The sequence below is a fragment of the Shimazuella soli genome, assembly GCF_022511585.1.
GTDB classification, from domain to species: domain Bacteria; phylum Bacillota; class Bacilli; order Thermoactinomycetales; family Thermoactinomycetaceae; genus Shimazuella; species Shimazuella soli.
Genome location: NZ_JAKWBN010000001.1, coordinates 171556 through 286898 on the forward strand (window position 1 = coordinate 171556; position 115343 = coordinate 286898).

Consider the following 115343-nt stretch of genomic DNA (forward strand, 5'->3'; position numbering starts at 1 on the left):
TAAAGCTAAGGAGGATAGATTCTGCACCTGCAATAGAACCAAATAACTGCAAGACCATGTCACTTAAGCAATCACCATCACGGTTTAAAGCAGGAATAACTAATGGATCACCTGCATGATTGAGTAGTAATGCGTAGGTAGCATCAATTAGTTGCGGTTCATAGCGCACTTCTGGGTAACGAAGGCTTGCAGCATCCATCTCTTCTTTTAGCATTCCTTCGTAAATAGGACTAACGGTATACTTAGGTCCACCAAATACTTTTGCTTTCATCTTTTTGGCATGACGAAAAGCATATTCCGCTACTGCACGGCATGTTTTGCGGTCAATCGTTTCGGTACGATATGCAACTTCGTCTACGCCATCGCCTTCCCGCCATTCTTTGGCACCATAAGCATCACCTACAGCCATTCGAATGACGGAAATGGGTGCATATGTACCGCCGATTGGTCTGACTCCAGGAATTCGACGACCTGTGCGAATAATAACTTTGCCATCAATTTCCTTGCGCAAAATGGCATTTGGACTGCCGATATCTCCTTTTTCTTCAGGAGTGATGGTAGCAGCTTTTAGTCCAAAACCTGCTCGTTTCATTGCTTTTGCTGCGTCGTGTACCACTTGGTTTTTGGTAGCGCGTCTATTTTCTAAACTGAGATCGTAGGTTTCAAATTGAAGATCAAATTGAATTACACTTGGATCTAAGACGCGAAGCGCTTCATCTAATAGTTCTTGACCAGTTTGGTCGCCTTTCATTACAACGATTGTACGTTCCATTGATATTGTCACCTCATGTTAATATATTGTGCTCCTTTTCTATTATAGATGTGGGACACTGGAAAAGAAAAGTAATCCAAATTTATGCAGTTTTGCAAATGATAAAAGGGGAGTAGAGAGTGATTATCGAAGTAAGTGTAGGAGTAATAGCACTGGCTGTTGTACTATTGGTCATTTATCTCATTGTGACCTTAAGACAACTTAAGAAAACACTAGCACAGGTCAATCAGACTGCAAGCATCTTGGAAAAAGATACTCATGAGCTGCTCACGAATACAAACGGGCTCGTATCTGAAACGAGAGCTGTTGTATCTAATGTTAAAGATAAAACAGAAAATACGAAAACATTGTTTAAAGCGATTGATCAAATAGGCAAACAAATGAATGAAGTTTCTACCTTTGTCTCAAAAGCAGCTGCTGAAAATAAGGAAAAGCTTGGTGGTATTCTTGCGATTGTTGGCGCTGCTATGAATCTAGTTCAAGAGTGGCGTCAAAATAATGAAAAAAGGAGAATGAAAGATGTCCAAAACTGATACTCAAATGAACCTAAAAGATTTTATGATCGGTGCAGCATTCGGAGTAGCACTAGGTGCAACATTGGCATATTTAACAGCTCCTAAAGCGGGGAAAGAAGTCAGAGACGATATCAATAAAAAATTCAATTATGTTCGGGATAAAGGCCAGAAAATTGTGTTGGATGTAAAAACACAGAGTACAGATATGATTGGAAAAATGGCAGAAGTAAAAGATAAAGTTCAAAACAAATTGACTTCCATAAAAGAGAATATTGGAGAAGGCGTAACAGAGTTTACGTTAAAAGAAGAAGCCGAAGAAGATAAGGATATATATACAGTAAACTAGAAATAAAAGGCAACTATTTTAGTTGCCTTTTTTTACGGATGGTAGATGACATATAGACATATTTCAGTTAAAATGAATGAATATTTTAGTAGAGTTGAGGGGAGCGAGTAAGTTTGAGTGATGCAAATGTGAAACAATTGCGTGATGAGCTAGATTCTATCAATCTGGAATTACTTACATTATTGAGTAAAAGAGCGAGTATTGTTCAAGAAATCGCTGATATAAAAACAAAACAGGGTGTAACCAAGTTTGATCCTGAGCGCGAGAAACAAATGCTCGATCGCTTAGTTGAACATAATGAAGGTCCTTTTGATAATGAGGCAGTTCGTCACCTTTTTAAACAAATTTTTAAAGCCTCTTTACAGCTGCAAAAAGATGATTCTAAAAAACATCTTTTAGTAAGCCGGAAAAAACAAGCGGAGGATACAGTAGTTACCCTTGGTTCTACTCAAGTAGGAAATGGAAAACCAACTATTGTCGCTGGTCCTTGTTCTGTCGAGTCAGAAGAACAAGTCCGTGAAGTAGCCAAAGCTTTGAAGAAAAATGGAGTAACTTTAATGCGGGGCGGAGCATTTAAACCTCGAACATCTCCTTACGATTTCCAAGGTCTCGGTGTGGAAGGTCTCGAGATTTTGCGCCGTGTTGCGGATGAATATGGTTTGCAAGTAATTAGTGAAATTGTAAACCCGAGTGATATTGAACTCGCTACAAAATATGTGGATGTCATTCAGATCGGTGCCCGTAATATGCAAAACTTCGAGCTGCTCAAAGCAGCTGGAGATGTGAAGACTCCTGTATTGCTGAAACGCGGTTTATCCGCTACGATGGAAGAATTTTTGCATGCAGCAGAATACATTGTTCATCGTGGAAACAAAAATGTAATTCTCTGTGAACGCGGTATCCGTACGTATGAAAAATGGACCCGTAACACATTGGATATCTCTGCTGTACCATTGTTGAAAAACGAATCTCACCTTCCAGTAGTTGTCGACGTTACACACTCCGCTGGCCGTCGTGATATCTTGGTGCCACTTGCCAAAGCAGCATTAGCAGCTGGTGCAGATGCAGTTATGGTAGAAGTACATCCAAACCCAGCAGTAGCTCTATCCGACGCACAGCAACAGATCGACATCCCTACGTTCGATCAGTTTATGGCTGATTTGCATGCTTCGAAACTGCTTCCGGATTTGGTGGAATCGAAGTAAGTTTTACCAAAGATATTGGATAAGAACCCCCAAACCATTTGATGTGGTTTGGGGGTTCTTACTGTATTTCCAAGGAGATTACTTGATGTTTTTTTGACTTTTCTTGTCCTATATTTATCACCTCAATGTAGGTATATCAAGAAGTAAGTATCAAATACAATTTTTATTTTTTAGATAAATAGGTTTAAATACTTTCCTTTATAGCATTACGAGCGAGTAAACCCACGGTAGGGGTAGTGGGATGTCAGATGAAGATACTTTTTTTCCTCTCGCAAGTCTGACTATTTTTTACATACACTTGACAAATAACGAACGTACGATCTATACTACTCGCAAAATTCCAACAGGGAGGTGATCCCATGCATAAAGCATTTTCTTACCGTCTTCGACCGACCAAAACACAAGCGACACTGATTCACAAATCCATCGGCTGTAGCCGTTTTGTATTCAATCATTTTCTTGGCGAATGGAACAACGTATATCAATCAACAGGTTCTTTCAATATGTTTTTGGCTGCATTGATATCAAACACGGTTATGCTTAACATAGATGAGTACTATTTGAGTACTTTACTTGTTCTTTTCGTTTGTATTCTTTGGCTTCGCATAGCAGCCTCATTTTGGTATGATAAACCTACTACTACAGGAAAGATAGATGGGAGAAGATTGTTCGTGAGTGCGAGAGAATACCTGGAAAAAGCAAACCGCTATCAGGTAAAACCGGAGGAATTATTTCAATATTTTGCGCAGCATGTTTTGCAAATAACCGTTTTATATCAGAAATCATCATTAGGGAAAAAGCCTCTTTTAGCGAGAAGTAACCGGCCTGGCTCCAAATATATCGTCGCTTTCACGGATCAAGAAGCAGCGAAGACGGTGCGGGTTAGACAGCCGGAATTTTTAGAGATGACCGAAGAACCTGCCTTACAATTTATGCTTAAAGCATATCGCTCCAATGCAGAAGGACTGATGTTTAACCCTGGATTGGATTCCCGTTTTTTTGTTGTACGACATCAACTTTTAGAGTGGATTCGATACTATTGTATCAATAAATTTTCCAAGCAGTCCACAGCTTGGGTGATTAAGAACGGTTCGTCTGTATTGAAAGGCTCCTATCAACCAGGATTTTCAACCATTGTGGTCTATACAGGAGAAGAAGAAGCGAGTAAAAGTGCAGAGAAGAGCGGCGGCCAAGCAACTCCAGTGAGTTGGGAAGATATTTTCCGTTATTTGGAAAGATTGGGTTCCAATACGTTATATGTAAACTATGGATTGCCAGAAGCTTTTTTACTTAATCCCGAACAAGTAAATCAAATACGGGATGGTTCCAAAACCGGATATGTGGAGCAAACAACCAATTCATACTCCTTTATCCCAGAAGTTTCAGATGCTGTTTTATCTCCTTCCACACTAAAAGAGGAAACAGCAGTATCTATCCCAGTGGAAATTCCAGTTGAAGAAGAAAAAACGGTTTCAACAGAAGAAATCGGGGATTGGGAATCAGCTTTTCAAGAAGAAGAGCCCCTCACTTCTGGCAAGGATAGAAAGCTTTCCGATACATATGTACAGGTCGCCCCTGTAGAAAAAGTAAAAGTAGAGGAGTCAGGACATCTTACGACTACTCCTTCCGTTGGACAAAAAGAAGCTCCAAACGAAGTGGAAACAAAGCCACTGATAACCGAAACAAAAGAAGAAACAATAGAACCAACAATAGAACCAACACATGCTGTATCAGAAGAAAAGCCAGAAGTCGTAGAACCGATAGCGGAAGTGGTAAAACAAGCAGAAACTCAAAATATTGTACCACCTATAGAACAAAAACATACTCCTGAGGAGAAAAGCCAGACTCCTATCCAAAAAATAGAGGAGACGGTTGTTCCTGCTACCGAGTCAAAACCATCTTCTGTTTCACAAAATACATATTCTGCTTTTGACAATCCGTGGGATGACGATGATGATGGTTTTTCAGAACCCGTTCCGCATACGAGTCTCTTTTTCCAATCCAATGATGAGAAACAAGCAGAACAAAATGTTACTCCGTCAATCCAGGAATCAAAACCAGAAGCCGTGATGGAGAAACCGGCTGAGCAGCCAAAACCAGAACCTGCCTTCCAGCAAAATCAGACTGCTGTAGAAGAACAACAGGTTATCGAGGAGCACGTAGAGCCAGAGCCGCTAGCTCATCAACCAATTTCGAATAATCCTGATATTCCAGAAGATGTTCAGTATGGCTTGCGAGTATTAGAAACTGCAACTAATGAAGGACAAGGAATGGCAAATGGTTGGGAAGTGTGTCGTGCGCTTGCTGATCTGAGAAGGATATGGGTAATTGTAGATATGGAAGGGAAAATGGTGATTTTAGCAAGTCAAAATGAAAATCAGATTGCTGATTTCTTCACCTCTGAAGAATATGCCCAAACTTTGATTGATGAAGCACATGGGCGTAACAACAGCCTCCCTCAGATGGTACCGAGATTAATATCAACAAAAAAATTATTTCGTGCCTTAGCTCCTACTGGATGTGTGATCTGGATCAATCGAGGGTCTCCGAATGCTTGGACAAGTATCATGGGAGATACCTTGCCATATGTTCTGCAACTAATGGCTCAAAAATAAAAAAGGAAGACCGACACTTTTTTGGCAGATAAGAAAGTATAAATCTTATCTTATCTAAAGCGAGACTAGGAGCATAGCGACGTAGCGAGACAGAGGCGTGACTTTGCGCTTTAGCGCATTAGCACGATCCGTACACTTGGTGTGCTTGTGCCCTAGTTATGAGGTGCATAAGTGCAACTAAGCCTCTGTCAGCGCCTTGTAAGGCAAGACACACGGCAAGTTTTCTTTATGAATATCTCTTTTCGTGTCAGGTCTTTTTTTTGCTTAATTTGTTATACTAACTATGATACTTCTATTTAGTAGAGAGGCAGAGATTATGGATAAAAAGAAAGAGACTATTACAATTTACGATGTAGCACGTGTAGCAGGAGTTTCGATGGCTACCGTTTCTCGAGTAGTCAATGGGAATTCCAATGTGAAGCCAGCGACCCGCAAAAAAGTTCTGAGTGTGATCGAGCAGTTAGGTTATCGACCAAATGCTGTAGCTCGTGGTCTGGCAAGCAAAAAGACAAAAACTGTCGGCGTTGTCATCCCAGATATATCCAATGCTTTTTATTCTGAAGTGACACGTGGTATCGAAGATATTGCAACCATGTATCGTTATAACATTATTTTGTGCAACTCTGACCTCCAGCAAGAACGAGAAACGCAGTTGATTGAAACTTTATTAGAAAAACAAGTAGATGGACTTCTTTTTCTTGGTGGAAATGTAAGAGAAGAGCACCGTCGTATTTATGATCATACAAATGTCCCTGTAGTATTGGTTGCAACAAAAGTCGAAGATAACTCTTTACCTGCTGTTGGGATCGATCAACAACAAGCGGCCTATGATGCAACCGTTCACTTTATTGAAAAAGGCCATAAAAAGATAGCTTTGATCGGTGGACCATTAACAGATATGGTAAAAGGATATCCCCGTTATTTAGGATATCGACAAGCATTAGAAGAGCATCAAATAGATTTCGATGAGCGTTTGATTCGGATTGGGGATTATCGATATGATTCTGGTTACCAAGCGATGACGACATTACTTGGCCTAACAGAATTGCCGCAAGCGGTGGTAGTTTTGAGTGATGAAATGGCAGTCGGTGCCATTCATGCTATTTTAGATAGGGGCAGAATAGTACCAGATGATATAGAGGTGATTGGATATAATAATATTCCTGTTGCTTCACAAGTACGTCCTTTATTAAGTACAGTAGATGTACCAATGTATGATTTAGGAGCAGTGGCAATGCGTTTGTTGACCAAATATATGCATGGAGAAGAAGTACAGACAGGTCAAGTAACTCTTCCGCATTCGATCAAACTACGTAATTCTACTCAACCATTGGTAACAGCTGAGGAAGAAGTATGATTGGAATTATAGGTGCGATGGATGTAGAAATTGAACAGTTGTTATTGAATATGGAACGTACGAAATCTGAAGAACGATTTGGAAATAACTTTATTACAGGTGTATTAGCAGATGTCCCTGTTGTTATTACCAAATCCGGAGTAGGAAAAGTTAATGCTTCGATTTCTGCTTTCAGTTTGATTCGAGATTATAATGTATCTGCTATCGTATTCATTGGTGTAGCGGGAGCACTTCATCCAGAGCTGAACATCGGTGATATGATTGTTTCAACGAGTTGCCAAGAACATGATATTGATGCAAGCAGTTTAGGATTCCCACGTGGTACCATACCATATCAATCTGTTTCCGAATATCAGGCGGATCCGGATCTTGTTCAGACAGCCTTAAAAGCTGCTACAGAGCTGGAATCATTGGAGTCGATAAACGTGAGATCAGGAAAGGTGCTTTCTGGAGACCAGTTTATTTCTGATCGTTCCATTGTGAAATTTCTCCATCAAGAACTTGGTGGGGATTGTGTCGAGATGGAAGGAGCAGCAGTCGCTCATGTATGTTATCAGACAAGTACTCCTTTTGTGGTGATTCGCTCTATGTCTGATCGAGCGGACAATGAAGCTCCAGTTGATTTTGTCAAATTTACGGAGTTGGCAGCGATTCGCTCATGTAATTTGGTAACATCTATGTTACATCTTTTGCGGGAAGACAGGGTAGTTTAACACCTACGAGCACAGCTCGTTTCCCATAGAGTGCATCAACAAGGTTTCAAAATCTGCTCAGCAAGTGGGGAGGTGTTGTTGATGCCAAAAGATGTGATGTGTGAGGTTGACAGTTGTTCTTACTGGGGACAAGGGAATTTATGTCAAGCAGATCAGATCTACGTTGTTAACCAGCGTGAAGAAGAAGCTGAAACCAGTGAGGAGACTGATTGTCATACCTTTAAACCCAAGCATCACTAAGGTGACTTAGCTTGTATAACAGCTAAGTGTTGTATTTACAAAAGAAAAACCAGCTTCTAATTCTTACATCTGGATAGAAGCTGGTTTTTCCTATATCATAGATGTAAGGAGGCGATTATTATGGAACATCTTTCATCTATTAAACCTATGACAACAGGTAATAATCTACTGGATTATGATAAAGAAAGAGAATTATTTCAGTGGTCCGATGTAGAAAAAGTATTTAGTTGGCATCAAACAGGTAAGGTGAATGTCGCCTATGAGTGTGTGGATCGACATGTAGCAAACGGCAAAGGGGATAAAGTCGCTCTTTCTTATAGTGATCCTGTACGTCAAGAAAATATTACGTATGAGGAATTAAGGAAAAATTCTAATCGATTTGCTAATTTTTTAAAGCGCTTACATATTCAACAAGGAGATCGTGTCTTTATCTTTTTGCCACGAACTCCAGAGTTTTATGCAAGTTTTTTTGGAGTTTTAAAAGTGGGAGCGATTGTAGGTCCGTTATTTGAAGCATTTATGACTGCTGCTGTGAAGGATCGTCTGGATAATAGTGAAGCAGTAGCACTTGTTACAACACCAGATCTATTAAAACGTGTTCCTGTTGCGGAACTGCCTCATCTAAAGAAAATTATTTTGATAGGTGGGGAAGATAATGATTCGTTAGGCCACTACTCTTATGAAAAAGGCGTGGCAAATCAATCTTCGGATTTTTCAATAGAATGGGTGGATTTGGAACATCCGATGATTATTCATTATACTTCTGGTTCCACAGGTAAACCAAAAGGAGTTTTGCATGTTCATCATGCAATGGTTCAACATTACCAAACAGGAAAATATGTACTTGATCTTAGAGAAGATGATATTTATTGGTGTACTGCTGATCCTGGTTGGGTTACGGGTACCTCTTATGGAATTTTTGCACCATGGCTGCATGGAGTTACCAATGTGATCCGTGGGGGACGTTTTAGTCCAGATGATTGGTATCAAACTTTGGAGGCTAATCAGGTAACAGTTTGGTATAGTGCACCAACAGCTTTTCGCATGTTGATGGCTGCAGGAGATGAAGTGGTAGAGAAATACGATTTAAGTAAAGTGCGACATATTATGAGTGTTGGTGAACCACTGAATCCAGAAGTAATTCGTTGGGGATTAAAAGTATATAATAAACGAATTCACGATACTTGGTGGATGACAGAAACCGGTGGAATAGTCATTGCAAATTATCCACAAATGGAAATTCGCCCAGGTTCAATGGGACGCCCAATTCCTGGTGTTGACGCTGCAATTATTGATGATAATGGAGTAGAATTACCGCCAAATACAATGGGACATTTGGCAGTAAAAACGCCTTGGCCATCTATGATGCGAACCATTTGGAATAATACGGAAAAGTATAAAGAATATTTTCGGATTCCTGGTTGGTATTTTTCAGGAGATACCGCTTACCAAGATGAAGATGGATACTTTTGGTTCCAAGGACGAGATGATGATGTGATCAATACATCAGGAGAGAGAGTTGGACCATTTGAAGTAGAAAGTAAATTGGTAGAGCATCCAGCAGTTGCAGAAGCAGGTGTGATAGGTAAACCAGATGAATTACGTGGTCAGATTATCAAAGCTTTCATTGCTCTGCGTGATGGCCATATACCTTCAGAAGAGCTGAAACAAGAAATCGCTGCTTTTGTTAAAAGTGGGCTGGCAGCACATGCTGCACCTCGTGAGATTGAGTTTAAAGATAAATTACCTAAAACGCGTAGTGGAAAAATTATGCGTCGGGTGTTAAAAGCATGGGAACTCGGACTTCCGACAGGTGATTTATCTACACTAGAAGATTAGTGGGAAAGCCATTCATCAATAGATGAATGGCTTTTAAAATCAGTTATAGGAATCGTGAAGAACGACGAATCTCTTTCGATAAACTTATAAACCTGAATATTAAGTAATGATGAAAATTAGGAGACCAGCTGTTAAGTCTGTAAGTTAATAAGAAGTTAATAAGGATAGAGAAAGGAGAAAAAGCCAATCATTTTTGTGAATGGCTTTAGAGGTGATTTTTGGAGATAGAATTTTATTTTATTTCTTGATTCTATTTTATTACTCTTCAATTTCATCATGGTGATGACGCTTGTGATGATGTTTATGATGATGTTTGTGGTGGTGATCGTCATCATCATCGTCATCGTCGTCATCATCATCGTCATCGTCATCATCGTCGTCATCGTCGTCATCATCGTCATCGTCATCATCGTCGTCATCATCATCGTCATCGTCGTCATCGTCGTCATCGTCGTCATCGTCATCGTCGTCATCATCATCGTCATCATCATCGTCATCGTTGTCATCGTCGTCATCGTTGTCATCGTCGTCATCGTCGTCATCGTCGTCATCGTCGTCATCGTCATCATCATTGTCATCATCGTCGTCATCGTCATCATCATTGTCATCATCGTCGTCATCGTCATCATAGTAATCTTCTGAAGTTGTGATGAGCTTTTCTTCCTGTTCTTCCTCTAAAGATGATATTTTTATTTCTTTTTCAGTTTTATCATCTTTATAACTTATGGTAAGAGGGAGTTGACTGGTTCTTATTGTTCCTGCACCGAATAGATTTATGGTAATTTCCCCTTTATTTTCGTTTTTTGCTTTATTTTCGAGAACTCGATCTACTTTTCTCACTGGTCTTCTAGAATATTTTTTTTTCTTTTTATGAATTCTTCTTTGCCAAGTCATCCGAACTACACCTGCCTTATAAATGATAACTGATATAAGCTATAATATGGAAAAGTTCTGTTTTGGAGTGGTTATTTTATCTAGTATCTATACCTATTTCTCAAAATAAAAAACTCACTTCTATTTGTTGCAAGAAGTGAGTTTTTGTCCTACTCGGATTGATTCTCTTCTGATTTATTTGGTTTATTTGAGAATAATCCATTGCCATCAGTGGGGGCATTATTTGATCCGTTATTGGAAGATTCCTCATGCTTTTGGTCTTTTGTATGGTTAGGAGGAACAATACCTGTATTTTTATTAGGCTGCTGCTCTTTTTTGTTTTTCTGCTTTTTGTCTTTCTTTTTCTGTTCTTCTTTTGGATTACCTTGGTTAGCATCTGTTTCTGGTTGTTCTGGAGCTTGACGGTTACATTCAAAACATTTATTTCCCAACGAACCACCAGGGTCTTGAAAGTCAGAGCCTTTTCGTATTAGGGTAGGGTTAGTTGCTGCTGCTGCTTTAAACAGCTTTACCCATGCTGTTTTCGCTAAATCATGGTCACCTTTTTTGTTGTAATCATAGCCAGACCATACACCCATAGATACTTCAGGAGTATATCCAACAAACCATAAATCATATTGGTTGGAAGTTGTTCCTGTTTTACCAGCGATATTATATCCAGAAATTTGCCCAATAAATCCTTCTGCTGTACCACTTCTTACTACTTGTTTTAACATTCCTGTCAATTGATAAGCAGTCTGTGGTGTAAATACTTGTTTTGGCGCATTTTCTTTTGCATAGTCGTAGATAACATGTCCTTGAGAGTCCGTAATTTTAGAAATTAAGTGCGGCTTATTGAATTTTCCTCCATTTGCAATCATGGCATATCCACCAGTCATTTGTTCCACTGTATACCCATATGTAGCTCCGCCGAGTACAAGTGATTCTCTATCTTTTTTATCTGGAGACATACCGATTGCTCGAATATAATCAAAGACTTTTTGTCTGCTACCTAATTTGTTTTCGGTTGCCCGGAAAACCTTGATAGCTGGAATATTGTATGAGAACTGCAATGCTTTTGTAGCAGTTACTGCACCATGAAAATTGCCGCCATCGTTTTTATAATATATAGAACTGTTTTCTTTCTTTATAGGTTCATCAACGATAATCGAATTTGGTGAAATAACACCCTCATTAATAGCAGGTCCATATGCTAAGAGCGGTTTCATGGAAGAACCAGGTTGGTTTTGTGCATCAAAAGCATGGTCTTTTTGATTTTCTTCAAAATCTGTTCCTGCAAAGAATGAAAGGACAGAACCAGTTTTGTTTTCAATCATTACAGAACCTATTTGCTCTCGAACCAAAACACCATTGATTTTCCGACGGGGGAAGTCTATATTTTTCACTGATTTATTCATACTCTCATAGAGTGCTTGATCAACAGTAGAATATATCTTTAGCCCGCCTCCTCGTACTTTATCGCTATAGTATTTATAAGGTCGATCTTTTGCCTCTTCTGGATGGTATTTTTTATCCAGTTCTTGCAAGACTTTGATTGCCTCGCTTTCTACAGCAGAGATAATAAAAGGATAAGTTTCATATGCATTTTTAAAATCGCTTGGCTTGGCGAGAGATTTCGTAATGTCATATTTAGCAGCTTCATCTCGTTGCGCAGGAGTAATTTTTCCATTGGCAACCATGTAATCTAGAACCATTTTCATTCGTTTCATGCCGCGTTTAATTTTTGTTTTTTGTATTTCTGGATCATTGGAGAAAGGATTGTATTTGATAGGCTGCTGAACCATTCCAGCTATATAAGCTGCCTCTGGAAGCGTCAAATCTTTTGCATCTTTATTAAAAAGTCCTCGTGCTGCGGCCATAACACCATACATATGTTTACCATTAGCACCTTTAAAAAAATATACACTATTGAGATATTTTACTAAAATCTCGTCTTTTTTATAAAATTTCTCTAAGCGTAGGGCATTTACAATTTCTAGTGATTTTCGTTCTAAAGATCGCTCACGATTGCCTAAGATTTCGTTTTTTACAAGCTGCTGTGTTAAGGTGCTACCACCAGTGACTACTTTACTACCAATAGCTTGTTGAAAAGCAGCACGTAATACAGCAGTGGGAACAACACCATCATGAGTATAAAATTGTCTGTCTTCGGTTGAAAATAATGCATTTAGTAAATTAGGGCTTACGTCACTTGGTTTTCTGACTAAAACTCGGTCTTTCTCGTTGTTCATGGCTCCAATTAGTTTAGGCTTTCCTGTGGTAGCGTCGCGGAAGTAAGCATAACTGGTTTCCGACCAGCCATTTAAGTCTTCATCAAAATCTTTTTTCGTTCGTATTTTTTCATTTTTTGTATAAGCTGATACGATACCAGCACCCACTCCTAGTACAGCAACGGCAGCAACTAGGAAAATAATTAGTATGCTATAAAGTGTCACCAAGAATAAGTTCTTCTTCTTTCGTCTCTTGGGAGGCACTTGTCTATTATATTGTTCCTGCATTTCTTTCATTTTCCCCTCCTCATGTATGTAAGAATTATATCATAGGAGGTATTGGTTACATTTAGATCATTCTTGTGACGTTTTCCTTATGAAATAGAAATGTATTTATAATTCACCTAAAGGATAGAGGTTGATAAATCGAAAAACCCGCTCTTCTGATTGGAAGAAGCGGGTGATCGATGTAGGATTAATTTTCTTTTCTTTTTTGAATGTTGCCAGGGAAAAGACCATTTTGATTTTGTGACGGTTGATTGCTATTAGTGGTATTGGATTGCCCTGTATTTGTGTTCGTTTGATTTGTTTGGATATTGGCACCTGCATCGGTACTTGGTTGTTGCTGCTGCCCCTGTGTCTGTTGTCCGTTATCGGAGTTAGAGGAATCAGGGGATTGGCGATTACATTCAAAGCATTTTTCATCTGATGAGCCGCCGGGGTCTTGGAAATCAGTCCCTTTTGGTATCAGCGTAGGATTAGTAGATGCTGCCGCTTTAAACAGCTTCACCCATGCTGTTTTCGCTAAATCATGGTCACCTTTTTTGTTGTAATCATAGCCAGACCATACACCCATAGATACTTCAGGAGTGTACCCAACAAACCATAGGTCATATTGTTTGGAAGTTGTTCCTGTTTTACCAGCAATATTGTAACCAGAAATTTGTCCAATAAATCCTTCTGCTGTACCATTTCTTACTACTTGTTTTAACATTCCTGTCAATTGATAAGCAGTCTGTGGTGTAAATACTTGTTTTGGCGCATTTTCTTTTGCATAGTCGTAGATAACATTTCCTTGAGAGTCCATAATTTTAGAAATCAAGTGCGGCTTATTGAATTTTCCTCCATTTGCAATCATGGCATATCCACCAGTCATTTGTTCCACTGTATACCCATATGTAGCTCCGCCGAGTACAAGTGATTCTCCATCTTGTTTATCTGGAGACATACCGATTGCCCGTATATAATCAAAGACTTTTTGTTTGCCGCCTAATTTGTTTTCGGTTGCCCGGAAAACCTTGATGGCTGGAATATTATATGAGAACTGCAATGCTTTCGTAGCAGTTACTGCACCATGGAAATTGCCGCCATCGTTTTTATAATATATAGAACTGTTTTCTTTCTTTATAGGTTCATCAACGATAATCGAATTTGGTGAAATAACACCCTCATTAATAGCAGGCCCATATGCTAAGAGAGGTTTCATTGAGGACCCTGGTTGGTTCAGAGCATCAAAAGCATGGTCTTTTTGGTTTTCATCAAAGTCTGTACCTGAAAAGAAGGAGAGCACATTTCCTGTCTTGTTTTCCACCATCACGGCACCAATTTGTTCTCGAATTAACTTTCCATTGATTTTACGGCGAGGAAAATCAAGATTTTTAACCGATTTGTTCATGTTATCGTAAAGTGCTTGGTCCACTGTAGAGTAGATTTTTAATCCGCCAACGTTCACTTTATCGCTGTAATATTTATAGGATCTTTCTTTTGCTTCGTCAGGATGATATTTTTTATCCATTTCTTGCAAGTCTTTTATCGCTTCACTTTCAATAGCAGAAATGACAAATGGATAGGTTACATAAGCGTTTTTAAAATCACTTGGTTTAGCAAATGATTTCGTGATGTCATATTTCGCTGCCTCATCTCGTTGCTGAGGTGTAATTTTTCCGTTTGCTACCATGTTGTCGAGAACGAGCTTCATACGCTTTTTACCAAGTTTGATATTTTGTTTTTGTTTCTTTTCATCATTTGTAGAAAATGGATTGTAAGCATTAGGACGTTGACACATTCCAGCGATATAAGCTGCTTCTGGAAGGGTCAAATCTTTTGCGTCTTTGTTAAAAAGCCCGCGTGCTGCTGCCATTACCCCATACATGTGCTTACCATTCGCACCTTTGCCAAAATAAACACTGTTAAGATAACTAACAAAGATCTCTTCTTTTGTATAATACTTTTCTAATCTCAAGGCATTTACAATTTCTAATGCTTTGCGCTCGAAGGATTTGTGTCTGTCTCCTAAGATTTCGTTTTTGACCAATTGTTGTGTTAAGGTACTACCACCTGTTGTTACTTCACTACCAGTTACTTGCTGCAAGGCTGCACGCAGGATAGAACTTGGTACAATCCCATTGTGAGAGTAAAACTGTCTGTCTTCGGTAGACAATATGGCATTTAACAAATTTTGATCCACATCGGACAATTTTCGAACGAGTACACGGTCTTTTTCATTGTGCATCGCACCGATTAGTTTAGGTTGTCCAGTAGTGGCGTCTCGAAAATAAGCATAGCTTGTTTCTGACCAGCCACTTAAGTCTTCATCATAATCTTTCTTGGTACGAATTTTTTCGTCTTTTGTGTACGCTGACACAATTCCAGACCCAACGCCAAAAATTGCAACTGCTGCAACTAAAACGAGGGTTACTATAACATAAAGTGTAACCAAGATGATTTTCTTTTTACTCCGTTTTTTCTTGGTGTTCACCGGTATATAATTTTGCTCCTGCATTTCTCCGATTTCCCTCCTCATATGTACGAATTATAACACAGCAAGTTTGAAATAAGTTTATAGATTTATTGTGACAATGTTTTCTTCGCGAAGGTAAATATACCCAAGAAGAAAAGCCCGCATAAGGGGCTTTTTAATTATTTACGATAGGGGAGTTGTTTCCTCCATCTTTTGGAGCACCATTCGAACCACCTGAACCATTGTTGTTATTACTAGTTCCATTGTCATTGGATGATCCTCCATTATTAGTGGTTGTTCCTCCATTAGAGCCATCCCCAGAGCCGCCATTCGAATCTCCGCCGTTTGATCCATCACCTGATCCACCGTCTGAACTAGGAGGCTTATCGCCATCATTTTCATCTTTGTTTGGTGGAGGAGTGGAAGGAGTAGAAGGTTTGGTAGATTCGGACGATTTGTGGTTATTTTTCTTTTTATTTTTAGATTTTTCTTTTGCTGCATTTGCATCTTCATAACTTTTCTTTTTGTCGCATTCAAATCCGCATTTTTCTGGTCCTATATCCCCAGGATTAACGAAATCTGTTCCTCTAGGAATGATATCTGCTGCTTGTTCAATTGCTGCGTTAAAAATGTTGGCCCATGCTTTTTTAGAAAACTTATCATCTGCATACATGGGGAAGTTATAGTCGTAACCGCTCCATACCCCAATCGTTACTTCAGGTGTATAGCCGATGAACCATAAATCTTTTTCATCTGAAGTAGTCCCTGTTTTGCCTGCTACTTCATACCCGGAAGGAATCTGTGCTCCAATGTAAGCTGCTGTACCGCTGAGAACCGTTTTTAAGATGCCCGTCATTTGATAAGCTGTTTGTGGTGAGAAGACTCGTCTTGGATTTTGTTTTCTTTCAAATAAAACTTTTCCATCAGCATCCGTTACTTTAGAAATCATATAAGGTTTGTTGTACAAGCCTCCATTTGCAAGAGTAGAGAAGGCAGCTGTCATTTTTTCCACGGTATAGCCATTTGTTGCCCCGCCGATAGCAGCAGCTTCTCCATCTTTAGGAGAAGGAGGCAGATTTAATTCCTTCAGGTAATTAAATCCTTTTTGATGTCCTAAGGCGTTAAATGTTTTGATAGCAGGAATGTTATAGGACCATTTTAAAGCATCTTGAACAGTTACAAATCCTTTATAACTTCCATTTGCATTTTTGTAATAACCCGAGCCATCACTCTTCATAATCGGTTCATCGAGTATTTGCGAATGAGGAGATACAATTCCTTCTTCTATCGCTGGCCCATAAACAAGCAAAGGTTTGATGGAAGAGCCTGGCTGTCTGGGTACTTGCAGTGCGTGATCCTTTTGGTTATCGTCAAATGACTCTGTTCCAGAAACAAACGCTAAGACAGCACCAGTCTTATTATTGATAATGGTTGCCCCAAGCTGTTCATGTGTTTGTTTTCCGGCATACGTACGATTGTGGAATTCCAATCCTTTTGTTGCAGCTTTGTTAACAGCATTGTAAAGTCCTTCATCAATCGTCGTATAGAAGCGAAAACCTCCAGTAACAGCTTTCTTTTTATATTCCTCTAAAGTAGAACGATATTTCCCTTCTTTACTGAGTTGTTCCACGTCGAGGTGATCCATTTCCATCAAAGTCTCTGCGGCTTCATCTTCCATAGCAAACATGATGAATGGATATTTCTCATAACCATTATCAAAATCAGACGGTTTGGCAAGTGACTTTTTGATGTTGAAATGGATTGCTTCATCGTATTGTTTTTTGGTGATTTTTTTATTTTGAAGCATTTCGGTTAATACTAGTTTTAATCGCTTCATGCCGCGTTTATAGTTTTTTGGATCTTCATCAAGCGGATTCAATGCATTTGGACGTTGAACCATACCAGCAATGTATGCAGCTTGAGCGAGATTGAGTTCTTTAGGAGTTTTGTTAAAAAGTCCTTTTGCAGCGGCTTGAACGCCATACATCTTTCGGCCATTTGCACCTTTTCCAAAAAAGACGCTATTCATATAGTAAACGAGAATTTCATCTTTGCTGTACATCTGTTCCATGCGAAGCGCTAAAACAATTTCATTTGCTTTTCGTTCTATATCTTTTTTGCGGTTTTTTAGAACGATATTTTTGACCAATTGCTGAGTCAGTGTACTACCTCCAGTAGTGACTTCACTACCAACGGCTTGCTGAAAAGCGGCACGGATGATAGATCGAGGAACAATTCCTTTGTGTGTATAGAAATCTCTATCTTCCACAGAGATAAATGCATTGACCAAATAAGGAGTTACATCACTGACTTTTTTGATCATGCCACGATCATTATCAAAACGCAGTGCCCCAATTGCCACTGGCTTTCCATTTTTATCTGTGTTTTGGAAGTAAGCATAACTGGTTTGAAATAAACTGTTTAGTTCTTTGTCAAAGTCTTGTTTGGTGCGGACTTTTTCATCTTTTACAACAGCAGAGACGATACCAGCCCCTGCACCAATTACGATTGCTGCTATTGTCAATGCAAGAATTACAATAATAAAGAATGTTCGTATACTCCAACGTACAATTTGGCTGGTGTCTACATGGGGTTTCTTTGTCCATTTTTGTAGATTCACCTTGATACCTCCCTGGCGATAAGGTAATATTGTAACATAATTTGATAAACAATAAGTGTTGAACTAAGCGAGTAGTCCCATGTATGTATCGTTCAGAGAGCTGGTGGAAAACAAAATGTATTTGTCGTTTTGTTAGGTGCGAACCAGTCGAACACATAGGATCAAATTACACTTAGGAAGCTTTGCGTTTAAACGCACGGGAGACCCGTTATATCTTATTCGAGTGGAGAACTTTTGGTTTTCAACAAGGGTGGTACCGCGGGCATAGCTCCGTCCCTTTTTAGGGACGGAGTTTTTCTATTCTCCACTTACTTGTCTTGGTTACTTCACTAGAGATCTCCAGAAAGGAGCGTGATACTTTTGTCAGACCTAAAAAAAGTAACACTCGCAGATGCGTTATCCAAATTATTGCTCACCAAAAAATATAAACGCGGTGAGGCAATTCCTATTACAGAACTATTTGCGAAGGAGCAAAAAAAGCAGCAAATACCTACTGAAATTAGGAAGTAATCTTTCACAAGGAGTGAACTTAGCAATGCGTTTACTAGAAGATTTGGCTTACAGAGGGTTGATCTACCAAACTACCGATCAAGAAAAATTAGACCAACGATTAGAGCAAAGACCTATCATCTTATATGCTGGGTTTGATCCTACAGCAGACAGTTTGCATATTGGACATTTGCTTCCTATTCTCACTCTCCGCCGTTTTCAGCAATATGGGCATCAGCCGATTGCGTTAGTAGGCGGTGGAACTGGACTCATTGGAGATCCCAGCGGTAAAGCATCAGAGCGCACATTGAATACCAAAGAAGTTGTGCAAAGTTACTCTAATAGCATTCGCTCACAACTGTCCCGATTCCTCGATTTTGAGAAGGCAGAAAATCCAGCTTTATTGGTTAACAACTACGATTGGCTGGGTGAGTTAGAATTGATTCCATTCTTACGAGATATAGGAAAGCATTTCCCGCTTAATTACATGTTAGCAAAAGAATCGGTGAATTCACGACTTGAAAAAGGAATTTCTTTTACAGAGTTTAGCTACATGATTTTGCAAGCATTTGATTACTTAGAATTACACCGCCGCTATGGATGCGAGCTTCAAGTAGGTGGCAGTGATCAGTGGGGAAATATCACTGCTGGGACAGAGTTAATCCGCAAAACAGGAAGCAAATCAGATGATTTGTTTGGTCTAACTATTCCATTGGTCACCAAAAGCGATGGCACCAAGTTTGGGAAGACCGAAGGTGGAGCAGTATGGTTAGATGCTCAGAAGACATCTCCATATTTATTCTATCAGTTTTGGTTAAATACCGATGACGCAGATGTTATCAAATACCTCAAATATTTTACCTTTTTAACCAAAGATCAGATCGAAGAATTGGCAGAAACAGTAAAAACTGCACCAGAAAAACGCCAAGCACAGCGTGCATTAGCAGAAGAAATGACAAAGCTCGTTCATGGCGAGCAAGCCCTTGTAAGCAGCCAAAATATAACTGCTGCATTGTTCCAAGGAAAAGTGAGCACGCTGAGTAGCTCTGAAATTGCGGAAGGGTTTCAAGATGTTCCATCAGCATTGATCCAAGAAAACGAAATTCCACTTGTTGATGTTTTGATTCAAGTGGGAGCAGCAAAATCCAAACGAGAAGCACGAGAGTTTATACAAAATGGAGCTGTGACTGTTAACGATGAAAGAGTAACAGACACAAGCGTTTTAGTAAATACCTTAAAAGCAATTGATGATAAATATTTGGTAATCCGCAGAGGGAAGAAGAAGTACTTCTTGGCGGAATTAGGTTAATAATGAACAGCAAGTCACCTTTCATAAGGTGGCTTTTTTTAAAAATAAATTGAAAAAATAATGTGTTCCTATGGGCAAGATGTTATCGACAAAATTCCAAGCTATACATACAAAAGAAGGCACCTCTTTTAAAGAAGTAGTGCCTTCTTTTATTCTTTATCCGGCTAATTCCACCTTAAACTGCTGCTGAACCAATTGTTGATAGAGTTTATTGCTCTGGAGCAACTCTTCATGGGTGCCGGCTCCGGTCAATCTTCCTTTTTCTAACACTACAATTTTATCTGCATCCACTACTGTGGATAAGCGGTGAGCGATGACAAGTGTTGTGCGATCTTTCATTAAGTTTTGCAGTGCTTCTTGAACCACATGCTCTGATGCGGAGTCCAAGTTAGAAGTTGCTTCATCCAGCATCAAAATTTTTGGGTCATGTAAGATTGCTCTAGCAATTGCGATACGTTGCCGCTGACCGCCGGAAAGCTTCATTCCCCGTTCTCCTACTTCTGTATCAAATCCGTCTGGCAAGTTCAAAATAAATTCGTCTGCATAAGCTAACTTTGCTGCTCTGCGTAGTTCCTCTTCTGTTACTTCTCTTGTCATGGCATAACAAATATTGTCTCGAATAGTTCCAGCTAGTAGCGGGCTTTCTTGTGATACATAACTGATGGTAGTGCGCCAATCGCGAAGGCTGAACTCATGGATCGAATGGTCTCCAAGGCGAATTACACCGCTTGTTGGAGAATAGAAACGTTCCATTAGCGAGAAAAATGTTGTTTTCCCACTTCCGCTAGGACCCACAAGGGCAGTAACTTTACCCGATTCAATTTGGAAATTCAAATTGTGGAGAATGTTATCTTTTCCTTCATATGCAAAAGACACATTTTCAATAGTAATAGGTAACTGTGGATTCACGGCTATTGTTTTTTCAAGTTGTACATCTGATTCGCCTTCATATTCCAAGATTTCTGAGATACGTTCTGTAGCTCCCATTGCTTTTTGCAGCCCTACAAAAAACTGTGTCATCATGGTGACAGGCATGAGGATTTGGAACAGATACAGGATAAAAGCGACTAATTCTCCTGCTGTTAATTCTCCAGATGCGACTCGCATTCCGCCATATCCAATGATGAGAACAAGCATAGACATCATAATAAGTCCTGATAATGGCTGCAAAATAGAGGTTAAACGTGATTCTTTTAAACCATATTGAAATAATCGATCGATCTCTTCTTCGCCTTGTTTTCGTTCTACAGGCTCAGCACTGTATGCTTTTACTAAGCGAATTTCGGAGACTACTTGGGTTAGTAAACTGGTGAAAACTGCTGTTTTTTCTTGGATTCCTTTGGATATTCCCCTCATTTTCATTCCGATCGGCCGCATAACAAATACAATAATCGGAACCGCAATCAACATCACAAGTGTCATGGACCAATCCAAATAAAAGAGAATACATAGCGAACCAACTAAGGACACGACTCCGCTGAACATCGTTACTAATTGGTTAGAGATCAGATCTCGAACAATCGTTGTATCGTTATTAATTCGACTGACGGTTTCCCCAGAGTGATTTTTATCAAAGTAGGAAACAGGTAAGGTCAATGTTTTCGCCCAAATCTTTTTTCTTAGGTTGGAAACCACTAAGCCGCCGAGATAGGCCAGATTATAAGTAGCAAAGCTGGACATCACCGCTTGGATTAAGATAGCACCAACAAGCAGAAGTATGGTGGATAGGCTTAAAGAACCTGATGTCATCACGTTTACAGCATCTTTGGTAAACCAAGGCACGACAAGACCAGCAATGGTTGAAAGCAAAGATAGTCCTAGTACTAGGGCAATTAACGATTTTGGTAACTTTTGGAATTGGACCAAATCCAAAAACTTTTTCCATTGTGTTTTTTTTGATTTTGGGAGTGTATCTTTTTGATTCACGTTTTTCCCTCCAACGTTCTAATGTAGTTCTATTGTAATGCTTCTTTATGAACGGAAAATGAACGACTGTTTATAGGGGATAAAGTCAGGAAATAGGTAGGAAGAGAGAATGGATTCACTCTCTCTTGGTGTCAGTTTCTGAGGAAAGGGACCTAAAGGTACAAAAGTTGTAACCATGGTTTATACGTGCTAACTACTGCCTTTGCTCCTGCTTCATGTAACAAAGCACATTTACTAGGAGTTCGGGTAAAGCCAAGAAATCGAGTATTGGCACTTTTTGAGGCAAGGTAGTCCGTAGGAGAATCTCCAATCATAAGAGTTCTTGTAGGAGACACCTCAAGTAGGTCGATTGCTTTTAAAAGCATAAAGGGGTTTGGTTTGAGAAGTTCTGGATAAGGACCTTCTCGTCCAACTATATATCCATAGAAATATTTGGTGAGGTTTTTATTAGCCAAATATATTTGTACTGCTTTGGGAGAGTTATTTGTGACAATTGCTTGTTTTATACCATTCGCATGTAGTGCGATGATTACATCTTGTACATGGGGAGTAAGGGTAGAGATTTCCGCTGCTTCACATTCTTTTTGGGTCAATAGTGCTTCCAATTCAAAGTAAGCATCGCGATGAGTGCTAGAAAAATTTTTCCCCCTACGAAAAATAGAATGCGGATCATTATCGATAAGATCCTCTTTTTGATCCAAGTTTCTTTCCCAAAGAAAGTCTCGAAGTGACCCAGCAACGGTAGGTGCCGGCAAACCAGCAAATAAGTGACAGATGGGGATGTCAAAATCCCAGCATACACATTCAAGGTCATGATGGATTTCCATAAAGGTTTGAACAGTGGGCGATCTCCAATTTTGATATTGTTCTCTCGTGAGGTTAGGCAGAGTCGATCCACTCCCCTTAGAAAAATATTCAGATATAGCTTAACAAAGACCTTTTTACTCGTCCAGAGAAGAGAATTGTGTATTTTGTTATAGAAAAAAACTCCTCTTGGTAGAGGAGTTTTTGCAAAGAAACGATTAACGAGAGTAGAACTCTACGATAAGGGTTTCGTTGATTTCAGCTGGTAATTCAGAACGATCAGGTAGACGGGTAAAAGTACCTTCTAGTTTGTTTGGATCAAAAGAAACATATTCTGGTGTAAACGTACGATCTTCTAAAGCTTCTTTCACAATTGTTAAATTGCGGCTTTTTTCACGAAGACCAATGGTATCCCCAATTGCTACTTGGTAAGCTGGACGGTCTACTTTTTTTCCATTAACGGTTACATGACCATGTACAACCAATTGACGAGCTTGTGCACGAGTACGAGCAAGACCGAGACGGAAAACAAGGTTGTCCAAACGAGATTCGAGCAACTTCATAAAGTTTTCCCCGTGAATCCCTTTGATTTTACCAGAACGAACAAACAAGTTACGGAACTGTTTTTCGTTCATGCCGTACATCAAACGCAGTTTTTGTTTCTCTTGAAGCTGGATGCCGTACTCACTTAATTTTTTACGTTGGTTTGGACCGTGTTGTCCTGGAGCATATGGACGACGAGCTAATTCTTTCCCCGTTCCAGATAGCGAAATGCCAAGACGACGGCTCAATTTCCATGTTGGGCCAGTATAACGTGCCATATTGTAAAACTCCTTTTCATTTGCGTTTTTCTGCAAATGACAGGGCTGATCCGCTGATGCTTACCATACTCATCCGGATAGCGGCGGTAAGAGCAGGTACCTATTATAAAAATAGGGCGAACCAGTGAGGGTGATCCCTTCACCTATCGTTTGCGTGCTATCCTCATTTTCCCATAGGAGGGATATTTCTAGAGCCATACAAGCAAGTATTATACAGGATATAAGTTCGAAGTACAAGAGTTAAAGCTACTTTTCCGGATTACAAATAGTTTCTGATGTTCGCTTTGCTTTTTCCAATAAAAATTCCATGTATTCGATCACCAATTCTTGATAATGAAGAGGTAACTTTTCAAAGATCTCATTCAATTGAGTTTCTTTATCCATTAGTGTTTCCTTCATCAGGAACTGCCCTCAAATAATAAATGGGCATCCCAAGTCCTGCAAACTTCTCCTCATACTCTGTTGTTATATTCGTTTCTGCCCACTGGCTATGATGCAGATCGCTACTTTGTTCGATGATATTCCATCCGGTTTCTTGAAGCTCATCTACGGAAAATTGGTACAAACTATCGCTGTCTGTCTTTAATATAAGATCGCCTTTTGGAGAAAGAAGGGTTTTATAAACTTCTAAAAAATCCCGGTAAGTCAAGCGGCGTTTGTAATGTCTTGTCTTAGGCCATGGATCACTGAAATGAAGATAAAATCGATCAATTTCTCCGGGTGCAAACGCTTCTTGGAGTTTCACAATATCCAGCCACAAATATCGGATATTTTCATTTCCTGTCTCTTCTCCTTTTCGAGCAGCTAATAAGAGCGGTTCTTGAATCTTCTCCACACCAATCCAGTTAATCTCGGGATATGTAGTAGATGCTTTTGCTAAAAATTGGCCTTTACCTGTACCAAGTTCTACATAGATAGGATGAGAGTTACCAAAAAGTTCCTTCCAATTTCCTTTTTGATCTTCGTAGTCCGCAACACTTAAGGAGTGAGTGGTCAATAACTCGATTGCTTTGGGATTTCTACGTAAACGCATATCTGCTAATCGCTCCATTTTTAAAATAAGCATTATTATAGCAGAAGGTGTGAGAATTGGGGAAAGAAAGAGCGAAAAAGGAGTATAAAAGTGGGTCGGTGGTGTTATCCACTTTGAAAGGAGAACCCACCGACTGCCGGCTCCAGCATCAGAGCTGTCCAAGGAGTCGATTCAAACACAACACTGTCAGAACGACACCGATTGGTGTGATTGCCAAACCAATATAAGTCAGGACTTCGTAAACACGGATACGCTTCTTTACAGGTTTATTCTCTACTGCGACCGCGTGCTTGGGACGAGTACGACTGTCTCGGAGAAGCTTGTCGAAGAAGAGCATATAGAAGTAGAGCCCGATCAGCAAAAGAATGGGACCCAGAAAGAGGATGCTCATGATGTTAAGCCCTTCTTTTGGAGGGAACCGGCGGTTTGATTTTATTATAGCATAGAGTTGTGTCATTTTATGGAATGTTCAAACGATTAAAAAATATACTTTTGCTAGATAAATTTTCATTTTATTCCCCATAGTTCTATCTTTAGTGGGAGAAAATCGCTATACTAGAAGTAACCGAGTGACAGGGGAAGAAATGGTTAACACCATCACACAGATGATGCTCGCAGGCAGCAAGATCAGGCACCGCCACGGGAGCGGCATCGACTTCGATGACTTCGATGGCGGGGGTTGCGCACCCTCGACCACGGGAGTGCAGTGGCTCGACTGGCTGCTCTTCATCGTCGTCTTCCTCTTCATCGCCTGCATCGCCTTCTTCGTCCTCCGCGCGTTTTTCGGAGGCACGAGGAGGACGAAGCCGGTTGCGAAGAAGAGGCCCGCGTCCCGGCAGGTGACGAAGACTTCGCTCGACAAGTAAGTGGGGGAACCGCCCTGTGCACAACCCGCCGGTGCTCGGATATTCCAAGCATCGGCGGCAATCGATCTCAATAGAACCTCTATAATAAATCAAATAAATAATCTGCAAAAATATTTTGTCTTTGATGGATTAAGGTATCTTCTAGAGAGGATACCTTTTTTTGATGGATGTAGATTCTTGTATACATTTTCGAAAAAAATATTCCATATATTCTAAATTAAACAACATATCTTTAGATGGGGTGTAGAGCGGACGGAAAAAAACTATAATAAAGACGAGACAAAGATGAAGGACGATGAATATGACACTCGAAAAACTAGAAGCTGAAATTCAAGATCTATCAGAAGTAGAAATCAATACCATTCACAAATTAGTCCAGGCTCTAAAACGCACAAGAGTAAGTCCCCTTGCTTATATTGAAGAAATGATGAATTTCCAATTTATGAAGTATGATGAAGAGGAAGATGCTTACGTCCATCGGATGTGTGTCACAGATGAATTAAAAAATCGATATAAGATCTTGCATGGTGGCATTACTGCAACGTTTATTGATACAGCGATGGGAGCAACAGCTGTCCAAGCACTTGGAGTGGAAACTAGCGCGGTCACTATTGACTTGCAAGTACATTTTCTCTCACCGGGTAAAGATGGTTGGCTCTATGCTTATACCAAGTTTGTGAAAAAAGGAAAAACCATTATTACGATGGAAAGCAAGGTAAAAGATGAGCAGGGAAAAATAATCGCAACTGCAAGCTCTACCTTTTTCCGTCTGAAATAAAAGGCAGGTGAAAAAGTGAAGAAGCCAGTTAAGATTGCACCAAAGGCGATTATTTTCAATCAAGATAAGGTGCTGATCCTTACGCGTTCTAAAAAAGAACGAAAAGATCGGCATTCGCACGGTTGGGATTTTCCTGGAGGCGGCTTAGAACCAGGAGAACAAATTATGGATGCGCTTGCAAGAGAAGTGAAAGAAGAGACCGGACTTTCCATAAAAGTAATTTCTCCAGCATATATTTATGATGAGATCATGGATGAAAAGCATTTGGTTATCATGAAGTTTGCTTGTTGTAATCCGATCGGAGAAATCGAATTGAGCCCAGAGCATGACGAGTATCGCTGGGTAGAGATGAAAAAATTAGCAGATGAACCTTTTCCAGAGTGGATGAAAGAAGAAATGAGAAGAGCTTATCGCATGTATTTGGCTTATCGTGCGTCAGAGCATAATATATTAGTAGAACGATAAAAAGCATGGCGTCTGCCATGCTTTTCTATTATGAAGGGATGATAGCAGGCGGGTGATCCGGTCAATTTGATCGAACCACCCAAGTCCTAGTCTCGACTAGTACGATCGCTTTCCGAAGCGAAAGTGGGAGCCTTCCTCACAGTCCGAACATGTCATTCCACGTTCAAGGACCGCGTTCTGGCAAGTACACCCGTTTTTGGGGCACTCACATCGGGGGCCATCGTATTCCTTTGCAACATCAGCGTCAGGCTTCACGTATCCTACCTAATCGAGCCCATTACTTATGCCTTTATTATAGATAACTATTTACAAAAATAATAATTGTAATTTTTTACACTGCGTTTTTCAGAGATTGAAGGTATTTTTCCCCTTTTTCTGAGTCATACTGCTTTTCCCATTTGGAAATAACAACAGTAGCAAGGGAATTTCCAACTACATTTACTGCCGTACGTGCCATATCTAAAATCCGGTCAATACCTGCGATAAAGGCTAGTCCTTCCATAGGGATTTCAACGGAACCGAGTGTAGCCAGCAAGACGACGAATGATACTCCAGGTACACCAGCGATTCCAAGTCCTAACATAATAGAAAAAAAAGAAAATGATAGCGAGCATGTCGCCGTTTACAAGTGATTCTATGATATTCGTAGGTACGATGTTGACGAGTGTATCTACAAAACTATGGCTCTCTTGGGTTTTGGCTGTTGATACATATGATCCTATATCGCTTTTTTGTAAGTGTTGCATCTGAACACCATGACCTGGTTGGAAAACGTTTGCAACCAATAATTCAATTAAAATAGCTACCGTTGTAATAATTTCAAAGTAAAGAAGCGTTTTTCCGCCTAATTTCCCCGGATTTTTTAAAGCTTCCCGTTCCGGCTACCCCTAGAACTAGTGTAGAGACAACAATAGGGATAACGATCATTTTGATAAGATGAAGAAAAATATCACCAATTGGCTGCAAGTAAGTAGCTACCTTTGGGTTTCCAAAGAAGACAGCACCTACGATGATTCCTGACACCAAACCTATTAAAATTTGATAAGCTAAGCTAATTTTTTTCGTAAAGTTCTACTCTCTAGATCTAGACTTATAAAAGCGTTTTCCAATCGGTTGCTTCCAGCAAAACGGCAGCAAGCTGTTCGAGGTATGCTTTATCAACAGATTCAAATCGATTTAAAACAGGGCTATCAATATCTAGTACACCGATTACATTGTTTTCAACGACAAGCGGGATCACGATTTCGGAACGGGAATCTGCATCGCAAGCGATATGTCCGGGAAACTGGTGGACATCTGCTACGACCTGTGTTTGTTTCTCAGCGACCGCTGTTCCACAAACTCCTTTTCCAACATTGATGCGTACGCAAGCAGGTTTCCCCATAAATGGTCCCAATACCAACTCATTTTGTTTCATCAGATAAAACCCCACCCAATTTATCTCATGGAGCGTATTAGCTAAGAAGCTTGCAGTGTTGGACATATTCGCAAGCCAATCCCGCTCGTCTTCCAAAAGGGATTTTAACTGCCTGATCATAGATGTATATTGTTCTTCTTTGGTGCCAGTCGGTTGCTGAACGTGAAACATTTATGTATCCCCCTAATTTTTTATTTTCTTTACCCCGCAAAAACGCTTTTTCTGATAAAATGGATGGTATTGTATTACCTTACCTATTCTACCTGTGAATCTTAATTTCGAAAAGGGGTTTCTTAATTATGGTAAATGAGCGTGTGTCTACCTTAGCTCATATTTTGGTCAATCACTCCTGTAAAGTACAACCAGGAGAAAAGGTAATGATCGATTTATTCGGCCAAGATAAAGAACTAGCCATTGCATTGGTGCAAGAAGTATATAAAGCCAAAGGGCTTCCCTTTGTACAACTAACGGATCAACTTGTACACCGCAGTCTATTACTGGGTACAAATTCAGACCACTTGGATTTCTGGACTCAAATTGGATTGGAACAAATGCAAAAGATGGATTGCTATATCGGAATTCGTGGAAGCGAAAACATCAGTGAATACAGCGATGTTCCAGATGATTTGATGAGCCTATACAGCCGTACATACTCCCATGCTGTCCATACCGAAGAACGGGTGAAAAACACAAAATGGGTAGTACTCCGTTATCCTTCTGGTTCCATGGCGCAACTGGCCAACATGAGTACAGAAGGCTTTACGAAGTATTTCTTTGACGTCTGCAATGTGGATTATGTCAAAATGGAAAAGGCCATGCGCCCATTAGTAGCGAGAATGGAAAAAGCCGATCATGTACATATAAAAGGACCGGGAACAGACTTGCAGTTTTCCATCAAAGGGATTCCTGTCATCAGTTGCGCTGGAGAACACAATATTCCAGATGGAGAAGTCTTCACCGCTCCAGTGAAAAACTCCGTCAATGGAACAGTCCAATACAATGCACCAACCATCTACAATGGTTTCTTATTTGACAATGTTAAACTTGAATTTAAAGATGGCAAAATCATCCATGCCACTGCCAATAATACGGAGAAGATCAATCAAATCTTTGATACCGATGAAGGTGCCAGATACATTGGGGAGTTTAGCCTAGGAGTTAACCCGAATATCAACCACCCGATGCGCGATATCTTGTTTGATGAGAAGATCAATGGAAGCTTCCACTTTACACCAGGTCAAGCATACGAAGAAGCAGACAACACTAACCGCTCTGCGATCCACTGGGATTTGGTCTGTATTCAGCGTAAAGAATACGGCGGCGGAGAAATTTACTTTGATGGAGAGTTGATTCGTAAAGATGGATTGTTTGTAGTGGATGATTTGAAAGCACTCAATCCGGAGAATTTGAAGTAAAAGGTTATAGCCTTGTAGGCAGGAATGAAAAGGCGGTCGTTTCCCACAAATTAGCGGGAAGTGATCGCCTTGTTTTTTCTAGATGTATTCCATTTTAAATGCAAATACAGATACTTGCTTAATTTGCAAATCCGAATATATCTTCTTTTTGATAAAAAGTAGTAGGATCACTTGACATAGTTGATTTCGTTATCTTCTATTTCATTTTGGTTTTGATTTCTTTGTTAATTTCAAAATAGTTTCTATTCATCAGCTATTTTTTCATGTATACTGGAAAGGTTCTCTTTTCATATGCTTGAGATCTCGGAAAGGTCTAGCGGTGCCTTTTTTCTCTGATAAAAGGTATGCCTGAAAAGCAGAGCATTGGTCAACCGGACTGTCAGAGGTTCGATTCCTCTATCACCAATAAGGTGATTAGCTCAGTGGAAGAGCATTCGGCTTTGGTAAAGGGGTTCGAATCCCCAATGGTTTTGGGAACCATGATATTCAGTGAAACTCTTTATGTAACCTTTTCTTGAGAATCCTTGGCAACTGTTGATTGCTAGCAGTTGCACCAAGATAGAAGCTTTGCAGTGGACGGATACCGGGTAAGATTTGTTTACTCTTGCATGCGAGCATCATTTTTAGATTTTGTAGGGTTACCTATAAACGGTAGGAATGATCCGCATGTAACAGTAGATAGACGCTTGGCCTTAAGTTACACTCCGCTAATATTTTGGAAGGATTCCTAGAAAGGGTTCTAATTTTTGGGGTGGTTGTATGTTCAAGGTAATGATTCAAAATGACGAGAGAGGGCTTCTTTTTAAGGATGGAAACTATGAAAAGTGTTTACAGCCGGGGAAGTATTATCTGAATCCATTTGTAAAATACAGTGTTGTAAAAGCTGACGTCAATCAGCCTTTTGATCCAGCAGATAAAAATATAAATATTTTTTTGGAAGATACAGAGTTACGAAAAGAGCTTACGGTTCTAGATATTCAAGATTACGAGATAGCGATTCATTTTGAAGATGGAAAACTTGCAAATGTACTAATATCCGGAAAATACGCCTTTTGGAATGTACTAAAAAAACATGAATTTATCATCGTAGATAGACGAAATCCTGAGATTGATCCGAAGATCGATGTTTCTGTTTATAATCATCCAAAAGTAGCCCCGTATGCCACTTATCATGATGTGAGAAGCTATGAACAAGGTATTCTTTACTATGATAATGTGGTGCAAAAAGTCCTAGATCCAGGCAGTTATATCTTCTGGAAAAGCCCAGTTCAAGTGACTGTGCAGAATATGGATTTACGGCAGCAACAAATCGACATGACAGGGCAAGAGATCATGACCGAAGATAAAATTTCCATGAGACTCAACTTTGTCTGTCATTATAAGGTGACAGACCCGCTAAGGGTAGTACAGATTAAATCATTTGAGGAACAGGTTTATATTGTACTTCAGCTGATTTTAAGAGAATTGATAGGGGCAATGAAACTAGATGACTTGCTGCACAAGAAGCAAGAAGTTGGTAACTATGTATTGCAAAAACTAAAAGAAAAGAATAGTGATTTTGGTGTAGCATTCATTTATGCCGGCGTAAAAGATGTAATTCTGCCTGGAGATATAAAAGAAATTTTAAATACTGTACTCATCGCAGAGAAACGTGCACAAGCGAATGTAATCACAAGAAGAGAAGAGACTGCTTCAACGAGAAGTTTGCTCAATACAGCAAAACTAATGGAAGAGAATCAAACGCTTTACAGATTAAAGGAACTGGAATTTTTAGAGAAAATATGTGAAAAAATCGGCAATATCTCCCTGACGGCTGGAGGCAGTTTGCTTGAACAACTCAACACTTTATTGGCAAGAGGACAGAATGACGACAACGATAAGATGAAGTAGAAAGGATAGAATCCCATGCATGGATTCTATCTTTTTTCAACAGTGGAATAATTGCACACCAATGCAACTTAACAGTAGGAAACTCATTATGAAAGTAGATTTCTGAATTTACAGTAAAATGATAAAGCATTGCCCCCCACAGACCAAGCTGGAATGCGGGGGGCAAGATGGAGATATTCGGTTGTTGTACTACTGGTTGGTCTCAGCCTTGTCTCCGGCCGCCGCCAGTGCGCGGTTGCGCCGGACGGACGACCAGAAGGACCAGGCGATCAGCACGACGCCGACGAGGCCGGTGATGACCTCGTTGATCTCGTACTGGATGGTGACCATCAGGATGACGGCCAGCGCCCCGATTGCGTAGTGAGCGCCGTGTTCGAGGTAGACGTAGTCGTCGAGCGTGCCCTCACGAACCAGGTACACCGTCAGCGACCTGACGAACATGGCACCGATGCCGAGCCCGAGCACCATCAGCACGATATCGTTGGTGATGGCGAAGGCACCGATCACGCCGTCAAAGGAGAAGGACGCGTCGATAACCTCCAGATAGAGGAACATGTAGAGCGCAGCCTGGCCGGCGAGCTGGATCACGGACTTCTTCTTGCCGGTACGGGCGGCCTCTTCCTCCTCCTCGTGCTCCCGCTCCTCCTCAGCCTCCAGCTTGTCCTCGAAGTAGCCGGACAGACCGGCGACGATCATGTAGATGATCAGACCGGCGATGCCGGCGATCAGGACCGCATGCGACTTGTTAGCGTACCCGTTGTGCTGGTGGGCGTGGGTCGCGAAGGTGAAGGAGGTGATCAAGAGTACGATCAGAGCGATGCAGACCGACAGCATGTCTACCTTGCCGAGCTTGGCCAGAGGCTTCTCCAGCCAGTTGAGCCACTTGATGTCGCGATCTTCGAAGATGAAGTCGAGGAAGATCATCAAGAGGAACATCTCGCCGAACGCGCCGATCGCCGGGTGGGCGTCTGTCACGTACTGCTTGTACAGTTCCTTGTTGGTCAGCGCCAGATGAACCGCATCGATCGGGTTCATATCGGCGCTGATCGACACGATTACGACCGGGAAGACCAGCCGCATGCCGAACACCGCGATCAGCACGCCGACCGAGAGGAAGATCTTCTGCCAGAAGGCATTCATCTTCTTCAGGATTCCGGCGTTGATCACCGCGTTGTCGAACGACACGGAGATCTCCAGAATCGCGAGAATCGCCACGATCCCGAAAGCAGCCCAGCCTCCGTAAAAGGAGGCTGTGGTCAGACCGAACGCAGTGGCTACGATTGACCAACCGAATGTTCTGAGCAACAACATGAGTTGCTCCCATCTACTAGACGATGAGGGTAACTATCCCTCACGGACTAATTCTGATTATACTATGTTTGCCAAAGAATTTACATTTCTAAAAAAAGAATAATTCCGTTAATTGGAACGATTTTCTTATTGGATACCACCACTTTTGATCCGTTCCTTTTCAGACATTTTGATATAATGAACCTGTATTTCTTTTTTCGATTTTTTTACCAAAATTTCAATTCTGTCATTTAATTATCTTAATAAAATCTGGTTAGAGGAGGTGGTTCTAGTGATAGTAAGGTTTTATCACCTACAGCTAGATTCCGCAGCGTCTCATGCAAAGATTGTTATCGAGAGGGCGATACTTTGCATGAGGGGGAGATTCTCTAAATCGCCAAAGTAAACCTCTTCGATAATAGCTTTGCCCCTTATTCTGATCATAAAAATAAGGAGCTGGCGTATATGGCAAGCAGAAACGCTACTGCTGTTCTACCGGAGAGACTGCTGACAGAGATTCAAAAGTATGTACAGGGAGAGACATTGTATATTCCGAAAACAAAGTCATCCTATAAGAAATGGGGAACATGTACAGGTTCCCGAAAATTAATTGCTGAACGAAATCAACTGATCAAGCAATTGTTTCAAAAAGGAAAAACAATCGCTCAGTTATCAGATGAGCATTTTTTATCCATAGAGAGCATTAAAAAAATCGTTTATTCCCGTTGAATAAAAGAAGCACCGATTTTTACAAATCAGTGCTTCTTTTGTATGTCAAATTCATTTCCTAATTATTTTCAGCATTATCCAACTTTTAGGCTTCACATTCCATGTATCATTTTGCTTTGTTTCTTCATCTGATTTACGTATCGAACATTCCAAAAGATCATAATTCCCATAATACCATATTGCACGATTTGTGAGGCAATCAGAAAAGCTGGAATGGATATCGTGTAAACAAGAATAACTTGTATGATCGTTATCAAAATCATCCCAGATCCCCAAACAAAGGACATCAATCGAAATGATTTTCGAAAACCTTCGTTTTCTTCCCAACGTTTTGCAATCATATCTTTGTTTGGACTAAAACGCATTGCAAAATGGTAAATAATCGGCTTGGAAGAAATCAACGAAACTAAAAAGACACCTCCTAAGATGGCAGTAATATAAGACTCACGTAACAAGATAAATCGTTCATCACCACCGATTACAGCTGCAATGATTCCGAGTACCAATCCCAAAAAAATAAAGCCTGAAAACGCATCTACCTTTTTAATTGTTATCAGGCTATATACGGAGTCTAGCAATGGAACACAAGCTGCAATGATTAGTGCAGACACACTTGACATATGCGGTTCTAATAGCGTGTAAATGAGATACGGTAAAAAGATATTCACTAAGATCGTAATAAAAATTCCAACTTTTCCTTGTTTCACAAAAAAATCCTCCATATATAATATTATTTTTATTTAGTATAAAATGCATGAAAGGAAAAAGGAACAGAAAAAACAGTTCTGTGAACATTTCTTTTGTATGTCAAATTTAATTCCTAATTGTTCTCTGCATTTTTTATCACTTCCTCAAAAGGTACTCTTAAAAAGAAGATAAAAATGACTGGGGTAGAAAAATGAAGAAAATAGAAAAAGGCATATTGGCGGTTCCAGGATCTACACTCTACTATGAGAAACGAGGATCAGGACCGCTGCTCCTTCTTATCCATGGCGGAAATGGAGATGCAGATTCTTTTCCGATTGCAGATGATCTTTCCGACCGATATACAGTTGTCACTTATGATCGCAGAGGACATCGCCGAAGTAAGCTTGCTGATGAAAATGAAGTTTACCAAATCAGAACACATAGCGAAGACGCAAGTCTTTTATTGGCTTATCTAACAGACGAACCTGCATACGTATTGGGATGCAGCTCTGGAGCGGCGATCGCCTTAGATTTAGCTGCTCACCATGCCGATCAAATGAAAGTTCTTATTGCATTTGAGCCACCATTACCAACACTGCTATCTGGATCGGAACGGATACAAGCAGCAAAAACCTTATATGATTTAAACAAAGATTTTCAAACAGATGGCATTTCAGCGATGGCAGAGTTTGCGGATAAAATGGGTATAAAAGCTGTCCATAAGCCTGAACGACCTATAAATATCACAGAACAAAAATTAAAAGATATTCATTATTTTATCTCGCATGAAGTCCCTGCCTTGAAAGATTTTGTGTTAGATATTTCCAAACTGAAATCTGCATTGACTCACTCCTCCATGAAAATCATCGCTGCTGCTGGGGAGGAATCCAAAGGTTATTTCCCATATCGATATACAGAAGCATTAGCAGAACAGCTCGAATTGCGGATAACGGAGTTTCCTGGTAATCATGTGGGATTGGTAGTATACCCTCAGGAATTTGCAGAGAAATTAGATCTAATCATTCGTAATAGTTGAGATTTGGCAGATAAAGCCCTCCTAAGAAGGAGGGTCCTTAAATAGCAATGTAATTAAGCTGCTGTGTTATTTATTGCAGGTTTCAATTTCCCACAGCAAAAATATCATAGCTCTTACCATGTATATAAGTTGCATTACCCATATCCACTACCTGAGCATCGAGTAACACGATTTCGATTTGTTCTCCGTTTTCCCCCGTGATAAGCAGCTTACTTACTTTTCTGGCAGCGAGTGAAGGTTTTTTATAAGGTTTTTCATCCAACAAATAATCCATCCGAAGTTCATTTTCCCCGATGGACGTCAGAAATCGATTATAAAATCGCCACTCTGGCATCGATCTTAAAGATTCATCAAACGCTTTCACCTTTTCCTGACAACCTTCTATTTGTAATTGTAAAGCCATTTTTCTTCATCCTTTTTCGATAGAATTACAGATTTGATCCAATCGCCTAATTTCCATACGAATCAGTGCATGCAGCCATTGTTCGTTGTCATGTCTTCCACCCGGAAACAAAAACTTTGCAATATATCCTTTTCCGGCTTGATACAGCTCATCAACCACTTGTAACTTATGGTGATGCATCTGATCAGCGGAGTACTGGTATTTATCTGCTATCTCTTGCAGGGAGTTTGTTACTTCCAGCGGAATAGTTCTATTTTCGATGAGCCAATCAAGAGTCAATTTGTTGTATGAAGTGGGCGTTCATCAGTCATTTGTTTGGATACCTGCCTTTTTATGGTTTTCATAATAATGAACAAAAGAGACTAAATATACAGTAAACGAGATAGAGAGATCTCCTATTTGCGAGAAAGTTTCCTGCTTACCCTCTCTGATTTGCTTGACTAAATTATATCCAAATGCATAAATTTCCATCAATAACCAATTTTTCAACCAATTTAATCACTAGGATTGAATATTGGTGGGCATGGAAACAAAAAACGATTCAAAAAACCTTATATCTAAAATCCTTTTCAATATTTTTCATCTATCTAATGAAAAATGAATATTTGCTATTCGGCTACAAACCTATCATAATATTGGATAAATTTATGAAATAAGATCAGGACGTGGGAAACGAATGAACTTTCAAAACGATTTACCTCTTCTTGCATACATGGCTAGAAAAATCAGATTGGATCAAGGGCTGACGTTGGAGAATTTAAAGGATGAAAATATTTCCGTTGGTACGATCTCGAATATTGAAAATATGGAGGGAAATCCTTCGGAGAGTAAGGTCTATTATTTGTTTGAAAAGCTTGGATACGATCGGGAGGGAGTGGAGGAGTTAAAACGGAGGGAATTGTTAGAGATAGAGACATTACGGCGGAAGTTGGAATGTGTGGAGAGTATGTTAGATCAGGATTTGCCCCAAGCAAAGGAGCTTCTCAGTAGGTATCGAGTTAAGGAGTACCATGCTTTATTTCCCTATTCTCATTACTTACAGGCATTATATTCCTTTATGCGTCAAGATATAGAAAGAGCCCAAAAACTTTGGAACAGGACATTGGATCTATGTAATAAACAGATACTATCAGTCAAGCAACATCTGGTAGCAAAATGTTATAACGATTTAAGCGCATGTTGCTATCAGCAAAATGAATTGCATAAAGCGATTTATTATGTAGAAAAAGGATTAAAACAGTTTCAAGAGGAAGAACAACATGAAATCAAGTACGCTTTAATCTGTAATTATATTTTTTACTTGAACCAATCCGGACGTATTAAAGAAGCATATGAACGAATAAAACAAATCTGGTCTTCCATTCATCATATCCAAAGCATGCGCGTAAAACTACATCTGTATAAATCTCACTGCATTCTATTGAAGAAAAGTAATAAACTGGATGAAGCAGAACAATGTTGTAAGGATAGCATTGAAATTACGCAACGAAATTTATCACAAAAGAGTCTATTGCTCGACTTTTTAAACATTCTAGGAAGTATCTATTTAAAAAAGCAAAACTATGAACTAGCATTAGAACATTTTGATCTTGTTTTAGTTTTAGATGCAGAACGAAAATCTCCACGACGAAATGCAGATTCCTATACCTATTTAACGAGTTTGTACACTACTCAAAATAAATGGACTAAAGCACAGGAGTGTATGGAACAGGCTCTTTTAATTGGTAGGGAGATTCAAGATGATGTTCGATTGGCAAAGATCTTAATTGTTTCGGGGATATGTATGAAAAAACAAGAACTCTACGAAAAGGCGATTTCCTATTTTAAAGAAGCAATTGCACTTTGTGACAAGCATCGATATCTAAAACAGAAGTGTACTGCTGTGTATGAATTGACTGGGTGTTTTGATAAAATCGATAATAGAAGTGAATTTTCTCAATGGGCAGAGGAGTTTTACTTTCTGCAAAGGAAATTGGGATGGAAGCAAGAGGAGGATTTTTATGACATACATTAATCATTACAAAAATTTTATGGGTGATGATGATGAAACTGTAAGATAATAAAATGGATTTAAAAGACACCACTTCTTCACGGAATGGTGTCTTTTAAATCTAGAGAAACTTTTAGAGATGTTTAGTGTTTTTTAACCGGCATAAAGATATGATTAGAAACAATTTGCAATGGGTTGGTCTGATAATTAGTCAATATAATCGTAGAAAAACATCGACCATCCGTTTCACGGTTAAAAAGTCGAATATTTCGTATTTGACTAAGAAAATGAGCAGTACCATAACTTCCCATCGCATGAATACCGGCTATTAGTATAAAAGTATCTTCTCTTTCTCTATGAAAACGAAGTCTGCCTAAGTATGCTATATCTTTTTGTTCTGGCTGCTCTTTATCCATCGGAGATATTAATTCATTCTGACTTGATAGATCAACAAATTTCCATTGCCCACTCCCATCTTCACGAAATTGATAATAGGGGTCTATTTCAAGAAGTTTTTTTATTGCTGGGGACGTCTTTGGTCCACATATTACAATATCTCCAATAGTAAAATTCATATCAGTATCATTAGGTAGATAGGATAGGCTAGGTATTGCTCCGTGTTCTCGAACAAACTCAGCTAAAGTATTTGCTGCTAAAAAATCTTCAGAGGCGATAACAGGCAGTTCTCTGCCAAGATTACGAGAAGGGAAGAAAATGTTTACTTTTTGAGATCCAAAAAATTTTTCCACACTTTTCTTTCTCCCCATTTTAGAAATCGTACGAATCAACCAACCTCCAATAATAGCTATATTAATCGTTAAAGAAATTACTAATTCAATGTTATCTAAAATTGGCATGTGAAACTCCTTTATGTATTTTGGATCATGAGCATGGATGCATCGTCATGTTTGTGAAACCGCGGGTACTTTTGCCCATTTGGATCAGCATATTCAATCGCTCTGATGCGTTCTATTACCTGTATCGCAGGAGTTTCGGCTAAATAACGAAGCAGATTTTCCCACGAAGAAATTACTTCAAATGTGTCCACTAAACGACTTAGTCCATCTGTCATTAAAGCGATTGTCCAGTTTTTTTGGGAGGGAAGCGGTTTTTCTCCAATCAGCGCATGTTCTGCTGCATCTGGATCAAGGGAGACGATAAAGTAACCATCTTTATGATTTCGCAATTGATTTTGTAATGCGAGTAATGTTTGTTTTTGTTGCTTTATTTCAGGGGACATATAGCCATGTCCTTCTTTTAATAGCGAACTAATGGAGGAGCGAATAGGAGATCCGATTTGTTGTAAACGCCGATCACAGATATGGTCTAACGTAGAGTTGGTGTAAATACATAAAGAACTGTCACCCAGAACAAAATATTCTAATTTTTGTTCGGATAATCGAATCATAGCAAGCGTACTACCTGCTATTCTTGGATGGATGGATGGATGGATGGATGGATGGATGGATGGGATTCTATTATCAATTGAGAAATATTCTCAATTGATGTTCGGACAATTTGCTTTAAGGGGGTATTGGGAGAAGCGTTTTGTAATGTTTCCATAAGGATTTGGTTGAATAATTGTACATACATCTTTGTATTTATTTGTGAAGTGCTTGATTTTGGCATAGATGCGCCATCTAAAACCCAAAAAACATTATCATACATCCCTATTAGGTCTTCATTGTATAACTTTTCGGGGTTTTTGTTCGATAAGGTTGAGATCAAATAATTCATTTTATCTACTCCACTGTTTGGTTATCATTCTGTGATTATTATACAATTTAAACAAGTTTGTGAAAAGTGAATTGAATGTCTTATGACATAAGTTGTCCACTTTTGAAAAATCACTTTCATATAAAAATGGCTTTTACATGTACGACATAGGGATGGTTCTCTTATCTCATTATGAGCAAAATGATTTCAACCATAAGAAAAGCCCACATAAAAAGAAACAGATTTTTATTATTTCATCTGTCTCCTTTTTTGGGAGCATATCAATTTTTGGAGTGTAAAAAATCTATCTTACGGTGTGAATTACCTAAAAGTTAAAGAGCTGTCCTGTTTGCTTATCATGCGACAAGAGATCGTCCCTTTACAGAAAGGTTGTCCCATATACTAAACCAATATATTCCAAGAGAATTCTTGACAGAAATCTCTGCTTCTAATAAAATTATGTGGACGGTGATCAGGTCGCGTGCGACGTGACCGATCCCCCGTCTATCTAACTTATAATCCTAAGAATACACGGGTAGCCGACCAAAGCAAAGCCGCGTATTCATAGGGGATGGATAAGATCTTATCGACTGGAAACAGCGGTGAGATCTTATTTATTGTCTGGGTAGAACCATTTTCGATTGCTTTCCCGACAATGGTTGTCAGGATCATTGTTCCAACCCAATGTAACACGAATATCCACCATTTACCGGAGTTCGCTTTTTTAAGAGCTTCCTCGGCTTTGATGGCCCGGTTTTCCCACTCGTTTTTTTCTGCTTGCTCCTTTTGGATCTCGGCTTTTGTAGCAGCGAGTTCCTGTAAGGTCGAATGAAGATGATCCTCGGCTTTCAGTGCCCGATTTTCCCATTCATTCCTATCAGCGAGCAGTGAGTCGATTTTGGCGTCTTTCGCCTCGATCGTTTTTACCAGGTGTGTTATTCCCTCTACTTCTTGACGTGACTGTTGGTTAACAACAACTTTCGTTTGTTTTTCCATACCTAATTTCCCCCTTTTATTAAGGGAGATCAGTCACGTCGCACACGGCCAGATGCTAAGCATTGGCTACCGTCCACAGTGTCTGCCCCAGGCAGACGAAAAGCTAAGGTAAAACTGTGCAGGGATGGCGAAAGCCCTCTACCTGCGCTGCTATCGCTGGTTCCTGCCAAAGGCAGCTGTTTTCACGATAACGTGATCGAGTAAACATGCAGCTCCACTCAGCCGAGAACATTATGTTCGATCAGGCGAGGAGCACATATTTCTATCAGATCAAAACAGACATACTTTTATCTAATCATAATGTGATTATATTTTCAATATTAGCTAAAATGGGAATCCGTTGCGTTAAAAACAGATGGTCTTCCACACCTCAAGGATTTCTTGATCATCACTTTTCTGAGTAGCCGTTTTATTTGGTATAAACATTCGTGTAAACAAAAGAACAAATGGAGAATTTAAATTTTACATCATGGAAGATTTGTTTGACGAAGGATATGAAGGATTAACGAAAGATAAAACGATGGATGAAGTGGCATTAACCAAAAAAGAAGAAGAATAACAAAAAGAGGACATGTTGATGCTGTCCTCTTTTTGTTGTAATGCGACAGGAGAACCGTCCCCTTGTCGCATATGTCTATTTACATACCATTATTCTCGCTCGGCGACTGCCCCAATGGACAGCCGCCTTGATCTCAGTTGGTGATCATTCCTTTGATCAATTCCCTGAGCTTGAACCATGCCTCTCGCTCAGGAAAGCCATGGGTTCCATTGATTGTGACCATGGAGACATCATTCCCGAACTTGCTTTGCTGGGTTTGGAGGCTGTGTGAGTTGAAGACACCGTCATTTGCCGACTGGATGAAGATCAGGTCTTGGACAGCCCATTGCAGCTCCAGTAATAATCGCCACTTTTCCACTTAGACGACTCATATAGAAACATCCTTTCCTGATGAAATTATTTATCTTTGAACTTTGAGAAAAAAGATTTAGAGAGTTAAGCCTCCATCGACCACAACAGTGGAACCAGTCATATAACTCGCTTTTTCTGAAGCTAAATAAGCAACCATTTCTGCAAGTTCTTCAGGCGCAGCATAGCGACCCAATCTCATATTTGGTATTTCTTCAGGGATATAGCCGCCTTTTTCAAATTGCTTCGTAACACTAGCTGTTAATGCCGTTTGCACCCCTCCTGGACAGAGTGCATTAATGCGAATTCCTTTTTTGGCATATTCTAATGCAGCCCCCTTTGTTAGGCCTACCACGGCATGTTTGCTTGCTGAGTATACTGCAACGCTATGTTCTGCGCGGATTCCTGCTGTAGAAGCAGTGTTTATAATAGAGCCATACCCTTGCTTGTCCATCACTTTTAATACATATTTCAATCCAAGGAATATCCCTTTCACATTGACAGACATGATGCGGTCAAATTCTGCTTCTTCGATCGATGTGAAAGGAGCAAACTTCTGGATAATGCCTGCATTGTTGAAAAATACATCGATGCGTCCATATGTTTTAACAGCCTTATTCACATAGTTTTGCACATCTTCACTCTTCGACACATCTGCTTGAATGAAGATCCCTTCTCCACCTTGTTCCTTCACAAGTTTTAACGTTTCTTCTCCTGTTTTTTGATTGAAATCAACTAAAACGACTTTTGCGCCGATCGATGCTAATTTAATGCTACTGGCTCGTCCAATTCCACTTCCTGCTCCGGTGATAACAGCAACTTTGTTTGCTAGTTCCATGATTTATTCCTCCCGTATTAGCGTATTGTCTTGTTGATACAAATAAGGATTCGTTTTTCCAGTATCAACTAGTGCTATCTATCTATGAAATTTTTAGGATGAATCATATTTATATGCAGCGATGCAGTCATACCCAAAATATCGCGATATCGAAAATACATTAACAAATAGTTGTTTTATCAACATCGTGTTGATAATATCGATTATAACAGTCCTCTATGAAAGAGCAATCAACATGGTTTACTGGTCAGTTGTTTAATCGACAGCTCGTGAAGTTGTGTTGTGAAAGAGAAGAAAGTAATACAAGGAGATGAAAAATGTCGAGAAAATTAGATCCAAGAGTTGTAAGAACACGTCAAATGTTAAGAGACGCACTTGTTGAATTAATTCACGAGCAGGGATATGAGAAGATTACCGTTCAAGATATTACAAGTCGTGCCACTTTAAATCGCGCCACTTTCTACCTGCATTATCGTGACAAACTTGATCTTCTGTATCAGAGTTCAAAAGAAATCGTAAAAGACCTAACCGAGTGTATTGATTTATCTTTTGAGGAAGACAAGGAATTTGATTTTTTAAGCGATAAACCCCATATCGTCTTTATCCGGCTCTTCGAACAAGTCTCGCAAAATAGTAACTTATATAAAGTTTTTTTGACTGAAAAAAACATGCCCCATTTTACTTCCCGGATAAAGGATGTTCTCGTAGATTTTATTTTAAAAGGAATAAATCATGTACAGCCGGATGATCAGCTGCTTACTGTACCGCGGGAAATCGCTGTGAGGTATTTTGCCGCAGCATTTCTGGAGGTTATTGTTTGGTGGTTGGAAAAGGACATGCCTTATGCGCCCAAATATATGGCAGGATTATTAATGCGTATTGCAATAAAGGGACCATATGTGAATAATCCTTTTTAGAACAGTAGTTCAAGTCGGTGGAGAAAAGGGGAATGTTGGAGATACTATTGCTTTCTTTGGGACGAAAAGATAACCCTTTTGGTAACTTTTAAAAGAAATAACCAGAAGGGTTAAATTGCTGATTGTGGCTTTCTTTGTGTTCAGAAAATCTTGATTCCCTGAAGATTGGTGTGATTTAATGAAGATACTCACACACGTGGGATTGAATGAAGGAGCGGTCGTGAACAAGTTCTCAGAAACCGAAATGCGGACGATCTTCCGGAACGCAAGGAACGCCGTGCAGAACCCCATCCAGAAGAATGTCGCTGGGTTCTTCCCTGGTGGGAAGTTCTACAGCGTTGACGAGCTGAGCACGCCCGTCGATCGTTGGAACTTTCCGCGGCGAGACCAGTCGAAGACTGTGGTCTCCGTGCAGGTGACCTCGAACGGACGGATGGGGATCGCAGGATTCCCTGCGCCGATCATCACTACGAATCTGGAGGAGAAGTACGAAGAAGAGGGGATCCACTACTACGCGGATCTCGCTGACATGGGGGTCCGATCGACCGCCGTGGCGTACAGTCTGATGGACTTCAGGGGGGAGGGGAATGTTCCCGCAATGTTCCTCCTCTTCCACCGAGTGTCCAAGACCATGTTCTACGTGGTCGGGTACTGGAGGTTCGGGTCTGTTTACGAACCCTTCCTCACGTACTGAGCCTATCCCTGCAAAGGGATGGTGAGCTCTCCCGCGTGTGGCAACCCCGTGCAGGGATTTCTGGCTAATACAGCAGACTTCTCGGTACGGGGCCCACTTTTTCACCCTCCCCTTATTTTCTTCGCATCTACTTATGGGTCAAAATTTTCCATGGATCGCTTCCAAATACCCATATCTTTTGCATTCATTGTTATTTTGTTTCTGTTCCTAATCTACCTCTTTTACAAACAGCAGAAAACCAAGTTAAACTAGAACTTTCTTTCTTTAAAAAGATCGCAATGAGCAACTCACCTTTTTCCCAATCAGTGAAGAAGGTATTTTGTGCAGCTTAAATGTATGTGGATATTTTTGTCAGCGGATTTGTTCAAAAATCTCTTAAAGTCAATCAAACATAATAGCATTGATTGCTCTATATCCAACATTGGTATCGTTAATAGTAAAACTTACGGTCCCTATACTGGAACAACACATACATGCAGGGTATAGGTGATGGGAGAGCCTGTAGCTGTATCTGTAAAAGTTAGATTTGGAACAAATGTTTCAATATTAGGATTGTTTCTTACTCTTCCTTTTCTTTCCATTAATTGCAGTTGTGTTTCATTTGGTGCAGGTAATAAAGCATTGTTTTTTCTCAGTTCATACCGAATGACGTATTGGAACAAATCATTATTCGCTCCTGATCCTTGGGATACAGTTACTTGTACTTTGGCCATCGTATCTACTTTTATTTGTGTGCCCGCCGATGCTGCTGGGACAGATAAGGAAGTATAAGAGGAGTGGACTGAAATCTTGTCGTTTTTTCGATTGGGATCAGATGGATACGTATTTGGGATTGTACATCATATAAAAAAATAGCGATCGTTTTCTGTAATTCAACAGTAATAGTCGCCTGCTTTTTTTAAAAATTTGGTAACTAATTTTTAAGGGACTGTAAAACGGGGAAGAATCATGCTTAATTATTGAGTTCTTTCCCTCTTACACTTGAGATGTTCAGCATCTTTGCAGGAATGATGCGAGTGAAGATCCAAAACAATAATACTTGTCCCATGATCAGTATGAACAATTCCATAGAATGGGAGACAAAGTAGTCTAAAAAGGCATATACCAACCCTAATAAGAGATGAAAGATAAGCGAGATCCAATGTGATGCTCTTATTTTTTTTATTTGGAAGTCTATTATCCATGAAAGAGGAGCAATGAGAGTAAGGAGCAAGGGTAAAGTCATAGGCAGTTCGCTTATACCGTTCATAAAATTAAATTCAAAGTAAGGATATTGGAAAAAGTAGTAAATTACAGTAGCTATGGAGACAGCTGCAGAGATCCAAAGTTTATGAATATAAAAATCTTTTGCCTCTTTTGATACTAAAAAGGAAGGAATAAATCGATCTATTATCCAGGAGAGAGTAACCCCAACTAAAACTAGTACAGTACGAGTATTAAATAGCGTGATGGAAAGGACAAAAGCATAATTTAAACTGATTGCGAGAATGATTCCTAAGGCAAAATGTATAAAAAATGATACTGTATTTTGATACTTTTCTTTGACTAAACGATCAATTCCTACAGATAATAGTGACCAAATGAGGATAATCGGGAGGGCAATGATACACCATATTTCCAATCCTAGATGATTTTCATTATCATACTCCCCTTGGTAGGTGCTAATGCTAATGACAGAGGTAATAACAATGTAAAGGATATAAAGGAATGATGTACTTATCAATTTACGGAATAACATAAAAATCCCCCTATTCTTTCTTTGGACTGATTCTTTCTTTAAATCGCTCATAGATGAATTCCTTATCAAAAGAGCTGTCCCATCGGCGGTTTTCGTGATCCAAAATGCGGTAATGATTGGTTATCACATTTTTCTGTAAAACAAATCCATTCTGCTTTTCTTTTTCCATCCACCAGACTTTCCCGCCTAATGTTTTTGGTCTTTGTCGCTCAAAGTGAGTGTGAGCAATTGTTTGAAGAACTTCCAGCGGGTTACCGCCTAATACATTTTGCAAAATGGTGCTGTTTTGGAATAGAGCACATAAGGAAACAATCTGTATCCATGTTGCCTTTTGACGGCCTTTTTCTATTTGTACCAATGTTTTTTTAGAAATTCCTAGTATCGCAGCCATTTCTTCTTGGTGGTAGTCAAATTCAGTTCTTACTAATTTAAATTGTTCTGATAATACTTGTATAATTTTCTCTTTATCCACAAGATCACCCTATACCCTTCAAGTGTAATTTTACACTATTCGATTGTTTTGTCAATTTCATTTATAAAAAAATTGAGCAATTTACGATAAATGTTTTTTTCAAAGACTTATTTCATTTGTATGTATTTCATCATAGCAGCAATTGCTTCATACTGTTTGGTCAATTGATCATTCAGTTTTTGGATCGCACGTTGAAAGGATGTTTTGACGCTCTCCAAGTTTCTTGTATCCAGATCATCAAGCAGCTGTTTCATGCTTTCGATGAAATAAACCGTTTTTCTTAAACTGCTGATCACTATAATTTTTCTTAATTCACGGGATGTAAATATCCGATATCCATTTTGAGTATTTCGTTCCGATCGAATCAATCCTTCTTTTTCCCAATGCCGGATGGCGGAAGGATTGACACCGCATATTTTTGCGACTTCCCCGATAGTCATCGCATCGGTTATTTTATAATTTTTGTATTTAGCGAAATCGGTTTGTTGGATCATGTTCAAGATGGATTCTACTCGCTGTTTTTCCATGTGTATATCGTGTAATTGTTGATTGATTAACCATAGACCGTTTTCGATCTGCCCTTGTTTTATCTTTTTCATCACTTCATAGGCAATAGGAATATCATATCCTTTCAGCAGTGCTCGAAGGCTGACAAAGGCTTGCAGATGTGTTGGTGTATAGTATCTTCGGTTGCTGGCTGTTCTTGGCACATCAGGGACTAAGTCCAGCTCTTCATACCTTCGTAAGGTTGTCGTACTGACATTTAATTGTTCAGCAACTTGTTTAGGTGTATAGATGATATCCATCGGATTCTCCATTATTTAAAGTATAAGATTAAAGTCCAGTAACAACATTAAATGAAAGAAATTCAGCAAAATCAAGCAGTTTTTGTCTTTGAACCGAAAGATTGCATAAATGTAGTACGATTTTGATGGAGTGATTTGATAAATGAATAAGAGGATGGGGGTAGGTCAGGTAGTGAATAAAAAGGATAAACCAAAAAGGAGTGGATCAATTTGAATTCAAAGCAAGAAGCTGTAAAGGCACCCAGTTTGATCGGCAATCGATTCGTTCAGACAATACTATTATCAAATATACTTTTGCAGATTGGAATATGGGTGAGGAATTTCGCTATATTGCTGTATGTTGCGGATAAGACCCACAATGATCCATATGCTGTATCGTTAATTAGTGTGGCTGAGTTTTCGCCGATTTTCGTATTTTCCTTTATTGGCGGCACATTTGCAGACCGTTGGATGCCAAGAAAGACCATGATCTGGTGCGATTTGCTTTCCGCTGTCTCTGTATTTCTGGTTTTGTCTGCCATACACTTTGGTACATGGCAGTTGGTATACTTTGTTACATTTATCTCGGCCATTTTGTCCCAATTTTCACAACCATCAGGAATGCGTCTCATAAAGGAACATGTTCCTGAGCATCAGTTACAGCAAATGATGGCGTTATTTCAGTCGCTAATGGCTACTTTTTCGATTCTTGGTCCCATGTTGGGAACGTTTTGTTACAGCAACTTCGGATTGGAAATATCCATTATGGTAATGGGAATTGTATTTTTGTTTTCGGCTCTTGTCCTTATACGACTGCCGAAAGATAAGATCAAAGCCGCTTCAAAAATGGAAAAGAATCAGTTCCGAAGAGAATTTATGGAAGGTTTTCGTTATGTCTGGAAGAGCCCTTTGCTTAGAACCCTTGGAGTTACGTTTGCTTTGGCGGGTTTGGCTGTCGGCATGATTCAAGCGCTCAATTTGTTCATTGTCACAGAGAGATTAGGCCAGTCGAAAGATTTTTTGCAGTATATGTTGATGGTAAGCGGGGGAGCCATGCTGATAGGAGGCGGGGTCATTGCAGTTATCGCAAAGCGTATTCAGCCGCAATATTTGCTGGCATTTGGAATGGCGACTAGTGCACTTTGTACGGTTATCATTGGATATTCAACAAGTGTGCCATTAACACTGACGATACAATTTATAAATGGGTTGATAATGCCATGTATTCATATTGGAATTAGTACCATGATCTTAAAATGGTCTCATGCCTCCATTGTTGGTCGAGTGAACGGATTGCTCAATCCGATGTTTATAGGGATGATGGTGTTATCCATGTCATTTGCAGGCGCTTTGAAAAGCACTTACTCACTCGTATCCATTTATACAGGTGCTGGTATGCTTCTTTTGATCGGTGCATTGGTGATGATTCCGATTATGAAATACAAATCTTCTGATTCATTAGAAACAAATTCAAGTAGTGTCTGAAGAGTAAAAAGCGGCGATCCTCTCCTGTAATTCGGACAACGATCGCCAAATTCTTAATTTTTATACTCTTTCCAAGCTCGAATCGTGAGTGGCAAAGAGACAATAGGGAATAGAAAAGTCCATCCAACAATTAATATTGCGGTGACAAGATGTGCGTTTAATAAAAACAAGAGGCCATAGCCAGCTGCGAAAAGGAGAGTTATTGCTAAAAAGTGAATTACTATTTTTAATTTGGGATTCTGCGGTCCGTGTTTATTAATGGTATTGATCAATTTTTGGTTCATTTTTTGCTCACATCATTTCTATATAGGTGATATAAGATGGTAGTTTATACCATTTCTATTTCTCTAATAGCCTTTATTGGATTATCCTTATTTGAACCATCAGCAAAGTATAGAAGGGCAGGTCCGCCTTCTTTTATCGGTTTTCCATCAATGGCAAAACAGAGGTAACTCGATAGTAGAGTTGCCAACGGAACATGAATCTTTTCCCCGTCATGGAGGTGACAGACAGCATGCGTAGTATCCTCAGCGGGTTCTGTATAGTGGATGAAAGGTTCTATTTCGATAGCTAAACCATTGGTTTCCGAGATGCGGTCAGCGAGTTCAAAACGACGATCATCAAAGATCCATATGGTGGGATCGAGTGTGATTTTAAATTTTACATTTCCAGTCACTTGAATGATGTCATGCATTAGCTTTTATCCTCTTCTCTATAGTCTTTTGCAAAAATGATCTTGTTCGTGATAAACTAATTGTAGCATAGGTGCATTAGGATATTTATAATTAACATAGAAATTCAAGAAGAACCGTGTACCTACGGTAGATAGGGGGTTTCATTCTTGACCGCTCCAATAGAGATTGACAGCAGGCAGAAGGCATTGATCCTTTTACGAGAAGATGCAAAAAAGATAGAGCAGTTGATCGCAGTCCAACTCGCCAACTTAACTCTACCTAAATGTCCTTTATACGAAGAAGTTCTAGATACGCAAATGTTTGGATTGTCTCGGGAGATCGATTTTGCGGTTCGAGTTGGTCTGATCCATCGAGAAGATGGGCAGCAAATATTACATGAACTAGAACAAAAATTAGCAGATTTATATACGATTCTTTTAGAAGGTTAGCATATCCCCGCCATTTGTAGGGGATATTTTTGTATCCGTTTCTTCCATGGCTTGTTCCAGTTTTCTTTCTGCTAAGATCAGTTCCCGAGTCAGTAGTCGGATTTTGCTGCTGATTTGCAGTTGTTCTCTTCGATCTTGTCTTGCTTTGGACTCATCTCCTCTCCTCGTGGCAAGTTGGAAATCATCTTGCTTTTCATTCATGATTTTTTCTAATCGGGAAATCTCGATTTTTATATTTTCCACTTCTCTTTCAAAACGCCAAACGGACATTTTCCATTCCTCCCATCTCCTCTTACTTCGTCTTTTTCTGTTATTTTCCTATGAGAGCAAAAAAAGCCCACCTAGTGGTGGACTAAACAACAAAGAATACCGTGCCTAAAATAACATAGACGATTAGGAGCAAGGTTCCTTCATACCAGTTCGTGGAACCATCTCTGGATATAGAGGATGCGATAATGGCAGATACACCAATGGCAGTTAATTCATATGCCGTAAAAATTAAGTTCATTTGTTTATGGAACAAAAGACTGACAAATACAAGAACTGGAGATACAAACAAGGCAATCTGCAAACTGCTGCCAATCGCGATCTCTACAGCCGCACCAATACGATTTTTCATCGCTAAGAAGACAGCAGCACTATGTTCTGCTGCATTACCGATAATGGCAATTAAGAAAGCACCGACAAATAATTCTGACCAACCTAATGCTTTTGCTACATGCTCAACCGTATGTACTAACCATTCACTCTGTATGGCGACAAACACAGTGGAAACGACGAGAAGTAAGATAGACATTCCCATGGAATAATCAGGTTCTTCATGTTCATCGTTTGGCGCTCCATCAATGTTGTCGCCAAGTTCCTTTTTATGTGTAACAAGGGAGAAGTAGAGCCATAATAAATAACCGATAATAAGTACAAAAGCGATAATAAGGCTCACATTATTGATCTTTACAGCAGGCATATTTTTTAGAAACACAGCAGGAACTACTAAAGCGATAACTGCTAGCATCATCAAGGAGGCATTGTGGCCGGCTAAAAGTGGGTTGAAATTTTGAATTTTAAATTTTAATCCGCCGACAAAAACGCTCAACCCCAACACCAGTAGTAAGTTTCCGATAATAGAACCGGTGATACTGGCTTTCACCATGTCGAACAGTCCTTCTTTTACAAGAAAGATGGCGATGATTAATTCTGCTGCATTTCCAAAGGTGGCGTTCAATAATCCGCCTAACCTCTCACCAGCATAATGTGCTACATTTTCAGTAGCCTTTCCTAGCAAGCCTGCCCAAAATAATAAAGATAGGCAAGCGAGGGCGAACTGGAGGGATTGATTGCCGCCGAGAAATTTTGCTGCTGCGCTAGCAATAGTAGAAAGAATGAGTACAGGATAAAACCATTTTTGATTCATAGCATTAACTCCTTTGTGTTAGCATCTGCTAATTGGTAATGGACATACAAAAAACACGAAATTTGTCAATATGTTTCCTTCAAAAGTCGAATGATTATCACCGGAAAAAAGCAGGAAAACAATAAATTTCAGAGAATATTCCCAACATGCTTAAATATGGAAGGAGGGGCTGCAAGTGGATTATCGGAAGGATACAGCTATTTTCATCGATTTAGAAAATGTTTATTACGGGCTAAAGAAGTACCATATGGACCCCGACCATCCCGATGACTCCCATAATTTGTTTGTGCGATTAACTGAGTATTATGGCAAAGATTCGATTCGTATGATGGAAGCATATGCCGATTTTGAACAAGTCGACTTGTCCATGATGAGTTTACAAAAAAAACGAGTCCATGTAAATCAAGTATACAGCAATGGGCGAGAAGGTAAAGAGCGTAAAAATGCTGCTGATATTCAACTCTGTTTAGATACCATGGAGGTCTTGTATCAGATACCAGAAATTCATACGTATGTTATTGTAAGTGCAGATCAAGATATGATTCCTCTTTTAGATCGCTTATGGTCAAAAGGAAAAAGGGTAGAGTTATTCTGCCTATGGGATGAAAGTTTATCCAAGTCAGCTCAACTGCATGAGTTTTGCGATCAAGCACATAATTTGCTTGAATTTCTAAATGTCGAAAAATTAAGTACTCTCTCTCAGGTAGATCGTTTAATTCACAATACAGTTGTTCAAATTTATGAATGGTACCGTGATCCAAACAACATAGGAAAAAGTTATGGGAGTACATGGATTAAAAACGATATATCACGCAAATTCCACCTAGATGAGTTAGAGTCCAATCATTTGTTTAATCGATTGGTCAAGGGTAAATACTTACTTCCTTATGAGATAGAGATACAAGATAAAATATTTTATGGCTATAAAGTTAATTTAACTCATCCACAAGTACAGATGATGGTAAAAATAGCTGGCTACAAAGTGAGCTAAACCGTTTGAAATAGTACCGTAAATTGTATAAAATGTAACTGTAACAATTACTTGCGAATTTTCCGACATAGATTTCCTCGTCCATCATGACAAAGAGGAAGGGGGAGAACATGCTACTTTTAAGCAAGTAGTAGCAAACGATATGGCAGAACAGAATTTGATTCAAATATCTAATGATGTAGTAGCCGTTATTGCAGGTTTAACCGCAAGTAGAGCAAATGGTATCGCTAGTATGTCTGGAGGTATCACAGAAGGCTGGGCCAAACGTGTTGGCGGGAAGAACATGAGAAAAGGCGTCTCAGTTGAAGCAGGTGAAGTGGAGACAGCCGTCAGTCTTCGGGTTATTGTGGAATTTGGTGTCCCTATTCATGATGTATGTCGCAAATTACAAAAAGAAGTGAAGCATGCGATTGAGAATATGACAGGACTTTCTGTAGTCGAAGTAAACGTAAAAGTTGAAGGCGTTGAAATAAAAGAAAAAAACAGCCAAAAAAGTGACAACCATTTTGATGAAGAAAGTTTAGAAAATGGTATAGGTTAGATGTTGAAAATGGGAAAGAAAGCTGCCAACTGGGTAGTTTTCTTTTTCCCTTTTGTCCCTACATAGAACCGAAAAGAGGTGAAGGATACCCTTCCACCTCTTCTCTTTTCCGCAGATAAGATAGTATAAATTTTATCTTATCTGCATAAGTGCAACTAAGCTTCTGTCTGCGCCTATAGGCTTGCCAATCAGCAAGTTTTCTTTATTTATGCTGATAAATTTTTTTCCAATTCGTTAATTTTTTCGTGAACTTCTGCTTGGAGTTTTTCTGGTACAAGGACATCATTATCTAATCCATGTGGAAAGAAATGACGGGCAAAAACAGGGGTATCTGTTTCCACGACAGCTTTTGGATTTTCCAATTGCTTGTCATTTACGACACGACATGGGAGCCGCAGGTAATAATCGACTCCATCCACCGTATATTTGTAATCATATGTAACTTTTCTGTAATCCCAAGCCCACCGAGTGAAGCCAAGCGCCTTCATCAGTTGCTCTATTTCTTTAAATTCTTTTTTAAATCCTTTTGTTTTTGCTTCAGGAAAAAGCATATATTAGTACCCCCTAAAGTGTATGTTGAACTCTACTTAAATCATGATAGTATGTTACCCCATCTGAAAGCAAGGTAACAAGTGGAGGAAATACAAAGGAGGTGAAAACAATTACCATTGAATGTGCAAGGACAACAAATCGAAAAAAATTCAAAGAAAGGCAGGTGTACACTGCTACAACTAGATATATGTCTGAAAGTTATGCTGAAAATAGGTGAGATGGAGGTATGATTTCTTAACACTCGTGCAGGATATTTTTCTTTTTCCCTTTTTTATCTTCTGACGAGTGATTAGGAAACATCGAACAATTTTCACATGGACATGTGTCTATGTGTAAACGTAGCAGTAAATATATGAAACAGAGGATCGAGGAATTGTTTCCACAAGTAGTAGCATGGAGAAGAACATTTCATCAATATCCAGAGGTTTCATTTCAAGAAAGAGAAACTTCCAAGCGTGTGGCAGCACACTTGGAAAGCTTAGGATTAGAAGTGCTGACTGGTGTTGGAGGAGGCGGTGTCACAGGTCTGCTTCGAGGCCGTCATCCCGGTCCAACGATAGCCCTGCGTGCTGATATGGATGCCTTGCCCATTCAAGACGAGAAAGATTGTGCTTATCGTTCTCGTGTACCAGGAGTGATGCATGCATGTGGACATGATGGACATATGGCAATGTTAATGGGCGCAGCATCTATTCTTACGACAATGAAAGAGCAATTATACGGAAATATCTTATTTATTTTTCAACATGCCGAAGAAATGCTGCCAGGCGGTGCTAAATCCATGATTGAGGCGGGTGTATTAGAGGGAGTAGATGCCATTTATGCGGTACATCTCTGGTCCCCGCTTCCCACTGGATATATGAGTTTTCGTGCAGGTCCTATGCTTGCATCGAGCGATGTATTCACTGTCAACATCATTGGTAAAGGTGGTCATGGAGGGCTGCCCCACACGACAACCGACGCGATCGCTGTTGCCTCCCATGCCATTGTCAACATCCAATCCATCATCAGCCGGCAAATCGATCCTGTTCGTTCAGCTGTTATCTCCATAGGCAGTATCCATGGTGGCGATGCATCCAATGTTATTTCCGATTCTTGTGAATGGAAAGGAACAGTACGCGCTTTTGCCCCAGATATTCGTGAATTTTTGCTTCGACGGATCAAAGAAGTGGTGCATGATACTTGCCATATGTATGGAGCTGCTTACGAAATTGAAATTCGCAAAGGATATCCTCCGCTTGTCACCAATCATATGGAAACGGCACGTTTGCGCAAAGTTGCGGAAGAGATCGTAGGAAAAGACAAAGTCGAAGAGATGGATCCGTTGATGGGTGGAGAAGATTTTGCTTATTATTTAAATGAAATCCCTGGAACTTTTTGCTTTATTGGTGCGGGCAACGAATTAAGAGGAATTACAGCACCCCATCATCATCCGAGATTTGATGTGGATGAAGAAGCGATGAAAACGGGGATGGAGTTACTAGTCAAAGGGGCGATTCAGTACTTACAGGAAGCCTCTCTTGAAACCAATAGACCTACTTTACTTGCCTCCTATATGTAAAATGAATGCCCCTTATGGAATGAGGTTATGCTAACCATAAAAGGGGGTATGGATAGATGCATAAGCTAAGAGATATTATGTCAACAGATATCGCTCATCTTTCTCCAGATGACAATCTGTTCGAAGCGGCAACCATGATGAGAGATGAAAATGTCGGGATGATTCCTGTTTGTGAAAATGGGCAATTAAAAGGGATCATCACAGACCGCGATATCGTCACTCGCGGAATTGCAGAAAAAAAACCGAACTCCTCTACATTACATGATATCATGTCATCTCAATTGGTATATGGTACACCGGAAATGTCAGTTGATGAAGCCGCACAGAAGATGGCAGAAGCACAAATTAGACGTCTGCCTATTGTCGATCAAAATCAGTTGATTGGTGTTGTATCTTTAGGAGATTTGGCGGTTCGCTCACCTTATCAAAACGAGGCAAGTGATGCTTTAAGCGAAATATCTGAAACACATAATCCTCATACTTCAAATGATTTATAAAAATTAAAAAAACTGTTAGCATTTTAGTGCTTACAGTTTTTTTGACATCTTAATAAATTACAAATAAATTTATATTTTCAACAAGCATTTCAATCGCTTTCATGATATACTAATCATGTCGAACCCGGGTGAAGGGGCGGCGTATCTGTAAAGCTGCACAACTGAGTGCGTACTGTACCAGAAGGTATAATCTGTGGAGGAATAACAAGCTTCTCATACAATGCTGTTGTCGCTGATTTGTTAAGGACGTTAGTCCTTGATATTTCTGCGAACGCAGCTGAAGAGGAGCCCACAGGTTTACTGACTGGGAATGTACGCATGAGGAAGTGTAGTGTGTAGGATACGTCGTCCTGTGTACCGCTAGTAGGCGTGGATATATAAAACTTCTGGTGGCTCAGAGAGCCAACCCAGTGGCGCGGATGCGCCACAACTCGGTGGCGGGAGAGCCGCCATAAACTCGGTGGCGGGAGAGTCGCCACAAACTCAGTGGCGCTGAGCGCCACTAAGGGGGCGGGAGCCCCAAAATCCCGCCTGGGGCTTAGGCCCCAGCCTACCCGCTTCGGCGGGTAGGAAGGGCGGGATGCCAGCACCAAAATAACGGTCGTGGCCCTCCAGGCCACGACCGGAGCGGACCGTCTATTCTCATAGCTGTATTTTAGCTATGAGAATAGACACCACTCACCGCCCTCGATCCGTCGGGGGCACCCACTTTTTATAGGGCAAATTTCCAATCACTATTGCAGTGATTTTTTTATTTTCAGGAATGAAGTTTAATGAAACCATTGAATTTCGTATAAATAACCTCCAAACGCAAAAAATAACGTTGTGATTATAGGAGGTTATTTCATTGACAACACAACATGCTAAGCAAGTCCAACAGGAACAAGCTTATGATCAATTGGCGCAAAAACATCGTCCAAAACCAAAGGTTTTAGCAAACTGTTTAAAAGCATTTTTCGTAGGTGGTTTTATTTGTATCATCGGTGAAGCTTTAAACATGCTCTATGGTAAAGGATTTGGATATCCAAAAGATGTGGCAAGCAGTATGACAGTTGCTACTATCGTCATTATTACATGTCTCTTGACCGGTTTTGGGGTATACGACAACATTGGGCAGTGGGCTGGAGCAGGTACAGCGGTGCCAGTTACTGGTTTTGCGAATTCGATCGCCTCTGCTGCTTTGGAGCATAAATCAGAAGGTTTTGTGCTCGGTGTAGGTGGAAATATGTTTAAATTAGCTGGTTCTGTTATCGTTTGGGGTGTATTCTCTGCCTTTGTTGTCAGTTTGATTCGGACATTGGTCATCATGTCGATAGGAGGCTAAAAACATGATCGGTAGAACTTGGGAATTTGGCCCGGACACAAGAGTTCTAGCTTCTGCTGCTGTCGGTGGACCAATGGAGTCAGAAGGAATCATTGGAAAACATTTAGATCATACTTTTGATGATTTATATGCGGGAGAAGACACATGGGAAAAAGCAGAACGAAAGATGCTTTCCACTGCGGTAGATACAGCTATTCAAAAATCCGGAAAGCAGCAGGCTGACATCGGAGTGTATTTAGCAGGGGATTTATTAAACCAAAATATCACTGCCTCTTTTTCAGCACAAAAACTAGGAATTCCCTTTATGGGGATATACGGAGCTTGTTCTTCGTCCATGCTATCGATGACAATCGGCGCTTCATTCGTGAATGCTGGATACACTCAGTATGCTATTGTAGGAGTATCCAGTCATAACTGTACAGCGGAGAAGCAATATCGTTATCCGACTGAATACGGTGGACAGAAACCAGATACAGCCCAATGGACCGTTACTGGAGCTGGGGCAGCAGTGGTGGGAAAAGCCAATACTGGCCCTCGCGTACGTTATGCCACTATCGGAAAAGTAATGGAGCGTGGAGTAAAAAATCCATTTGATATGGGCTCTGCTATGGCTCCTGCGGCAGTAGATACTATCATTTCCCATTTTCAAGATACAGGTAGGAAACCAGCAGATTACGACCTCATTGTTACAGGTGATTTAGCCAGTGTTGGACATCCCATCGCAAGAGAACTTTTATTTCAAGCGGGCTATGACATGGGAGAGCAATTTTCCGATTGTGGACTCATGATTTATAACCCTGATCAGGAAACGTTTGCTGGCGGGAGCGGCTGTGCGAGCAGTGCGGTAGTTACGTATGGCAAACTGATGCAAGAGGTCGCCAAGGGAAAATTAAAACGAATTTTAGTTGTCGCTACAGGTGCACTGCTTAGCCCTGTTTCGTATCAACAAGGGGAAAACATCCCTTGTATCGCCCATGCTGTTTCATTTGAAAATGATTAACCCAGTACGCAAAATGTACTGGGTTTACTTAGGGGTTTAAACATCAATGATCGATCTAGCAATTCTAAATCCGATATCATCTATATGAAAATCAGGCATACTCTTACGTCGGCAAGTAGCTCCGCATCCCCGCTCTTCTTCAGCCCAGCTTCCTCCGCGAATAATTCTGTAATTGCCAAATGTCTCTGCATCGTATAAATCCCAGCACCACTCCCAAACATTTCCGATCATGTCGTATAAGCCCCATTCATTAGGCATTTTCTCCCCGACATGGTGTGGTTGTCCAAGCGAATTATTTTTATACCACGCTATTTCATCCATTTCACCATATCGATACCCTTTTGTATTTGCCTTACATGCAAATTGCCATTCAGCGTCTGTCGGCAAACGAAATCCATTCGCACCATCAATGCAAACTACTTCTTTACTTTTGTTATCTATTTCATAAAACTTATCAAAACCAAGTTCGTCAGACAGTAAATTGCAAAATAACACTGCGTCCATCCATGAGACATTCACAACTGGTTTTCGGGCTTCCGTTGTACTTACATTCTTTCCGCTAATAACTGCATATAGTTCTTCTGTCACTGGATATTTGGCAAGAAAAAATGGTTCGATGGATGCATCCCAAATAAGCTCTTTTAAATTTTTTCTACTGCCTGGCATTCCAAATTTATAGTTGGAACTAATCCATTTTTGCTCATTTCGAAAATCCCGAAGGCGAGTCTCTCCTTTAGGGATGTATACCATTATCTCTTTTAAGTGGTCATATAAGTTAGGAAACATCGTCTTCTCCGTTTTTAATAATTTGTTATCTACTTTTATTCCCTGACAGTACTTGTCACGGAAGTTTCTTTATTATAAAGGAAAAAAGTCAGATAAAAGGTGGTGAAATATATCGATGGCAAAAATGAATCAAACCAAAGGCCTTGTATTCATTCATGGTGCAGGTTTACATAGTAGCATTTGGTCAGAAGTATCAACACAAATGAATTACCCAGTTTTACAGCTTGCTTTCCCAACAAAATCCACGAAAAAACGGACCTTAGAAGATTATATTTACTTCATGCAGCAACAGGTAGAAGCATGGGAAGTTGAAAAGTTTGTGATTGTTGCTCATTCCATAGGAGGGCTGCTCGGTTTAAGGTTTGCTAATATATTTCAAGATCGTGCAGTGGGATTTGTTGCAATTGGGGCGGCTATTCCGCAACAAGGCAGCTCATTTCTGTCGATCTTTCCTTTTGCAAAACAGTTGTTGATGAAGATAATGTTACATGTTTTTGGGACAAGACCACCTAAATCAGTGATTCGACGAGGGTTGTGCAATGACTTAACAAATGATCAGGCAGATGAGATTGTAAACTCATTTAATCCGGAGTCCATACATCTTTATATAGATCGTTTGGGAGATTCTATACCCGATATAGAGAAAATATATGTAAAACTGATGAACGATCAAGAATTTCCCCCTCTGTTGCAGGATCAAATGATTGCCAATCTATTACCCCAAAGGATTGTCGAATTAGAAACTGGACATTTGCCCATGGTAAGTAATCCAAACCAATTGGGTTTGATTATTAACGATTTTATGGACACTATGATGAAACGAAATTAGGTATTAACTTTTTTAATTATTTTAAATAAAAGTTACCGATAAATATTACTTTTTTGTTACTCGGCAATTTTTTTATTTCTCTTTTGGATTGTATATGAAATAGGAGAATTTATTAATTAAAATGCTGATGACTGAAGTATTTTTTTGTACTCACTACTGATCTAGCGGCTTCTGTACACAAAATATTTATTGCATAAATGGAAAAGAAACATTAAAATGACCATAGTCATAATTGACCATGGTCATTTTTTATAAGGAGATTGGGGATGCTAAGAGAAAACCGAAAAAAGCAAACGAGAGAATCTATTATCAAACATGCCATTGCTCTGTTTAAACAAAAAGGATATGAAAATGTAACGGTAGAGGAAATCACGATAGCCTGTGGGATTGCAAAGGGTACTTTCTTTAATTATTTCCCCAAAAAAGAACATATCTTATTGTATATCACGGATACATATATGAACCGTTTAAATGAAGTTATACAACTTCATCCAGAAGGGTCGCTGAAAGAACGGGTACTTCATATCTTTCGAGAATTGGTGATGATTTATTTCAAATATCCAGATTTACTCGGCCTCACATTGGAGGAAACCATTCGATCCACTGTTCGTACAGAAACAGAATCAAACAACCTCAGAAAGTTTCAGACTGCATTGGCTCAATTGATTGACGAAGAGAAAGAAAACAATGAGCGCTTCAAAAATTGGGATAGCGATACGGCGGCTTCTATTTTGGTAGATATTTTTATCCATACACTTTTGACTCAATCAGCATCGCTGCATGCTGAAACAATGATGGAGCTATTTCAGCGAAAATTGAATATCATCTGGGAGGGCTTAGCAAGGTGAATAGATTAATAAAAATTATAAAAAGCAAGGTTTTTCTCATATTCGTTGTTTTGATTGCCTTTATTTACTTTAACAATACTTCCATCTTTAGTAAGCCATTGAGTGAGAAACCAAAATTATTGGCACACCGTGGTCTTGCTCAAACCTTTTCTATGGCAGGAATCAAAAATGATACCTGCACGGCTAAACGCATCTTTTCACCAGAGTATCCCTATTTGGAAAATACAATTGCTTCGATGGAAAAGGCTTTTCATGATGGAGCGGATATGGTAGAACTTGATGTTCATGAGACAAAGGATAAGCAATTTGCTATTTTTCACGATTGGACATTAGATTGCCGCACCAATGTCCATGGCGTAACAAAGGATTATACGATGGCAGAATTAAAGAAAGTAGATATTGGCTATGGATATACTGCTGACAATGGAAAAACATATCCATTTCGTGGGAAGGGAATTGGACTGATGCCGTCTTTGACAGAAGTCTTGGACCATTTTCCAAATCAAGAACTTCTGATTGATGTAAAAAGTAGTGACCCAAAAGAAGGAGAGCTGCTGGCATCTTATTTATCCAAACTTTCAAAAGAGAGGCAAAGCAAGCTAACCGTGTATGGTGGTGACGAGCCTATTGCTGCTTTAAAAGAAAAGCTTCCAAATATGCGAGTAATGTCCAAAGCAACGATGAAAAGCTGTCTGATTCCCTATATCGCATTGGGATGGACAGGATATGTTCCAAGTGCTTGTGAGCATACAGAGTTACATATTCCTGAAAAAATCGGGCCTTGGCTATGGGGTTGGCCGAATAAGTTTCTTAAGCGGATGGATCAAGCAAATACGAGAGTTATTGTCGTAGGGGGAGACGGGAGTGAGTTTTCCAGTGGATTTGATACAGCAGAAGATATAAAACGACTGCCGAAGGATTATTCAGGCTGGATATGGACCAATCGAATTGATCGAATTGCTATGTTTTACCAACATATTCAAAAGTAAAAGAAAAGACCGACTTGTTTATCCTTTAAGTAAAGGCAGTCGGTCACTTTTTTAAGAATTCCATTTTCTTTCTATATTTTCCACATAATCTTTTGCCTCTTTTAAACCAAGGTCATATTTTTCTCTTGCACGTTTAATCGCTTCTATTTTTTTGCCCTCTTGAACCAATTCTAAAAGTTGTGCATCGATTTCTTTCTGACGTTGTATCCTCTCTTCTTTTCGGTTTTGTAGAAGCTCAGCTAGATCTTCATCGTGGTATTTGATGGGTTTTATTTTTTTATTTTCATAAGGGGAGGTTTCTAATTCCGTCATTAAGTCTGCATCAATGCCTAATCGGTTTACAAGGAGATGAATCAATTTTTCATTTTGAATTAACCGTTGTTCCAACTTATTATACTTTTGTATAGTGGTGACAAGCATTACTGTGATCAAAAGAATGATGATCCATGCCAAAGTTTCCATTTTCTTTCCTCCAATTACTTTTCAAATATTCCTATAATTTACAATAAAATGTCTGGGAAATAAGCCGTTTGATTTCATTCAAACGGCTTTTCGCGGCTACTGATGATTCACTTCTAGTTTATCAGTTTCATTTTCCAGTGGATTATCTTCGAGGGGGATTTTTCGGACTACTAAAAGACGAGTAACGCTGTTGTGATCCATTTCTTGGACCGTAAACGTCAGGCCATCGTATTCTACAAATTTTCCCACCTTGGGTACTTCTTGCAGACGGGAGAACACCCAACCCCCGATCGTATCATTGTCATCATCTTCAATGTCGATATGGAAATAGTCGTTTACTTCCTCAATCAATAATCGAGCATCAATGGAAGTCTCGACTCCTTTTTGTTGGAAAAAGGGTCGTTCATCGTCAAATTCATCTTGGATTTCCCCGACGATTTCCTCAATGATATCTTCTAATGTAACAAGACCAGAAGTGCCGCCGTACTCATCCACAACAATGGCCATTTCCGTTTTGTTTTTTTGCAGTGTTGCTAGGATATCTTTGATTTCCATCGTTTCCGGGACTAAAATGGCTGGACGAACGATTTGCGATAGTTGAACATCTTCAGATTCAATAATTCGTTCATAGACATCCCGTATGTGAATAATTCCGATGATGTCATCTTTATCTTTTCCGCATAGAGGAAAGCGGGTAAATTGACTCTCTTTTATAATTTCAATGTTGGAGGCGAGATCGTCTCCTACATAAATACAAACCATATTTACACGCGGCACCATGACTTCACGCCCAACGCGATCTGCGAATTCAAAGATATTATCAAAAAGGGAAAGCTCCGTCTGATCGATCATTCCACTTTTATGACTCTGCTCGACAAGCATGCGGATTTCTTCTTCTGTATGAGCTTGTTGGTGGTCTTTTTCTAAAGGTACACCTAACAATTTTAAGATGAGGTTAGCAGAATGATTTAATAACCAAATAGCCGGCCTGAAGACGACAAAAAAGATTTGCATTGGTCTTGCAACAAGCAAAGTTGTGCCTTCAGCTTTCCTGATCGCAAGTGATTTTGGTGCCATTTCACCTAGTACAATATGTAGAAAGGTAATCACGATAAAGGCAATAATACTGGAAATGATATGTAAGACGCTGTTGGAAATATGGAAATTATCTAGTATTGGTTTTAATAACTCAGCAATTACACTTTCTCCAACCCAACCAAGACCTAATGAAGCTAAGGTGATGCCTAGCTGTGTAGCAGATAAATAGGCATCGAGGTCGAGCAACACTCTCTGTGCTAATTTTGCACTTACGTTTCCTTCTTCGGTTAGTTGAGCAATTCGGGTAGAACGAACTCTTACCATTGCAAATTCAGATGCTACAAAAAAACCATTTAATAAAACAAGGAAAAATACGAGTGCTAGTTGTAAGATGAGACTAACCAGGTCATGGTCACTATCCAATGATGGACAACCTCCTAAAAAGTAAGTATCAGATAAAATTATAACATAAGAAGACTATAGATCATCTGATGTTTTGATAAATTTCTTCATAGTTCGTGTTTAGTAATTTCCAAATATCACGTATTAATTAGAAATATTATCCAATTTAGTTGAAAATGCCTACTTAGGGGTATTTCTCTTTATTATGTGCAGCACAAATTCAACTTAATAGGAATATCTTGGGGATAATTTTGTAAGGACGATCATAAATAATAGGGGAAGCGTTTTTTATTGCTTCCCCCTTCCTTGCATATAGCCCTCCTGAGCATTCTTAGGAGGGCACTTTGTGATACAATAAAGCAAGTGGAGGGAAACATGATGAGTACGTTTGATTTAAATGAATTAATGGAAGCTGCTGAGCAATTGGGCAATCAAATAAATGATTCAAATGAAGTAAAGCGGTATCTCGAATTGAAAAAAGAAATCCATACAAATGCAGAAGCTCAAATGTTGATAAAATCTTTTGAAAAAGTAAAGGAAGACTTTGAGGAAACAAAAAGATTTGGTATTTTTCATCCCAATTATCATGAAGCGAAAGAAAAAATGGAGTATTATCAAGAAAAGCTAAATGATCATCCCCTGATCGGCGAGTATTTTAAAACCGAGCAGCAGATTGAGCAATTGTTATTCCAAGTTTCACATCTCATTGCTCGGTCTGTCTCCAAAGAAATAAAAGTACCAAATGATCTAATTACAAGAAAAAAAAGGTAATAGATTAGCTTTTTTGCTCCATTTTTACAGTTTACACATAGTTTTCCACAGCAAAAGCTTTTTCATCATGCGATAATACTTGACATTCAAGAAGCACCACCTTTTATATAAAAGATAGGAAAGCGGGGTTTTTTGGGATAGTGAATTTATTCGAGGATTTGCGAAATAAAATTGGAAAAAGTGTTGCAGAGACGAGTCATGCATCCAAACGAATGATTGAGCTGAGCAAACTAAATTACAAACGTAAAGAAAAGAAACGAGAAGCGGATCAGATAGCTGAAGAAATCGGCTGGATAGCTTTTACCGAATGGGAAAAAGAACAGAATGTCAGTATCAACAAAGCACTGAAAAGTGGGTTAGAGCGTCTGCAATTTGTACAAAGAGAAATGAAAAGCATTGATATGGAAATAGAAAAAGTGAAAAATGAAAATAAGTTTTCTTATTCCGATGGTTTATCTCCAGTGGGTCATCAAACTACCCCATTTTCTGAACCATCATCTTTGCTCATTTATTTATGTCCTTATTGTGCCCATCAAGTAGGTGAAGATGATAGGCAGTGCAGAAATTGTCAAAAAAATTATTACTAAATTTACCATTTTATAGAGGGATTAAACAATATTTGTCGAATTCAGGAAAAATCACCTTCTGGGCGAATATTGTGTAGGTTCCATTTTTAATTAATCAGTCAAAGGAAAAATAACACTGACTTCTCCAGAAAGGAGTACGTAGATGAGCCAGAGATCAGTAGCAATTACTATTACTAGTGGAAAGGGAGGAGTGGGAAAATCTACTACAGTAGCTTCCGTAGGTCTAGGTTTAGCCCAATTAGGACATCGAGTTTGTTTGGTGGATACAGATATTGGATTACGAAAATTAGATCTCATGTTGGGTTTAGAAAATCGTATTGTATATGACATTGTGGATGTTATTGAAGGAGTTAGCAAACTTAGACAATCTTTGGTCCGCCACAAAGAGTATCCCGACTTAGCATTACTCCCAGCAGCCCAAACCCGCTACAAAGAAGAAGTATCTCCAAGTCAAGTAAAACAAGTGGTAAATGAGTTGCGTAAAGAATTTGATTTTATTTTAATTGACTCTCCAGCAGGTATAGAAGGTGGCTTTCGAAATGCTATTGCTGCTGCTGACAGGGCAATACTTGTGGTAAACCCAGAAATACCATCTGTCAGGGACTCTGATAGAGTAATTGGTCTCTTGGAATCAGCAAATTTAGACCAGATTGATCTTGTTGTAAATCGTGTACAGCCAGATATGGTAAAAGACGGTGATATGCTGAGTGTAGATCGTGTTAAAAATCACTTAGCTATTAATTTATTGGGTGTAGTTCCAGAGGATCGCAGAATAATTCGTTCATCAAATACAGGGGAGCCTGTCATATTGGATGGTAAATCATATGCTGGTAAAGCTTTTTCTAACATCGCTCGAAGATTGTCAGGTGAGGATGTGCCTTTCCTCGAATTAGAAGAAGGTACGCTTATTTCGCGGATTAAACGATTGTTTCACATCGCGTGAAAAGAAATCGAGGTGAAACAGCATTGACCTTATTTAATATGTTTAATAAAGAGAAAGAGGAACCAACAGCAGTAACTGCTGACGATCGTCTATCTCTTGTCTTGAGTTACCAGAGATCAGATATTGATGAGAAGAAATTAAAATTATTTCAAACTAAATTGATCGAGCTATGTGATGATTTTGGATACGATGTTGTAGGGCAGGTTACTATTGTACCTCAATCCAAAGAAAGAACTACCATCATCAATGCAAGTATCCCAGTGCGGCCAAAAAATCAACCAAAAGAATAAATGTGGTTTACCATCACAGATGCACGAAGAGTCTATCCCATAAATAGACTCTTTTTCCTATACTGTATAGAGAATGTTGAATTACTCACCTTAAAAGCGCAGATGTACACCTCAGACAGCACAAAGTCGTAAATCGCTTTGCTCCTAATATACGGGTTGTGCTAACATACTCAAGCAAGATCGCCTTTGTCTCGATCTGAGTAGATGGAGAGTCCTTTGTGTTTTTTTGGTTGGCAGTCGCGGAAGACACACATCAAGCGACTTTTTCCCACGATTTCATAGGTTGATTGGCATAAAGAAGATTTTTATAATAACTTGCATGGGAAGCAATATATATGATAAGTTCATTTTTAAAATAATTTAGGTATCTCTTTGCATTTTCATCGCTAAAAAGTCTGCAATAATGCTTGGAAACGCTTTATCTTCACTCAAAGTCAGCAAAGAAATTGATACGCGTGTTCCTCCATACTGGCGCATTAGCAAATTTAACTTTTCTTTTGCTTCTGACGTCAAACGACCATAACGAGATTCAAAAGCTCGGTAAATCATTGTCTCTTCTGTCTGGGATGGAGATTCTTGAGTTGGATTTGTGTTCCAGATTGAGGAGAGACTTGGCGTTTGAAATTGTTCATTGGTCGTTTCTGAGCGATCTAAATTGCGAATGATGGGTCGATTGGTTTGCCATTCGGGCAACTTTCTTTTTTTTCTAGGCCGTTCAGCAGGTAGATGAGCAAATCTTTCTGGCTGTTTTCTTCTGAGGGTATAAATTCGCTGATAGATGGCCCCTTGCGTACGTGAAAGTTTTTCTTCTAAAGAGGAAATTGCTGTAGATAACGACTTACCAGCTCCAAGATGTTTATTAACCGTATCAATCACAATATCTTCTTCTGTTTCAGTCCAACTATTTAATCGTGCTGCATTATCTTTATATTGTTCATCCATCACTTCAAAGCGTGATGGTTGCTCTGATTTTAATTTTCTTACATGGGACATGATACCTGCATAGCCACGATTTAATGTATTGGCTATAACTTTGATGGTATCTCGCTCTCTTTCCCCTTTTTTTACTCCTTCATTTACTAATTCTATAATTTTTTCATTTTCTTCTATGGAATATTTGCCTTTTTTTGGGTCGAGCAGCATATAGAAACTCCTTTCAATGTTCACATTTTTATTACTTAACAATATAACAGAAAAGACACAAACTTTTCCACTATTAAGATAGCAATTATGAACATAAGTGTTTTCCATGCTGTACATGATGATTTTAGCTGGCTAAATTTAATAAAATATGCGAAATGAAGTATGAAAAGGAAATTATTGGACAAATGATAGAGATATAAGAGATTAAAGGAGTGCTTAAGTTGTTGTCTTTAAATCAAATCCGCTGGGGGCTTACTTCTAGACTAGAAGATCCACCACATAAACAATGGTCTGAACAAGCCCAAGCTGCAATAGTCATTCTTTGGGGGCTACTCATATATCCTCAATTGGACAAGGATATAAAAAAACAGTGGAATGCAAAAGATTACATAGAGCTTTCAAAATTTCATGATCTATTCCAAGCCTATAGTGGAGATCAAACAACGGAAACGCTATTAGAGCTTTTAACAGAGTATGATTATGTTCGGTTAGATGAAAAAAATCATATTCGATCGGGAACACAATTATTTTCAGCTGTACATGCTCTTGGGATGTATCGCTTTTTTCGATCATCTGTAATTGCGAGACAGCTTTTTCAAACTATGCAAAAAACCAGCTCCTCTTCTTGAGGGCTGGTTAATTTTTTTGCTCCAATAAATTTTCAATTTCTTTTTTTAACAATTCCAATTGATCTCTACTTAATTTAGGTAAGTCTTGGATCATAAGATCAAATTTCATGGAGCGAAACTGTTTTAAAAAAGCAGGTATATGTGGTGTGTTTGCAGACATGATGTTATCCCACCTTTAAAAGTATAACTTTTTAAGAATGATGTTACTATTCTATCAGAAAACGTTTCCCATTCAAACTAAATAAAAACTTTCCTCTATTTCGATATTTTATGTTTATCTTATGTCGAGAAAGGGTATATACCGATGTGACAAGTTAATTCTTTTTATATATCTAGATGAATAGAGGTGCTGAGTAAGACATGATGGAGGAGCTTAAAGCACTGGAAAAGCAGATAGATCTATTAATGGAAGAATACTTACTTGCAAAAGAGCGACATGAGTTTTTGGAACAATATGACCTACACCAAGAAATGAAAAAACTAAGACAACAACATAAAGAAATGCGCAGGAATCTTATAAGTTAAATAGCAAAAAGCACGCTGTATATAATATGTACAGCGTGCTTTTTATTTATTTTCCAACAAATGTCATTGAAATTCCAGTTTTTCACACGAATGTTCCAAAGCAAAAAGAAGCAATATAAGAGTACACCCAGCGGAGAGGAGGTGAGACAACATGGCACAAAATCGTGGCAACAATTCTAACCAATTGTTAGTACAAGGAGCAGCTCAAGCTCTTGATCAAATGAAGTATGAAATCGCTCAAGAATTTGGTGTACAACTTGGTCCTGACACTACTTCTCGTGCAAACGGTTCTGTAGGAGGAGAAATCACCAAACGTCTTGTATCTTTAGCTGAGCAACAACTTGGTGGCGGAGCTTTCTAAGACTCTTGCACATATAGTTAAATACTTGGTGATATGAGCAGTGATTTCGATCACTGCTCATTTACTTGCTTTGAAAAACGCTCCTCGATATAATCAGCCTGATACATACAAAAGAAACAGAAGCGAGGGGTGAATTTCGTGAAAGTATTTTCTCATGGGAGCAATGTGAATTTCCAAATTTCAGCACGAGAAATGTTTTTTACTGACTTAGAATCGCTTCTTAAGCGAAAAAAAGAACAGAGTGGGCGGTTCGTGATGGGTTTACTTAAACCGGACAAAGAACAGCTTGTTGTTTATGGTCTCCTAACTAGATATAACTTAAACGACACAGAACATACATTTGAATTGGAAGATGAGACGATAAAGTGGCCGCAAGATCAGTTTTTGCTCAGTCAGGAAGCTGTTTTTACGATTGAAGATGAACGCCAAGGTCAAGTGGATTACGACATTTTATATCTTACTTATGAAGACAGCGAAGGGGAATCGGTATTGTTTTTTATCGATGAAAATAACGTCACTCATCCATTGGCTTGTGTAGTTCAATTTTACGAACAAGTCAAAGAGGTTGGTCGCGATGTTGACTTTTCATTGACTGGGTGTTCTGCGAACGAATGGAAACCTCAAAAATAAGTTTTGAAAAAACCTATATTATTAAAAAGCCTACAATAATGTAGGCTTTTTTCTTTATCGTCTAAAAAGGGCACTTTCTTGGGTGATTACATATACCGTTAGGATTCCTTTCCCATATCTTATGTTAACAAGCTCACTACTTTTTTTTCTTATTGTAATGCTCTTTAATGATCGACATCATAGCAGGTGAATTGAACAAATCATACATGAAATCACCTTTTGGGCCAGCATTTGGAGCAGAAGTGGATGGATTACTGGGTGTGGCAGTTTTAGGCGTATCTGTCTTAGGAGTATCTGTCTTGGAAGCATCTGGTTTTGGCTTATTAAATTTTGCCATGTGATTGATAAGTTTCATCAACTTTTCTCGATCACCAAACGATGCATTCACATTATAAATAGCCTGCATCATCTCATCCAGTTGACTTGTTTTTTTGGATAGATCACTTGCTAGCTTTGCCAATTCTGCAAAATAATCATCACTCATTTTTTCACCATCCTAATGAGAATCAATTGTTTTATAGTCTATTCTCCATTCAGCTTATGAGTGAGGGGGAAAGAAAATGGAACCAGAGAATGGGAACCCTCAAAATATTAGGAATAGAAGGATTTTTTATTTAAAAGAGGGAGCAGACTTCGTAAGATGTTCCAGAGAGTTAAAAAAGCAAGGCATCACGCCAATCGAATATCTTCCTCATTTGGGGATGGTGATTGGAGAATCGGTAAATCCTCGATTAAAAGTTGATAATCATCCATATGTAGAACATGCAGAGCAAGACATACGTGTAAATATAACAGAACCTTCGTATCATGGCAGTACGTATGCAGTTAAACCTACTTTCCCTTGGGGAATAGAGCGTATTGGAGCACCGATGGTTTGGACGAAAGTAAAAGGACGAGGAATACGTATTGCTGTTATTGATACAGGCATTGATCCAAGTCACCCCGCAATTTATCGTAATTACAAAGGTGGAATAAATATTTTGGCAAGAAGTTTTCCACCAATGGATTATAATGGTCATGGAACTCACGTAGCAGGGATTATTGCAGGTAGATCGCGAAATACGGGGCTAGTTGGAGTTGCACCATGGGCAAGTTTGTATGCCGTAAAAGCATTTAACAAAAATGGAAGTGCAAATTTATCTGATTTACTCAGTGCGATTAATTGGTGCATCGAGAAGCGGATGCACATTATTAACATGAGTTTTGGGATGGAAATGGTGAGCGAATCGCTAAAAAAAGCTATTATGATTGCTCATCGAAAAAAAATTGTAATGGTAGCAGCTACAGGAAATCAAGGGCTAAAAAATTCGATCGATTTTCCTGCGCGATTCCCGGAGACAATTGCAGTAACTTCTATCGGTATGAACAATAGAATCTCGCCTTTTGGAAATAGGGGAAAAGGTGTGGATATCGCTGCTCCAGGAGAAAAAATCCCTTCTGCTTGGTTAGGGCAGACGACAAAAGAAATGAGCGGCACTTCGATGGCAGTACCCCATGTGTCAGGTACAATTGCATTGATGTTGCAGTTAAATCCAAATTTAAATCCAGAACAAATTCGATATTTGTTATTATACACAGGCAGAAAAATGGATCGGGAATTTATTCGGACGGTAAATACTAGTCAAGCTATACGTTATCTTTTGCGATCTAAAAAATAAAAACATAGTTACTTTTAAATATTTCCATAGCAAAAGCTATGGAAATTTCGCATTTGAAGATAAAAAATATTCCCACTTCTCCTACCTACTGTGTTTGACGATTTTGTGTTACACTGTATCATGAAAAAGTAGAAAATCCCAACTTAAAAAATTGGGATTTTCTACCTTACTTAAAACTGGTTTTTGCTTTTTTTGCTTTGTGAACGAGCGTTTTGAGCTCTCACTTGGTGTGTATTGGTAGCAGATTCAGAAGCGAATTCTGTCTGATATTGACCAGCAGCACTACTAGTAGCTCCTGCAGCACTTGCAGCAGAATGAGCGTTCTGAGCAGAAGCAGCGTTTTGAGCTCTTACTTGGTGTGCATTGGTAGCAGATTCAGAAGCAAATTCTGTCTGATACTGACCAGCAGCACTGCTAGTAGCTCCTGCAGTACTTGCAGCAGAATGAGCGTTCTGAGCAGAAGCTGCATTTTGAGCTCTTACTTGGTGTGCATTGGTAGCAGATTCAGAAGCGAATTCTGTCTGATATTGACCAGCAGCACTGTTTTGAGCTTGGCTACTTGCAGAAGCAGCGTTTTGAGCTCTTACTAGCTGAGTGTTCGTAGCAGATTCAGAAGCAAATTCTGTCTGATACTTACTAGCACCAGCGTTATGCTTGTGAGCGTGAGCAGGATCGGTTTTGTATTTGTTGTTCATTCGATCACCTCCTAGAAAGTATTGTGCCCAAGTAGTTTTTTTTCTTCCCATCCGTTTTTTTCCTTTTAATCGTTTAGAAGTGGAGGCATCTGATGAAAGACCGTGTTTCACGTTTTTTTTGGAAGATAACACCAAAAAACGGCGTATCTAGATTTGTAGGAAGTATGGCTAAAAAACGTTTTAGTCGACATTTTATTCCTTTTTATATTAAAAAGTTTCAAATAGATCTTAATCCAGTGAAAAAACCTGTAGATCAATTTGAGAGCTTATTGGATTTCTTTGTACGAGAATTAAATGCAGAAGCACGACCAATTGACACAGATCCAAAGAAAGTAACTAGTCCTGTTGATGGCGTTATTACGCAGATGGGTAAAATAGAAGAAGGAACGATTATTCAAGCTAAGGGAATATCTTATCGTTTGGAAGATTTATTGGCAGGGGACAGTAAGACAGATCAATTTTTTAATGGACAATTTGCTACCATTTATTTAAGTCCTCGTGATTATCATCGTATACATAGTCCGATTTCCGGTGAAATAGAATCGCTGACCTATATTCCCGGTAATTTATATCCAGTAAATGAGTCAGGAGTTCGTTTATTTCCTGGATTATTTACACAAAATGAACGTGTTATTTCCTATATTGATAGCGAATTTGGACAAGTTGCTTTAGTCAAGGTTGGTGCTACGAATGTGGGAAGTATTAAAGTGACATATGATCAAGAAATTGCTACAAATGCAGGGAGAAAACAACAAAAAAATAAAAAAATATATCCAAAGGCAATTCGGATGAAAAAAGGCGAGGAATTAGGACGGTTTGAATTTGGTTCTACCGTTATTTTGATATTCGAACCAAACATGATCAACTGGTTACCTAACATTTCTAAAGGAATATCAATAAAGATGGGACAACCTATCGCAGAGGTAATCCCGAGAAAGAAGGATTAATTTTGTTTGGACACACACACATTCCACTCAAACAATTCCCGCGTTTTTTTCCAGTGATTACAAGCCTGATGATTGTTCATACGATATGCTACTTGATGCTCTTGTTTCATAGTGGGTCTGTGTCAGGGGATGCGCTTGTGGTCCAATATGGTGCAGTTGAAGGTTGGCGTATTCAGGCAGGAGATTGGTGGAGAGTTTTTACAGCAATATTTTTGCATACTAGTATCTTTTCTTATCTGATAGGATTGTTTTTTCTGTATATCCTAGGTCCTCAACTTGAATGGCTATTAGGGCGGTTATTTTTTCTTCTCATCTATCTGTTTTCAGGAATGTTGACTTTTGTAATAGTGTACATAACAGGAATGGAAGGAATATATTTTGGTTCTTTAGGTGCTGTATATGGGATATTTGGTGTTTATTTATACTTATTTGTCCGAAAAGCCATCCATCCGCAATTTGGACTTGCAGTATTGGTTCTTACCATTTTAAATCTTATTGTTGATTATCCGCTAACTGGAGTGTACTTCTTATGTGTACTGGCAGGTTTTGCGTTATCTTTAGTCTTTTTACAATTTCGAAGACCTGATTCAGATTCATAATCCATAAAGGCCTGGGCAGACTATTATTTAGGTGAGGCTCTATGGACTTTTTAAAAAAATTAAATCGTGAGGCATGGGTCTTACTGGGAGTCAGTGGATTGCATGCTTTTTCTTTTGCTTTGTCTAATGCTTTTGTGAATGTTTTTTTATGGAAAATCAACCATGATTTATTTAAGATTGCTTGGTACAATCTTGCTAATTATTTTGCTATTGGAGTTACTTTTATATTAGCTGGATGGATAACCAAACGAGTTGATCGCGTTATCTCTATTCGGATTGGAGTGGCACTGCAAGCTCTTTTTTATTTGACGGTTCTCCTTTTAGACACGAAAGCTATTGACTATGTAATTTCCCTTGGATTTTTTCTTGGACTTGGAAGTGGCTTTTTTTGGATGTCTTATAATGTATTGTATTTCGAAATCTCAGAGCGAGATAATCGAGATGTTATGAATGGAATAAGCGGTTTTATCACTTCTTTATCAGGAATGATAGCGCCATTAATTTCTGGATTTATCATTACACGTGTGGATCACTTTTTAGGATATAGGATAATCTTTGGTATTTCGCTGGGGATTTTTGCCCTTTCGGTTGTGGTTAGTTTTTGGTTAAAATTGCGAAAGGCAGAGGGGAGATTTCGGTTAAGGGAAGTAATGGTTATTTCTTTTCGACCGAACACAAATTGGTTTTGGGTACAATTATCCTCTTTTTTTCAAGGATTACGAGAAGGAGTTTTTCTTTTTTTTACTGGTCTATTGGTTTACTTCATTACAAAAAATGAGTTAACACTTGGAACTTATTACACAGGTGCTTCCATTGTGTCGCTTATTTCTTATTTACTTCTAGGTAAATATTTAAGGCCAGCTTGGAGAGTGAATTCTGTACTTGTAGCTTCTGTAATGATGGGGCTGATGATTATCCCATTTTTAATCTATTGGAATACATGGACCGTTATGTTATATGGTATTGGACTTTACCTTTTTTACCCATTTTACTATGCTCCGACTATCTCAATCGCATATGATGTAATTGGTGCGCATGAAAAAGCTGTAGAATTAAGAGTGGAATATGTGGTGGCCAGAGAAATAGTCATGAACTTTGGAAGGTTGATCAGCTTAATCATTTTCATGATTATTTTAGCGAAAACAAATACGATAGCCTCTTTAAAACCGTTGCTCTTATTTCTTAGTTTTATACAAGTGGGGACTTGGCTTTCCATACGTAAAGTACCTTTGATCGCGAAACTTTAGTTATTACTCCAGATGAGCAAATTCACTAACATTTCTTGTTAAATCGGCTTGATATGTACGTCTTCCGCGTCTGTTGTAAAGAGCAACAAAGGACGCTACAGCCGTACATATCTTCGCTTGGTATTTTTAGTATCTATTTTTGCTCAAGTAGAGTTATTACCCTTTTCTATATGGAAGAAGGGTTATTTTTTTTCAATTTGGAAGGTGATAATGTTTCTACCAGATTACATTTTGGTCACTTTTTATGTTTTTTTTAAGTTTCATTTATGATACATAGTACAATGCAAAAAGGAGGTGTTTGTAAATACATGTGGGATATGTTTGGTTTTATTTTTGTTTTCATTATTTTGTACTTCTTTTATAAAAGAAACAAATCATTAGATGAAAAAGTGGAAAATTTAGACCTTCATCTACAAATTTTAAAAAGGCAATTGGAAGATGTAGCGAAAGGGCGGGATAAGGTTCAGGAGGAAGTTCAGGATGGTTTACCTATTGATAAACAAGAGAAAGATAGAGTTGCTCAGATTCCCATTTTTCGTCCTCCTGTAGAAGAAGAAAAGCCAAAAATACTAGAGACTCCAAAGACAGTACCAGACAAAGGTTCAGAGCCAAAACGTAAATCTCGAACAAAAACGGAATGGGAGTTATTAATTGGAGGCAAATGGTTAAATTGGATCGGTGCAGTTGCGCTATTTCTAGGTACAGCGTTTTTTATGAAGTACGCTTTCGATAATGATTGGATCAATGAGTTTACTAGAGTTGCAATTGGGGCAGTATTTGGCTTTATTTTACTATTCATGGGTGGGAGATTTGCCAAAAGAGGATTAAAAATCTTCAGTCAAGGATTAGTCGGGGCAGCAATAGCAGTCTTATACACTTCTGTATTTGCGGCTTACCATTTTTATGAACTGGTACCACAGTTAGTTGCAATTATCTTGATGTTACTTGTTACCGCACTAAGTTTTTGGCAAGCGATTTATTATCAGTCATTACCTATTGCAATCATTGGGTGGTTCGGGGCTTATGCAACACCATTTCTTTTCCCTGGTGGAGGCACTACCCTCGGATTGATGGGTTATCTTGCTTTCGTTACTGTTGGCATATCTGCTCTGGTATGGAGGAAACGAAGTTGGTCCATCCTGTATTATCTGTCCTTTATTGCTACTTATCTAATATTCTTTGGATGGAGTATCGCGTCCAATAGTGGGGAACATACTGTATTTCTAGTTTCGCTAACGTTTTTTTGGCTGGTGTTCTATCTATTTGATCTTCGTATTCTCTTTCATGAGAGAGCTGCGAAGTATGAAAAAATGGTCAGTATTTTCAATACAATACTTTTAGGAATTGGGTTAATCTGGCATTTCCCGCATACGGCGCATTATCGTGTCTGGTTTAGTACATGCATGTTATTGGTTGCAATTTTGTATCTTATTCCGATTGTATATTTTTATGCTCGTAAAACGTTATCAAAAGCAAATCAATGGCAAACAGCAAGGCAAAGTATTACATTTCTCCTTTTTTTATTAGTGGCAACGGGTGTATATTTCCACTTTCAGACGTTTCTTTTTGTTGCTTCTATCGAGATAGGAGCAATGATTTGGTGGGGTCTACGTTATCAAGTACGTTATGTTGAACGATTTGTTCTAGGGTTAATGTGTTTGTCCACTTTTGTAATATTTATTTATACAGTTGGAGAATTGGGTCAACTGAAACCAATATTCAATTGGGTTTTATGGAATGATCTCATAGGTGTAATCGTATTGTTGTGGAGTGCACATTTGTATAACCAACAAAATGCTGTGATTATCCGAAATAGCTTACATGCCATATGGGCTATCCTTTTAGCAGTAGGCATTTATGTAGAGAGCCAACTCTTCTTTTTGCATGTATACCCAAGAGATATGTATATGAAGCTTGGGAAATGGGACTATATAAGTCATGTCAGCTATATTACAGACTTATCGGTGGCCTTTTGTTTAATGGTTTATGCTGCAAGCTTAGGCTGGTTTGGTTTAAAGAGACGGGTTAATTCTGTTCTCATCGTTAGCAATGTGATAATAGGTATTATGTTGATCCAATTAGTCATCCTCGGTAGAACATATCCTGCTCTAAATTATTTCACTCCTGTCTGGAATATCCGTGTGTTCATTTTTATGCTTGCCATTGGACTGATATTTGGATCATATCGCCTATGGAGAAAGCTAGGGCTGCAACATCCTTGGTACAAATGGTATCGATTATCCATCATTCTATCTATGGTTGTGTTGTTGTTTGAATTGGTGACGGTGGAAATTATAGATGGTTTTACCAAGCAAATTAATTTACATCACTCTATAACGGATTTGCCTATCACTTCGTATCTTGAAAATCTTGAATTTTACACGTTGGTATTGGTTTGGATCTTTTCGAGTGTTCCGATGTATATATTGGGAGTACGTTTGCGGTACCGTTTGCTGATGTATTTTGGTTTGTCTACGCTTGGGATCGGAACAATTCCCATTTTGTTTCACGGATTGACGTTTTACTCTTATGATCATTTTTTTCCAATAATCAATTTGCGGTTTTTGTCATTGATTTGTACAATCGGTATACTTTTCTTCTTTTATCGGTATATGAAGAAAAACGAAGATATAAAAAACAGCTTATATCTGCGCTACATTCGACAAACACTGTTTTTTATTGGAGTCCTAGCAGTTTTCCTCTGTGTGACGTTGGAAATCAGTGATACATTTGAGGCTAATATGCTGCGTTACATTCATGAGAGTGAAGAAGTGATTCGACTTAAAAACTTACAACAGTTATCGATATCGATTGCATGGTTACTTTTATCTTGTTTCTTTCTATGGGTAGGTATTTGGCAGAAAAAACAATCTGTTCGAATTATGTCGATCTGTGTTTTTGGGCTATCCATCTTAAAAATCTTCTTTTTTGATTTGTCATTTTTGACAACGTTATATCGCATTTTTTCTTTTATGGGATTAGGAATTATTCTACTTTCCGTATCATTTATTTATCAAAAATATAAACATTGGTTTTCTGCGAATTAAAAAAAGTCCCTAAGTTTTTTAGGGATTTTTTCATTGTGTTGACTAGGAAAAACCAATTAAATAACAAGTTTTAGCAGGAAAATTGTATAATTATGTCGAATAAATAATTATATGTCATAGGAGTCTCTTTTGTATAGAAAAAATTTCTCACCTTACTTCTGTTCTTATAAATATACACATCCAAATTGTATTTCTTTGTTTAAACATGCAGTTTGGGCTAAAGGTGGTGGAGTAAAAGTAGTCAAACAAAAAAATTATTAAAATACTTGGTTCATAAACATAAATATGCTAAGATAACTAGCAGTCCCTTTTTTGTAATCGGTTTCTTAATTTGATAGGTAAGGAAGAAATAGGCATAATGTATTTGGACGTGACATATCATGTAGCACGGTTGTACTAGAAAATAATGCTAACAAATAGAAAGCTATGGTTTGTGTCTTTTTAAGGAGGAATCGGCAATGTCTAATCAAAAAGAAGTTTTACTTACGGAAGAGGGATTACAAAACCTAAAAGAAGAGTTAGAACTTGCAAAAACAGTGAAACGTCATGAAGTAGCAGAACGTCTAAAAGAAGCAATTTCACAAGGAGATCTAAGTGAAAACTCTGAATATGACGCTGCAAAGGAAGAGCAAGGTCTAATAGAAGCAAGAATATTGACACTTGAAAATATGATTAGAAATGCAAAGATCATAAAACCTGGTGAAACTGATAAAACGGTTGTTTCTGTAGGGGCTAAAGTAACCATTCAAGAAATTCCTGATGGTGATACAGAAACATATTATATAGTTGGTAGTGCGGAGACAAATCCTGAGCTAGGTAAAATTTCAAATGAATCACCAATTGGGAAAGAGTTAATTGGTAAAAAAGTAGGCGAAACCGTCAATGTTCCGGTTCCATCTGGAACCATTCAATTAAAAATTGTTGAAATTGATTAATTTCCCTTTTTAAATAATCCCATCATCCTTAAGAGATGATGGGATTATTTGTTGTAAGAAAATAGATAGCGAGCGTTCCGTGTGATATTCTACCCAGCTTCCTTGAGAATTCCGGATTAATAGCCGAGCGATTTCGTTGTGATTTTTAGGTATCGTAACAATGACAGATTGAAACGGATGCTTAATAGGCGAGAAAGCCGAAAGAACAACGGGATGATGAAACTGAACTAGAATATATCTAGTAGGCAGCTGAAAGGAAGATAGACCTGCTAGATGATCGATTTTGTTTAACAGCTGTTCCATTTCATATTTTGCAGTAGGGCTTTCTTTCACTACATGTTTTTTGCCGTCTTGGACATACCAGATTTGAAAATTACCAATAGATGCTGTCTCCTGTGCATAGGTAGTTGCGAAACTGATACCAATTAGCAGGAATGGAAGAATTAGGAGGAGAATTTTTCTAAGGAGATGTGTTGTTTGTTGCATAAGCGTCACAACCTTTTTTACGTTATCGTTTGTCAGAATACAAAAAAACATGCACGGGTGAGGAGTTATGCAGACTATTTCTTTTGTACATGTAGCAGATTTGCATTTAGGAGCACCAATCAAAGGCTGGAAGTGGGAAAAGGAGCATATTTGGATAAGGCAGGAAGAATATTTACAAACATTTGAAAGGATTATCACGTTTGTCAAAGAGAAATCTGTTCCATTTCTGTTTATTTCAGGAGATTTTTTGGAACATGGATTTGTTACTTCTAGCTTATACCAATTTGTTTTTGATCAGCTGCAACGAATACCAGAAACACGTATTTTTATAAGTCCAGGTAATCATGATCCATATCGAGAAGATTCTATATATGTCCAAGAAGTGTGGCCTGATCATGTGTATATATTTTCAGGGCAATGGGAAACACTCTACTTTCCTCAGTATCAACTACATATATCTGGCAGAGGTTTCGTAGACTTTTCTGAACGTCATAGTTCTCTGCCTACCCCTATGAAAGATGCATCTTCTCATATATATGTAGTTCATGGCGATTTTGGAGAAGACAGTTCTCTGTATTTCCCGATTTTAGAGAAAGAACTGCTGGAGCATGAAGTTGATTATGTTGCGCTTGGGCACATACATAAACGTCAGACTTATCAGTTGAAGAATAACAAAGAAACGATAATCCATTACCCAGGCTCTCCAGAAGCGAGGAGTTGGAAGGAAACAGGATCGAGATATCTTACTTTTGGTACGATCGGTAAAACAGGAGTTAACTTAGAAGCTATTCCCATACATACCCGTAAATACAAAGAACTAGAAATAGATATAACCAACCGATTTACTCTTGCTCATATAGCTCAACTGGTTCAGACAGCAATAAAAAAGGAAGCTGCTGATGATTATCTTAGCATTCGGTTAGTAGGTAGATCTTCCATCGGTCGAGAGGATAAGCATTGGCTAAACAAACTAGAAACGATGGTGCAAACAAATCATAAATGGCTCGTTTATGAGGATAAGACGCTACCTGAATATAACCTTCAACAATTGCGGAATCAGCAGACTTTAATCGGTACATTTGTTCATATTATGGAAAAGCGTATTGCGCAAGAAACAGATGAGAGACAAAAACGAATTTTACAAATAGCTCTTTATCGGGGTTTAGATGCGTTGGAAAGAGAAGTGATAAACCAATGATCATTGAACGTGTTCATTTTCATGGATTTGGTTGTTTGAAGCAGCGTACCATCCCTTTTGAGCCTGGCCTCAATATCATTCACGCTCCAAATGAATCTGGGAAATCTACTTTGCTACGTGGAATTTATGCTTTATTATATGGAGGCGCTCAAGAAGGAAAACGGGTTAGAAGAGAAGCAGATTGGTATGCTGGATTTAGGCCATGGTTAACAGAGCAGTATGGTGGAGAAATCGATTATCTTTTACATGACATACCTTACCGTTTAGTACGAAATCTTTCTAAGGGAAGAGAACAAGAGCAGTTAATTAATCGAGAGACTGGTGAGGAATTGCAACAGCATTTTTTGTTTGATCAAAGAAAAGAAAGAAAGATTATGGAGACTCAAATAGGTTTATCTGGGGAGTTATTTAGACGAACAGCTTATATTACTTCTTATTCGGATATAGGATTACGATTCGATAAAGAAGAAAAAAAATGGCAGCAGAAATTGGCGGAAAAATTAAATAGTTTACTTGACCAGGGAGAAGAAGTGGAATTGTCCGTAATACTGGGTTATTTAGATGACCAGTTAAAAGAAATAGGAAAGACGGAAAATGCGAAACAGAAACCTTTTGGGATGCTGATAGAAAAAGAGAAGTTATTACAAAATAAATTGGAAAATAATAAGGAAATTCAAAAAGAATATTTACAGGCTCGAGTAGAACTCCAACTTTTATTAAAAGAACAAGAAAGATTAGAGGAAGAATATCAAGTTTTATCAGAGCAACATCAGCGAATATCGGTTTCCGTGCAGTGTAAGGCAGATTGGTATCGTCTGGATAAAATTCAAGTAGCATTAGAAGAATGGAAATGTACCCAACAATTACACCTGGATCAAGAGAAGATGATACAAAAATTAGAAGATAAAAGAGCAGAACTAGAACCACCTTTTCGGATGCAAGCAGAAGATATGGAAGAGTGTAGCGGGCTGCATTACCAAATCCAAACACTAGATAAGCGCATCCTCCAATTGGAGCAAGATGTGCAAAATGAACAACATGCCGCTGCTTTATACCGTCCATGGTGGAAACCAATCTATCCCATGACTACTTTTTTTGGTATTCTCGTGACAATCGGCAGTTTTTTTATTTCTGCGATGTGGGGTTTCCTATTCTCTATTCTCATGTGTCTGATTTGGGGAATCCCTCAGGTGATTTCTGTTTATACCAATAAGCAGCAAGAGATGACACGTCACTATAATATACAAATAAGTCAAAAGCTTTTATCCCAATACAAAGCGGAAAGAAGAGTATGTCAAGAGCGTTTAGATTGGTGGAAAAATCGGGTTGGAACCAATGATGTGGGGGTTATTCGTAAGTGGTGGGATCAAACACAAGCAGTAGAAAAAGTGGAATGGGAGTTAGAACAATTATTGCGAAAACAGCCGATTTTAAAGAAAGGAGAAGGGAATTACTTACGTCAAAAATGGGTAGAAGGTAAAAGAGAGGTTGTTTTGCGTTACCAAGGAGCTTTTTGCCACATATCCGATAACAAAATTGATAGTGTAAGTCTAGGGCTTTCCAGAGAAACCGTACATAAGTCTATTCAAATTAATAGCATGCAAATTGGAGAAAAGAAAAAAACTGTACAAGAATTGGAGCTTCAACTGCATCGATTTCAACTGCTTCAAGTGGAATGGGAGCAAGTAAAGGCACAGCTCGAGCAATTAAAGGAAGAGAGACGAGCAATTGACGTTGCGCATGAGGTGCTGCAAGAGGCATACCGTAGTCGGCAGGGAAACGTAGCTCCGATATTACAGCAAGTTTCATCTTCGTGGATCAAAACAGTAACCAACAACAGATATGATTGCCTTTATGCTGACTTCTCAGGGGAAGGTTTGAGTGCACGGGTTCCAGAGACTGGAAGGGCCGAGAAGATTGATCAATTGAGTACAGGAACATTAATGCAAATGGTTTTTGCCCTTAAAATGTCTATAATTCAATATTTATCTTCTGAATCTAAACACCAGCTTCCTGTTTTATTAGATGATTGTTTTGTTTACTATGATAAAGAACGTCTAGCTTCTATTCTTCCTTTATTGGGTAAACTTGCAAAGAATCATCAAATCTTGCTATGTACTTGTCATACAAGAGAAATAGAACTGCTTGATTATTTAGGACAACCATATCACAGCATTTCCCTTATTTCATAATGATGTGAGGCTTTACTCCTCGAAGTAGGGCCTCTACTTTTGCCATTTGAGGGATCGGAGTATTGTATTTTCTCATGGCATTTTTAAAATGTTTAACTGCCAATTCATATTCTTCAGAAGTAATGTATAGTCCCTGATGAATTTTTCTCATATTTTTTCCATGATAGCGATTTGGACCCCCGAATAAAAAGCTTACAAGCATCGTGATGTGACTAACTCGAATTTGGTGTATGTTAGCATCTTGGAAATAATGTGCTAGTTTTTTATCATTCACCAATAAGTGGTAAAATTCATGAACAATGGCTGCAATGGTTTGTTCACCACCGAGATCAGTAAATACATTTTTATTTTCCATTTTCATTCTCCAATCTTATAAAAGTAATAATAATTGGGAAGATTATGCACAATAGGAATAAAAAAGCCCCGTTAATAGGGACTTATTCTATTAATGATTATTATTCTTTTTCTTTATCATGATATCCTGCTTGTGCATACATTTCAAAAAGAGCATTTTGGACTTTTTTCACAGCATGCTCTTCTCCAGTTAGTTCTTCTGCAAACTCTGTATCTATTTCTTTTGTCTCTTGTTCGTTTGATGCTTTCGTATTATCCTGCATGCTTTCACCTCCATATAGCGTTAACATTTCACAGCAAAGAAAAACTATGCACCTTGAAAAAGGAATAAGCTAGGAACATAATGAAGTAGTAAAACTGTAAAAGTTAGGAGTAGTGCTTGTGGAATGGTTATCTAATTTTTTCTATGCTTTTATCGGCGGTTTTGCCCGCATTTTTATTACTTCTTTTATCCTTTGGATGATAGGAATTGTTGGACTACTGTTTATGGAATTATTTAATAATGAAGAGTTTCAATTCCGTCTATATCTTCAAAAAGTATGGAAGGTATTGTTGATCTCTTTTCAAATAGCAGTATATGGCAGTGTGGTAGTTGGTTTGGTTTTATTATTCAAAACAAAAGAGTATTTAACATATACACTTGTAACGATTGATGGTATTTTGTTATCCATCCTCTACATTAGTCTTCGTCGTCGTCTTGGTAATTTTCGATCCAAAAATAGCAACCAAGGTAACAAAACATAGGATTATTTCGGAATAGAATGTTTATGTTTACATTTTTAAATCGGTATAGGATAATAATTTTTAAAACATTTTTTGGTTAGGGCTGAACGTGATGATACTTGTACAAGAGCTATTCCAAAAAGCGGCTACGTATTTACCTCCCGAAGAAGTGGCCAAGCTTGAAAAAGCTTATAAATATGCGGAGAAAGCACATGATGGACAATTACGGAAATCAGGCGAGCCGTACATCTTACATCCTGTAGCAGTTACAGAAATTTTGTTAGATTTGCAGATGGATAGTTCTACTCTTATTGCTGGTCTTCTGCATGATGTTGTGGAAGATACAGGGGTAACTTTAGCGCAAATCCATGAAGAATTCGGAGAAACAGTTGCATCTTTGGTAGATGGATTGACTAAGTTGAAAGGGTTTAAATTTCGATCCAATGCAGAGCATCAGGCAGAAAATCATCGCAAAATGTTTATTGCGATGGCAAAAGACGTACGAGTTGTTCTCTGTAAACTCGCAGATCGTCTGCATAATATGAGAACTCTGCAACATCTACCAGAAGAGAAACAGAGAAAGAAAGCGGAAGAGACATTAGAGATTTTTGCACCACTAGCTCATCGATTGGGGATTTCCAAAATTAAATGGGAATTAGAAGATCGGTCTCTTCGCTATATGAATCCTCAACAGTACTACAAAATTGTTTCCATGATGAAGAAAAAACGAACAGAACGGGAAGCTTTTTTGAGTGAAATTATTGAAACGCTATACGACAAATTCACAGAGATGGATTTGCAGGTAGAAGATATTTCTGGTCGTCCTAAGCATATTTATAGCATTTATCGCAAAATGAAAACCCAGCATAAGCAATTTCATGAGATTTATGATCTGATGGCAGTTCGTGTGATCGTAAACTCTGTAAGAGATTGTTATGCTGTGCTTGGCATGATTCATACCATGTGGAAGCCAATGCCTGGTCGTTTTAAAGATTATATTGCTATGCCCAAGACAAATATGTATCAATCCCTGCATACTACTGTTTTAGGCCCTAAAGGGGAGCCCATTGAGGTGCAGATACGGACCATGGAAATGCACCGGATCGCAGAATATGGGATTGCAGCTCACTGGGCCTATAAAGAAGGTACAACTGTAGGGAAACAATCTTTTTCGGATAAGTTAAAATGGTTTAGAGAAATGATGGAGTTACAATCAGAATCAAGAGATGCGGAAGAATTTGTGGAGAGTCTGAAAATGGACTGGTTCACAGATACTGTTTTCGTGTTTACACCTAAAACAGATGTGATTGAACTTCCTGCTGGTTCCGTACCACTTGATTTTGCATATCGTATTCACACAGAAGTGGGAAATAAATGTGTTGGGGCAAAAGTAAACGGCAATATTGTGCCACTTGATTATAAATTACAGACAGGAGATAAAGTACAAGTCCTCACTTCGAAACACAGCTATGGACCGAGCCAGGATTGGCTTAAATTAGTAAAAACATCTCATGCTCGGAATAAAATACGCAGCTGGTTCAAAACCCAACGAAGAGAAGAGAGTATCATCAAGGGAAAAGAGATGGTAGAAGCGCTTCTCAAAAAACATGATTATGATATTAACGAAGCGATGAAATCTGAAAAGATGATAGAAGTTTGCAAACGATTTAATTTCCCTAATACTGATGAGATGTTAGCAGCTGTAGGCTATGGTGGAATCTCAACCGCTCAAGTGGTCCATCGACTCACGACTGGTTTAAGAGAAGAATTGCCGCCTATTATTCCTGAAGTGAAAACTACTCCACAACGCCGCCGCCGATTGGATGTAGGTGTGCGAGTAATAGGGGTAGATAATGTGCTTGTGAGATTGTCTCGATGTTGTCATCCTGTTCCAGGGGAAGAGATCGGTGGATTTGTAACTCGTGGAAGAGGGGTATCCGTTCATCGGGCAGATTGCCCTAACTTGCAAAGTGTGGAATTAGATAGACGGGTAGAGGTTGAATGGGAAGGAGAACCTGCAGCTTCGTATCAAGTGGATATTGAAGTATCCGGCTATGACCGCCTTGGATTGTTGAATGATGTGCTTCAAGCAGTCAATGATACAAAGGCAAACTATAGTGCAGTGAATGCAAAAGTTCATCCGAAAGGATTTGCAAATATTCAATTGACCGTAGCCATACGTAATATCCATCATTTGCGGTCTGTAGTAGAACGAGTGAAAGGTGTACGGGATATTTACAGTGTACAAAGAACAGTTGGACAAGGGTGATTGATTTTGCGAGTATTGTTGCAGCGTGTAAGTAAAGCCAGTGTCACAGTAGATGGGGACATTGTAGGAGCCATTGATCATGGGCTCCTTTTGTTTGTTGGTTTTACAGACGGAGATAGTGAAAAAGAAATAGCATATCTTGCAGATAAAGTAGTGAACTTGCGAATATTTGAAGATGAACAAGGAAAAATGAATAGATCACTGCTGGATGAGGAGGGCAGTATTCTTTCCGTTTCTCAATTTACCCTCTACGGAGATTGTCGAAAAGGAAGAAGGCCTAATTTTATGGCAGCAGCACGTCCAGAAGAAGCGCTATCCTTATACGAAAAATGGAATCAAGAACTTCTTGCCAAAGGAGTTAAGGTGGAAACAGGAATATTCGGGGCAAAGATGGATGTGGAGTTAGTAAACGACGGACCAGTCACCCTCATTTTGGATAGTTTTTAGATTTGCGTGCTATAATGATGGAGGAAAAGGAGGATATTTTTATGACGATAGATCAACTTTCAATTAATACTATCAGGATGTTGTCCATTGACCAGATTGAACAAGCAAATTCTGGACATCCTGGTTTACCAATGGGGGCTGCTCCCATGGCTTACACGCTTTGGGCAAAGCAATTAAAGCACAATCCTCAAAACCCAGATTGGTATAATCGTGATCGTTTTATTTTATCAGCCGGGCACGGTTCAGCACTTTTGTATAGTTTGCTTCATCTATTCGGTTATGGGCTCACTATTGATGACTTAAAAGAATTCCGCCAATGGGGTAGTTTGACGCCAGGTCACCCAGAGGTGAAACATACAGTTGGTGTAGAAGCTACAACAGGCCCACTAGGCCAAGGAATTGCCAATGCTGTTGGAATGGCTATGGCAGAACGTCATCTAGCAGCAACTTATAATCGTGATGGATATGATGTAATCGATCATTTTACATATGCAATATGCGGTGATGGAGACTTGATGGAAGGTATTGCTCAAGAAGCAGCATCTTTGGCAGGTCACTTGCAACTAGGCAAATTGATCGTAATGTATGATTCGAATCATATATCCCTTGATGGTGATCTATCCAAGTCTTTTTCTGAAGACACATCCAAACGTTTTGAAGCCAATGGATGGCAAGTGTTGCATGTAGAAGATGGAAATGATATAGAAGCTATTAATCAAGCTATCGAACAAGCAAAACAAGAATCGTCTAAACCAACTTTGATTGAAGTACGTACCATCATTGGATATGGCAGCCCAGGCCGTGCTGGAACATCTGAGGCCCATGGGAAGCCGCTTGGTACGGAAGAAATAGCAGGTGTTCGTCGTGCTTACAATTGGACGGAGGAAACTCCTTTTTATGTGCCTGCTGAAGTATCTGAAAACTTCTCTGCGATCAGAAATGAATTAGCGAAAGCCGAAGCACAGTGGAATCAAATGTTTGAAAGCTATGAAAAGGAATATCCAATCTTAGCAAATCAAATCAAACAAGCTTTTGCTAGAGAACTGCTCACGGATTGGGCAGAACATCTGCCAACTTTTGAAGCCGATGAAAAGGGAATTGCTACAAGAGCAGCTTCTGGGAAAGCGCTGCAAGTATTGGCAAAAGAAATTCCAACTCTCTTTGGTGGATCAGCAGACTTAGCTTCTTCTAACAATACAACAATGAAAGACGATGCCAATTTTAGCCCGGATGACTATGCAGGCCGCAATATTTGGTTTGGGGTTCGCGAGCATGGGATGGGTGGAGCATTAAATGGAATGGCACTGCATGGAGGGCTTCATGTTTTTGGTGCTACTTTCTTAGTTTTCTCCGACTACTTGCGCCCTTCTATTCGGCTGGCGGCACTTTCGCAATTGCCAGTAACCTATGTGTTCACTCACGATAGTGTAGCTGTCGGCGAAGATGGACCAACTCACGAGCCAGTAGAACACATTCCATCTCTGCGCTTGATTCCTGGATTGAAAGTAGTTCGTCCTGCTGATGCAAATGAAACCGTTGCTGCATGGGAATATGCATTAAAATCACAGGATCATCCCGTTGCCCTTATTTTGAGCAGACAAAACCTGCCTGTGCTGCCTGGCACAGTAGGCAAAAAAGCAGAGATCGTAAAACAGGGGGCATATGTTGTCTCTCCATCGCAAGGGGAGGAAAAGGGAGTGCTTATCGCTACTGGTTCTGAAGTGGGATTAGCAGTAAAAGCACAGCAAAAGCTGGCAGAAAAAGGTGTACATGTACGTGTTGTAAGTATGCCATGCCGGGAAAACTTCGATCATTTAACCCATGCAGAAAAAGAAAATATTATCCCAAGCCATCTCACCGCACGTGTTGCAATTGAAGCAGCACATCCTATGGGCTGGGACAAATATGTGGGTGAAAAAGGAACGGTAATTGGTATCAATCACTTTGGGGCTTCTGCACCTGGAGATTTGTTACTCGAGAAATTTGGATTCAATGTGGAAAATGTAGTAGAACAGCTGGAAAAATTACTGTAAGAAATACTACGAAAGCCTGATCCATATCGATCAGGCTTTTTTCTATGGAAAATAATTGTTATCGGCGCTGCTCTGCCAGATCAGGATGATCCGGCGGGGCAGCTTTTAGACCTCTAGAGAATGGTCTTCTTGCCAGTGGTCTATCCCTTGCCATAAGTTGTATACGGTCTCGGAATTCACATTGCTTTTGTTTTCTATCCGAACTTCTTTTTCCTTGTGTTGAGGAGAGTCTCCGATGAGCATCACTTTACAGAAGATGATGGCTTCTCCATGTTTTTCACCTTCCTCTTGGTAGGTGAGCGTCTTTGAGACCGAATTTCTTCCGTCTTTGGATACAGCAGACGCAACAATGATGAAGCCATCGTCTTGGACGGAGATACTGAAGTCCTTCAATATCAGTTCTTCATCAGGAGCAGGATAGATTTTGTTCTGTCCAAGTTGCTGGAGCAGAAGTCCCATCAGCTGATGGAACCATTCCCGATCCGTGACGAGTTCGTCTCTGGGTTCCACTGTGACCCCAATCATCAAATGGCAAAGGCTAATTAAATATTATCACAAACTTGTATATTTTATTTTTCTGCGAAAAAAACGTCGGACACCCCTGCCTCGGCTGAGGACAGGGGTGCATTGTGCCGAAAGAACTACCTACCAGAAGCGGATGTCTTCTGAACCAACTTCATCGAAGTTTTTGGTGATGGGTTCGGTGATCGGAATCTGCTTTCCCAACTTACTTTCATTCACCTCTCGGATGTATTCGGTGATGCTCACACGTCCTTCGGATGAGGCGGAGATCCTTCGGACTCTGGTGACCTTGTGCAGACCGTTCTTCCATCCCTCTGCTGTGAAGAAAAGCCTGTTGGCAGCGGAGAAGATGGTGTAGTTGGTGAGCTCATACGTCTCTTGTCCGTGGGTGACATGCTCCTCGGTCGGAGGCGACAAGGGAGCAGAGACCCGGATGTCCAAACCCTGGCTTCGAAGCCAATCGTTGATCGGCTCGACCCGATGACAGACTGTTTGAAGTTGGTTCACCGTAATCCTTTCTGTTCTGACGGTGTGGAGTCATTATAACATGGGTTTTTAGATACTTTATGTAAAGAGATTATTAATTTTATTATTTCCTATCGGATAAGTTCAGTTTAGACATGGTATTCTATATGTTTGTTGAAACGCACGAGTGCCCAGTCTGTGTCCATGTGGACCACAGACTGGGCACTCACTCAGTTGCTGGAATTACAGTTCGAAGAAGGAACGGAACACCTCGTCGGTGATCTCAGCCAAGAAGTATGGAATGGTCTTCGATTCGGAGGCAGTCGTCACTTTTTCTACAGTGACGATGAGTTCAGGATCGGCAAATCCCACACCATCCTGAACCTGAAAGACCAGCTTCCTTGACTCGACTACTACTTCATCTTCGATGCCGTTCAGGATCAATTCCAGAGTCTTGGTGTCCTCTGAAAACCTATTTGTGGCAATCCTGATTTCATCACCAAGAAGTGAGGTGCGGTTCAAGTACCTCACCATCTTCTCAGTGTCCAGAGCCTTGTTGTTCAGCAACTGGTTGAAGCTTTCAGCCAGCTCGTCGATTTTCTCGACCATGGTGTGCTTCAGTCGAGCAGCCATTACATCCCATTTTTCTCTAGGGGACTCGGTCGTGAATAATCATACTATGGACTTCATAAAAATACAATCACTAAGGGATTAATTTTGCAATTGCAACTGCATAAACAATCCAGCCAGCGATAAAGGCAACTCCACCGATTGGTGTAATGGCTCCGAGTACTTTTACGTTTGTAAGCACCATAATATACAGACTTCCAGAGAAAAAGAGAATGCCGACAAAGAGCAGCCAAGCAGCAGTCGTGAGCATTCCACTATTGCCGAATTTGGCCATGGTCAATGCGACAATGATGATAGCTAGAGCATGGACGATATGGTAATGAGCTCCTGTCTGCCAATTGGAGAGCATTTTTTCACTTACTTTGCCTGCTAATCCATGTGCTCCAAAAGCTCCGATCGCTACAGCGAGTGCCATTAAGATACTACCTAGAATAAAAAATAGTTTCATTTTTAACCTCTCACCTTCGTATGTAATCGCAAATATTGTAGCATAATTGGGTTGTGATAAAAATGTTAGCGGTTTCACAAATGTATTTATACAGACACAAAATAGACATAATTAAGAGCGGTTACATTGTAAATATTAGATGTGGATATGCTTGACACCGCAACATAATCTTCATATAATCTTAAACAAAGATTACACTTTCTTTCACATACTTCATTACACTAATACATTCAATTACATAACCACCAATGATGGGAATAGTAATCGAGTAACGAACTTAAAGAGAGGAGAACTCATAGGCTGTAAAGTTCTCCAGTTACGATTCGGCGAATGACACCCAGAGGTTCTAGTGCGAAACCAGTAAAGGGAGTAGAGCTAGACGCATATCCAGCGATAATGGACAAGAAGTGGAAAACTTTTTATCTGTTTTCAATTAGGGTGGTACCACGGGTTTTTTAAAGATTGTTTACCAATCTCTCGTCCCTGACAATAAGGTCAGTGGCGGGAGATTTTTTAATTTCCATAAAAGGAGGTCAGCAAAAATATGGGTATTCCACGCGGTACATATGATATCTTGCCAAACGAGGTGACTACTTGGCATTACCTGGAAAAAACAGCCAGAGAAATATGTGCACGATACGCTTATGAGGAAGTACGTACACCAATTTTTGAAGAAACGTCACTTTACGAGCGAGGGGTCGGAGAGACAACGGATATTGTGGAAAAAGAAATGTACACTTTTTTGGATCGAAAAAAACGATCTCTGACCCTTCGTCCTGAAGGTACAGCAGGTGTGGTTCGCTCTTTTGTAGAGAATAAAATGTATGGAGAATCGCTTCCTGTAAAGCTGTATTATTTTGGGCCGATGTTCCGATATGAACGTCCGCAAGCAGGAAGGTACCGTCAGTTTCACCAGTTTGGAGTAGAGGTATTTGGTAGCGATGATCCGGCACTCGATGCTGAAGTTATTTCATTAGGTCTCGCGTTTTATCGTTCTCTCGGGATTTCAGGGGTGCAAGTAGGGATTAATAATGTGGGAACTCCAGAGATCAGAGCGAAATATTTTGAAAAATTAATCGAATACTTTGCTCCTTTTGAAGCGGAACTAGATCAAGATGCCAAATCACGTCTTTATCGCAATCCGATGAGGATTTTAGATAGTAAGGTAAAGCGAACACAAGAAATTGCGGAGGGTGCTCCTTCTATCTTAGATTCACTAGACAAAGCGAGTATGGAAAATTTTGAGCGTGTCCAATCTTACTTACAAGAGCTGCAAGTTCCTTTTCAAGTAAATGATCGTTTGGTTCGCGGCTTGGATTATTACACCCAAACTGCTTTTGAGTTTATGATCGAAGAATTGGGAGCGCAAGCTGGAGTGATTGGCGGCGGTGGACGTTATAATGGTTTAGTCCAAGAACTAGGTGGTCCAGAAGTTTCAGGCATTGGATTTGGTATAGGATTGGAAAGAGTTATATTGGCTTTAAAGGAGCAGAATGTGGCTATTCCATCCACCAAACCGATGGATTGTTTTCTCGTTACGATGGGTGAACAAGCACAACATGCTTCTGTTCGTTTACTAGGAGAACTGCGCGGGGCAGGGTTAAAAGCAGAACGGGATTACTTAGATCGTAAGATGAAAGCTCAATTTAAAGCGGCTAATCGTTATAAAGCCCGCTATGTAGCCGTTCTTGGTGATGAAGAATTAGCAAGTGGAAAAATTCAAGTGAAACAGATGGAAACAGGTGAACAAAAATCCATAGCGATGGATCAATTGGTCTCCTATTTACTGGAGGGAAAGTAAAGAGATGTTTCGGACGCATTATATTGATGCTTGTGTACAGGCATTAGACGAACAAGTGACCATAAATGGATGGGTACAATCCCGGCGAGATCTCGGTGGAGTTATTTTTCTTGATATTCGTGATCGTACAGGTACGATGCAAGTTGTGTTCAACCCCGATATTTCAGCGGAGGCTGTAAGTATAGCCGATCAAGTCAGAAGTGAATATGTAGTGTCCATCACAGGAAAAGTGGTAAAGCGCTCAGCTGATACCGTTAACCCTAATATTCCTACTGGTGAATTAGAAGTAAAGGGAGAGCAAATACATCTCTTTAATCCAGCAAAAACGCCACCTTTTCCGATTCAAGACCGTGTTGATGTCGATGAGAGTGTTCGCTTAAAATACCGGTATCTTGATCTGCGTCGTCCAAAAATGCAACAAACATTGATGCTTCGCCATAAAGCGATGCAAGTAGTACGCAGGTATTTGGATAGCCAGGGATTTGTAGAACTAGAAACTCCTATTCTTACCAAAAGTACGCCTGAAGGTGCGCGTGATTATTTGGTTCCAAGCAGAATCCACAAAGGGGAGTTTTATGCCTTACCCCAATCACCTCAGCTCTTTAAGCAATTGTTTATGGTCGCAGGGATGGAGCGCTATTTTCAGATCGCTAGATGTTTCCGAGATGAAGACTTGCGTGCAGATCGGCAGCCTGAATTTACGCAAATCGACTTAGAAATGTCCTTTTTGCCTTTAGAAGATTTATTTTCGATGATGGAAAAAATGTTTGTAACCCTTTGGAAAGAGACACTTGGTGTAGATATCCAAAGTCCTTTCCCTCGCATTCCTTATCAAGAAGCGATGGAGCGTTATGGTTCAGACAAGCCTGACCTGCGTTTTGGGATGGAATTAGTAAATGTATCACCTGCTTTGGAGAAAAATTCTTTTCAAGTATTCCAAAACGCAATCCAATCTGGTGGTGTTTTAAAGGCAATCGTTGTTCCAGGTAAAGCAAGCTGGAGTAGGAAAGAAGTAGAGACTTGGATCGGTGTTGCACAGGAACTCGGGGCCAAAGGATTAGCTTGGTTAGCACTCAAAGAAGAAGGAGTGAAAGGATCTGTCGCTAAGTTTGTCTCAGAAGAGGAAATAGTAAAGATCAAAGAGTTAACAGGTGCTTCAACAGGTGACATCATCTATATCATGGCGGATAAACAGAAAGCTGTGGCCAATGTGATGGGTGAGCTGCGTTTGCGTCTTGGTCGGGCACTTGACTTAATTGATGAAAGTAAATATGCATTTGCATGGATTACCGAATTTCCGCTGTTTGAATTGGAAGAAGAATCAGGTCAGTACGTTCCAGCACACCATCCGTTTACGATGCCAGTGGAAGAAGATATACCATTGCTGGACAGTGATTTAGGAGCAGTCCGCTCACAGGCACATGACCTTGTACTAAATGGATATGAATTGTCCAGTGGAAGTCAGCGGATCTATAATCGTGAACTGCAAATGAAAATGTTTGATCTGTTAGGAATCTCACAAGAAGAGGCTAAATCGAAATTCGGCTTTTTGCTAGATGCTTTTGAATTTGGTGCACCACCTCATGGCGGTATGGCATTTGGCTTTGACCGAATCATCATGTTACTAGCAGGAGCAAAAAATCTGCGTGAATGTATTGCATTCCCAAAAACAGCTAGTGCTAGTGATCTCATGACAGAGGCTCCTTCCGAAGTAGATGAAAAACAACTGACAGACCTCCATATTAAAATATCAAACAAACAAGTTGTTCGATAAAAATTTAAATTTGGTTTGTTATTTCAAAACGCTAAGATTATTTACCTTAGCGTTTTTCCTATCTATAAAGTTTTGAGCTGTTTTATTTCGAAAAGTATGAAAACATTTCAAAAAATAAACCGCTTTCATTTTGGTTTTTGTTGCCTTCTGGTAATCTTTATGCTACTATAAATGTAAGAAAAGACCCTGCGATGTGCGAGGGCCACCGAAGTTTTGAGCCAACACTTTTTCTGCGGGAGCTTGGGTCATCTGTTGGACTGGGAGCCTCTTTAAGGGGGATCTACGAATACAGGTGCAAAGCACCCACCTGCTTTTGAATACGGGCAGGTTCAAAACTTAGGAGCCACGGCATAACGGGGCTTTTTTTGTTTTATACTAGTATTTGAAGGGGGTTCAAGATATGAAACTTAGATTTGGAATAGATATCGACGGGACAATCAAAGATACACATAGAGCAGCAGTAGAAATCTATAACAAAGAGTTTGGCAAAGCAGTACTTATAGAAGATGTACCTGATTTTTATTTAGATAAACCATTTGGTCTTACGCCCCAAGAAGGTCGCAAAACATGGCGCCGGTTAGAGGAGAAGATATATACACTTGGTTTACCTCTTCCACATGCCTCCGAGGTATTAAATAATCTCGTCAAGGAAGGTCATGAAGTTTATTTTATTACTGCTAGACCAGGGATGGAGAAAATCCGACGTGTGACGAAGGTCTGGCTAAAAAAACATAACTTCCCATACAACGGAAGTAACCTTCATATGAACTCGATTAACAAAGCAAAGGTCGCAAAAAAGCTTGGGATTGATTTGTTTTTCGAAGATGCAGAAGAGCATTTAAATAAGTTAGTTTCTGGCGGTATTCCAACAATTGTGGTAGATGCTTGTTACAATCGTCACCTTCATCCTAATTTACCTCGAATTACAGATTGGCGCGATGTATATGAGATTGTGGAAAAATTACAAGAGTTGAAAAAGTGTTAATGTTTATCTGTTGCAGTTAAGGATTTTACTCTAAAAACCAAGACTACATATGAATCCATCTCCGATGAGGAACTGGAAGAAAATAGTTCATCACATCCAAAATTGAAAGGGAAGAAAAAGAATTATCTTCGTGGTATGTACGAGCATAAAATTCACCAAAAGGGATAACTTTTTCTTTATGCGCGCATGATTGGTGTAAAAAAACTGCCATTTTTCCGCTAATAGTAAATATACAGGGGATGATAATCCCCCTCACTTATTTACTAGGATCGAAAGTATTTGTTCTAGATCTTTCTTTAGGGAAGGATCGTTTATATTACCTTCTTTATCTATCTTTAGACTAACTTGTGGAATGCCCAAGGTCGCTCCATCGGGAATATGGGCGTTGATCATGCCGAGAGTAAGCAGCAGCGACCTCATCGCTTCTTCTCCACCGGTAGTCATAGGGGATGCACTGATAACAGCAGTTGGTTTATCGATAAATTCACCAGAAGAGACTATCCAATCCAGTGCGTTTTTTAGTACTCCTGGTATTCCTTTTGCGTATTCGGGTGTACTGATAATGACTCCATCAGCCGATTTGAGTTCTGTGCGAAATGCTTCTACTTCTGCATAAGCTTGATCTTGGTCGATATCAGGATTGAAGTGAGGAAGTTTCTCCAATTTATCTGTAAGTGTAAATGTTACATTCTCTGGAGCAAAATTTCCCATGTGTTTTAAAATTTTGGTACTAAAGGAGTTTTCTCGTAGACTGCCAGAAATAGCTAATATTTTTGTTGGTTTATTCATGTTGTTCTCAACCCTTCTTTTTTCCTTTGATCCAATTTAGATGCTCGATTAATTTTCCTTCGTACCCCATTGAACTAGGTTGATAAATTTGTTTGTGCTTATGTTCCATAGGTAGATATTGTTGTTCAACAAAGTGATTTTCATAGTCATGAGGGTATTTGTATTTTTCTTGCTTATGATTTTGCAGATGTGCTGGCACCTCACCATCATATTCTTTTTTTACGATCTCCATTGCTTCATTTATACCTTTGTACGCAGAATTACTTTTGGGTGCGGTGGCTAGGTAGAGAGCTGCTTCAGCAAGGGGAATGCGTGCTTCCGGCATTCCTATATATTCTACAGCATGAGCGGCGGCTGAGGCTACCATCAATGCTCTTGGATCAGCAAGACCGACATCTTCGGCAGCTTGTATCAATATCCTCCGGGCAATAAATTTTGGATCTTCTCCTGCTAGGAGCATCTTAGCCAAATAATATAAAGTAGCATCTGGATCAGAACCCCGCATACTCTTGATAAAAGCAGAGATAGAGTCGTAATGACCATCTCCTTTTTTATCATAACGGATACGCTTTTGTTGGATGGATTCTTCTGCTACAGCTAATGTCACATGTCGAATTCCTTCGTTATTGGGTCTTGTCGTTGTGACAGCTAGTTCCAAAGCATTTAAAGCATGTCTTGTATCTCCGCCAGATTTTTGTGCGAGGTGGGTGAGAGCTTCCTCCTCTATCTTACATTGGAAATTTCCTAAACCTCTTTGTTTATCTTCAAGTGCACGTTTTAAAATCGAGATGACTTCAAGATCTGTCAGCGGTTTCAGTTCAAATACGAGCGAACGCGATAATAAGGCGGTATTCACTTCGTAGGAAGGATTTTCTGTCGTAGCACCGATGAGAATGAGACCGCCATCTTCTACATCTGGCAATAGGACATCTTGTTGTGCCCTATTTAGACGATGAATTTCATCGATAAACAATATGGTTCTCACATTTTCCATTGCAAGTCGCGAAATGGCACTTTTCGCGATTTGTTTGATATCATTTGCACCAGTGCCAACGGCATGAGCTTTAACAAAGACCGCATTTGTTCTGTTTGCAATGATTTCAGCTAATGTTGTTTTACCTGTACCAGGAGGTCCATGTAAAATGAGAGAAGTGAGTTGATCTGCTTCAATTGCACGTCGCAGTAAGGTATCTTTACCGATAATGTGCTTTTGACCAACAAATTCGTCTAAAGTACGAGGACGCAATCGTGCTGCAAGTGGTCCATTTGTCTGTTTCGCTTCTTCGCCGAGATGAGAAAATAAGTCCATAGAAGTCACTCCCTTCATTAAACCAAAATTAACCAAAAAAATTCGAAAATCATTTATAAAGAAAACTTGGCGATGTGTCTTGCCTTTCAAGGCGCAGACAGAGGCTTAGTTTCACTTATGCACCTCAGACTAGGGCACAAGTCTCGCTTTGTAGATAAGATAAAATTTATACTCACTTATCTACTAAAAAAACAAGACAGGTAAGGAGATTTCTCGTATAGTAGATGATAATTAGTCTTATCTTTAGGAGCACATATAAGAAGATATTGATTTATGACATGTTTCCGTTATTATTAAAATGAATGAGGTGTTATTTTGAAGATATCGACAAAAGGGCGATATGGTCTAACGATTATGATGGACTTAGCAACGCGTTATGGACAGGGTCCAATCCCTTTAAAACGGGTAGCAGAAAGACATGATCTGTCAGAACATTATTTGGAGCAATTGATTGCACCACTGCGAAATGCTGGATTAGTACGCAGTATACGTGGAGCATACGGCGGTTATAAATTAGCAAAATCTCCAGAGGAAATTACTGCTGGGGATATTATCCGTGTTTTAGAAGGACCTATTAGTCCTGTAGAATTTACGGATGAAGATAATCCAGCCAGACGAGATTTATGGAAACGAATTCGAGATGCAATAGCAACTGAACTCGATTCTACCACACTGGCAATGCTTATCCAATTTGATTCAGATGGCAATACTGATAACTATATGTTTTATATCTAACGCCTGATGGAAAACCTCCTGTTTCTTGATTGTTTTATAAAAGGAGGTGATTCTTACTATTTGTAGAATATATGTTCCTAGGTGATTTATCAGATGTGTTTTTTGTGAGAAAAGAATGATCCTAATAAATAAGTCAGGAAAAAAATATATGGAATGTGATAGCATATGTTGATTTATTTGGATAATGCTGCAACCACCCCACTTGATGCAGAAGTTCGGGAAGCAATGTTGCCATATCTGGAAGGCGCTTTTGGAAATCCTTCTAGTATTCATGCTTTTGGTCGACAAACGCGAGCAGCTATTGACACGGCAAGGAGCCAAGTAGCAAGTGCTATTGGTGCTGATCCCAGTCAGCTTGTTTTTACAAGTGGCGGGACGGAAGCTGATAATCTTGCTCTTATTGGTATCATGCATGCACAACCAGTAGAAAAAAAGCATTTAATCACGACGCAAATAGAACACCATGCAGTGTTAGACGCATGCAAGTATTTGGAGCGTTTTGGTTATGATGTTACATATTTGCCTGTAGACAAGTTTGGAAGGATACAGGTAGAAGATGTAAGAGCGTCTATTCGACCGGACACAGCTCTTATTTCTGTTCTGCATGGGAACAATGAAATTGGTACCATTCAACCTGTTGAAGAGATTGGAGAGCTCGCTAGGCAGGCTGGAATACTTTTTCATATCGATGCAGTGCAGACTTTTGGATCAGAACCACTAGATGTCCAGAAATTGCCAATCGACTTAATGAGTTTATCGAGTCATAAAATTTACGGGCCTAAAGGGATAGGTGCTCTTTACATTCGAAATGGAATCAAAATATTACCACGTGCATTAGGCGGAGCTCAAGAAAGACGAAAACGAGCTGGTACGGAAAACATATTAGGAATAGTTGGGTTTGGAAAAGCCGCAGAGCTAGTAAAAAAACATCATATGCAAAGACGAGATCATCTTGTCCAATTAAAAAACACTTTTATAGAAAAGTTGCAAGCAGAATCGATAAATATAGTTATCAATGGGCACCAAGAGAAAAGTCTGCCCCATATAGCAAATATTAGTTTCCCTGGAGTGGAGACAGAAACTTTATTGATTCAATTAGATATGGAAGGAATTGCAGCAGCTAGTGGTTCTGCGTGTACATCAGGTACCTTGTCCGTTTCGCATGTACTAAAAGCAATGCAATTACCAGAGGAAATTACCATTTCTGCCATAAGGTTTAGTTTTGGAAAAGATAATACCATAGAAGAAATAAAGGCAGCTACAACAAAAATAGGAGAGGTAGTTCGCCGTCTTTATAGATAAGGAGCTGGAGAAAGTGGAAGATTGGGAACAGCGGGTAGATGGGATAAATTGGAAAACGATGTTAGCTGAGATCGACCAAGCATTGTTGGATAATTTAGCTGCCGAAATAGGCTTTCGCTCCTATGAAGGTTTAGAGAATGCTTCAGGTTTTGTAGCAGAGGATTACCATATTTGTCACTTATCTGATGATCGTTGGGCCTTCTGGAATCCACATACATATACCAGAGAAGACCCATTATTTTTTGATGATAAGGATACAGTTATCAATCATATAGCCGCTATGTTTAGTCTAGAAGGTGAAAAAGTAGAGCAGCTGAGAAAAGGGTTAGAACAAGTTCGCCAAGCGCATAACTGCCAATATTGTAATTACGAATTTTTGCCGGAAAGCGGCACGATGGAATGGGATACCAGTAAGTACTGCTCTGCTGAGTGTGCCATGGAATCTGTGTTACATGAAATGAAAGAAGACTTTGTAGAATGAGTGATAGTTTTGTCAAGGGAATGGTTCTCCAAGAAGTGTTTTTTAGTGAAGATACAGGATATGGTGTTTATAGACTAGAAGTGCAAGAGGCTTCGGACAAATCAGTATCGGATGAGATAACGATTGTCGGTCATTTTTTGCGTCCTGTTGCAGGAGAGACTTACTCATGTGAAGGAGAATGGAGAGAACATCCTCGTTTTGGAAAACAATATATGGTCTCCAAAATAAATAAGGAACTCCCCAAAACAGAACAAGCTATCATCAAATATTTATCTAGCGGCTTGTTTCATGGAATTGGTAAAAAAACAGCCGAAAAAATTGTCGCTGGGCTAGGGGGAAACGCTTTACAACTCATTGCGTCTAACCCCGCTGCCTTAGCAGAAATTCCTGGAGTATCGAGTACTCAAGCAAATACGATAGCAAACAGTCTAGGGGAGCATCAAGCTTTGGAAGAAGCGATGGTCCTCTTATATGAATACGGACTAGGTGCTGCTCTAGCACTTAAAGTAGTACAGCGTTTTAAGCAAGACACGGTTAAGGTGATCAAGGAGAATCCATATCAATTAATTGATGAAATCGAAGGGATCGGATTTTTTAAAGCAGACGAAATTGCAAAGGCACAAGGATTTTCACTGCATGCCCCCGAAAGATATGAAGCAGCTGTTTTATATTCTTTACAGGAAGCATCCAATGAAGGTCATGTATTTTTAACTCGCCAAGAGGTTGAATCTGCGTCCCAAAGTCTTTTGGGTGAATGGGAAGCTTCTATTTTTGAAGATGCTATTGGCAATTTACTGGAACAAAAGAAGGTCATGATGGAGGAAGATCGTGTTTATTTGGTGACCTTATTTTATGCAGAAGTGAACATGGCCTTAAAATGCCGCCAAATGATAAGTCAAACCATTGAAAAAACCTTTCCCGCCACTGATTTATATGAAGCGATTGGTGAATTGGAAGAAGAGTTTGAAGTTCATTATGCGGAGAGTCAACGAGAAGCGATGATGATGGCTCTTTCTTCTCCATTAATGATTTTAACTGGAGGCCCGGGAACAGGGAAAACAACGGTCATCCGCGGTCTTTGTCATTTGTTTGCGAGACTGCATGAACTAAATTTGGATGCAGATATAAACAAAGGTGAAAATCTCCCTATTCGCCTTGTAGCACCAACTGGAAGAGCAGCTAAACGTATGACCGAGACAACCGGGATACCCGCAATGACCATCCATCGATTACTCGGATTTCGAGGCGGTTTTTTCGAACATGATGCGGATAATCCGATTAAGGGTTCTTTGTTAGTGGTCGATGAAACTTCCATGTTAGACATATGGCTGGCAAATCAACTTTTTCGAGCGATTCCGCCTACTATGCAAGTGGTATTGGTTGGGGATGCGGATCAACTTCCATCTGTGGGACCTGGGTTAGTGTTGGAGCATTTGCTGCAAGTTCCGGATATCCCCAGAGTCCAGCTGACCGATATTTTTCGCCAAGCGGAAGATTCATCCATCATTCAGCTTGCTCATTCGATTCGCAAAGGGGAGCTGCCTGACAATTTGCTTACCCCATTATCAGATAGACGTTTTTTTCCTTGTCATGCAGAACAAGCTGTTTCGATTATTGAACAAACGTATGAAAATGCCATTCGAAAGGGTTATACCCTTTTTGATATACAAGTACTTGCCCCCATGTATAAAGGACAAGCGGGTGTAAATCGGATAAACGAAAAAATACAAGCAATCATCAATCCGAAGCGAGAAGGTATAAAGGAAATAACATGGGGAGATACGGTTTTTCGATTTGGAGATAAAGTATTACAATTGTCCAATCATCAAGACCATCCTGTATACAATGGGGATATGGGACTTATTTCGGCAATCGATAATTCTTCTAAACCAGATGACCCTGTACTTTGGGTCCAGTTTGATCGCCAAGAGGTTCCCTATAAACGAAATCAATTGGGGCAATTATCCCTAGGTTATGCTTGTTCTGTACATAAGGCCCAAGGCTCTGAATTTCCCATCGTCATTTTTCCATTTTTGCCTTCTTATCATCGTATGTTGGCAAGAAACTTGATTTATACGGGTATAACCAGAAGTAAATCTTACCTTATCCTATGCGGGGAAGTGGAAGCGTTGCGCAGGGGAGTAGAAACAACAGGGGAAGCTAGAAATACTGCCTTAAAAGATTTGATACTCGATGAATGGTAATGGAAAGACTTCCTTCGTATCAACAATGAGAATCGAGTTACACTAAGGGATAGCGGGAGGAGGATGATACCTTGCGCAAATCCCAGGAAGTGATAGGACTTACTGTTACCGCTCAGGAGTCTGGAAAACAGTTGGGTGCAGTTGTCGATCTTTTATTTAACAACGAGCAATATTTAGTTGGTTGTATGTTAGAGCATTGCGGTTGGTGGCGGCATCGACGGTTTCTCCCCGTCAAAAATATTATCCAAATGGGCAGAGATACAATAATGGTGGAAAGCGCAAAATCTCTTGTCCCATTCACCAAAAATGAGGAAGCGTTTACATGCCTCCTCAGTGGTGATAAGCGTTTAAAAGGACGTACTGTGATACTCACCACTGGAACATTTCTCGGGTTGGTAGAAAATGTCTATTTTTCTCTCGATATGGGAACATTGGTAGGGTACGAATTGTCAAATGGTCTTCTCAATGATTTAAGAGATGGCCGCAAATTGTTTCAAGTTGAGGAACCAGTGGATTGGAACAAAGATATTTTGATTGCTCCAGAAACGGGTTATGTTATAAAAGAAACGCATTAAAGAAGGGATTATCCATGTTACTTCGCTGCCCCAATTGCCATTCTCACGACCTGGGAAAGGTAGGCACTAACCAACTATATTGCTGGCATTGTTATATAGAGATGACAACAGATGGTACAGATATGATTCAAAATATCTACCAAGTCGAAGAGGATGGAAGTTTAACCTCTCTCAATGATTTATTTCTGGAAGATCACGGCAGATCGTCTCCAGAATATACCGCTTCCTTATAAGGGGGAAATAAGCATGAGAAGCATTTATCTACTAACATTTATCGGTGCGATCATTACAGGTATTGCGTATCTTCGCATGGATAACCAGAGCATGAGGAAATTAAGACGTAATCTATTTGTTGGTGGTACCTTTTCACGCTTATTAGCAAGACAATTTCTACGGAAAATTGGTTTTGCAAGGTAATATCTTTTTTTGAGCTAAAACACACCCTTACTTGTTAGTAAACAGTAAGGGTGTGTTTTATTTATAAACAGAGGGTTCCATTTATTTATATTTCTAATAAAATCTCTGGAGAACATAATTTTGGACAAAATATGCATGGAACATGATGCTTTTCGATGATTCTGATGATAGAATTACGATAGGTTTCAGTATGTATCGGGAATTCGGAAAGCATCACATATTTACGAGGATGCTCTCAAGTGGGCTTTCATGCCCATAACCTCGATCCAACTGAGCCATTCAATAAGTAGAGACTAGACAAGATAGGAATCATAGTGAAAACAGTTGATATCATCCGCAAGAAGCGCGACGGTCAAGACAACACGGCAGAAGAGATCAGGTATCTCGTCCGTGGATTTGCTGAGGGAAACATTCCCGATTACCAGATTTCCGCATGGGCAATGGCTGCCCACTTCAAGGGGCTTTCTATCCTTGAAAAGGCTCGACTGCAATTGGTAACACTTGAGCATTTTTCCGTCAATCGAGTAGACCTGTCCAAGGTCGAAGGTATTAAGCGGGGTTACGGCAGGCCTCGGGATCTTCGTGTTTCTCGGATCATTCGCAGGAAGCGCAATGGACGAGAGCTCAGCACGCGGGAGATCCGTTATCTGATCAGTGGTTACACCAATGGAAAGCCACCATCCCGAATCTGATCAGGGATGTGGTGATCTAAACAAATAAATAGTGTTCTAGTCCAGAGTATTGGGCTTGGGACGGGTCATCCATGCAAATGGGTGACCCGTCCGACGTTAACAAAGGAGTGGATACATTTGATACATATACCAAAGTTTGCATTTGCTGGTTTCAGTGATGCTAAAGAAAAAGATAATGATGTCAAATTCGGCGGATTGCCTGTTGGGTTGCCAATAGAAAAATGGCCAGTTTGCAAAGAGTGTGAGGGTCCTATGACGTTTTTATTTCAAATGAAACACCATCCAACCCGCCTTCCACTTGGAAAAGAAGGGCGTGTTTTGTATTTGTTCCAATGTGAAAGTGAAGAAGGATGCAGTACATGGGATGCAGAGGATGGTTGTAATAAAGTTCTCATTCTAGAACAGGAAGAATGGAACAATAATCCGATAACGGAGTTACCAGATGAAGACACGCTGATGCTTCCTGATCTGGCTGTAACGGCTTGGGAAACAAAGGAGGAGACAGGTCAGGAGAATTGGACGCATTTTGGAGGGACACCGATTTGGATACAATCGGATGAAGAGGTGGGGGAAAACTATCAGTTTGCTGTGCAATTAGACAACGGATTTCGTGTGAAAGCAACTGATCTATCAGAGCTGCCGATTGGAGAAACATCGGAATACGAAGGAAAGAAATCGTATCAGTTACAAGTAGGAGAAGATGAGTTTGTTTGGATTTCCGAACTAGGTTCAAATGAATATTACTGTCCTTTTGCAAACTTTGGAGACAGCGGATCAGGTTATGTCTTTATAAATGCCGATAGCAAAAGCCCATCCGGTAAATTCATTTGGCAATGCTACTAATGAGAAAATAAGTGTTTCGAAGATAAACCGACTTTTGGACATAATCTAGGGAAAATTTTCGTATCCTAACAACAATGAGGTGAACGGATATGGAGAAACTTTTACAGTCCCGTTTTTTCCAACTGTCGGTATTTCTGTTTGTTCTATTAGGTAGCGTTTATTTACTCATCCAACTAGGTTCTTTGTTTCACCATATCGGATTTTTCCTAAAATCAGTCTGTGTGCCCTTTTTTTTAGCTGTCTTTATTGCCTACTTGCTGCATCCCATTGTCAATTTGTTAGCAAGACGAAAAGTGCCTCGTTTTATGGCAATTCTGCTTATTTATGCTGTTTTTCTGCTCTCGATAACAGTGTTGGTCATGAATTTATTTCCCATTTTAGAGAAGCAAGTTTATCAATTGGTTATGCATCTTCCCCAATGGAATGAACAATTTAATGCATTGTGGCATAAATATCATGACCATAGTGAAGATATATTGCCACACAACTTACATATCAAATTAGAACAGATGGTTTCTGGATTAGAACAAAAAGTGAGCAATTGGATGGCTGGATTGATGGGAAGCTTGGGGGATTTGTTAAATCAAATTTTCTTGTTGCTGATCATTCCATTTCTGTCCTTTTATATGTTAAAAGATATTGATCGGATTGAAAGTTTTTTTCTAACCATGCTGCCCAAACAGCGAAGAGGGGAAATAGCTCGGCTGTTTCGAAGTATTGATTTAGTATTAGGAAATTATATACGAGGGCAATTTATCGTCTGTTTTATCATTGGTATTTTAGCTTTTATTGGCTACAAAATAATAGGGCTTCCCTATGCTTTTTTGTTTGCCTTTTTTGTTGCTCTGTTTAATGTCATTCCTTATGTAGGTCCTTTCTTTGGTGTAATTCCAGCTATTTTATTAGCTTGTACCATCTCATTTAAGATGGTGATCGGGACAGTCATTGTCAATTTGGTCATACAAATATTGGAAGGGAATATTATATCTCCGCAAATCGTGGGAAGGTCCCTTCGCCTTCACCCCTTAGCAATTATTTTCGCTTTGTTAGTGGGGGAGGAGATAGGAGGAGTATGGGGATTATTACTGGCTGTTCCAACCTTAGCGGTAGGGAAGGTTGTATTTGAATTTGTTGTTACCTCTTATCTTCATCATAAGACCGATTAAAAGTATAGGCATTGATTTGGCGATATCTATTCTTTTTCTTTTCTGATTTGTAGAGCAAGGTTTAAAATGATTCTGGAAGTCCAGATATTTCAAATACATCATCTAAACAAAATGACAACTATCTTAGATATACTAAGCAAAAGATATTAAGTCAAATGGGGAGGATAGGTATGTCGTTGTTTACCAAAAGAATAGCTACCAAAGGTGATCTGCCTAGAATCATAGAAATTTATAATAGTACCGTTTCAAGCAGAATGGTAACCGCTGATCTAACTCCTGTTACCGTAGAGGATAGAAAGGATTGGTTTGCGGGGCATAACCCATCTAATCGGCCATTATGGGTTTTTACTACTGCTCAAAATGAGGTAGCGGCTTGGTTAAGCTTTGAAAATTTCAATCAACGAGCTGCGTATAAGAAAACTGCTGAACTCAGTATTTATTTAGATGAGAAATTTCGTGGGCAAGGTCTAGGTAGTATCCTCCTGAGAGAAGCTATTGAAGCGGCACCAAGCTTACACATAGAAACTTTAGTAGGTCGTATTTTTGGTCATAACACACCCAGTTTAAAACTGTTTAAACGATTTGGTTTTGAAGAGTGGGGATACTTACCACTAGTGGCAGAACTCGATGGGGTAAAACGTGATCTTGTTATTATGGGTAAACATATCCCAATGTGAGAAACCAAATTTGCCAACAGAAACATCACCTAGTATATGAACTAGGTGATGTTTCTGCTAGATGACTTTATTGACATAAGGAATTTTCACGATTATGGATGCGAGTAAAAAACAAGTGACTGTTCCTATGAAACCTACTGTAAAAAATTTGAACAGAGGTTGAAGCGATGTACTCTTAAGTAATAATGCATATCCTACTAAGATAATTGGATGAATGATATATACAGTAAATGCTGTTCTTGATAGATTTGACCAAAGTGCCCCAGTTTCATTGGCATATTTTCGGAACAGGGCTAATAACCCTAAGCAAATCCCAAATGCAATCAAAGACTCCCACATTGCATAAGAAAATGCTTGGAGGTTGAAACCTCCATTTGTATTTCCTTGGAAAAAGAGTAAACTAAGCGGGAATAACGGAGCAACAATAGCAAAACACCATATCCATTGCTTGGTTGTCTTTTTTGGAATTGTCTCTAGCCAGTTTTTTCTTCCAGCAATGATACCAATGTAAAACAGTAACAAGTAGGAAGGGAGATATGCGATTTGAATGCCCCAAACCCAGAAACCAATGGGATATACCAGACGAATCGTAAAGGTGAAAATACCCAATAATATTGCCGTGAAAAGAAGCTTTTTTGAAGAAGGGAAGGCTTGCTCCTCATTAGAAGGATGTTTTATCCAGATGAATCGAAGGAATACATAGATTAGAGTAAAGATTAATAAAACTTCTACAAACCAGATAGGACCTGTTTCTATGCTCTGTAAGGATAAAATTTTCGCCTTATAAAATGTCCAAAAATTAAGTTTTTCTGTGGAGGCCATAAACTGAACAATTGGGCTTAGGATAAACAGATACACTAAGATAGGGATACCCAACCGGATAAGTCTATCTTTTATAAATAGGCGGGGTTTCTTGCGATCAAGTGAAAAGGGAGTAAAATAACCAGCTAAAAAGAAAAAGAAACCCATGAAAAAAGCTTGGTTGATAGCAATAAAAAAGGTGAGGATATAAGAGGAGATTGCCTGTTCATGTCCCATATCTGATACATACCATACTCCTTCGAGAGGGGTATAAGGTAGTGCTGCATGATGAAAGAGAACCAAAATCGTTAGAAATACTCGAATATGATCCAAATAATAAATACGATTTTTCATGATTACACATCCTTGATGTCATACATCCGTTGATATTCTCTTTTTATCACAGGTGTGATAAAAAAACAAGTAAAATTACAAAACAGCAAAAAAAGTACGAACTCAATTCCTACTGTTTGCATATTGATTTTAAATGGGTTTGAAGCGTTTTTTTGATAATGTTTTTGGTTTTGGAAATTGGTTCCACGTTCCAATGAGTAGACAAACCATTTACTAGTGCATGTAATCTTTCTATTTCGATTTCTAAGTCTAGATTTTCAGCTAGAAAATTACCTTGTCTTAATAAGTCAATATAAGTTGCTTGCATATGGCGCATAAATTGAAAGATACGTATAGAAATATCCTCTAAATCAGGATGTTTTTTGGTGTATGTGATAATCTCGTACCAAGTAGACATATTTCTGTGGTCTGTTTCATCCATTGGCATTATCTCGGCTACTAGTTGATCGATTACTTCATTACATGATAAAGACAAATCAATTTGCGATAAAATATGCTGATGTACTTTTTCTCCTGCTGAGCGGATACAAGTTCTCAGTAATTCGCGTTGCGTTGGGAAGTAATATCGAATAGAACCTGTGGATAGATGCATGACATCTGCAATTTTTCTAACAGAAACTTCTTCGATTCCTTTGTTTTGAATGATCTCCCATGCAGCTTGGACAATTTCTTTTTTCCGGGTTTCATGATTTACCATTTTCGGCATTAAAAGTCGCACCTACTTCCTTGTCCAGTTCCATATCGTGCTATGTTAGATAATAATACAATACAAAAGATAACAGAGAGACTCAAATTCATACCAGCAAGTGAGAGAAAAGAACATTTTCATTAAGTGAAAAAACCTGACTAATAAATGATAGTATTTTTGTGCTTTTTGTGTATAATAGAAACGATAATTCTATATTTGTTTGCATTGATGGAACCGAGCTCCATAAACAACTGCAAGAGAGGAGAGCCCTTGGCTGTGAGGCTTTCTCAGTGAGGCTATGGAGGTAGCCAGTTCTATGAGTAGCAGCTAATAACTGCCGGCAAAAAGCCGTTATCGATACAAGAAGTGACTACGTAAGTAGTAATTAGGGTGGTACCACGGGCCTGCTCGTCCCTTGTTTAGGGATGAGTGGGCTTTTTTGTATCGGTTTCGCTTAACGGGAAAGGGTGTAGAAAAATGAAAGCAGATGAAATTCGTCGTAAGTTTTTGGATTTTTTCGTGGAAAAAGGTCATCAGATTGAGCCAAGTGCATCATTGGTTCCTGTAGATGATCCCAGTTTATTGTGGATTAATTCTGGTGTAGCAACGTTAAAAAAATATTTTGATGGACGTTTAGTACCAGAAAATCCCCGTATTGTAAACGCACAAAAGTCAATCCGTACCAATGATATTGAAAACGTTGGTTATACAGCAAGACACCATACCTTTTTTGAGATGCTAGGTAATTTTTCGATTGGAGACTACTTTAAAAAAGAAGCTATCCAGTGGGCTTGGGAATTTCTCACCAGCCCAAAATGGATGGGACTTTCTCCCGATAAATTGTATGTTACGATTCATCCAGAAGACGATGAAGCTTATCAGCACTGGCATGAAGACATTGGATTGCCAGCAGATCACATTGTGAAGCTGGAGGAGAACTTTTGGGATATCGGAGAAGGACCGAGTGGTCCTAATTCGGAGATTTTTTATGATCGTGGAGATAAGTATGGAGACCTAAGTGATCCAGAGTGTTATCCAGGTGGAGAGAATGAGCGTTATCTCGAGATTTGGAACCTTGTTTTTTCCCAGTTTAATCACAATCCAGACGGTTCTTATACACCGCTCCCAAATAAGAACATCGATACAGGAATGGGCTTAGAACGAATGGCTTCTGTGATGCAGGATGTGCCAACTAACTATGACACAGAGCTCTTTCAGCCAACGATTCAGACGATATGTAAACAAGCTGGTGTAACGTATGGAACAACAGAAGAAGTGGATATCGCCTTAAAAGTAATCGCAGAACATGCGAGAACGGTTGTATTTGCCATTGCTGACGGTGTTATACCTTCTAATGAAGGCCGTGGTTACGTACTTCGTCGTCTCTTGCGTCGGGCTGTCCGTTATGGTCGCAATCTGGGGCTAAAAAAGCCATTTTTATATGAATTAACGGGTGTAGTCGCAGAGATTATGAAGGATTATTATCCAGAACCATATGCTGGGAGAGAATTTATCGAGAAAGTAATTCGGGGCGAAGAAGAGAGATTTTTAGAAACATTGACCGATGGCTTGCGTATATTGGGTGAATGGGTCGACAAGGCAAAAGCGGAAAATCGAGAGAGTCTAACTGGCCTGGAAGCATTTAAATTATATGATACGTATGGATTTCCAATCGATTTAACAGAAGACTTTGCAAGAGAACATGGGCTTAAAGTGGATCGAGATGCTTTTGAAGAAGAGATGCAAGGTCAACGGGATCGTGCACGTGCTGCTAGGTCAGAAGGCAACAGCATGCAAGTGCAAGGCGGTGCGATTGCAAATCTGGAAGTAGACACTGAATTTGTTGGTTATGAACAAGATACAAGTCATACTTCTATTGCTGCCATCATCAAAGATGGGGAAGAAGTAAACAGTTTACAAGAGGGGGATAAAGGAATCCTCGTGCTGAGAGAATCTCCTTTTTATGCAGAAAGCGGGGGTCAAGTAGCTGATTTAGGTAATGTGCGAACATTAGAAGCTATGGCAGAAGTGACCGATGTGCAAAAGGGACCTCATGAAGAACATCTGATATCTGTCGAAGTTAAAAATGGTGTCTTACAAAAAAATGAAGAAGTAACCGCAGAGATAGCGAAAAATCTTCGTCAAGCAACAGTGAAGAATCATACTGCTACACACTTACTGCACAAAGCTTTAAAAGAAGTATTAGGGAACCATGTAAACCAAGCAGGGTCATTGGTCGCTCCGGATCGCCTGCGATTTGATTTTTCCCATATCGGGGCAATGACGGAAGACGAAATTCAGCAAGTAGAACAAAAAGTAAATGAACAAATTTGGTTGAATATACCTGTGACGACAAGCATAAAACCATTGGATGAAGCAAAAGCAATGGGAGCTATGGCACTGTTTGGCGAAAAGTATAAAGCAGAAGTTCGAGTAGTACAAGTTGGGGATTATAGTTTGGAGCTTTGTGGTGGCACGCATGTGCAAAACACGAGTGAGATCGGCTTGTTTAAAATTTTAAGTGAAAGTGGAATTGGGTCTGGAGTAAGGAGAATCGAGGCTGCAACGGCAAAACGTGCCTTTGAATATTTGGAACAACAATTTACCATACTCAAATCTAGCGCTCAGCTTTTGAAAACAAACTTACATGATGTGCCTGCTCGTATTATTCAACTGCAAGAATCAGTCAAAGATTTGACACGTACCAATGAATCTTTGCTGGCAAAGCAAAGTCAATCTGCTGCTGTAGAACTACAGAACCAATGGGTAGAAGTGGATGGAGTGCCAGTTCTCGCGGCTGGGGTAGATGCTCCAGATATGGATAGCCTGCGTAAATTAATGGATGATCTAAAAGAAAAAAGAGATGGTATTATTGTACTTGGAGCCGTTCATGATAATAAAGTAAATTTTGTTGCTTCTGTTGCACCAATTTATGTTCAAAAAGGGTTCCATGCGGGTAAATTAATAAAAGAGGTTGCTTCTATTTGTGGTGGCGGTGGAGGTGGCCGACCAAACATGGCGCAAGCTGGCGGGAAGCAGCCAGAAAAATTGCAAGAAGCATTACAACAAGTTAAAGTTTGGGTCACGGAAAAAAAGGACATTCGGACTTAAGACCGAAAAAGGTAAGTAGCTGCTGATCCACACAGAAAAAAGGGGCTGAGATGATCCGTGGATGAAACGAGAAAGTTTCAGTTTCAACTGGGAAATAAGTCGAGTGTAAAACAAATATTGACACTTGTTTACCATTCTTTAGAGGAAAAAGGATACAATCCTATCAACCAAATTGTTGGTTACTTAATTTCAGGCGATCCTGCTTATATTCCTCGTCATAATCAGGCAAGGTCGTTGATTAAAAGTGTAGATAGAGATGATATCATTGAAGAGTTGGTAAAATCATATCTAAATCCAGACCAGTAAGAGTCAAAGTAAAATCCCTTTGGGACGAAAGCGATGGTTAGGGTTATCAATCCGGCCATCGCTTCTAATAATAACTTTACAAACATATATTCTGTTGGTAAACTCAATAAATATGATGGAAAAATCCTACATAGAGTTCGATAGGGAAAATTGCCCATTTAGTCATCTGAATAGATGGGGTTTTCAATGGAAAGGTTTGTTTGTAGTTTAGTAAAGAAGGACCGTTTGTAATGGTGCGAATTTTAGCTTTAGATTTGGGTGAAAGACGTATTGGGATTGCAGTGAGTGATCTCTTAGGGCTGACAGCACAAGGATTGGAAGTAATTGACAAGAAACAAACCCCTGATTGGTTGCATCGTCTAGATACCCTTATCCAAGAATATGAAGTAGAAAGAATCGTTATCGGTTTTCCACGAAACATGGATGGCTCCATTGGATCAAAAGGTGAAGCGAGCAAACAGGTTGCAGATGTGCTGAAAGAGCGTTATGCTCTTCCTGTTGACTTATGGGACGAGCGTCTTTCCACTGCAGCAGCGCAGAGGTCTTTGATCAAGGCCGATGTGAGCAGGAAAAAAAGAAAACAAGTAGTAGATCAAGTAGCCGCACAATGGATATTACAAGGCTATTTAGATGCAAATAGGGGGAAATACCAATGACAGAACATGAAGTAGATATCATCACAATATCACAAGAAGATGGTGGAGAAGAGGATTTTGAAGTAGTTACTTATTTTGAAAATCCATCCACTGGTATCAAGTATGTTTTTCTCGTACCGACAAGTGCTTCAGAGGAAGAAGAACAAGATGTGTATCCTTTCCGGTACTCTGAAAATGGGGACGATCTCGTACTATCCCCTGTGGAAGATGACGCAGAATGGGAAATGTTAGAAGAAGTATTGCAAACCTTACTTGATGCTGAAGAAATCTAAGGAGTAGTTCGGATATGAAAGAAGTGACTCATTTACGGGATAAGTTAGAAGATGGTATGTCTTATGTACATACTAAGTCTTACGGAGAGGAGATCTTGCGGGTTCTTCACGAAGTAGAAGTAGATGGGGTTCACTATGCCTTCATGCAAGGAACGCAGCATGGTGTTGGGGAAGCATATTTATATGAAGTATTAGCAGATGGACAGATTGGTGAAATTGAGACTGTTGATGAATGGGAAAATGTGATGGATGCTGTTCATTACCATCTGAATACTTACTATGATTGACAAATAACGGGGTATATTCCTCGTTATTTTTATTTTTAAAGTATGTTAACATAGAAACTAGCACTTTAATCAACTCCCATCCTAGGGTTCCACAAGAAGGTTATTCATGTGGGGAAGGTTGTATGAGAGGAAGTTCTTGATGAAGTGGTTTCTTCGCATAATTCTAACGTTTGTTTTACTTGCTGGTTGGATCATCACAGGCTACTACTTTATTGATTGGACACTTGAATCCCCGTCTCGATCAAAAGCAGTGGAAATTGATATTGAGCCAGATTCTTCGTTAAAACAGATAGGGAGCATCTTAAAAAGTAAAAACTTAATTCGAGAAGATTGGTTTTTTCGTTATTATGCCGCTTACCGGCAGAGAATAAATCTACTCGCAGGGTCATATGAAATTAAGCCAGATGAAAATTTAGATGATATTTTAAATAAGATTGCGATTGGAAAGCAAGATCTTATTAAAGTTACGATCCCTGAAGGAAAAACCGTGAATGAAATTGCAAATATTTTACAAGCAAAAGGTTTTTCCAAAGAAGATTTTTTAAAGGCAGTAAATCGTCCGAGTAATAAAGATCAATTTACTTTTGAGCAGGAAATTAAGAAAACGCCAGTACGGAAATATAAGCTTGAAGGATACCTTTTCCCAAGTACATATGAATTCCATCGAGGAGAGTCTGGGGAAGAAATAGTTAATGAAATGGTGCGTCAATTTGCCAAACGGATGAATAAGTTGGACGCAAGAAATAAACTGATCAATTCAAATTCAAAATACAATATTGATCAATGGGTTACGATCGCTTCTCTGATTGAAAGGGAAGGTCGAGTACGGTCAGAGTTACCGATCATTTCTGGTGTAATCTATAACCGTTTAAAAATTAATATGCCACTTCAAGTGGACGCATCGATTATATATGCCTATAGTCTAAATGGGATCATCAAGAAAAAATTAGGTCATAACGATACCAAACTGCGTAGTCCCTATAATACTTATTTGAATAAAGGCTTACCTCCAGGACCGATATCCAATCCTGGTTTAGAGGCACTGCAAGCTGCATTAGACCCTGAAGCACATTCCTATCTGTTTTATGTCACAAAACAAGATGGCACCAATACTCACTTCTTCAGTAAAACCTATAAAGAACAATTAACAAAAATAGCACAGAGTAACAAAAATGAAAAGTCAGCTAAGTAGATATACAGAACGGGTGATTTTTGCCTGTTCTGTTGATTTTTGTTTATGAGATAAAAATTGTCTAGAAATGAGCAAATTAACTATCTATTTTGGTCTTTTTTTTATTCGTTTATCCCTGCTCTTTATTGCCTAAGCTGGTAAGGTGGAGGAGTGGAAAGCAGATGAAAATTTGGCGTACATGGATAGTGCTTTTTGTGTTGATAGGCTTATTCTCAGGCTTGATTTATCGACTATACCAGATTCAAGTGAGTTCCACCCACTCTTTCTCTGTTGCCCAAAAAGATTTGGTAGCTCTCGCGGAAAAAGTCCAATCAAGAGAGATCATTTTGGACAGTAAGCGAGGTAAAATATTAGATCGAAATGGGAAGCCGTTCGTCGGTGAATTGCAATGGAGATTGCTTGTTTTTCCTCAAACCCAGGATCAGATCGACTTAAGAAGAGAACAGCTATCAAGACTGAGCTCCCTTTTGGGTATTGCTTTTCAAACTTTTCAACAACAGTTGGTTTCGTTAAAAAAACCATCTGTACTTTCTCCTTATAAACTAACAATAGATCAAGTTAATATGATAGAATCGCTTCATATTCCTGGAATAATTGCAGTACAATCGGATAACCGAATGACAGAAGGAGAAGTAGCAAAACAAGTAATCGGTAGATTGATTCGAAATGCATACGTCTTAAAAGACCATTATCCTAAAGAAGTAGAGTCAGGGAAATTTTCGCTCCAATCTAGGTTTGGTATGACTGGTTTGGAATACGCTTTTGAGCGTTTTCTCCATGGTGAGGGCGAAAGCCTTGTTCGCTTTGTAACAGATGGCCGAGGGAAGGCGCTAAATGGTGTTCAGGTAAAAGTAACAGGTTCAAAGTCCAAACAAGCCAGCGATCCTAAAACTATCGTGACTACCTTAGATTTGACATTGCAGACCAAAGTGGAAGAAATAATAAAAGCAGCAAAAGTTGAAGAAGGCGCAGTAGTTGTACAAGAAATATCCACAGGAAATATACTTGCAATGGCAGGAGTTTCGGGGACAAAAGATGAATCCCTGGCTCCATGGATCAATGAAGCATTGGTTGAAACAACTCCCGGTTCTATTTTTAAAACGGTCGTTGCAGTAGCTGCTCTTGAAGAAGGTATCACTTCTCCAAAAACACCATATGTATGCAAAGGATCACTCGATGGTAAGTACCATTTGCGAGATGCAGATGGAGAAGTACATGGCAAACAGACTTTTTCAGAGGCATATGCAAATTCCTGTAATATTGTTCTAGGTTCTGTTGCAGAAAAATTAGGTGGTGCGAAGTTACAAGCATATGCCAAAAGGTTAGGACTAGCCCAAAAAATAGGTTGGAGTGGCAAAATTCCAGGTGATGATAACTTTAGTCAATTACCAGAAGAGAGTACTGGCTTGATTTATGCAAAAAGCACTTCTTTGCGTGATAAAGGAGCAGCAGTACAGACTGGTATTGGACAGCGAGATGTTAAGGTTACTCCCCTTCAAGCAGCTAATATGATCACAGCACTGTTTCATCGAGGCATGCCAATCCAACCGAGATTGGTTACAGAAATTAAGGATCAGAACAACAAAAGTATCTGGAAATTTACCAATAAATATATACCAAATGCTAAAGCCCTGAAACCAAGTACGATAAATGCAGTAAAAAATATGATGCGGATGGTTGTGACAAAAGGGACTGCTCGTTCCCTGTCACGAGATAACTGGAAATTATCTGGGAAAACGGGAACGGCACAAGTTGGTGTGGATAAATCGCTATATAACAAATGGATGATTGGATTTGCACCTTATTCCAATCCTCAGTACGCTGTCTCCGTTGTTATAAAAAATGTCAAAGATTCGGGTGATAACCGAGCGAAGAAGATTTATCAAGAAGTAATGGATGTTTTACGTACCCTAACTCCGATGAAATGATTGAAGTTGTCGATGGGTACGCTTTCTTGTTTGTGTTAAGATGAGTAGGAATATATGAAGGAGGTGCAGGCTGTCCCACAGCCACATCGGTTTACAAAAGTTCCCATTGGCAAACGGGTAACAGCAGGGATAGATGAAGATAACAGTCCATCTTAGTAAAGCAGAACTAGACCTGATTGAAGAAGCTTTATTGCAATACCAAAACTTATTGATGAAATCTGATCATAATGATCCTTTGGTTGGTCAAGAGATCAGTTTATGCCGACGGGTTCTAGAAGAATTTGGGGTAGAGGAACTGGAAATAGATCAACAAGATTCTAAGCCGGAATTATCAACTCCCAAACAGTACCCATTCTCCAATCCAAGATAGATAAAATCCCCGCAAATGTGACGGGGATTTTCTACTTAAATTGCTGCATTTTTTCCAGCTACATATCCTGTACATAAAGGGATAGAAAGAGTATTAGGTAGCTAGCTAATATTCCTCAGGTGTACGCTTGAGACTTTGACATAATCGTTGAACACTGTCCGTTCTGATCTGCTTTCCGCCTTCTGCCCGTTCTATGGTCGAAAGAGAAAGCTGAGCGAAGTCAGCCAATTGTTGCTGGCTCCAACCCATCTGGAGCCTTGCTGTTTGTAACAACGTATTTTTCACCATCGAGCCTCCATTCATGTGCAAAAACTTTAAATGCCCTCAAAACTGAACAAGCAGAAGGTGTAGAAGTGAAGAAACCGGGTTCCAAACCTTTGCATATGCTTCCTTTATTTCAAACATTAGATGATGGAATGTACGAAAATGGATGGCCAAGAAGAAACGCTGAAAGACCAGAGCCACGTCCTTATAGAAAAGGGGATTTTCCAAATGCAGAGATATATTATCAAAAAACGTTGAGTCTTCCGACTTTCAC

The 115343-nt window shown here is 39.3% G+C and carries 123 protein-coding genes, 1 other RNA gene, 2 pseudogenes and 2 other annotated features (2 of these 128 only partly in view); of the genes and pseudogenes, 77 read left to right on the top strand and 49 right to left on the bottom strand.

Annotation, left to right across the window (positions count from 1 at the left end):
- Nucleotides 1–772: the 5' portion of an isocitrate/isopropylmalate family dehydrogenase gene (locus tag MK805_RS00970; protein WP_240873318.1), read on the bottom strand. Its footprint begins 308 nt before the window's first position; the window shows 772 of its 1080 coding nt (coding positions 1–772); the start codon lies at nt 770–772; its stop codon lies off the left edge, out of view.
- A 119-nt stretch (nt 773–891) separates the two neighbouring features.
- Between MK805_RS00970 and MK805_RS00975 the strand changes: the two genes are divergently transcribed.
- The 8 genes and pseudogenes from MK805_RS00975 (at nt 892) to acsA (ending at nt 9602) form a co-directional block, all read left to right on the top strand.
- Nucleotides 892–1305, top strand: coding sequence for a DUF948 domain-containing protein (locus MK805_RS00975; RefSeq protein ID WP_240873319.1), 414 nt, complete (start codon nt 892–894; stop codon nt 1303–1305).
- Nucleotides 1292–1633, top strand: a complete 342-nt coding sequence (locus MK805_RS00980) for a YtxH domain-containing protein (protein ID WP_240873320.1) — start codon at nt 1292–1294, stop codon at nt 1631–1633. The genes MK805_RS00975 and MK805_RS00980 overlap by 14 nt, the downstream gene beginning before the upstream one ends.
- A gap of 113 nt (nt 1634–1746) precedes the next feature.
- On the top strand, nt 1747–2838 hold the full coding sequence (locus MK805_RS00985; RefSeq protein ID WP_240873321.1) for a bifunctional 3-deoxy-7-phosphoheptulonate synthase/chorismate mutase: 1092 nt from the start codon (nt 1747–1749) through the stop codon (nt 2836–2838).
- 359 nt (nt 2839–3197) lie between these two features.
- Nucleotides 3198–3332, top strand: a pseudogene (locus MK805_RS00990) (helix-turn-helix domain-containing protein); the annotation flags it as partial.
- A gap of 2437 nt (nt 3333–5769) precedes the next feature.
- On the top strand, nt 5770–6810 hold the full coding sequence (gene ccpA, locus MK805_RS00995; RefSeq protein WP_240873322.1) for a catabolite control protein A: 1041 nt from the start codon (nt 5770–5772) through the stop codon (nt 6808–6810).
- Entirely contained in the window at nt 6807–7523 is a 717-nt protein-coding gene (locus MK805_RS01000) for a 5'-methylthioadenosine/adenosylhomocysteine nucleosidase (protein ID WP_240873323.1), read from the top strand. The genes ccpA and MK805_RS01000 overlap by 4 nt, the downstream gene beginning before the upstream one ends.
- An 81-nt stretch (nt 7524–7604) precedes the next feature.
- Nucleotides 7605–7763 (top strand): DUF1540 domain-containing protein, encoded by a 159-nt coding sequence (locus MK805_RS01005; protein ID WP_240873324.1) that lies wholly within the window; start codon nt 7605–7607, stop codon nt 7761–7763.
- A 120-nt stretch (nt 7764–7883) separates the two neighbouring features.
- A complete protein-coding gene (gene acsA, locus MK805_RS01010) occupies nt 7884–9602 on the top strand; it encodes an acetate--CoA ligase (RefSeq protein ID WP_240873325.1) in 1719 nt (572 codons plus the stop codon).
- Between the two features lie 155 nt (nt 9603–9757).
- Here the strand turns inward: acsA and MK805_RS01015 are convergent, their stop codons facing one another.
- The 4 genes from MK805_RS01015 to MK805_RS01030 all read right to left on the bottom strand — a co-directional run bounded on the left by MK805_RS01015 (nt 9758) and on the right by MK805_RS01030 (nt 18066).
- The gene (locus tag MK805_RS01015) at nt 9758–10231 is read right to left on the bottom strand and encodes a hypothetical protein (RefSeq protein ID WP_240873326.1); all 474 of its coding nucleotides are present in this window, start codon (nt 10229–10231) and stop codon (nt 9758–9760) included.
- 414 nt (nt 10232–10645) lie between these two features.
- Entirely contained in the window at nt 10646–13003 is a 2358-nt protein-coding gene (locus MK805_RS01020; protein ID WP_240873327.1) for a transglycosylase domain-containing protein, read from the bottom strand.
- A 178-nt stretch (nt 13004–13181) separates the two neighbouring features.
- Nucleotides 13182–15488, bottom strand: a complete 2307-nt coding sequence (locus tag MK805_RS01025) for a transglycosylase domain-containing protein (RefSeq protein ID WP_240873328.1) — start codon at nt 15486–15488, stop codon at nt 13182–13184.
- A gap of 133 nt (nt 15489–15621) precedes the next feature.
- Nucleotides 15622–18066 carry a transglycosylase domain-containing protein gene (locus MK805_RS01030; RefSeq protein ID WP_240873329.1) on the bottom strand — a complete coding sequence of 815 codons (2445 nt, stop codon included), beginning with the start codon at nt 18064–18066 and terminating at the stop codon, nt 15622–15624.
- Nucleotides 18067–18115: 49 nt separating this feature from the next.
- Nucleotides 18116–18347 (top strand) — a binding site (T-box leader).
- Nucleotides 18348–18426: 79 nt separating this feature from the next.
- Here MK805_RS01030 and MK805_RS01035 point away from each other — a divergent pair.
- Nucleotides 18427–18576: a hypothetical protein gene (locus MK805_RS01035; RefSeq protein ID WP_240873330.1), complete on the top strand. Its 150-nt coding sequence runs from the start codon at nt 18427–18429 to the stop codon at nt 18574–18576.
- Between the two features lie 25 nt (nt 18577–18601).
- Entirely contained in the window at nt 18602–19864 is a 1263-nt protein-coding gene (tyrS, locus tag MK805_RS01040) for a tyrosine--tRNA ligase (RefSeq protein ID WP_240873331.1), read from the top strand.
- A 156-nt stretch (nt 19865–20020) separates the two neighbouring features.
- Here tyrS and MK805_RS01045 read toward each other — a convergent pair whose 3' ends face one another.
- The 3 genes from MK805_RS01045 to rpsD all read right to left on the bottom strand — a co-directional run bounded on the left by MK805_RS01045 (nt 20021) and on the right by rpsD (nt 23415).
- Nucleotides 20021–21790: an ABC transporter ATP-binding protein gene (locus MK805_RS01045; protein WP_240873332.1), complete on the bottom strand. Its 1770-nt coding sequence runs from the start codon at nt 21788–21790 to the stop codon at nt 20021–20023.
- Nucleotides 21791–21942: 152 nt separating this feature from the next.
- Nucleotides 21943–22617, bottom strand: a complete 675-nt coding sequence (locus MK805_RS01050; RefSeq protein ID WP_240873333.1) for an HAD family hydrolase — start codon at nt 22615–22617, stop codon at nt 21943–21945.
- 195 nt (nt 22618–22812) lie between these two features.
- Nucleotides 22813–23415, bottom strand: a complete 603-nt coding sequence (gene rpsD / locus MK805_RS01055; protein ID WP_240873334.1) for a 30S ribosomal protein S4 — start codon at nt 23413–23415, stop codon at nt 22813–22815.
- Between rpsD and MK805_RS17760 the strand changes: the two genes are divergently transcribed.
- Nucleotides 23409–23543, top strand: a complete 135-nt coding sequence (locus tag MK805_RS17760; protein ID WP_255724444.1) for a hypothetical protein — start codon at nt 23409–23411, stop codon at nt 23541–23543. The genes rpsD and MK805_RS17760 overlap by 7 nt on opposite strands.
- Before the next feature lie 118 nt (nt 23544–23661).
- On the opposite strand, the gene MK805_RS01060 is transcribed toward MK805_RS17760, so the two are convergent.
- Together MK805_RS01060 and trmB are read right to left on the bottom strand one after the other, a co-directional pair.
- Nucleotides 23662–23799: a hypothetical protein gene (locus MK805_RS01060; RefSeq protein ID WP_240873335.1), complete on the bottom strand. Its 138-nt coding sequence runs from the start codon at nt 23797–23799 to the stop codon at nt 23662–23664.
- Nucleotides 23792–24448 carry a tRNA (guanosine(46)-N7)-methyltransferase TrmB gene (gene trmB / locus MK805_RS01065; RefSeq protein ID WP_240873336.1) on the bottom strand — a complete coding sequence of 219 codons (657 nt, stop codon included), beginning with the start codon at nt 24446–24448 and terminating at the stop codon, nt 23792–23794. The genes MK805_RS01060 and trmB overlap by 8 nt, the downstream gene beginning before the upstream one ends.
- 584 nt (nt 24449–25032) lie before the next feature.
- On the opposite strand from trmB, the gene MK805_RS01070 reads away from it, so the two are divergent.
- From MK805_RS01070 to MK805_RS01080, 3 genes are all read left to right on the top strand, one after another.
- The gene (locus tag MK805_RS01070; RefSeq protein WP_240873337.1) at nt 25033–25314 is read left to right on the top strand and encodes a hypothetical protein; all 282 of its coding nucleotides are present in this window, start codon (nt 25033–25035) and stop codon (nt 25312–25314) included.
- A gap of 295 nt (nt 25315–25609) precedes the next feature.
- Entirely contained in the window at nt 25610–26092 is a 483-nt protein-coding gene (locus MK805_RS01075) for a PaaI family thioesterase (RefSeq protein WP_240873338.1), read from the top strand.
- A gap of 15 nt (nt 26093–26107) precedes the next feature.
- Nucleotides 26108–26557 (top strand): NUDIX hydrolase, encoded by a 450-nt coding sequence (locus MK805_RS01080; protein WP_240873339.1) that lies wholly within the window; start codon nt 26108–26110, stop codon nt 26555–26557.
- 331 nt (nt 26558–26888) lie between these two features.
- Here MK805_RS01080 and MK805_RS01085 read toward each other — a convergent pair.
- Nucleotides 26889–27613: pseudogene (locus tag MK805_RS01085) on the bottom strand (cation:dicarboxylate symporter family transporter).
- Nucleotides 27614–27647: 34 nt separating this feature from the next.
- Nucleotides 27648–28145: a GAF domain-containing protein gene (locus MK805_RS01090; protein WP_275092317.1), complete on the bottom strand. Its 498-nt coding sequence runs from the start codon at nt 28143–28145 to the stop codon at nt 27648–27650.
- A 128-nt stretch (nt 28146–28273) separates the two neighbouring features.
- Here MK805_RS01090 and MK805_RS01095 point away from each other — a divergent pair, with 128 nt between their 5' ends.
- Nucleotides 28274–29389, top strand: a complete 1116-nt coding sequence (locus MK805_RS01095; RefSeq protein ID WP_240873340.1) for an aminopeptidase — start codon at nt 28274–28276, stop codon at nt 29387–29389.
- Between the two features lie 759 nt (nt 29390–30148).
- A complete protein-coding gene (locus MK805_RS01100; RefSeq protein ID WP_240873341.1) occupies nt 30149–31279 on the top strand; it encodes a slipin family protein in 1131 nt (376 codons plus the stop codon).
- Nucleotides 31280–31468: 189 nt separating this feature from the next.
- On the opposite strand, the gene MK805_RS01105 is transcribed toward MK805_RS01100, so the two are convergent.
- Complete coding sequence (locus MK805_RS01105) at nt 31469–32590, bottom strand: DUF475 domain-containing protein (RefSeq protein ID WP_240873342.1); 1122 nt, start codon at nt 32588–32590, stop codon at nt 31469–31471.
- 444 nt (nt 32591–33034) lie between these two features.
- Here MK805_RS01105 and MK805_RS01110 point away from each other — a divergent pair, with 444 nt between their 5' ends.
- Nucleotides 33035–33298, top strand: a complete 264-nt coding sequence (locus MK805_RS01110; RefSeq protein ID WP_240873343.1) for a CD3324 family protein — start codon at nt 33035–33037, stop codon at nt 33296–33298.
- 92 nt (nt 33299–33390) lie between these two features.
- Here the strand turns inward: MK805_RS01110 and MK805_RS01115 are convergent, their stop codons facing one another.
- Nucleotides 33391–34005: a VC0807 family protein gene (locus tag MK805_RS01115; RefSeq protein WP_240873344.1), complete on the bottom strand. Its 615-nt coding sequence runs from the start codon at nt 34003–34005 to the stop codon at nt 33391–33393.
- A 191-nt stretch (nt 34006–34196) separates the two neighbouring features.
- On the opposite strand from MK805_RS01115, the gene MK805_RS01120 reads away from it, so the two are divergent.
- Nucleotides 34197–35021: an alpha/beta fold hydrolase gene (locus MK805_RS01120; protein ID WP_240873345.1), complete on the top strand. Its 825-nt coding sequence runs from the start codon at nt 34197–34199 to the stop codon at nt 35019–35021.
- An 82-nt stretch (nt 35022–35103) separates the two neighbouring features.
- Here MK805_RS01120 and MK805_RS01125 read toward each other — a convergent pair whose 3' ends face one another.
- A complete protein-coding gene (locus MK805_RS01125) occupies nt 35104–35424 on the bottom strand; it encodes a hypothetical protein (protein ID WP_240873346.1) in 321 nt (106 codons plus the stop codon).
- Between the two features lie 6 nt (nt 35425–35430).
- Entirely contained in the window at nt 35431–35703 is a 273-nt protein-coding gene (locus tag MK805_RS01130; protein WP_240873347.1) for a hypothetical protein, read from the bottom strand.
- A gap of 397 nt (nt 35704–36100) precedes the next feature.
- Here MK805_RS01130 and MK805_RS01135 point away from each other — a divergent pair, with 397 nt between their 5' ends.
- Nucleotides 36101–37438, top strand: coding sequence for a tetratricopeptide repeat protein (locus MK805_RS01135; protein WP_240873348.1), 1338 nt, complete (start codon nt 36101–36103; stop codon nt 37436–37438).
- A 119-nt stretch (nt 37439–37557) separates the two neighbouring features.
- On the opposite strand, the gene MK805_RS01140 is transcribed toward MK805_RS01135, so the two are convergent.
- The 4 genes from MK805_RS01140 to MK805_RS01155 form a co-directional block, all read right to left on the bottom strand.
- Nucleotides 37558–38271, bottom strand: coding sequence for a hypothetical protein (locus MK805_RS01140; RefSeq protein ID WP_240873349.1), 714 nt, complete (start codon nt 38269–38271; stop codon nt 37558–37560).
- An 11-nt stretch (nt 38272–38282) separates the two neighbouring features.
- Nucleotides 38283–38822, bottom strand: a complete 540-nt coding sequence (locus MK805_RS01145) for a hypothetical protein (protein WP_240873350.1) — start codon at nt 38820–38822, stop codon at nt 38283–38285.
- A gap of 17 nt (nt 38823–38839) precedes the next feature.
- Complete coding sequence (locus MK805_RS01150; protein WP_240873351.1) at nt 38840–39151, bottom strand: hypothetical protein; 312 nt, start codon at nt 39149–39151, stop codon at nt 38840–38842.
- A 492-nt stretch (nt 39152–39643) separates the two neighbouring features.
- The gene (locus MK805_RS01155) at nt 39644–40126 is read right to left on the bottom strand and encodes a hypothetical protein (protein ID WP_240873352.1); all 483 of its coding nucleotides are present in this window, start codon (nt 40124–40126) and stop codon (nt 39644–39646) included.
- Nucleotides 40127–40725: 599 nt separating this feature from the next.
- On the opposite strand from MK805_RS01155, the gene MK805_RS01160 reads away from it, so the two are divergent.
- Nucleotides 40726–40956, top strand: a complete 231-nt coding sequence (locus MK805_RS01160; RefSeq protein ID WP_240873353.1) for a hypothetical protein — start codon at nt 40726–40728, stop codon at nt 40954–40956.
- 156 nt (nt 40957–41112) lie between these two features.
- Here the strand turns inward: MK805_RS01160 and MK805_RS01165 are convergent, their stop codons facing one another.
- On the bottom strand, nt 41113–41871 hold the full coding sequence (locus tag MK805_RS01165) for an SDR family NAD(P)-dependent oxidoreductase (protein ID WP_240873354.1): 759 nt from the start codon (nt 41869–41871) through the stop codon (nt 41113–41115).
- 317 nt (nt 41872–42188) lie between these two features.
- Here MK805_RS01165 and MK805_RS01170 point away from each other — a divergent pair, with 317 nt between their 5' ends.
- A complete protein-coding gene (locus tag MK805_RS01170; protein ID WP_240873355.1) occupies nt 42189–42788 on the top strand; it encodes a TetR/AcrR family transcriptional regulator in 600 nt (199 codons plus the stop codon).
- A gap of 178 nt (nt 42789–42966) precedes the next feature.
- Complete coding sequence (locus MK805_RS01175; RefSeq protein ID WP_240873356.1) at nt 42967–43482, top strand: hypothetical protein; 516 nt, start codon at nt 42967–42969, stop codon at nt 43480–43482.
- Between the two features lie 452 nt (nt 43483–43934).
- Here MK805_RS01175 and MK805_RS01180 read toward each other — a convergent pair whose 3' ends face one another.
- From MK805_RS01180 to MK805_RS01195, 4 genes are all read right to left on the bottom strand, one after another.
- Nucleotides 43935–44195, bottom strand: coding sequence for a hypothetical protein (locus tag MK805_RS01180; protein WP_240873357.1), 261 nt, complete (start codon nt 44193–44195; stop codon nt 43935–43937).
- A 239-nt stretch (nt 44196–44434) separates the two neighbouring features.
- A complete protein-coding gene (locus MK805_RS01185; RefSeq protein ID WP_240873358.1) occupies nt 44435–45220 on the bottom strand; it encodes a hypothetical protein in 786 nt (261 codons plus the stop codon).
- A gap of 10 nt (nt 45221–45230) precedes the next feature.
- The gene (locus tag MK805_RS01190) at nt 45231–45692 is read right to left on the bottom strand and encodes a helix-turn-helix transcriptional regulator (RefSeq protein WP_240873359.1); all 462 of its coding nucleotides are present in this window, start codon (nt 45690–45692) and stop codon (nt 45231–45233) included.
- Nucleotides 45693–45799: 107 nt separating this feature from the next.
- Nucleotides 45800–46498: a MerR family DNA-binding transcriptional regulator gene (locus tag MK805_RS01195; protein WP_240873360.1), complete on the bottom strand. Its 699-nt coding sequence runs from the start codon at nt 46496–46498 to the stop codon at nt 45800–45802.
- A gap of 210 nt (nt 46499–46708) precedes the next feature.
- Between MK805_RS01195 and MK805_RS01200 the strand changes: the two genes are divergently transcribed.
- A complete protein-coding gene (locus tag MK805_RS01200; RefSeq protein ID WP_240873361.1) occupies nt 46709–47962 on the top strand; it encodes an MFS transporter in 1254 nt (417 codons plus the stop codon).
- A gap of 53 nt (nt 47963–48015) precedes the next feature.
- On the opposite strand, the gene MK805_RS01205 is transcribed toward MK805_RS01200, so the two are convergent.
- Both MK805_RS01205 and MK805_RS01210 read right to left on the bottom strand, forming a co-directional pair.
- The gene (locus MK805_RS01205; protein ID WP_240873362.1) at nt 48016–48246 is read right to left on the bottom strand and encodes a hypothetical protein; all 231 of its coding nucleotides are present in this window, start codon (nt 48244–48246) and stop codon (nt 48016–48018) included.
- 44 nt (nt 48247–48290) lie between these two features.
- Nucleotides 48291–48656 (bottom strand): molybdopterin-binding protein, encoded by a 366-nt coding sequence (locus MK805_RS01210; protein ID WP_240873363.1) that lies wholly within the window; start codon nt 48654–48656, stop codon nt 48291–48293.
- Nucleotides 48657–48803: 147 nt separating this feature from the next.
- Between MK805_RS01210 and MK805_RS01215 the strand changes: the two genes are divergently transcribed.
- Nucleotides 48804–49085, top strand: coding sequence for an Fpa/YlaN family protein (locus MK805_RS01215; RefSeq protein ID WP_240873364.1), 282 nt, complete (start codon nt 48804–48806; stop codon nt 49083–49085).
- Here the strand turns inward: MK805_RS01215 and MK805_RS01220 are convergent.
- Both MK805_RS01220 and cax read right to left on the bottom strand, forming a co-directional pair.
- On the bottom strand, nt 49074–49355 hold the full coding sequence (locus MK805_RS01220) for a hypothetical protein (RefSeq protein ID WP_240873365.1): 282 nt from the start codon (nt 49353–49355) through the stop codon (nt 49074–49076). The genes MK805_RS01215 and MK805_RS01220 overlap by 12 nt on opposite strands.
- 82 nt (nt 49356–49437) lie before the next feature.
- Nucleotides 49438–50496 carry a calcium/proton exchanger gene (gene cax / locus MK805_RS01225; RefSeq protein ID WP_240873366.1) on the bottom strand — a complete coding sequence of 353 codons (1059 nt, stop codon included), beginning with the start codon at nt 50494–50496 and terminating at the stop codon, nt 49438–49440.
- A gap of 175 nt (nt 50497–50671) precedes the next feature.
- Here cax and MK805_RS01230 point away from each other — a divergent pair, with 175 nt between their 5' ends.
- Nucleotides 50672–51487: an NYN domain-containing protein gene (locus MK805_RS01230; protein ID WP_240873367.1), complete on the top strand. Its 816-nt coding sequence runs from the start codon at nt 50672–50674 to the stop codon at nt 51485–51487.
- A gap of 142 nt (nt 51488–51629) precedes the next feature.
- Nucleotides 51630–52028 (top strand): Asp23/Gls24 family envelope stress response protein, encoded by a 399-nt coding sequence (locus MK805_RS01235; RefSeq protein ID WP_240873368.1) that lies wholly within the window; start codon nt 51630–51632, stop codon nt 52026–52028.
- 206 nt (nt 52029–52234) lie between these two features.
- Here MK805_RS01235 and MK805_RS01240 read toward each other — a convergent pair whose 3' ends face one another.
- Nucleotides 52235–52579 carry a YugN family protein gene (locus MK805_RS01240; RefSeq protein WP_240873369.1) on the bottom strand — a complete coding sequence of 115 codons (345 nt, stop codon included), beginning with the start codon at nt 52577–52579 and terminating at the stop codon, nt 52235–52237.
- A 329-nt stretch (nt 52580–52908) separates the two neighbouring features.
- On the opposite strand from MK805_RS01240, the gene MK805_RS01245 reads away from it, so the two are divergent.
- The 4 genes from MK805_RS01245 to spoVAD all read left to right on the top strand — a co-directional run bounded on the left by MK805_RS01245 (nt 52909) and on the right by spoVAD (nt 56962).
- Nucleotides 52909–54141: a M20 metallopeptidase family protein gene (locus MK805_RS01245; protein WP_240873370.1), complete on the top strand. Its 1233-nt coding sequence runs from the start codon at nt 52909–52911 to the stop codon at nt 54139–54141.
- Between the two features lie 56 nt (nt 54142–54197).
- Entirely contained in the window at nt 54198–54638 is a 441-nt protein-coding gene (locus MK805_RS01250) for a CBS domain-containing protein (protein WP_240873371.1), read from the top strand.
- 841 nt (nt 54639–55479) lie between these two features.
- A complete protein-coding gene (gene spoVAC, locus MK805_RS01255; RefSeq protein WP_420833043.1) occupies nt 55480–55962 on the top strand; it encodes a stage V sporulation protein AC in 483 nt (160 codons plus the stop codon).
- A 4-nt stretch (nt 55963–55966) separates the two neighbouring features.
- A complete protein-coding gene (gene spoVAD / locus MK805_RS01260; RefSeq protein ID WP_240873373.1) occupies nt 55967–56962 on the top strand; it encodes a stage V sporulation protein AD in 996 nt (331 codons plus the stop codon).
- A 36-nt stretch (nt 56963–56998) separates the two neighbouring features.
- Here the strand turns inward: spoVAD and MK805_RS01265 are convergent, their stop codons facing one another.
- Nucleotides 56999–57748 carry a formylglycine-generating enzyme family protein gene (locus tag MK805_RS01265; RefSeq protein WP_240873374.1) on the bottom strand — a complete coding sequence of 250 codons (750 nt, stop codon included), beginning with the start codon at nt 57746–57748 and terminating at the stop codon, nt 56999–57001.
- Between the two features lie 115 nt (nt 57749–57863).
- Between MK805_RS01265 and MK805_RS01270 the strand changes: the two genes are divergently transcribed.
- From MK805_RS01270 to MK805_RS01280, 3 genes are all read left to right on the top strand, one after another.
- On the top strand, nt 57864–58577 hold the full coding sequence (locus tag MK805_RS01270) for an alpha/beta fold hydrolase (protein WP_240873375.1): 714 nt from the start codon (nt 57864–57866) through the stop codon (nt 58575–58577).
- Nucleotides 58578–58843: 266 nt separating this feature from the next.
- Complete coding sequence (locus MK805_RS01275; RefSeq protein ID WP_240873376.1) at nt 58844–59425, top strand: TetR/AcrR family transcriptional regulator; 582 nt, start codon at nt 58844–58846, stop codon at nt 59423–59425.
- Complete coding sequence (locus MK805_RS01280; RefSeq protein ID WP_240873377.1) at nt 59422–60414, top strand: glycerophosphodiester phosphodiesterase family protein; 993 nt, start codon at nt 59422–59424, stop codon at nt 60412–60414. The genes MK805_RS01275 and MK805_RS01280 overlap by 4 nt, the downstream gene beginning before the upstream one ends.
- A gap of 51 nt (nt 60415–60465) precedes the next feature.
- On the opposite strand, the gene MK805_RS01285 is transcribed toward MK805_RS01280, so the two are convergent.
- On the bottom strand, nt 60466–60876 hold the full coding sequence (locus MK805_RS01285; RefSeq protein ID WP_240873378.1) for a ribosomal protein L7/L12: 411 nt from the start codon (nt 60874–60876) through the stop codon (nt 60466–60468).
- Between the two features lie 96 nt (nt 60877–60972).
- Nucleotides 60973–62337 (bottom strand): hemolysin family protein, encoded by a 1365-nt coding sequence (locus tag MK805_RS01290; protein WP_240873379.1) that lies wholly within the window; start codon nt 62335–62337, stop codon nt 60973–60975.
- Between the two features lie 354 nt (nt 62338–62691).
- Between MK805_RS01290 and MK805_RS01295 the strand changes: the two genes are divergently transcribed.
- From MK805_RS01295 to MK805_RS01310, 4 genes are all read left to right on the top strand, one after another.
- Nucleotides 62692–63087, top strand: a complete 396-nt coding sequence (locus tag MK805_RS01295) for a YlbF/YmcA family competence regulator (RefSeq protein WP_240873380.1) — start codon at nt 62692–62694, stop codon at nt 63085–63087.
- Nucleotides 63088–63227: 140 nt separating this feature from the next.
- Nucleotides 63228–63674 carry a hypothetical protein gene (locus MK805_RS01300; RefSeq protein ID WP_240873381.1) on the top strand — a complete coding sequence of 149 codons (447 nt, stop codon included), beginning with the start codon at nt 63228–63230 and terminating at the stop codon, nt 63672–63674.
- Between the two features lie 142 nt (nt 63675–63816).
- The gene (gene minD / locus MK805_RS01305) at nt 63817–64617 is read left to right on the top strand and encodes a septum site-determining protein MinD (protein ID WP_240873382.1); all 801 of its coding nucleotides are present in this window, start codon (nt 63817–63819) and stop codon (nt 64615–64617) included.
- A gap of 38 nt (nt 64618–64655) precedes the next feature.
- The gene (locus MK805_RS01310; protein ID WP_240873383.1) at nt 64656–64907 is read left to right on the top strand and encodes a hypothetical protein; all 252 of its coding nucleotides are present in this window, start codon (nt 64656–64658) and stop codon (nt 64905–64907) included.
- 360 nt (nt 64908–65267) lie between these two features.
- Here MK805_RS01310 and MK805_RS01315 read toward each other — a convergent pair whose 3' ends face one another.
- On the bottom strand, nt 65268–66050 hold the full coding sequence (locus tag MK805_RS01315) for a hypothetical protein (RefSeq protein WP_240873384.1): 783 nt from the start codon (nt 66048–66050) through the stop codon (nt 65268–65270).
- Nucleotides 66051–66274: 224 nt separating this feature from the next.
- Between MK805_RS01315 and MK805_RS01320 the strand changes: the two genes are divergently transcribed.
- Nucleotides 66275–66679: a hypothetical protein gene (locus MK805_RS01320; protein WP_240873385.1), complete on the top strand. Its 405-nt coding sequence runs from the start codon at nt 66275–66277 to the stop codon at nt 66677–66679.
- 7 nt (nt 66680–66686) lie between these two features.
- On the opposite strand, the gene MK805_RS01325 is transcribed toward MK805_RS01320, so the two are convergent.
- Nucleotides 66687–66839: a hypothetical protein gene (locus MK805_RS01325; protein ID WP_240873386.1), complete on the bottom strand. Its 153-nt coding sequence runs from the start codon at nt 66837–66839 to the stop codon at nt 66687–66689.
- Nucleotides 66840–67039: 200 nt separating this feature from the next.
- Here MK805_RS01325 and MK805_RS01330 point away from each other — a divergent pair, with 200 nt between their 5' ends.
- The 3 genes from MK805_RS01330 (at nt 67040) to MK805_RS01340 (ending at nt 68195) form a co-directional block, all read left to right on the top strand.
- Nucleotides 67040–67204, top strand: coding sequence for a hypothetical protein (locus tag MK805_RS01330; protein WP_240873387.1), 165 nt, complete (start codon nt 67040–67042; stop codon nt 67202–67204).
- A 151-nt stretch (nt 67205–67355) separates the two neighbouring features.
- Nucleotides 67356–67565, top strand: coding sequence for an alpha/beta-type small acid-soluble spore protein (locus MK805_RS01335; protein ID WP_240873388.1), 210 nt, complete (start codon nt 67356–67358; stop codon nt 67563–67565).
- Between the two features lie 138 nt (nt 67566–67703).
- Entirely contained in the window at nt 67704–68195 is a 492-nt protein-coding gene (locus MK805_RS01340; protein ID WP_240873389.1) for a hypothetical protein, read from the top strand.
- Between the two features lie 136 nt (nt 68196–68331).
- Here the strand turns inward: MK805_RS01340 and MK805_RS01345 are convergent, their stop codons facing one another.
- The gene (locus MK805_RS01345; RefSeq protein ID WP_240873390.1) at nt 68332–68679 is read right to left on the bottom strand and encodes a hypothetical protein; all 348 of its coding nucleotides are present in this window, start codon (nt 68677–68679) and stop codon (nt 68332–68334) included.
- Between the two features lie 76 nt (nt 68680–68755).
- Here MK805_RS01345 and MK805_RS01350 point away from each other — a divergent pair, with 76 nt between their 5' ends.
- A complete protein-coding gene (locus tag MK805_RS01350) occupies nt 68756–69853 on the top strand; it encodes a S8 family peptidase (protein ID WP_240873391.1) in 1098 nt (365 codons plus the stop codon).
- Nucleotides 69854–70023: 170 nt separating this feature from the next.
- On the opposite strand, the gene MK805_RS01355 is transcribed toward MK805_RS01350, so the two are convergent.
- Nucleotides 70024–70548: a gamma-type small acid-soluble spore protein gene (locus MK805_RS01355; protein ID WP_240873392.1), complete on the bottom strand. Its 525-nt coding sequence runs from the start codon at nt 70546–70548 to the stop codon at nt 70024–70026.
- A 92-nt stretch (nt 70549–70640) separates the two neighbouring features.
- Between MK805_RS01355 and asd the strand changes: the two genes are divergently transcribed.
- The 5 genes from asd to greA all read left to right on the top strand — a co-directional run bounded on the left by asd (nt 70641) and on the right by greA (nt 77323).
- The gene (gene asd, locus MK805_RS01360) at nt 70641–71495 is read left to right on the top strand and encodes an archaetidylserine decarboxylase (protein WP_240873393.1); all 855 of its coding nucleotides are present in this window, start codon (nt 70641–70643) and stop codon (nt 71493–71495) included.
- 2 nt (nt 71496–71497) lie between these two features.
- Nucleotides 71498–72094: a rhomboid family intramembrane serine protease gene (locus MK805_RS01365; protein ID WP_240873394.1), complete on the top strand. Its 597-nt coding sequence runs from the start codon at nt 71498–71500 to the stop codon at nt 72092–72094.
- 41 nt (nt 72095–72135) lie between these two features.
- On the top strand, nt 72136–73341 hold the full coding sequence (locus MK805_RS01370) for an MFS transporter (RefSeq protein ID WP_240873395.1): 1206 nt from the start codon (nt 72136–72138) through the stop codon (nt 73339–73341).
- 308 nt (nt 73342–73649) lie between these two features.
- Nucleotides 73650–76388, top strand: coding sequence for a DUF2339 domain-containing protein (locus MK805_RS01375; RefSeq protein ID WP_240873396.1), 2739 nt, complete (start codon nt 73650–73652; stop codon nt 76386–76388).
- 458 nt (nt 76389–76846) lie between these two features.
- A complete protein-coding gene (gene greA / locus MK805_RS01380; RefSeq protein ID WP_240873397.1) occupies nt 76847–77323 on the top strand; it encodes a transcription elongation factor GreA in 477 nt (158 codons plus the stop codon).
- Nucleotides 77324–77332: 9 nt separating this feature from the next.
- On the opposite strand, the gene MK805_RS01385 is transcribed toward greA, so the two are convergent.
- Complete coding sequence (locus MK805_RS01385; RefSeq protein WP_240873398.1) at nt 77333–77809, bottom strand: hypothetical protein; 477 nt, start codon at nt 77807–77809, stop codon at nt 77333–77335.
- A gap of 67 nt (nt 77810–77876) precedes the next feature.
- Here MK805_RS01385 and MK805_RS01390 point away from each other — a divergent pair, with 67 nt between their 5' ends.
- Both MK805_RS01390 and MK805_RS01395 read left to right on the top strand, forming a co-directional pair.
- Nucleotides 77877–79007, top strand: a complete 1131-nt coding sequence (locus MK805_RS01390; protein ID WP_240873399.1) for a metallophosphoesterase family protein — start codon at nt 77877–77879, stop codon at nt 79005–79007.
- Nucleotides 79004–81199, top strand: coding sequence for an ATP-binding protein (locus MK805_RS01395; protein ID WP_240873400.1), 2196 nt, complete (start codon nt 79004–79006; stop codon nt 81197–81199). The genes MK805_RS01390 and MK805_RS01395 overlap by 4 nt, the downstream gene beginning before the upstream one ends.
- Here MK805_RS01395 and MK805_RS01400 read toward each other — a convergent pair.
- Both MK805_RS01400 and MK805_RS01405 read right to left on the bottom strand, forming a co-directional pair.
- Nucleotides 81189–81554, bottom strand: coding sequence for a group I truncated hemoglobin (locus MK805_RS01400; RefSeq protein ID WP_240873401.1), 366 nt, complete (start codon nt 81552–81554; stop codon nt 81189–81191). The genes MK805_RS01395 and MK805_RS01400 overlap by 11 nt on opposite strands.
- Nucleotides 81555–81654: 100 nt before the next feature.
- Nucleotides 81655–81816 carry a hypothetical protein gene (locus MK805_RS01405; RefSeq protein WP_240873402.1) on the bottom strand — a complete coding sequence of 54 codons (162 nt, stop codon included), beginning with the start codon at nt 81814–81816 and terminating at the stop codon, nt 81655–81657.
- A 118-nt stretch (nt 81817–81934) separates the two neighbouring features.
- Here MK805_RS01405 and MK805_RS01410 point away from each other — a divergent pair, with 118 nt between their 5' ends.
- The 4 genes from MK805_RS01410 (at nt 81935) to tkt (ending at nt 87025) form a co-directional block, all read left to right on the top strand.
- Nucleotides 81935–82297, top strand: a complete 363-nt coding sequence (locus MK805_RS01410; RefSeq protein WP_240873403.1) for a hypothetical protein — start codon at nt 81935–81937, stop codon at nt 82295–82297.
- A 91-nt stretch (nt 82298–82388) separates the two neighbouring features.
- Complete coding sequence (locus MK805_RS01415) at nt 82389–84545, top strand: RelA/SpoT family protein (protein ID WP_240873404.1); 2157 nt, start codon at nt 82389–82391, stop codon at nt 84543–84545.
- Between the two features lie 6 nt (nt 84546–84551).
- The gene (gene dtd, locus MK805_RS01420) at nt 84552–84992 is read left to right on the top strand and encodes a D-aminoacyl-tRNA deacylase (protein ID WP_240873405.1); all 441 of its coding nucleotides are present in this window, start codon (nt 84552–84554) and stop codon (nt 84990–84992) included.
- A 41-nt stretch (nt 84993–85033) separates the two neighbouring features.
- On the top strand, nt 85034–87025 hold the full coding sequence (tkt, locus tag MK805_RS01425) for a transketolase (protein ID WP_240873406.1): 1992 nt from the start codon (nt 85034–85036) through the stop codon (nt 87023–87025).
- A 105-nt stretch (nt 87026–87130) separates the two neighbouring features.
- Here the strand turns inward: tkt and MK805_RS01430 are convergent, their stop codons facing one another.
- The 4 genes from MK805_RS01430 to MK805_RS01445 form a co-directional block, all read right to left on the bottom strand.
- Nucleotides 87131–87535 carry a hypothetical protein gene (locus MK805_RS01430; protein ID WP_240873407.1) on the bottom strand — a complete coding sequence of 135 codons (405 nt, stop codon included), beginning with the start codon at nt 87533–87535 and terminating at the stop codon, nt 87131–87133.
- 135 nt (nt 87536–87670) lie between these two features.
- On the bottom strand, nt 87671–88054 hold the full coding sequence (locus tag MK805_RS01435; protein WP_240873408.1) for a hypothetical protein: 384 nt from the start codon (nt 88052–88054) through the stop codon (nt 87671–87673).
- Between the two features lie 201 nt (nt 88055–88255).
- A complete protein-coding gene (locus MK805_RS01440) occupies nt 88256–88645 on the bottom strand; it encodes a hypothetical protein (protein WP_240873409.1) in 390 nt (129 codons plus the stop codon).
- 70 nt (nt 88646–88715) lie between these two features.
- Nucleotides 88716–89090 (bottom strand): DUF423 domain-containing protein, encoded by a 375-nt coding sequence (locus MK805_RS01445; protein WP_240873410.1) that lies wholly within the window; start codon nt 89088–89090, stop codon nt 88716–88718.
- 239 nt (nt 89091–89329) lie between these two features.
- Nucleotides 89330–89578, top strand: a binding site (T-box leader).
- A gap of 56 nt (nt 89579–89634) precedes the next feature.
- Here MK805_RS01445 and hisS point away from each other — a divergent pair.
- The 4 genes from hisS (at nt 89635) to MK805_RS01465 (ending at nt 93650) form a co-directional block, all read left to right on the top strand.
- The gene (gene hisS / locus MK805_RS01450) at nt 89635–90891 is read left to right on the top strand and encodes a histidine--tRNA ligase (RefSeq protein WP_240873411.1); all 1257 of its coding nucleotides are present in this window, start codon (nt 89635–89637) and stop codon (nt 90889–90891) included.
- A gap of 4 nt (nt 90892–90895) precedes the next feature.
- Nucleotides 90896–92665 (top strand): aspartate--tRNA ligase, encoded by a 1770-nt coding sequence (gene aspS, locus MK805_RS01455; RefSeq protein ID WP_240873412.1) that lies wholly within the window; start codon nt 90896–90898, stop codon nt 92663–92665.
- A 180-nt stretch (nt 92666–92845) separates the two neighbouring features.
- Nucleotides 92846–93029: non-coding RNA, 6S RNA (ssrS, locus tag MK805_RS01460), on the top strand.
- A 36-nt stretch (nt 93030–93065) separates the two neighbouring features.
- Complete coding sequence (locus MK805_RS01465; protein ID WP_240873413.1) at nt 93066–93650, top strand: 5' nucleotidase, NT5C type; 585 nt, start codon at nt 93066–93068, stop codon at nt 93648–93650.
- Nucleotides 93651–93902: 252 nt separating this feature from the next.
- On the opposite strand, the gene MK805_RS01470 is transcribed toward MK805_RS01465, so the two are convergent.
- Nucleotides 93903–94439, bottom strand: a complete 537-nt coding sequence (locus MK805_RS01470) for an NADPH-dependent FMN reductase (RefSeq protein WP_240873414.1) — start codon at nt 94437–94439, stop codon at nt 93903–93905.
- A 7-nt stretch (nt 94440–94446) separates the two neighbouring features.
- A complete protein-coding gene (locus MK805_RS01475) occupies nt 94447–95748 on the bottom strand; it encodes a replication-associated recombination protein A (protein ID WP_240873415.1) in 1302 nt (433 codons plus the stop codon).
- 315 nt (nt 95749–96063) lie between these two features.
- On the opposite strand from MK805_RS01475, the gene cymR reads away from it, so the two are divergent.
- The 11 genes from cymR (at nt 96064) to MK805_RS01530 (ending at nt 104840) form a co-directional block, all read left to right on the top strand.
- The gene (gene cymR / locus MK805_RS01480) at nt 96064–96483 is read left to right on the top strand and encodes a cysteine metabolism transcriptional regulator CymR (RefSeq protein WP_240873416.1); all 420 of its coding nucleotides are present in this window, start codon (nt 96064–96066) and stop codon (nt 96481–96483) included.
- Between the two features lie 165 nt (nt 96484–96648).
- Nucleotides 96649–97785, top strand: coding sequence for a cysteine desulfurase family protein (locus MK805_RS01485; RefSeq protein ID WP_240873417.1), 1137 nt, complete (start codon nt 96649–96651; stop codon nt 97783–97785).
- Nucleotides 97786–97798: 13 nt separating this feature from the next.
- On the top strand, nt 97799–98266 hold the full coding sequence (locus MK805_RS01490; protein ID WP_240873418.1) for a hypothetical protein: 468 nt from the start codon (nt 97799–97801) through the stop codon (nt 98264–98266).
- Entirely contained in the window at nt 98263–100470 is a 2208-nt protein-coding gene (recD2, locus tag MK805_RS01495; protein WP_240873419.1) for an SF1B family DNA helicase RecD2, read from the top strand. Before MK805_RS01490 ends, recD2 begins: the two co-directional genes overlap by 4 nt.
- 71 nt (nt 100471–100541) lie before the next feature.
- Complete coding sequence (locus MK805_RS01500) at nt 100542–101045, top strand: PRC-barrel domain-containing protein (protein ID WP_240873420.1); 504 nt, start codon at nt 100542–100544, stop codon at nt 101043–101045.
- Between the two features lie 14 nt (nt 101046–101059).
- Nucleotides 101060–101278 (top strand): hypothetical protein, encoded by a 219-nt coding sequence (locus tag MK805_RS01505; protein WP_240873421.1) that lies wholly within the window; start codon nt 101060–101062, stop codon nt 101276–101278.
- Between the two features lie 13 nt (nt 101279–101291).
- Entirely contained in the window at nt 101292–101462 is a 171-nt protein-coding gene (locus tag MK805_RS01510) for a hypothetical protein (RefSeq protein WP_240873422.1), read from the top strand.
- Nucleotides 101463–101776: 314 nt separating this feature from the next.
- On the top strand, nt 101777–102154 hold the full coding sequence (locus MK805_RS01515; protein WP_240873423.1) for a hypothetical protein: 378 nt from the start codon (nt 101777–101779) through the stop codon (nt 102152–102154).
- A gap of 117 nt (nt 102155–102271) precedes the next feature.
- A complete protein-coding gene (locus tag MK805_RS01520) occupies nt 102272–102997 on the top strand; it encodes a DUF1963 domain-containing protein (protein ID WP_240873424.1) in 726 nt (241 codons plus the stop codon).
- A gap of 89 nt (nt 102998–103086) precedes the next feature.
- A complete protein-coding gene (locus MK805_RS01525; protein ID WP_240873425.1) occupies nt 103087–104163 on the top strand; it encodes an AI-2E family transporter in 1077 nt (358 codons plus the stop codon).
- Nucleotides 104164–104333: 170 nt separating this feature from the next.
- Entirely contained in the window at nt 104334–104840 is a 507-nt protein-coding gene (locus MK805_RS01530) for a GNAT family N-acetyltransferase (protein WP_240873426.1), read from the top strand.
- Between the two features lie 57 nt (nt 104841–104897).
- Here MK805_RS01530 and MK805_RS01535 read toward each other — a convergent pair whose 3' ends face one another.
- Nucleotides 104898–105995 carry an acyltransferase family protein gene (locus MK805_RS01535; RefSeq protein WP_240873427.1) on the bottom strand — a complete coding sequence of 366 codons (1098 nt, stop codon included), beginning with the start codon at nt 105993–105995 and terminating at the stop codon, nt 104898–104900.
- A 109-nt stretch (nt 105996–106104) separates the two neighbouring features.
- Nucleotides 106105–106701 (bottom strand): TetR/AcrR family transcriptional regulator, encoded by a 597-nt coding sequence (locus tag MK805_RS01540; RefSeq protein WP_240873428.1) that lies wholly within the window; start codon nt 106699–106701, stop codon nt 106105–106107.
- A 459-nt stretch (nt 106702–107160) separates the two neighbouring features.
- Between MK805_RS01540 and alaS the strand changes: the two genes are divergently transcribed.
- From alaS to MK805_RS01580, 8 genes are all read left to right on the top strand, one after another.
- Nucleotides 107161–109794: an alanine--tRNA ligase gene (alaS, locus tag MK805_RS01545; RefSeq protein WP_240873429.1), complete on the top strand. Its 2634-nt coding sequence runs from the start codon at nt 107161–107163 to the stop codon at nt 109792–109794.
- A gap of 57 nt (nt 109795–109851) precedes the next feature.
- A complete protein-coding gene (locus MK805_RS01550; protein WP_240873430.1) occupies nt 109852–110100 on the top strand; it encodes an IreB family regulatory phosphoprotein in 249 nt (82 codons plus the stop codon).
- A 230-nt stretch (nt 110101–110330) separates the two neighbouring features.
- Nucleotides 110331–110756, top strand: a complete 426-nt coding sequence (ruvX, locus tag MK805_RS01555) for a Holliday junction resolvase RuvX (RefSeq protein WP_240873431.1) — start codon at nt 110331–110333, stop codon at nt 110754–110756.
- Nucleotides 110753–111028 (top strand): DUF1292 domain-containing protein, encoded by a 276-nt coding sequence (locus MK805_RS01560; RefSeq protein ID WP_240873432.1) that lies wholly within the window; start codon nt 110753–110755, stop codon nt 111026–111028. The genes ruvX and MK805_RS01560 overlap by 4 nt, the downstream gene beginning before the upstream one ends.
- A 14-nt stretch (nt 111029–111042) precedes the next feature.
- The gene (locus MK805_RS01565; RefSeq protein WP_240873433.1) at nt 111043–111315 is read left to right on the top strand and encodes a hypothetical protein; all 273 of its coding nucleotides are present in this window, start codon (nt 111043–111045) and stop codon (nt 111313–111315) included.
- Nucleotides 111316–111454: 139 nt separating this feature from the next.
- Nucleotides 111455–112507 carry an endolytic transglycosylase MltG gene (mltG, locus tag MK805_RS01570; protein WP_240873434.1) on the top strand — a complete coding sequence of 351 codons (1053 nt, stop codon included), beginning with the start codon at nt 111455–111457 and terminating at the stop codon, nt 112505–112507.
- A 161-nt stretch (nt 112508–112668) separates the two neighbouring features.
- Nucleotides 112669–114435 (top strand): peptidoglycan D,D-transpeptidase FtsI family protein, encoded by a 1767-nt coding sequence (locus MK805_RS01575; RefSeq protein WP_240873435.1) that lies wholly within the window; start codon nt 112669–112671, stop codon nt 114433–114435.
- A gap of 133 nt (nt 114436–114568) precedes the next feature.
- Entirely contained in the window at nt 114569–114805 is a 237-nt protein-coding gene (locus MK805_RS01580; protein ID WP_240873436.1) for a hypothetical protein, read from the top strand.
- 105 nt (nt 114806–114910) lie between these two features.
- On the opposite strand, the gene MK805_RS01585 is transcribed toward MK805_RS01580, so the two are convergent.
- Nucleotides 114911–115093, bottom strand: coding sequence for a helix-turn-helix domain-containing protein (locus MK805_RS01585; RefSeq protein WP_240873437.1), 183 nt, complete (start codon nt 115091–115093; stop codon nt 114911–114913).
- A 65-nt stretch (nt 115094–115158) separates the two neighbouring features.
- On the opposite strand from MK805_RS01585, the gene MK805_RS01590 reads away from it, so the two are divergent.
- Nucleotides 115159–115343 carry the 5' portion of a hypothetical protein gene (locus MK805_RS01590; protein ID WP_240873438.1) on the top strand. 112 nt of this gene lie beyond the right edge of the window, so the window shows 185 of its 297 coding nt (coding positions 1–185); its start codon is at nt 115159–115161; the stop codon falls past the right edge of the window.

Excerpts from the sequence above, each read along its gene's own strand:
- MK805_RS01325 (WP_240873386.1), bottom strand. The coding sequence starts at position 66,839 with ATGTCTGCAAACACACCACATATACCTGCTTTTTTAAAACAGTTTCGC.
- MK805_RS01005 (WP_240873324.1), top strand. The coding sequence starts at position 7,605 with ATGCCAAAAGATGTGATGTGTGAGGTTGACAGTTGTTCTTACTGGGGA.
- MK805_RS01355 (WP_240873392.1), bottom strand. The coding sequence starts at position 70,548 with ATGAACAACAAATACAAAACCGATCCTGCTCACGCTCACAAGCATAAC.
- MK805_RS01110 (WP_240873343.1), top strand. The coding sequence starts at position 33,035 with ATGGCAAGCAGAAACGCTACTGCTGTTCTACCGGAGAGACTGCTGACA.
- MK805_RS01240 (WP_240873369.1), bottom strand. The coding sequence starts at position 52,579 with ATGCTTTTTCCTGAAGCAAAAACAAAAGGATTTAAAAAAGAATTTAAA.
- tyrS (WP_240873331.1), top strand. The coding sequence starts at position 18,602 with ATGCGTTTACTAGAAGATTTGGCTTACAGAGGGTTGATCTACCAAACT.
- MK805_RS01530 (WP_240873426.1), top strand. The coding sequence starts at position 104,334 with ATGTCGTTGTTTACCAAAAGAATAGCTACCAAAGGTGATCTGCCTAGA.
- MK805_RS01345 (WP_240873390.1), bottom strand. The coding sequence starts at position 68,679 with ATGAGTGATGATTATTTTGCAGAATTGGCAAAGCTAGCAAGTGATCTA.
- MK805_RS01160 (WP_240873353.1), top strand. The coding sequence starts at position 40,726 with ATGCGACAGGAGAACCGTCCCCTTGTCGCATATGTCTATTTACATACC.
- MK805_RS01155 (WP_240873352.1), bottom strand. The coding sequence starts at position 40,126 with ATGGAAAAACAAACGAAAGTTGTTGTTAACCAACAGTCACGTCAAGAA.
- MK805_RS01100 (WP_240873341.1), top strand. The coding sequence starts at position 30,149 with ATGTTCAAGGTAATGATTCAAAATGACGAGAGAGGGCTTCTTTTTAAG.
- hisS (WP_240873411.1), top strand. The coding sequence starts at position 89,635 with ATGGGTATTCCACGCGGTACATATGATATCTTGCCAAACGAGGTGACT.
- minD (WP_240873382.1), top strand. The coding sequence starts at position 63,817 with ATGAGCCAGAGATCAGTAGCAATTACTATTACTAGTGGAAAGGGAGGA.
- recD2 (WP_240873419.1), top strand. The coding sequence starts at position 98,263 with ATGAGTGATAGTTTTGTCAAGGGAATGGTTCTCCAAGAAGTGTTTTTT.
- ccpA (WP_240873322.1), top strand. The coding sequence starts at position 5,770 with ATGGATAAAAAGAAAGAGACTATTACAATTTACGATGTAGCACGTGTA.
- MK805_RS01395 (WP_240873400.1), top strand. The coding sequence starts at position 79,004 with ATGATCATTGAACGTGTTCATTTTCATGGATTTGGTTGTTTGAAGCAG.
- MK805_RS01015 (WP_240873326.1), bottom strand. The coding sequence starts at position 10,231 with ATGATGACGATGACGACGATGATGACAATGATGATGACGATGACGACG.
- MK805_RS01475 (WP_240873415.1), bottom strand. The coding sequence starts at position 95,748 with ATGGACTTATTTTCTCATCTCGGCGAAGAAGCGAAACAGACAAATGGA.
- MK805_RS01585 (WP_240873437.1), bottom strand. The coding sequence starts at position 115,093 with ATGGTGAAAAATACGTTGTTACAAACAGCAAGGCTCCAGATGGGTTGG.
- MK805_RS01245 (WP_240873370.1), top strand. The coding sequence starts at position 52,909 with ATGTGTAAACGTAGCAGTAAATATATGAAACAGAGGATCGAGGAATTG.
- MK805_RS01075 (WP_240873338.1), top strand. The coding sequence starts at position 25,610 with ATGAATATGACACTCGAAAAACTAGAAGCTGAAATTCAAGATCTATCA.
- acsA (WP_240873325.1), top strand. The coding sequence starts at position 7,884 with ATGGAACATCTTTCATCTATTAAACCTATGACAACAGGTAATAATCTA.
- rpsD (WP_240873334.1), bottom strand. The coding sequence starts at position 23,415 with ATGGCACGTTATACTGGCCCAACATGGAAATTGAGCCGTCGTCTTGGC.
- MK805_RS01445 (WP_240873410.1), bottom strand. The coding sequence starts at position 89,090 with ATGAAACTATTTTTTATTCTAGGTAGTATCTTAATGGCACTCGCTGTA.
- MK805_RS01295 (WP_240873380.1), top strand. The coding sequence starts at position 62,692 with ATGATGAGTACGTTTGATTTAAATGAATTAATGGAAGCTGCTGAGCAA.
- MK805_RS01165 (WP_240873354.1), bottom strand. The coding sequence starts at position 41,871 with ATGGAACTAGCAAACAAAGTTGCTGTTATCACCGGAGCAGGAAGTGGA.
- MK805_RS01385 (WP_240873398.1), bottom strand. The coding sequence starts at position 77,809 with ATGCAACAAACAACACATCTCCTTAGAAAAATTCTCCTCCTAATTCTT.
- MK805_RS01565 (WP_240873433.1), top strand. The coding sequence starts at position 111,043 with ATGAAAGAAGTGACTCATTTACGGGATAAGTTAGAAGATGGTATGTCT.
- MK805_RS01285 (WP_240873378.1), bottom strand. The coding sequence starts at position 60,876 with ATGGAAACTTTGGCATGGATCATCATTCTTTTGATCACAGTAATGCTT.
- MK805_RS01335 (WP_240873388.1), top strand. The coding sequence starts at position 67,356 with ATGGCACAAAATCGTGGCAACAATTCTAACCAATTGTTAGTACAAGGA.
- MK805_RS01025 (WP_240873328.1), bottom strand. The coding sequence starts at position 15,488 with ATGCAGGAGCAAAATTATATACCGGTGAACACCAAGAAAAAACGGAGT.
- MK805_RS01210 (WP_240873363.1), bottom strand. The coding sequence starts at position 48,656 with ATGCATGACATCATTCAAGTGACTGGAAATGTAAAATTTAAAATCACA.
- MK805_RS01235 (WP_240873368.1), top strand. The coding sequence starts at position 51,630 with ATGGCAGAACAGAATTTGATTCAAATATCTAATGATGTAGTAGCCGTT.
- MK805_RS01350 (WP_240873391.1), top strand. The coding sequence starts at position 68,756 with ATGGAACCAGAGAATGGGAACCCTCAAAATATTAGGAATAGAAGGATT.
- alaS (WP_240873429.1), top strand. The coding sequence starts at position 107,161 with ATGAAAGCAGATGAAATTCGTCGTAAGTTTTTGGATTTTTTCGTGGAA.
- MK805_RS01105 (WP_240873342.1), bottom strand. The coding sequence starts at position 32,590 with ATGTTGTTGCTCAGAACATTCGGTTGGTCAATCGTAGCCACTGCGTTC.
- MK805_RS01145 (WP_240873350.1), bottom strand. The coding sequence starts at position 38,822 with ATGATTCGATTATCCGAACAAAAATTAGAATATTTTGTTCTGGGTGAC.
- MK805_RS01400 (WP_240873401.1), bottom strand. The coding sequence starts at position 81,554 with ATGGAAAATAAAAATGTATTTACTGATCTCGGTGGTGAACAAACCATT.
- MK805_RS01185 (WP_240873358.1), bottom strand. The coding sequence starts at position 45,220 with ATGTTATTCCGTAAATTGATAAGTACATCATTCCTTTATATCCTTTAC.
- MK805_RS01275 (WP_240873376.1), top strand. The coding sequence starts at position 58,844 with ATGCTAAGAGAAAACCGAAAAAAGCAAACGAGAGAATCTATTATCAAA.
- mltG (WP_240873434.1), top strand. The coding sequence starts at position 111,455 with ATGAAGTGGTTTCTTCGCATAATTCTAACGTTTGTTTTACTTGCTGGT.
- spoVAD (WP_240873373.1), top strand. The coding sequence starts at position 55,967 with ATGATCGGTAGAACTTGGGAATTTGGCCCGGACACAAGAGTTCTAGCT.
- MK805_RS01465 (WP_240873413.1), top strand. The coding sequence starts at position 93,066 with ATGAAACTTAGATTTGGAATAGATATCGACGGGACAATCAAAGATACA.
- MK805_RS01375 (WP_240873396.1), top strand. The coding sequence starts at position 73,650 with ATGTGGGATATGTTTGGTTTTATTTTTGTTTTCATTATTTTGTACTTC.
- MK805_RS01370 (WP_240873395.1), top strand. The coding sequence starts at position 72,136 with ATGGACTTTTTAAAAAAATTAAATCGTGAGGCATGGGTCTTACTGGGA.
- MK805_RS01125 (WP_240873346.1), bottom strand. The coding sequence starts at position 35,424 with ATGGCTTTACAATTACAAATAGAAGGTTGTCAGGAAAAGGTGAAAGCG.
- MK805_RS01000 (WP_240873323.1), top strand. The coding sequence starts at position 6,807 with ATGATTGGAATTATAGGTGCGATGGATGTAGAAATTGAACAGTTGTTA.
- MK805_RS01560 (WP_240873432.1), top strand. The coding sequence starts at position 110,753 with ATGACAGAACATGAAGTAGATATCATCACAATATCACAAGAAGATGGT.
- MK805_RS01020 (WP_240873327.1), bottom strand. The coding sequence starts at position 13,003 with ATGAAAGAAATGCAGGAACAATATAATAGACAAGTGCCTCCCAAGAGA.
- MK805_RS01170 (WP_240873355.1), top strand. The coding sequence starts at position 42,189 with ATGTCGAGAAAATTAGATCCAAGAGTTGTAAGAACACGTCAAATGTTA.
- MK805_RS01090 (WP_275092317.1), bottom strand. The coding sequence starts at position 28,145 with ATGTTTCACGTTCAGCAACCGACTGGCACCAAAGAAGAACAATATACA.
- trmB (WP_240873336.1), bottom strand. The coding sequence starts at position 24,448 with ATGCGTTTACGTAGAAATCCCAAAGCAATCGAGTTATTGACCACTCAC.
- MK805_RS01390 (WP_240873399.1), top strand. The coding sequence starts at position 77,877 with ATGCAGACTATTTCTTTTGTACATGTAGCAGATTTGCATTTAGGAGCA.
- MK805_RS01050 (WP_240873333.1), bottom strand. The coding sequence starts at position 22,617 with ATGGAAATCCATCATGACCTTGAATGTGTATGCTGGGATTTTGACATC.
- MK805_RS01175 (WP_240873356.1), top strand. The coding sequence starts at position 42,967 with ATGAAGATACTCACACACGTGGGATTGAATGAAGGAGCGGTCGTGAAC.
- MK805_RS01540 (WP_240873428.1), bottom strand. The coding sequence starts at position 106,701 with ATGCCGAAAATGGTAAATCATGAAACCCGGAAAAAAGAAATTGTCCAA.
- MK805_RS01485 (WP_240873417.1), top strand. The coding sequence starts at position 96,649 with ATGTTGATTTATTTGGATAATGCTGCAACCACCCCACTTGATGCAGAA.
- MK805_RS01220 (WP_240873365.1), bottom strand. The coding sequence starts at position 49,355 with ATGTCCGTTTGGCGTTTTGAAAGAGAAGTGGAAAATATAAAAATCGAG.
- MK805_RS01265 (WP_240873374.1), bottom strand. The coding sequence starts at position 57,748 with ATGTTTCCTAACTTATATGACCACTTAAAAGAGATAATGGTATACATC.
- MK805_RS01580 (WP_240873436.1), top strand. The coding sequence starts at position 114,569 with ATGAAGATAACAGTCCATCTTAGTAAAGCAGAACTAGACCTGATTGAA.
- MK805_RS01250 (WP_240873371.1), top strand. The coding sequence starts at position 54,198 with ATGCATAAGCTAAGAGATATTATGTCAACAGATATCGCTCATCTTTCT.
- MK805_RS01120 (WP_240873345.1), top strand. The coding sequence starts at position 34,197 with ATGAAGAAAATAGAAAAAGGCATATTGGCGGTTCCAGGATCTACACTC.
- MK805_RS01070 (WP_240873337.1), top strand. The coding sequence starts at position 25,033 with ATGGTTAACACCATCACACAGATGATGCTCGCAGGCAGCAAGATCAGG.
- MK805_RS01440 (WP_240873409.1), bottom strand. The coding sequence starts at position 88,645 with ATGGCTGCTCGACTGAAGCACACCATGGTCGAGAAAATCGACGAGCTG.
- MK805_RS01575 (WP_240873435.1), top strand. The coding sequence starts at position 112,669 with ATGAAAATTTGGCGTACATGGATAGTGCTTTTTGTGTTGATAGGCTTA.
- MK805_RS01180 (WP_240873357.1), bottom strand. The coding sequence starts at position 44,195 with ATGGCCAAAGTACAAGTAACTGTATCCCAAGGATCAGGAGCGAATAAT.
- MK805_RS01415 (WP_240873404.1), top strand. The coding sequence starts at position 82,389 with ATGATACTTGTACAAGAGCTATTCCAAAAAGCGGCTACGTATTTACCT.
- tkt (WP_240873406.1), top strand. The coding sequence starts at position 85,034 with ATGACGATAGATCAACTTTCAATTAATACTATCAGGATGTTGTCCATT.
- MK805_RS01525 (WP_240873425.1), top strand. The coding sequence starts at position 103,087 with ATGGAGAAACTTTTACAGTCCCGTTTTTTCCAACTGTCGGTATTTCTG.
- MK805_RS01315 (WP_240873384.1), bottom strand. The coding sequence starts at position 66,050 with ATGCTGCTCGACCCAAAAAAAGGCAAATATTCCATAGAAGAAAATGAA.
- MK805_RS00980 (WP_240873320.1), top strand. The coding sequence starts at position 1,292 with ATGTCCAAAACTGATACTCAAATGAACCTAAAAGATTTTATGATCGGT.
- MK805_RS01535 (WP_240873427.1), bottom strand. The coding sequence starts at position 105,995 with ATGAAAAATCGTATTTATTATTTGGATCATATTCGAGTATTTCTAACG.
- MK805_RS01140 (WP_240873349.1), bottom strand. The coding sequence starts at position 38,271 with ATGCCAATTTTAGATAACATTGAATTAGTAATTTCTTTAACGATTAAT.
- MK805_RS01505 (WP_240873421.1), top strand. The coding sequence starts at position 101,060 with ATGTTACTTCGCTGCCCCAATTGCCATTCTCACGACCTGGGAAAGGTA.
- ruvX (WP_240873431.1), top strand. The coding sequence starts at position 110,331 with ATGGTGCGAATTTTAGCTTTAGATTTGGGTGAAAGACGTATTGGGATT.
- MK805_RS01150 (WP_240873351.1), bottom strand. The coding sequence starts at position 39,151 with ATGAATTATTTGATCTCAACCTTATCGAACAAAAACCCCGAAAAGTTA.
- MK805_RS01470 (WP_240873414.1), bottom strand. The coding sequence starts at position 94,439 with ATGAATAAACCAACAAAAATATTAGCTATTTCTGGCAGTCTACGAGAA.
- aspS (WP_240873412.1), top strand. The coding sequence starts at position 90,896 with ATGTTTCGGACGCATTATATTGATGCTTGTGTACAGGCATTAGACGAA.
- asd (WP_240873393.1), top strand. The coding sequence starts at position 70,641 with ATGAAAGACCGTGTTTCACGTTTTTTTTGGAAGATAACACCAAAAAAC.
- MK805_RS01270 (WP_240873375.1), top strand. The coding sequence starts at position 57,864 with ATGGCAAAAATGAATCAAACCAAAGGCCTTGTATTCATTCATGGTGCA.
- MK805_RS01135 (WP_240873348.1), top strand. The coding sequence starts at position 36,101 with ATGAACTTTCAAAACGATTTACCTCTTCTTGCATACATGGCTAGAAAA.
- MK805_RS01405 (WP_240873402.1), bottom strand. The coding sequence starts at position 81,816 with ATGCAGGATAATACGAAAGCATCAAACGAACAAGAGACAAAAGAAATA.
- MK805_RS01330 (WP_240873387.1), top strand. The coding sequence starts at position 67,040 with ATGATGGAGGAGCTTAAAGCACTGGAAAAGCAGATAGATCTATTAATG.
- MK805_RS01205 (WP_240873362.1), bottom strand. The coding sequence starts at position 48,246 with ATGAACCAAAAATTGATCAATACCATTAATAAACACGGACCGCAGAAT.
- MK805_RS01310 (WP_240873383.1), top strand. The coding sequence starts at position 64,656 with ATGTTTAATAAAGAGAAAGAGGAACCAACAGCAGTAACTGCTGACGAT.
- cax (WP_240873366.1), bottom strand. The coding sequence starts at position 50,496 with ATGAATCAAAAATGGTTTTATCCTGTACTCATTCTTTCTACTATTGCT.
- MK805_RS01060 (WP_240873335.1), bottom strand. The coding sequence starts at position 23,799 with ATGGATAAAGAAACTCAATTGAATGAGATCTTTGAAAAGTTACCTCTT.
- greA (WP_240873397.1), top strand. The coding sequence starts at position 76,847 with ATGTCTAATCAAAAAGAAGTTTTACTTACGGAAGAGGGATTACAAAAC.
- MK805_RS01195 (WP_240873360.1), bottom strand. The coding sequence starts at position 46,498 with ATGGATATCATCTATACACCTAAACAAGTTGCTGAACAATTAAATGTC.
- MK805_RS01095 (WP_240873340.1), top strand. The coding sequence starts at position 28,274 with ATGGTAAATGAGCGTGTGTCTACCTTAGCTCATATTTTGGTCAATCAC.
- MK805_RS01510 (WP_240873422.1), top strand. The coding sequence starts at position 101,292 with ATGAGAAGCATTTATCTACTAACATTTATCGGTGCGATCATTACAGGT.